General features: G+C 70.0%; 75 protein-coding genes and 1 pseudogene. 42 read left to right on the top strand and 34 right to left on the bottom strand.

The window, feature by feature from the left end:
* From VFZ09_RS48880 to VFZ09_RS48865, 5 genes and pseudogenes are all read left to right on the top strand, one after another.
* Positions 1-373 (top strand): annotated as a pseudogene (locus VFZ09_RS48880) (hypothetical protein); the annotation flags it as partial.
* Complete coding sequence (locus VFZ09_RS51845; protein WP_414640815.1) at positions 270-695, top strand: DUF5372 family protein; 426 nt, start codon at positions 270-272, stop codon at positions 693-695. The pseudogene VFZ09_RS48880 and the gene VFZ09_RS51845, both read left to right, overlap by 104 nt.
* A complete protein-coding gene (locus VFZ09_RS48875; protein WP_329734739.1) occupies positions 692-3061 on the top strand; it encodes a recombinase family protein in 2370 nt (789 codons plus the stop codon). The genes VFZ09_RS51845 and VFZ09_RS48875 overlap by 4 nt, the downstream gene beginning before the upstream one ends.
* Positions 3062-3115: 54 nt before the next feature.
* Positions 3116-3487, top strand: coding sequence for a hypothetical protein (locus VFZ09_RS48870; RefSeq protein WP_329734738.1), 372 nt, complete (start codon positions 3116-3118; stop codon positions 3485-3487).
* On the top strand, positions 3484-4824 hold the full coding sequence (locus VFZ09_RS48865) for a hypothetical protein (RefSeq protein ID WP_329734737.1): 1341 nt from the start codon (positions 3484-3486) through the stop codon (positions 4822-4824). Before VFZ09_RS48870 ends, VFZ09_RS48865 begins: the two co-directional genes overlap by 4 nt.
* A gap of 20 nt (positions 4825-4844) precedes the next feature.
* On the opposite strand, the gene VFZ09_RS48860 is transcribed toward VFZ09_RS48865, so the two are convergent.
* Positions 4845-5291, bottom strand: a complete 447-nt coding sequence (locus tag VFZ09_RS48860) for a serine/threonine protein kinase (RefSeq protein ID WP_329734736.1) — start codon at positions 5289-5291, stop codon at positions 4845-4847.
* 53 nt (positions 5292-5344) lie between these two features.
* Complete coding sequence (locus VFZ09_RS48855) at positions 5345-6328, bottom strand: DUF2381 family protein (RefSeq protein ID WP_329734735.1); 984 nt, start codon at positions 6326-6328, stop codon at positions 5345-5347.
* Between the two features lie 99 nt (positions 6329-6427).
* Between VFZ09_RS48855 and VFZ09_RS48850 the strand changes: the two genes are divergently transcribed.
* Complete coding sequence (locus tag VFZ09_RS48850; protein ID WP_329734734.1) at positions 6428-7219, top strand: DUSAM domain-containing protein; 792 nt, start codon at positions 6428-6430, stop codon at positions 7217-7219.
* 93 nt (positions 7220-7312) lie between these two features.
* On the opposite strand, the gene VFZ09_RS48845 is transcribed toward VFZ09_RS48850, so the two are convergent.
* Both VFZ09_RS48845 and VFZ09_RS48840 read right to left on the bottom strand, forming a co-directional pair.
* Positions 7313-8095: a hypothetical protein gene (locus tag VFZ09_RS48845; protein WP_329734733.1), complete on the bottom strand. Its 783-nt coding sequence runs from the start codon at positions 8093-8095 to the stop codon at positions 7313-7315.
* Positions 8092-9378 (bottom strand): AAA family ATPase, encoded by a 1287-nt coding sequence (locus tag VFZ09_RS48840; RefSeq protein ID WP_329734732.1) that lies wholly within the window; start codon positions 9376-9378, stop codon positions 8092-8094. Before VFZ09_RS48840 ends, VFZ09_RS48845 begins: the two co-directional genes overlap by 4 nt.
* 234 nt (positions 9379-9612) lie before the next feature.
* Here VFZ09_RS48840 and VFZ09_RS48835 point away from each other — a divergent pair, with 234 nt between their 5' ends.
* Positions 9613-10167: a GrpB family protein gene (locus VFZ09_RS48835; RefSeq protein WP_329734731.1), complete on the top strand. Its 555-nt coding sequence runs from the start codon at positions 9613-9615 to the stop codon at positions 10165-10167.
* A gap of 22 nt (positions 10168-10189) precedes the next feature.
* Entirely contained in the window at positions 10190-10579 is a 390-nt protein-coding gene (locus VFZ09_RS48830; RefSeq protein ID WP_329734730.1) for a VOC family protein, read from the top strand.
* A gap of 17 nt (positions 10580-10596) precedes the next feature.
* Here the strand turns inward: VFZ09_RS48830 and VFZ09_RS48825 are convergent, their stop codons facing one another.
* The gene (locus VFZ09_RS48825) at positions 10597-10920 is read right to left on the bottom strand and encodes a UBP-type zinc finger domain-containing protein (protein WP_329734729.1); all 324 of its coding nucleotides are present in this window, start codon (positions 10918-10920) and stop codon (positions 10597-10599) included.
* A 250-nt stretch (positions 10921-11170) separates the two neighbouring features.
* On the opposite strand from VFZ09_RS48825, the gene VFZ09_RS48820 reads away from it, so the two are divergent.
* From VFZ09_RS48820 to VFZ09_RS48790, 7 genes are all read left to right on the top strand, one after another.
* Positions 11171-11788, top strand: coding sequence for a DUF2378 family protein (locus VFZ09_RS48820; protein WP_329734728.1), 618 nt, complete (start codon positions 11171-11173; stop codon positions 11786-11788).
* Positions 11789-11921: 133 nt separating this feature from the next.
* Positions 11922-13832, top strand: a complete 1911-nt coding sequence (locus VFZ09_RS48815; protein ID WP_329734727.1) for an ATP-binding protein — start codon at positions 11922-11924, stop codon at positions 13830-13832.
* Positions 13829-15175: a hybrid sensor histidine kinase/response regulator gene (locus VFZ09_RS48810; RefSeq protein WP_329734726.1), complete on the top strand. Its 1347-nt coding sequence runs from the start codon at positions 13829-13831 to the stop codon at positions 15173-15175. The genes VFZ09_RS48815 and VFZ09_RS48810 overlap by 4 nt, the downstream gene beginning before the upstream one ends.
* 16 nt (positions 15176-15191) lie before the next feature.
* Positions 15192-15686: a GNAT family N-acetyltransferase gene (locus VFZ09_RS48805; RefSeq protein WP_329734725.1), complete on the top strand. Its 495-nt coding sequence runs from the start codon at positions 15192-15194 to the stop codon at positions 15684-15686.
* Between the two features lie 265 nt (positions 15687-15951).
* On the top strand, positions 15952-16473 hold the full coding sequence (locus tag VFZ09_RS48800) for a hypothetical protein (RefSeq protein WP_329734724.1): 522 nt from the start codon (positions 15952-15954) through the stop codon (positions 16471-16473).
* Between the two features lie 28 nt (positions 16474-16501).
* Entirely contained in the window at positions 16502-19360 is a 2859-nt protein-coding gene (locus VFZ09_RS48795) for a vanadium-dependent haloperoxidase (RefSeq protein WP_329734723.1), read from the top strand.
* 357 nt (positions 19361-19717) lie between these two features.
* Complete coding sequence (locus VFZ09_RS48790; protein ID WP_329734722.1) at positions 19718-21838, top strand: alkaline phosphatase D family protein; 2121 nt, start codon at positions 19718-19720, stop codon at positions 21836-21838.
* A gap of 15 nt (positions 21839-21853) precedes the next feature.
* Here the strand turns inward: VFZ09_RS48790 and VFZ09_RS48785 are convergent, their stop codons facing one another.
* Positions 21854-25951: an AAA family ATPase gene (locus VFZ09_RS48785; protein ID WP_329734721.1), complete on the bottom strand. Its 4098-nt coding sequence runs from the start codon at positions 25949-25951 to the stop codon at positions 21854-21856.
* A gap of 183 nt (positions 25952-26134) precedes the next feature.
* Between VFZ09_RS48785 and VFZ09_RS48780 the strand changes: the two genes are divergently transcribed.
* Positions 26135-26791, top strand: coding sequence for a cyclase family protein (locus tag VFZ09_RS48780; protein ID WP_329734720.1), 657 nt, complete (start codon positions 26135-26137; stop codon positions 26789-26791).
* A 3-nt stretch (positions 26792-26794) separates the two neighbouring features.
* On the opposite strand, the gene VFZ09_RS48775 is transcribed toward VFZ09_RS48780, so the two are convergent.
* Complete coding sequence (locus tag VFZ09_RS48775; protein ID WP_329734719.1) at positions 26795-28219, bottom strand: reverse transcriptase family protein; 1425 nt, start codon at positions 28217-28219, stop codon at positions 26795-26797.
* A gap of 440 nt (positions 28220-28659) precedes the next feature.
* A complete protein-coding gene (locus tag VFZ09_RS48770) occupies positions 28660-29391 on the bottom strand; it encodes an immunity 52 family protein (protein WP_329734718.1) in 732 nt (243 codons plus the stop codon).
* Between the two features lie 449 nt (positions 29392-29840).
* Between VFZ09_RS48770 and VFZ09_RS48765 the strand changes: the two genes are divergently transcribed.
* From VFZ09_RS48765 to VFZ09_RS48745, 5 genes are read left to right on the top strand one after another with little or no spacing between them, the layout of a single operon-like run.
* Positions 29841-30236 (top strand): hypothetical protein, encoded by a 396-nt coding sequence (locus tag VFZ09_RS48765; RefSeq protein ID WP_329734717.1) that lies wholly within the window; start codon positions 29841-29843, stop codon positions 30234-30236.
* Between the two features lie 12 nt (positions 30237-30248).
* Positions 30249-31856 (top strand): hypothetical protein, encoded by a 1608-nt coding sequence (locus VFZ09_RS48760; RefSeq protein WP_329734716.1) that lies wholly within the window; start codon positions 30249-30251, stop codon positions 31854-31856.
* A gap of 10 nt (positions 31857-31866) precedes the next feature.
* On the top strand, positions 31867-33033 hold the full coding sequence (locus VFZ09_RS48755; RefSeq protein WP_329734715.1) for an AAA family ATPase: 1167 nt from the start codon (positions 31867-31869) through the stop codon (positions 33031-33033).
* Positions 33034-33036: 3 nt separating this feature from the next.
* Positions 33037-35523 carry a DUF5682 family protein gene (locus VFZ09_RS48750; protein ID WP_329734714.1) on the top strand — a complete coding sequence of 829 codons (2487 nt, stop codon included), beginning with the start codon at positions 33037-33039 and terminating at the stop codon, positions 35521-35523.
* Positions 35520-36671, top strand: a complete 1152-nt coding sequence (locus VFZ09_RS48745; protein ID WP_329734713.1) for a VWA domain-containing protein — start codon at positions 35520-35522, stop codon at positions 36669-36671. Before VFZ09_RS48750 ends, VFZ09_RS48745 begins: the two co-directional genes overlap by 4 nt.
* A gap of 37 nt (positions 36672-36708) precedes the next feature.
* Here the strand turns inward: VFZ09_RS48745 and VFZ09_RS48740 are convergent, their stop codons facing one another.
* Positions 36709-38550, bottom strand: a complete 1842-nt coding sequence (locus tag VFZ09_RS48740; protein ID WP_329734712.1) for an SWIM zinc finger family protein — start codon at positions 38548-38550, stop codon at positions 36709-36711.
* Positions 38547-45023, bottom strand: coding sequence for a HEAT repeat domain-containing protein (locus VFZ09_RS48735; RefSeq protein WP_329734711.1), 6477 nt, complete (start codon positions 45021-45023; stop codon positions 38547-38549). Before VFZ09_RS48735 ends, VFZ09_RS48740 begins: the two co-directional genes overlap by 4 nt.
* A gap of 603 nt (positions 45024-45626) precedes the next feature.
* Between VFZ09_RS48735 and VFZ09_RS48730 the strand changes: the two genes are divergently transcribed.
* Positions 45627-46049, top strand: coding sequence for a hypothetical protein (locus tag VFZ09_RS48730; RefSeq protein WP_329734710.1), 423 nt, complete (start codon positions 45627-45629; stop codon positions 46047-46049).
* Positions 46050-46070: 21 nt separating this feature from the next.
* On the opposite strand, the gene VFZ09_RS48725 is transcribed toward VFZ09_RS48730, so the two are convergent.
* Positions 46071-48794: a hypothetical protein gene (locus VFZ09_RS48725; RefSeq protein WP_329734709.1), complete on the bottom strand. Its 2724-nt coding sequence runs from the start codon at positions 48792-48794 to the stop codon at positions 46071-46073.
* 261 nt (positions 48795-49055) lie between these two features.
* Between VFZ09_RS48725 and VFZ09_RS48720 the strand changes: the two genes are divergently transcribed.
* The 4 genes from VFZ09_RS48720 (at position 49056) to VFZ09_RS48705 (ending at position 53836) form a co-directional block, all read left to right on the top strand.
* Positions 49056-50930, top strand: a complete 1875-nt coding sequence (locus tag VFZ09_RS48720) for a Fic family protein (protein WP_329734708.1) — start codon at positions 49056-49058, stop codon at positions 50928-50930.
* A gap of 55 nt (positions 50931-50985) precedes the next feature.
* The gene (locus VFZ09_RS48715; RefSeq protein WP_329734707.1) at positions 50986-51447 is read left to right on the top strand and encodes an SRPBCC domain-containing protein; all 462 of its coding nucleotides are present in this window, start codon (positions 50986-50988) and stop codon (positions 51445-51447) included.
* Between the two features lie 148 nt (positions 51448-51595).
* Positions 51596-52405 carry a hypothetical protein gene (locus tag VFZ09_RS48710; RefSeq protein WP_329734706.1) on the top strand — a complete coding sequence of 270 codons (810 nt, stop codon included), beginning with the start codon at positions 51596-51598 and terminating at the stop codon, positions 52403-52405.
* Positions 52406-52630: 225 nt separating this feature from the next.
* Positions 52631-53836 carry a glycosyltransferase family 4 protein gene (locus VFZ09_RS48705; RefSeq protein WP_329734705.1) on the top strand — a complete coding sequence of 402 codons (1206 nt, stop codon included), beginning with the start codon at positions 52631-52633 and terminating at the stop codon, positions 53834-53836.
* An 18-nt stretch (positions 53837-53854) separates the two neighbouring features.
* Here VFZ09_RS48705 and VFZ09_RS48700 read toward each other — a convergent pair whose 3' ends face one another.
* The 3 genes from VFZ09_RS48700 to VFZ09_RS48690 form a co-directional block, all read right to left on the bottom strand.
* The gene (locus VFZ09_RS48700) at positions 53855-54412 is read right to left on the bottom strand and encodes a Uma2 family endonuclease (protein WP_329734704.1); all 558 of its coding nucleotides are present in this window, start codon (positions 54410-54412) and stop codon (positions 53855-53857) included.
* A 192-nt stretch (positions 54413-54604) separates the two neighbouring features.
* Positions 54605-55357, bottom strand: a complete 753-nt coding sequence (locus VFZ09_RS48695; protein WP_329734703.1) for a hypothetical protein — start codon at positions 55355-55357, stop codon at positions 54605-54607.
* Positions 55358-55482: 125 nt separating this feature from the next.
* Positions 55483-56631 carry a Gfo/Idh/MocA family oxidoreductase gene (locus VFZ09_RS48690; protein WP_329734702.1) on the bottom strand — a complete coding sequence of 383 codons (1149 nt, stop codon included), beginning with the start codon at positions 56629-56631 and terminating at the stop codon, positions 55483-55485.
* A 158-nt stretch (positions 56632-56789) separates the two neighbouring features.
* On the opposite strand from VFZ09_RS48690, the gene VFZ09_RS48685 reads away from it, so the two are divergent.
* Positions 56790-58169: a sensor histidine kinase gene (locus tag VFZ09_RS48685; RefSeq protein ID WP_329734701.1), complete on the top strand. Its 1380-nt coding sequence runs from the start codon at positions 56790-56792 to the stop codon at positions 58167-58169.
* Here VFZ09_RS48685 and VFZ09_RS48680 read toward each other — a convergent pair.
* The 7 genes from VFZ09_RS48680 to VFZ09_RS48650 all read right to left on the bottom strand — a co-directional run bounded on the left by VFZ09_RS48680 (position 58166) and on the right by VFZ09_RS48650 (position 63186).
* Complete coding sequence (locus VFZ09_RS48680) at positions 58166-58627, bottom strand: hypothetical protein (RefSeq protein WP_329734700.1); 462 nt, start codon at positions 58625-58627, stop codon at positions 58166-58168. The two genes, VFZ09_RS48685 and VFZ09_RS48680, sit on opposite strands and share 4 nt — an antisense overlap.
* Before the next feature lie 149 nt (positions 58628-58776).
* Positions 58777-59499: a hypothetical protein gene (locus tag VFZ09_RS48675; RefSeq protein WP_329734699.1), complete on the bottom strand. Its 723-nt coding sequence runs from the start codon at positions 59497-59499 to the stop codon at positions 58777-58779.
* A complete protein-coding gene (locus VFZ09_RS48670) occupies positions 59496-60848 on the bottom strand; it encodes a HAMP domain-containing sensor histidine kinase (protein WP_329734698.1) in 1353 nt (450 codons plus the stop codon). Before VFZ09_RS48670 ends, VFZ09_RS48675 begins: the two co-directional genes overlap by 4 nt.
* Positions 60845-61159 (bottom strand): hypothetical protein, encoded by a 315-nt coding sequence (locus VFZ09_RS48665; RefSeq protein ID WP_329734697.1) that lies wholly within the window; start codon positions 61157-61159, stop codon positions 60845-60847. The genes VFZ09_RS48670 and VFZ09_RS48665 overlap by 4 nt, the downstream gene beginning before the upstream one ends.
* A gap of 77 nt (positions 61160-61236) precedes the next feature.
* Entirely contained in the window at positions 61237-61599 is a 363-nt protein-coding gene (locus VFZ09_RS48660; RefSeq protein ID WP_329734696.1) for a hypothetical protein, read from the bottom strand.
* Positions 61596-62477 carry a hypothetical protein gene (locus VFZ09_RS48655; RefSeq protein ID WP_329734695.1) on the bottom strand — a complete coding sequence of 294 codons (882 nt, stop codon included), beginning with the start codon at positions 62475-62477 and terminating at the stop codon, positions 61596-61598. Before VFZ09_RS48655 ends, VFZ09_RS48660 begins: the two co-directional genes overlap by 4 nt.
* 148 nt (positions 62478-62625) lie before the next feature.
* Complete coding sequence (locus tag VFZ09_RS48650) at positions 62626-63186, bottom strand: Uma2 family endonuclease (protein WP_329734694.1); 561 nt, start codon at positions 63184-63186, stop codon at positions 62626-62628.
* 180 nt (positions 63187-63366) lie between these two features.
* Between VFZ09_RS48650 and VFZ09_RS48645 the strand changes: the two genes are divergently transcribed.
* A complete protein-coding gene (locus VFZ09_RS48645) occupies positions 63367-64269 on the top strand; it encodes a halocarboxylic acid dehydrogenase DehI family protein (RefSeq protein WP_329734693.1) in 903 nt (300 codons plus the stop codon).
* Complete coding sequence (locus VFZ09_RS48640) at positions 64266-65138, top strand: alpha/beta hydrolase (protein WP_329734692.1); 873 nt, start codon at positions 64266-64268, stop codon at positions 65136-65138. The genes VFZ09_RS48645 and VFZ09_RS48640 overlap by 4 nt, the downstream gene beginning before the upstream one ends.
* A 244-nt stretch (positions 65139-65382) precedes the next feature.
* On the opposite strand, the gene VFZ09_RS48635 is transcribed toward VFZ09_RS48640, so the two are convergent.
* From VFZ09_RS48635 to VFZ09_RS48620, 4 genes are all read right to left on the bottom strand, one after another.
* On the bottom strand, positions 65383-66096 hold the full coding sequence (locus tag VFZ09_RS48635; RefSeq protein WP_329734691.1) for an SAM-dependent methyltransferase: 714 nt from the start codon (positions 66094-66096) through the stop codon (positions 65383-65385).
* A gap of 17 nt (positions 66097-66113) precedes the next feature.
* The gene (locus tag VFZ09_RS48630; RefSeq protein WP_329734690.1) at positions 66114-66875 is read right to left on the bottom strand and encodes an SDR family oxidoreductase; all 762 of its coding nucleotides are present in this window, start codon (positions 66873-66875) and stop codon (positions 66114-66116) included.
* 79 nt (positions 66876-66954) lie between these two features.
* The gene (locus VFZ09_RS48625; protein WP_329734689.1) at positions 66955-67812 is read right to left on the bottom strand and encodes a nucleotidyl transferase AbiEii/AbiGii toxin family protein; all 858 of its coding nucleotides are present in this window, start codon (positions 67810-67812) and stop codon (positions 66955-66957) included.
* A complete protein-coding gene (locus VFZ09_RS48620) occupies positions 67802-68827 on the bottom strand; it encodes a helix-turn-helix domain-containing protein (RefSeq protein ID WP_329734740.1) in 1026 nt (341 codons plus the stop codon). The genes VFZ09_RS48625 and VFZ09_RS48620 overlap by 11 nt, the downstream gene beginning before the upstream one ends.
* A 255-nt stretch (positions 68828-69082) precedes the next feature.
* On the opposite strand from VFZ09_RS48620, the gene VFZ09_RS48615 reads away from it, so the two are divergent.
* Positions 69083-70408, top strand: coding sequence for a DUF4032 domain-containing protein (locus tag VFZ09_RS48615; RefSeq protein WP_329734688.1), 1326 nt, complete (start codon positions 69083-69085; stop codon positions 70406-70408).
* Between the two features lie 130 nt (positions 70409-70538).
* Here the strand turns inward: VFZ09_RS48615 and VFZ09_RS48610 are convergent, their stop codons facing one another.
* Positions 70539-72923, bottom strand: coding sequence for an isoamylase (locus tag VFZ09_RS48610; RefSeq protein ID WP_329734687.1), 2385 nt, complete (start codon positions 72921-72923; stop codon positions 70539-70541).
* Between the two features lie 329 nt (positions 72924-73252).
* Here VFZ09_RS48610 and VFZ09_RS48605 point away from each other — a divergent pair, with 329 nt between their 5' ends.
* Positions 73253-74041, top strand: coding sequence for an alpha/beta hydrolase (locus VFZ09_RS48605; protein ID WP_329734686.1), 789 nt, complete (start codon positions 73253-73255; stop codon positions 74039-74041).
* Positions 74042-74053: 12 nt separating this feature from the next.
* The gene (locus VFZ09_RS48600) at positions 74054-74470 is read left to right on the top strand and encodes a hypothetical protein (RefSeq protein WP_329734685.1); all 417 of its coding nucleotides are present in this window, start codon (positions 74054-74056) and stop codon (positions 74468-74470) included.
* A gap of 16 nt (positions 74471-74486) precedes the next feature.
* On the opposite strand, the gene VFZ09_RS48595 is transcribed toward VFZ09_RS48600, so the two are convergent.
* Entirely contained in the window at positions 74487-75194 is a 708-nt protein-coding gene (locus VFZ09_RS48595) for a molybdopterin-dependent oxidoreductase (protein WP_329734684.1), read from the bottom strand.
* Complete coding sequence (locus VFZ09_RS48590; protein ID WP_329734683.1) at positions 75187-75837, bottom strand: cytochrome b/b6 domain-containing protein; 651 nt, start codon at positions 75835-75837, stop codon at positions 75187-75189. The genes VFZ09_RS48595 and VFZ09_RS48590 overlap by 8 nt, the downstream gene beginning before the upstream one ends.
* Between VFZ09_RS48590 and VFZ09_RS48585 the strand changes: the two genes are divergently transcribed.
* Together VFZ09_RS48585 and VFZ09_RS48580 are read left to right on the top strand one after the other, a co-directional pair.
* On the top strand, positions 75829-76464 hold the full coding sequence (locus VFZ09_RS48585) for a helix-turn-helix transcriptional regulator (RefSeq protein ID WP_329734682.1): 636 nt from the start codon (positions 75829-75831) through the stop codon (positions 76462-76464). The genes VFZ09_RS48590 and VFZ09_RS48585 overlap by 9 nt on opposite strands.
* Before the next feature lie 10 nt (positions 76465-76474).
* Entirely contained in the window at positions 76475-76882 is a 408-nt protein-coding gene (locus tag VFZ09_RS48580) for a hypothetical protein (RefSeq protein WP_329734681.1), read from the top strand.
* A 4-nt stretch (positions 76883-76886) separates the two neighbouring features.
* Here VFZ09_RS48580 and VFZ09_RS48575 read toward each other — a convergent pair whose 3' ends face one another.
* Genes VFZ09_RS48575 through VFZ09_RS48560 form a run of 4 tightly spaced genes read right to left on the bottom strand, consistent with a single transcriptional unit; the run spans position 76887 to position 80430 of the window.
* On the bottom strand, positions 76887-78656 hold the full coding sequence (locus VFZ09_RS48575) for a tetratricopeptide repeat protein (protein WP_329734680.1): 1770 nt from the start codon (positions 78654-78656) through the stop codon (positions 76887-76889).
* Between the two features lie 27 nt (positions 78657-78683).
* Positions 78684-79196: a hypothetical protein gene (locus VFZ09_RS48570; protein ID WP_329734679.1), complete on the bottom strand. Its 513-nt coding sequence runs from the start codon at positions 79194-79196 to the stop codon at positions 78684-78686.
* The gene (locus VFZ09_RS48565; protein ID WP_329734678.1) at positions 79193-79792 is read right to left on the bottom strand and encodes a hypothetical protein; all 600 of its coding nucleotides are present in this window, start codon (positions 79790-79792) and stop codon (positions 79193-79195) included. Before VFZ09_RS48565 ends, VFZ09_RS48570 begins: the two co-directional genes overlap by 4 nt.
* Positions 79789-80430, bottom strand: a complete 642-nt coding sequence (locus tag VFZ09_RS48560; protein WP_329734677.1) for a sigma-70 family RNA polymerase sigma factor — start codon at positions 80428-80430, stop codon at positions 79789-79791. Before VFZ09_RS48560 ends, VFZ09_RS48565 begins: the two co-directional genes overlap by 4 nt.
* Before the next feature lie 125 nt (positions 80431-80555).
* Here VFZ09_RS48560 and VFZ09_RS48555 point away from each other — a divergent pair, with 125 nt between their 5' ends.
* The gene (locus VFZ09_RS48555; RefSeq protein ID WP_329734676.1) at positions 80556-81593 is read left to right on the top strand and encodes a hypothetical protein; all 1038 of its coding nucleotides are present in this window, start codon (positions 80556-80558) and stop codon (positions 81591-81593) included.
* 48 nt (positions 81594-81641) lie between these two features.
* On the opposite strand, the gene VFZ09_RS48550 is transcribed toward VFZ09_RS48555, so the two are convergent.
* Positions 81642-82295, bottom strand: a complete 654-nt coding sequence (locus tag VFZ09_RS48550; protein ID WP_329734675.1) for a TetR/AcrR family transcriptional regulator — start codon at positions 82293-82295, stop codon at positions 81642-81644.
* A 103-nt stretch (positions 82296-82398) separates the two neighbouring features.
* Here VFZ09_RS48550 and VFZ09_RS48545 point away from each other — a divergent pair, with 103 nt between their 5' ends.
* From VFZ09_RS48545 to VFZ09_RS48520, 6 genes are all read left to right on the top strand, one after another.
* On the top strand, positions 82399-83775 hold the full coding sequence (locus VFZ09_RS48545) for a carotenoid oxygenase family protein (RefSeq protein ID WP_329734674.1): 1377 nt from the start codon (positions 82399-82401) through the stop codon (positions 83773-83775).
* A 139-nt stretch (positions 83776-83914) separates the two neighbouring features.
* On the top strand, positions 83915-88330 hold the full coding sequence (locus tag VFZ09_RS48540; RefSeq protein WP_329734673.1) for a trifunctional serine/threonine-protein kinase/ATP-binding protein/sensor histidine kinase: 4416 nt from the start codon (positions 83915-83917) through the stop codon (positions 88328-88330).
* 218 nt (positions 88331-88548) lie between these two features.
* Entirely contained in the window at positions 88549-88908 is a 360-nt protein-coding gene (locus VFZ09_RS48535; RefSeq protein WP_329734672.1) for a hypothetical protein, read from the top strand.
* 116 nt (positions 88909-89024) lie between these two features.
* Positions 89025-90056, top strand: coding sequence for an Rpn family recombination-promoting nuclease/putative transposase (locus tag VFZ09_RS48530; protein ID WP_329734671.1), 1032 nt, complete (start codon positions 89025-89027; stop codon positions 90054-90056).
* 469 nt (positions 90057-90525) lie between these two features.
* On the top strand, positions 90526-91998 hold the full coding sequence (locus VFZ09_RS48525) for a S8 family serine peptidase (RefSeq protein ID WP_329734670.1): 1473 nt from the start codon (positions 90526-90528) through the stop codon (positions 91996-91998).
* An 80-nt stretch (positions 91999-92078) separates the two neighbouring features.
* Entirely contained in the window at positions 92079-92579 is a 501-nt protein-coding gene (locus tag VFZ09_RS48520) for a hypothetical protein (protein WP_329734669.1), read from the top strand.
* Positions 92580-92672: 93 nt separating this feature from the next.
* On the opposite strand, the gene VFZ09_RS48515 is transcribed toward VFZ09_RS48520, so the two are convergent.
* The gene (locus tag VFZ09_RS48515) at positions 92673-92927 is read right to left on the bottom strand and encodes a hypothetical protein (protein ID WP_329734668.1); all 255 of its coding nucleotides are present in this window, start codon (positions 92925-92927) and stop codon (positions 92673-92675) included.
* Positions 92928-93046: 119 nt separating this feature from the next.
* On the opposite strand from VFZ09_RS48515, the gene VFZ09_RS48510 reads away from it, so the two are divergent.
* Complete coding sequence (locus tag VFZ09_RS48510) at positions 93047-93565, top strand: hypothetical protein (protein ID WP_329734667.1); 519 nt, start codon at positions 93047-93049, stop codon at positions 93563-93565.
* Positions 93566-93722: the final 157 nt, after the last annotated feature.

The following is a 93722-nucleotide window of genomic DNA, read 5'->3' as shown; positions in this document are numbered from 1 at the left end:
GGGCAGCCCGCGCTGGCGCGAGTACGTGGAGTACTACGACAAGCGCTTCAAGGAGGTGGAGCAGGGCACGGCCGCCGAGGGCCCCCTCAAGTGGAAAGGCTACGAGCAGTTGCGCGGATGGTTTGCCCGGGGGCTGGCCTTCGAGCGCGACATGGTGAGGCTTCTGCGAGACGACGCACAGAAGCCTCGGGCCGAGCGCCGCTTCCTGGGGGGCTTCGACAAGCCTCCATCGACGCACCCCCGCATTGTCGCAATGGTCGCGAGATTCGGTGGTCATCACCCACCCACTCCATCCGTTCGCAGGTCGCACGCTTCCTCTGCTACAGCACATCCGGCACCTCGGACGCCCTTGTGTCGTGCTGCTCTTTCCTGATGGCCGACCCGCCAAAATCCCCGAGGACTGGACGGACTTGAGGCCCTGGCCCACTCCGCTCGAGTTCCGAGGGAAATGTCCGAAGCTCCACCCTGAATCGCTCCGCAAGCTCAGTGCCCTTCTTGACGACTTGAGGCATAGGTTGCAGCTTCATGACCAGGAAGGTGGTGCGTCGGACGAAAAGCACCCATGGCCGGCCACCGCCGGGCGCGCTCTACGCCGCACTACCCGCGGCGGCCCGGCACGAGTTGCTGGGCGTGCTGGCCGACGTGCTGCTCAAAGTCATCACCGAGTCTCCCTCAAGACGCGAGGCAAGCGATGAGCACCAAGATTCGGCCAGAGCACCTGGCCAGACCCGCTCTGGTGTACATCCGCCAGTCCACCTTGTTGCAGGTCCACGAACATCGCGAGTCGACCGAGCGCCAGTACGCCCTGGTGGAGCTGGCCAAGACGCTCGGCTGGGACGCCGCCCAGGTCGAGGTCATTGATGAGGACCTGGGGCAGAGCGGCGCCAGTGCCACTCAGCGCAAGGGCTTCCAGCGGCTGACGGCAGAGGTCAGCCTCGGCAAGGTGGGCGCCGTCTTGTCGCTGGAGGTGTCCCGACTGGCGCGCTCCTCGGCGGATTGGCATCGGCTGCTGGACCTGTGCGCGCTCGCCGACACGCTCATCATTGATGACGATGGTGTCTACGACGCCAACGACTTCAACGACAGGCTGGTGCTGGGCATGAAGGGCACCATGAGTGACGCCGAGCGCCACTCCATGCACCTACGCCTGCGAGGCGGCATCCTGCACAAGGCCAAAAAGGGAGAGCTCGTCTTCCCCCCTCCCACCGGCTATGTCTTCGAAAACGGCGCGCTCGTCTTCGATCCCGACGAGCAGGTGCAGAAGGCCATCCGCCTTCTCTTCGAGCGCTTCCGCCTGGAGGGCAGTGTCAGCGGCACCGTGCGTTACTTTGCCCGCAACAAGCTGCTCTTCCCCTCGCGGCATGCCCACCGGGGCGCTCCCGCCGAAATCCGCTGGCACGTGCTGGACGTCCCTCATGCCCTCTCCATCCTGCGCAATCCGGTGTACGCCGGTGCCTATGCTTGGGGACGAAACCGTGAGCGACGTGTCCTCGTCGGAGGCGTGGTGCGTCGCAAGCAGGAGAAGCTCGAGGCCCGTGAGCAATGGCACGCGTTCTTCCGCGATGCACACCCTGGGTACATTACCTGGGAAGAACATCTGGAGAACTTGAAACGGATAGAAGAAAACGCGGTCAGGAGCGGGTATGTCCATGGCCGAGGCGCTCCTCGCAACGGGCAGGCGCTCCTCCAGGGACTGGTGCTGTGTGGCAAGTGTGGCCGGCGGATGAGCCCGCTCTACCCCGTCGCCCACAGCCCCAGTTATCAGTGCAGCCGGCACAACTACGGTGAGGGAAACTGTTGGTCCACCGTCGCGCGCCGCATTGATGACAAGGTGGTGGAGACCCTGCTCGCGGCATTCGCGCCGCCCGAGTTGGACCTCTCGCTGGCGGTCCTCAAGGAAGTGGAACGGCAGGCCGCTGATGTGGACCGCCAGTGGAAGCTGCGCCTGGAGCGGGCACGTTACGAGGCTCAGCGCGCCGAGCGCCAGTACAACGCGGTGGAGCCGGAGAATCGCGTGGTGGCCCGCACGCTGGAGACACGCTGGAACCAGAAGCTCCAGGAACTCGCTCAGGTGGAGCACGAGTACGAGCAGGCCCGGAGCACGCACAAGCTGGAACTGTCGGACGAGGACAAGAAGAAGATACTGGCGCTCGCACGTGATCTGCCTGGCTTGTGGAACGCACCGACCACGACCAACTCGGACAAGAAACGGATACTGCGGCTGCTCATCCAGGAGGTAGTGCTCTCGCCGGTGGAAGTGCCCAAACGAGCCATCCGCATCCGAATCCTTTGGAAGACGGGGGCTATAACGGAGTTGCTGGTACCTCGGCCGACCATGCATGAGGCCAGAAGGACGCCGCCACAGGTCATCGCCGAAATCCGGCGCCTGGCTCGGCAGCACTACTCCGATACGCAGATAGCCGAGGACCTCAACCGGCGTGGCTTCAAGAGCGGCCTGCGCCAAGCCTTCAACACGCGGCTCGTGGCGGTCCTTCGCACGCGACGGGGCATTGCTGCTGGGCGACGCCCGGGAGGATGTAACACGCGAATGCCCGAGCGCGACGAGCAGGGGCTCTATTCCACCAGAGGACTGGTCGTTCATTTCGGGGTGACGGTCGCGATGGTCCACCACTGGGTCAGACGCGGCCTGGTCACCCCCGTGCACAGCCGCACGCCCATGCCCAAACGTGGGACGGAGCCCTTCTGGTTCGAGATGACGCCACAACTGGAGGCGCTGCTGGCCAAGGCGCGCGCCCAGGGCTACGAGCCGGGCAATCCACCGCCCGGCCTACACCCCAGTGGCCGCCCGCGCCCGCCGGCCCGTCTGCCTGATGGCCGCTACTCCACTCGCGGCCTCGTCGAGAAGTACGGAGTAACTTGGAACACCGTGCGGTACTGGATAAGGAGGGGCATCCTCACGCCTGAGCGTGCTCTGCCGGGGGGCAGTTTCTGCTTCCGGCTGACACCTGCGGTCGAGCGGCGCATCCAGGCAACCCTCGCTCGAGAAAGGCGGTCTCGCGGATCCAAGCAACACCACCGTCGTCACATCCATTCCCACTAACACAGGTGTTCTGATGCCAGTTTCGAAAAACCTCGCATCGAAATCCAGGTGGGCGTGAGGAAGCCGGACACTGGCCTGCGCTACGCGGACGTACTTGTCATCGAAGAGGGTGCGCTCGGCGGAGGGCCACGGCGCGTGGAGACGTTCAGCTTCAAGAGCCGCGACCTTTCGGGGCTGAAGTACGAAGCCCTGGAAGCGCAGATGATGGAGGACGCGAGGGAGGCTCTGCGGAAGTACGGCGAGAGGCTGGACATCCGCCGCGACTCCCTCCAACGTCTTTTCGGCGCGGTCGGCGAGGTGCCCGTCCAGCGGGTCCGCCTCGTCTACGAGGGAGGCGCACTCAGGCCCACGGATATTGACGATTTGAATAGAGCCGTGAACACGACCAAGAATGCGGTTCCCGGAGTGGTGGTGTCATTCCAATGAAGGTGCTGGAATTTCACGGCGTGAAGCCGGAGGACAGCCTCAAACTCATATTTGACGGTGCTTTCAACCCGCAAGCGGCACTGGAGCACGAGTTGGCGCCCCTTCTTCAGGCGCTCGAGGAGTACGCCGGCGAGTGGATGCCGGATGTCGTCAACGGTAAGCGGCAACGCAAGTACGCCCGTGCCGCCGTCTGGAAGGCGCTGGAAGAGCGGCGCGATGGGAACAGAACGGCCCTGGGGCTCTACCGGACGGATTGGCCCGTGCTGGACATGTCGCTCAGTCTCTGGCTCCCACCGCGAGCTCCCGGACTGGGCATCCTGCTCAAGGTGAAGCCGCTCTCTTTCTTCACGGAAGTGGAGCGTTGCCGCCATTTCGTGGAACTGGTGCGCGTCTGGGCCTCTCGGTACCCGGTTACCTATGCGATGGCCCACGGTACCGACGACAGAACATTGGCGGGAGCCCCCAATTTCGGCCGCGACGACGAGACGGAGTACCGGGACGGGTTCGACAAAATCTACGAGGTGTTCTGGCTCAACGTGTTTGGCCCCAAGCTGGTGGAAACCGTGGGCCGCGAGCGCATGCTGTCCACGCCGGCTCACCGTGTGGAGGAGTTGCCCAATGGCTCCATCCTCCTGGTGACGTGGCCCACGGTGGCGGACTTCGCCAGCAAGGAGGCACGGCTGGCGCAGGCCCGCGCCCACGCCCACCTGCGGCCGGACCTCGATTTCGACACGATTCTGTGCACCTTGCAGGAGCGCAGTGCCAGGCTCGCGCCCGTGGAGCCTCGCTTCCACCCGGACCTGGCCCCGCTCCTCTCGCGGGTGGTGGACCGCGCCGCCAGTCACGAGCGCCAGCGGAGGATTGCCGAGCTCAACGCGTGGCAGCCCCCCGAGCCCGAGGAGTGGCGCCCCGCCGGCTCCGCCCTGCCTGCGGACGTGGACGACCCGGAGCGCTCGCTCGAGGAGTACAGCGACCTGGCCGAGCACCTCGTAGCGCTGCTGCACTCGGAGGTGCCCTCCGTCTTCGAGGCCACGCCCGAGTCGCTCACGGATGCCGACTTCTACTTCTGGCGCGAGGAATTTCCGAAGAGCCGTCTGAGGGAAGCCATTGACGAGCACGCGGTGCCCGCCATTGGCGCGTACCTGGGAGAGGTGCTGGTGCGCAACCTGGGGGGCCGGTGGATTCCGCGGCAGAAGCGCGAGGAGGCCCAGGTGCTCGTGGGCGACCGCGTCTGGTTTCCATTCCTCCGGGCCCGCAACTACATGCGCTCGCGACAGGCGTTGCTGGACTGCTCCCTCACCTGGCTCTACCGGGTGGCGGAGCGACACCGGGGCTGAGCACCGGCGGGGAGTCGGGCTCAGCGGAACGCGTCCACCACGAAGACCGAGGCGTTGGAGAACTCGATGATGGCCGTTCCGGGCTTCGACTCCGGACGCTTCCTGAGCTGACCGTCTCCGAGCCGGGCCACCGCGCAGATGGGCACGGTATCTCCATCCGGGGGTTTCGCCTCGTAGTACCGGATGACCACCTGGGGCCCGGTGGTCCATACCCGTCCGTAAAGCCGTGTGATGGGCTCGAGCGTGCCAAGCGAACCATCCAGGACGCTCTCGACTGGACCCTCATAGAGCGTGATGGGCCTCGCGCCAATCTGGTTGGCGTCGAGCTCCACGTCTGCCGCATCACTGACGTGCATCCGGAGAATCCGCATCGTCTTCAGCGCTTCTTCCGAGCACTTCTCGGGTCCGGGGGTGCCATCCGCGCGCAGGGCCACGCCCGCGGCAGGGCAGCCCAGGGACGTGAGCATCAGGCCAATCGAAGGGAGGAGGAGGGTTCTATTCACTGACATGAGGGGCGCTCCTACTCGCGCGTGAGGCGTTCATCCAGAACAACGTAGGCCTGTCTCCAACCATCCTCGCGATAGATTTCCAGGAGCAATTCAGCGCTCCCGTTCTCGGCCGTGAAAGCGCTTCTGTCCACCACGACGGCCACGTTCCCGGACTCGCCAGGAGCGATCTCGTCGCGGTCCGCACGCAACGCGAACGGCTTCTTGTCCCCGAAGACATAGGGCTCCGGGTCCTGTCCCGGGCGAATCGTCACGAGGCGGGCCTCGAGCAGATTCCAAGGCTTCGAGGGGTCATTGTTCTTCACGGTGAAGAGGACCGCGGCCTTGGCCTTGCCCTTGTAGATCCGGACCGTCGTTTCCTCGCCTTCGCTCTTGATGATTCGCTTCTTGAAGAGCCTGAACGGGGTTTGTTGGATGGCCCCCGACGCGACGAGCTTCGCGAGCGCATGATCTGGCGTGTCCTCCCGGTAGAAGCGGCGCACATCATCCAGCAGACCCTCTTCTCGCGCTCGGGCGTTCTCGAGCTGCTCCTGGAGCGTCTCGCGGGTGTCTGGCTCGAGGAAGATGTTCACTTGCTGGTCCGGCGGCCTCGCATCCTCGCGGTTGGCACCCGACAAGGTGAAGGGCACTTGCGTCCCATCGGCAAGCCTCACCACCAGGAGGAATCGGTCCTCGGGTTCGAGACGCACGAGCGGCACGATGACGACCGATTTCCCGGTACATCCCACCGGCTCGAAGCGACCCTCCCACCCCAGCATCTTCGTTCCCGCCGAATCACAGGGTTGCTGAAACCGGAGGAGGGTTGCCGCGCCGGGAGCCACGTACAGTCGATCAACCCCCTCGCTCGAGCGGCCGGAGATGTAGGCGCTTCGTACGTTGACCTCGCGTCCATGGGCCATGACCGTGGACGCCAGGAGAGCCAGAAGCAGGGTAGACCGGGGAGGTAAGAAGTTCCGCATTTCACGAACCAACCTAACGGATATGGTCCGCTGCGGCAAGGCGCATGCCCCACGACCCGGTCTGCATTGCGAGAGCCAGCACGAATGGCCGGGTGACAGGTGCCCTGAACGCCGTACGAGTAGGAAGTAGGAGCGAAGATGTCCGGCTGGCGGATGGATTGGGACCCCATTGGGGCACTGGCAAGACGGGTCCTGGAGCAAGGCGAGCCCCTGGAACTCACGGATGAAACGTGCGCCCTTTTGCTGCGAAGTGCCCGCGAGGTGGCCATCAGCGACGAGGATGTGGAGAGCGCCCTCCTCAGCCTGTCTACCGCTACGACGCTGTTACAAGAAATCTGGCGCCGCATTTTTGAGGGTTCGTGGCGGCTGAGTCGTGCTCAAAACCGGGCCTACGACCTGCGGGATGCGGGCGACCTCGACGGTGCCCAGCAACTCATGCGTGACGTGCTCGCCGTGGAGGTCGTCCCCTTCTACCGGGAGCAGGCCGAGATTGCCCTGGAGAAGTTGGCCGGGCTGGCGGAGGTGCGCACAACCGGGCAGCTCAATCCGGACCTGCACGACCGGCAGCAACTCGCCGTTCTCCTGCAACGCACCCAGCAGGGGCACGCCTTGGCGCTCACCGATGACTTGCTCGCCCTCCTGCGCCGCACCGCCCCCACGGCGGCCATCGGTGAAGCCGAGGCAGAAGAGTTCCTCAAGAGTCCGGAAGGCGCCGAGGCCCTCATGGGAGTGATTGTCTCCCGCTTCCAGAAGGCGCAGCGCCGATTCCTGCGCGCGATGTACCGGATGACGAGCCTCCGGGACGCGGGAGAGCTCGAAGGGGCCCGCCAACAGATGCGTGACGTGCTCGCCGTGGAGAGTGTGCCGCAGTACCGGCGGATGGCCGAGGAAGTGCTCAACGGCCTCGACAGTCCGCCTCTGGAATCGTGAGGCTCACCCGCGGACCAGCTCCTCGAAGCGGCGCCAGGAGACATTGCGGCCGGTGAGCACGACCACCGTGGGCCCGAGCCGGGTCTCCGTGAATCAGGGCGACTGCGGCTCGGAGGGAGCGTAGGTCCGTTCCAGGGCGGTGGTCAGCGCGTCACAGTCGAGGAGTCCGTCGACCGCGCGAGCGAAGGAGGCTCCGGCGTCGTAGACCTGCCTGGCCGGGAAGCCCGAGGAGGCCAGGTGCGCGTTGTGCTTGTCCTGGAAGCAGAGCGCCTCCTTGGGGCGGATGACTTCGTCGAGGCTCGCGCGGTCCTTCTCCCAGTCCGCGAGCTTCACGGGGCACTGTTTGCAGCCCTCTTCCTCGCAGAGGCGCCGTGCTTCACGGGTGTTCTGATAGAGCCACGCCTCGATGCTGTAGAAGGGCACGAGGAGGCGGAGCCGCTTCATGCGCTCGCCGGGCGCCGCTGCGTCATGCGGCTGCCGTTGGAAGTAGGCGCGGATGCCGGCCTCGATGGGTGGAAGCATGCGCGATTTGAACTCGCGCTCGTTCTCGCTCGACTCCTGCTCGGACCAGGGCCGGTCGCCGTCGATGTGGTAGAGGACGAATCCGTGAGGCTTGAGCAGCTCGGTGATGATGCTGCGGATGAGCAGGCGGATGTTGGGCTGGTCGAGCGGGCGGGTGCTCTTCCAGAGGTTGGCATGCATGGCCCGGCGGGCATTCTCGTCCGCCAGGGGCGTGAAGTGGACGCGGTGGGTCTGCACGCCGGGGACGAGCTGCTTGAGCATCTCCTTCGAGAGGGCGCACACGGTGTCATAGGCGCCCGCGCCGGAGTCCTCGGTCAGCACCATGACCGAGGGATGCGGGGCCTGGCCGCTCACCAGAGCCCCTTCGATTGAAGCAGTTCACCGACCTGCTGGAATCCGACCTTGTAGGAGTCGAAGAAGTCCGCGGCGGCCTCCTGGGACATGTTCTCCCAGACCATCTGCTCGGGACCTTTCTCCCACCGGCACAGCACGAAGGCGGAGCGCACCTCTTCGGGAGACTTGAAGCTCAAGTAGTCGAGGAGGAGTGGATTCTGGCTGGTGAGGAAGACCTGACGTGGACCGAGTGCCTCGAAGCAGGCGCGAATCCATCGATGATGGAGGCCATTGACCAGCTCGTCGGCGATGACGGTCGATTTGGCCGTGGACAGATAGAACATGAAGGAGAGCACGCGCTTCTGGCCATAGCTGAGCATCTTCTCCGAGATCTTCCATCCTCCACGGTGGCTGAAATAGAACCGGAGGTTGCCGAGCCGCATCATGTCGATCTGTTGGCCTTTGAGCGAGTCCACCAGTTCGAGGATGGCTTCGGCGGATTCGAAGTCCAGGAGCTGGAGGGTCTGCTTCAACGGCTGCAGGTTGGCATCTGTCAGGAGGTACTCGGGTGCTCCCCATTTGCCGCGTGCCTGCGAACCAAGCGGCTCATTCATCACCCCGGTGGGATCAAGGGCTCCGCTGGAGGCGATGTGGCCGTCCGGGTATCGGAACAACTCGAGAGGGAGTTCTCCGAGTTTGTTGAAGTATTCGAGTGACTCGTCGAAGCGGCTGGTTGTCGATTCGAGGAAGAGTTCACGGAAGTCGGAGAGCAGCTCCCGCGGGGTGGAGGTCTTGTCTCCCCACTGCTCCAGCGCGGTGACGAGCAACACCCACGGTGGGAAGTTCTTCAGCAGGGACAGATCGAATTCGAGGGAGGGGCCCGGCACCGCTTCATCTGTACGTCGCGCCGAGCCCCGTTGGTTCTCGAGGTCGAGTTGGACGTGAAGGCCTGTTTTCTTGCTGGAAATGCTCGTACTGACGGACAGGGAGGGAGAGTGCATCACGCCCTCGGATACCCATGCGCCAGGCTGCGGATGCTCGAACGCAATATCCTTCAAGTTGAGGGATATCGGGAGAGCGCGGTTCTGGTTGCGCACCGAGAGGGTTGCCGTTGCCTTGTCGGATTCCAGCTCGTACGAGAGGTCGAATTCTTCGTCCTTGAAGTCGGCGAAGTTCGATTTGATGGCCGCGGCCACGAGGTTGAGCAGCGTGGTCTTCCCGGTGCCGTTCTGTCCGAGCAGCACGTTGTAGCCCGGGTTGAAGGCCAGCCGTGTCCCTGGCTTCACCGTGCGGAACTTGTTCACCTGGAGCCATCGGAGCTTGACCATCGGACACCTGGATGCGGCGCTGTGCGCCCACGGAGGAGGACGCGGAGGATACGTCCCGGCACCCGGGAGTCCAGGACCGTGCTCGGCCCTTGCTCCTCTCACTCCTCGCCACCGTGCCCAAGAACCCCTCGCCCTCCGGGAGAGGGACGGGGTGAGGGTATCGAGGTCCCCGGGTTCCCGCCGGCCGAGGATCCACCGCATGATGGGAGGATGTTCGAGACCGTGCTCCGCATCATCGGACCCTACGTGCGCGAACCCGTGGTCTGCCGTCCGCATGATCCACGTTCAGCGGACGTCGCGAGTCGCGTGAGCGAAGCGATACGCCACCACCTGCCCGGCATCACGGTGGAGCACATCGGCAGCACGTCGGTGCCGGGCTGTGAGGGCAAGGGCGTGGTGGACCTGATGATTCCCGTGACGCCCGAGCAACTGGAGCCTGTGAAGTCCCTCTTGGACGCACTCGGCTTCCAGAAGCAGGTGGCGCCCGCGGGCCACGAGCCGTGGCCCGAGTCCAGGCCGATGCGCCAGGGCAGCCTGGAGCACGAGGGCACGCGCTACAACCTGCACGTGCACGTGATTCCGGCGGACTCGCCGGAGGTGGAGACACAGCGCCGCTTCCGCGACCGGCTGCGGGAGAACCCCGCGCACCTGGAGGCCTACGTGGCGCGCAAGCGGGAGCTCCTCGCCCAGGGCATCACCCACAGCGGGGACTACTCGGAGGCGAAGGGCCCCGTCATCGAGGAAATCCTGAAGGGCTCCCGGTAGCCCGTCCCGGTAGACTGGCCCCATGCGCATCGAACACGTGGCCCTCTGGGCGAAGGACATCGAGCGGCTCCGCTCCTTCTACGAGACGTACTTCCAGGCGAGCGCGGGGCCGCGGTACGTCAACGAGCGCAAGCAATTCACCTCGTACTTCCTGAGCTTCGCCTCGGGGGCGCGGCTGGAGCTCATGACGGTGCCGCACCTGGTGGCGGCGAACGGGGACACCCGTGCACCGCCTACCGGCTACGCGCACCTGGCGCTCTCGGTGGGCTCGCAAGAGGCGGTGGATGCCCTGGCGGAGCGCTTCCGGCGCGACGGCCACCCCGTCATCGACGGCCCCCGGCGCACGGGCGACGGCTACTACGAATGCGTCGTGCTCGACCCCGAGGGCAACCGCCTCGAAATCACCGTCTGAGCCACTCCCCCCCGCGCTCAAATGGACGGAGCGGGAACGCCCTGGCCGGGCGGGGGGAGCGCAGGCAGCTCCTCCCCGTCGAGCATCACCTCGTCCTCGTAGCACCAGCCCCAGTCCTCGCCGGGCTCGAGGGAGCGCACCACGGGGTGCGAGGTGGCGTGGTAGTGCTTCGTGGCGTGGCGGTTGGGCGAGGAGTCGCAGCAGCCCACGTGGCCGCACTCCATGCACAGGCGCAGGTGCACCCAGCGGCCGCCGAAGCGCAGGCAGTCCTCGCACCCGTTCGGGGTGCTCGGGCGGACGTCGCGGAGGGAGTCGAGGTGCTGGCAGCCGGAGGTTTCCATGGCGGGGCTCCTTTCCCCACAGGGTAGGCACCCCCCGGGGGCCCCGAGGCGGAGCGCCTGGACAGGGCTCGGCCGGGCGGCTCGCACTTCCCGCCGGGAAGGCTGTCCTCCATTGAACACTCCCGGACGCACCGCGTGCCGCGCGGCGTTCACCATCCATCACTGCCTTGCCCCGCTGATCGCCGCCGGACTGGGGGAAGAGGGAGCGCGTTCCTAATTTTTCCGTGTGATTGTCACGGGAGCGTGGGGCATGCAGGGGCTCGAGGGGTCGCGGGAGCTGGGGGTGGGACGTCCGGCGGCGACGCAGCGGCGGTGGGTGTTCGAGCACACGGTGGAAGGGCTCTTCCGCTTCTCGCTGCGCTCGCGCCTGTCCTTGCAGGCGTGGAATGGCCTGAAGGCGGTGGGAATCGACTTGTCCAAGCCGCTGCGGCCCGCCTACTCGGACGAGACGTGGAAGCGGGCGCTGGAGCTCACCGTGGCGGACCTCTACCCGCGGCTGCCGCGCGAGGAGGGCTGGCGGCGGCTGGGGCAGGAGGTGGTCCACGGCCTGGTGCACACGGTGATGGGGCGCGCCATGGTGGGGGTGGCGCGGCTGTTGGGGCCGTTGCGCTCGCTGCGCCGGTTGAACAACACGCTGCGCAGCGCGGACAACTACGTGGAGTCGCGGCTGACGGAGCTGTCGCCCACGGCGTGCGAGGTGTGGATCAACGAGGTGATGGGCCAGCCCACCTACTACCAGGGGATTCTGGAGGCGTGCCTGGCGTTGGCGGGGGGCCAGCGGGCGCGGGTGCGGGTGGTGGCGCGCGAGGGGCTGGGCGCGCGGCTTCACGTGGAGTGGGAGGAGGAGACGGCCGGGCGTGTGAGGTGAAGTCTACCCACGTGGGTAGCAGGAGACTCGGCGAGCGGATACTTCCTGTCCGCCGGGACTTACCGCTCTCCTGCGGGGCTCGCCGGGTTTCAGGCATACTCCCGCCGCCGGGGCGAGGGAGAGCCGCCCGTTCATGTCGAGCATGTCCACCAGGGTCGCGCGAGCGCAGGGAGTCAGAGGGCTGGAGCCGGCGGGGCAGGGCCTCGCGCGTGCGGGAGCCACGGCCCGGCTGCTGGCGGCGCTGGACACCTTCCTCTCCGAGCGGCTGCGGCACGGCCCCGCCGAGGAGCTCGGCCGGGGCCGGGTGCTGGTGGGCGCCAACCTGGTGCTGCTGCTGTGCTGCCTGCTCTTCCTGCTGTTCGTGCCGAGGACGCCCTCGCCCCTGTTCCTGGGGGCGGTGGGGGGGGTGACGGGGACGGGCTTCGTGGCCTCGCTGGTGCTGCTGCGCCGGGGGCGCTCCTCGCGGCTTCCGGGGTGGCTGCTGTGCGGGATGTTGGCGGGAGGCTTCCTGGCCGCCGGGCTGCGCGGGCCGGATCCCCACGTGGGCACGCATGCCATCTGCATGCTCGTCCCCCTCCTCTCCGTCTATCTGCTGGGGCCGCGGCCGGGTTTCCTCTTCGCGGCGGCGGTCGCCGTGTGGGTGGGCGGGGTGCTGCCGCTCTGGTTCGGGGTGAACGCGGGCCTGTGGATGCGCTCCGTGTTCGCCGCGCTCTTCGTGCTGGGGGCCTGGGCGTTGAGCTGGCTGATTCTGGCCGCGAGGGACCAGGCCAACCTGGCGATGGTGCGGGCGCTGCGCTCGTTGCGCGAGAACGAGGGCAAGCTGACGAGCCTGCTGGAGAACACCGAGGACATCGTCTGCTCGGTGGACGCGGATGGGCGGCTCATCGCGGCCAACCCGGCGCTGGAGGAGATGTACCGGGAGCTCATCGGCGCGGAGCTGGGGCCGGGGGACTTCCTCTTCCCGGAGCGCGCGCCGGAGCGGCTGCGCCGCCGGTGGCAGGAGTGCGCCGCGCAGGTGCTGGCCGGCAAGCGGGTGCGCTTCGAGGCCTCGCCCTCCAGGCTCAAGCGGCCGCGGGTGCTGGACATCTCGCTCAACCCGGTGTTCGACGTGACGGGCTCGCGGGTGGTGGGGATGACGGTGTTCGGCCGGGACATCACGGACCGCAAGGAGGCCGAGGCCCGGCTGGGGGAGATGCACCGCAGCCTGCTGGACGTGTCGCGCCAGGCGGGCATGGCGGAGATGGCCACCGGCGTGTTGCACAACGTGGGCAACGCGCTCAACAGCGTCAACGTGTCCGTCAACCTGCTGGCCGAGCGGCTTCACCAGTCGCGGATGCCGGGCCTGAAGAAGGCCACGGACCTGATGGCCTCGCACGGGGCGGACCTGGCGGCCTTCCTCACGGCGGATGGCCGGGGGAGGCAGCTGCCCTCGTACCTGCAGGCGCTCGCGTCCCAGCTGATGGGCGAGCGCGAGGAGTTGCTGGAGGAGGTGCACACGTTGCAGAAGAGCGTGGAGCACATCAAGTCCGTGGTGAGCATGCAGCAGGAGCACGCGCGCTTCTCCGGGGTGGTGGAGCCGCTGGAGCTGACGGCGCTGCTGGACGATGCGCTGCGCCTGCAGTCCGTGTCCTTCGAGCGCCTGGGCATCCAGGTGAAGCGCGAGTACACGGGGGGGATGCTGGTGAAGGTGGACAGGCACAAGCTGTTGCAGATCCTGCTCAACCTGCTGAGCAACGCGCGGCACGCGTTGGTGGAGAGCGGGCGGGCGGACAAGCAGCTCATCATCCGCGTGGAGCGCATGGTGGCCGAGCGGCTGCGCATCGCGGTGCAGGACAATGGGGTGGGGATTTCACCGGAAGACGCCCCCCGCCTCTTCACCCAGGGTTTCACCACCAAGAAGGACGGACACGGGTTCGGCCTTCACATCAGCGCACTGGCGGCGGCGGAGATGGACGCGTTCCTCTCCTGTACGAGCGAAGGCCGCGGCCAGGGTGCTACGTTCACCATTGATCTGCCCATCTCGGGCGAGGAGAGCAGGGCATGAACGCCGCCACCGCACCCAACCGCCGCATCCTGGTGGTGGATGACAATCAGGCGATCCACCAGGACTTCCGCAAGATTCTCTGTGCCGCCCCGGCGAGCACCGCACTGGACGCGATGGAGGCCGCGCTGTTCGGCGGGCCGTCGGCGGCGCCGGTGGAGACGGGCTTCGAGGTGGACTCGGCCTACCAGGGCGAGGAGGGCCTGGCGAAGGTGAAGGCGGCGGTGGCCGAGGGGCGGCCGTACGCGCTGGCCTTCGTGGACATCCGCATGCCGCCGGGCATCGACGGCGTGGAGACGGTGCAGCGGCTGTGGAAGGAGGACGCGGACCTGCAGGTGGTGCTCTGCTCGGCGTACTCCGACTACTCGTGGGAGGAGATGACGCAGCGGCTGGGCATCAGCCAGCGGCTGCTGATCCTGCGCAAGCCCTTCGACAACATCGAGGTGCGGCAGCTGGCGCACGCGCTCACGGAGAAGTGGGAGCTGTTGCGGCAGAGCCACCGGCGGCTGGAGGACCTGACGCGCGAGGTGGAGGAGTGGACGCGCGAGCTGTCGATGGCCAACGAGCGGCTGCGCAAGGAGATGGAGGACCGGGCGCGGCTGGAGCTGCGGCTGGTGCAGGCCCAGCGGCTGGAGGCGCTCGGACGGCTGTCGGCGGGCCTGGCGCACGAAATCAACAACCCGCTGAGCGTCATCATGGCCAGCGTGGGCTTCATCCGCTCGGAGCTGGATGACCAGGCCAAGGGCGGCCACCAGGTGGACCCGGCGGAGCTGAGCGAGGTGTGCTCGGACGCGCTGATGGGGGCGGACCGGATTTTGCGCCTGGTGAATGACTTCCGGCTCTTCTCGAAGCTGGACGGGCAGCCGCAGGCGTGGGTGGACCTGCGCGAGGTGCTGGACCATGCGCTGTCGGGGGCCAGCTACAACCTGGGGCCCAAGACGCAGGTGGTGCGCGACTTCCAGGACGTGCCGCCGGTGTGGGGCAGCGAGCAGGGCCTGGAGCAGGTGTTCCTCGGGCTGCTGAACAACGCGGGGCACGCGCTGAAGAACACCGCGGAGCCGCGGGTGGCCATCATCGCGCGCCAGCGGGAGGACGGTGGGGTGGTGGTGGAGATCCGCGACAACGGCGTGGGCATCGCCAAGGAGCACCTGAGCCGCATCTTCGATCCGTTCTTCACCACGAAGCCGCCGGGAGAGGGGACGGGCCTGGGGCTCTCCATCTGCTACGGCGTGGTGTCGGGGCTGGGCGGGGCCATCGAGGTGGACAGCTCGCCAGGACAGGGCGCGACGTTCCGGGTGAAGCTGCCCAAGGCCCCGGAGAACGTGGCCTCGGCGAGCAGCCCGTAGCCCGCTTCCCTTCGCCATGTCCCTCACCCTCCGGCCCGCACGCGTCGAGGATGCCCCCGCGCTGGGTCGCATGGGCGGGGCGCTCGTCCGGCTGCATCACTCGTATGACGCCCAGCGCTTCATGCAACCCGCGGAGGACGTGGAGTCCGGCTACCAGTGGTGGCTGTCCCGGGAGCTGAAGCGGCAGGGGGCGGTGGTGCTGGTGGCCGAGCGGGACGGCGCGGTGGTGGGCTACGTCTACGCCACCGTGGAGGGCCGGGACTGGAACGCGCTGCTCGATGCGCACGGCGAGCTGCACGACGTCTGGGTGGACGAGGCGGCGCGGGGTGGTGGCGTGGCGGGACTGCTGCTGGAGGAGATGGTGCGGCAGCTGAAGGCGCGGGGCGTGAAGCGCATCATCTTGATGAGCGCCTCGAAGAACGAGGCGGCGCAGCGGCTCTTCGCGAAGCACGGCTGGCGCCCCACCATGGTGGAGATGACGCGCGAGGTGGAGGACTCCGAGGCGGAGTGAGCCCGCCGGGCGCGGTCTTCCACGACTTGTCCAACAGCTGGACAACTTCGTGAAGAGCGAGCCCGGGAGGCTCCCGGCCGGCGAGCGGGTCCACCCTCCGGGCGCGAGGTCGAGCAACTGGTCCGACAGTCGGACCAGTTGGTGAGCCGCGAGCCCGGGAGGTCCTCGGGGAGCAGGCAGGCCCACGCGCGTGGGGAGCAACTCTTGGCCAGCGCCTGATTCGCCTATGCTCCGCGCCGTACGCTTCTGCGGCCTGGGAGAGTTCTTGCGCGATACGTTCTGTCCCTTGCCCCCTCGCGTGGTGTCGGCTCTCTCCGTCCTGGGCCTGCTGCTGGCGGGATGTGGCGGGGACGGGTTGCCGCCGCGAGCGCCTGCGCGCCTGGAAGTCGGGACGGGACGTGCCTTCACGGCACTCGGAGACGGTGCCGTGCTCGAGCTGGCACGCGGCTGCCAGGGCAGCCAGCATGTCTTCGTGTCCATGCGGGCCTGGGAGCTCACGTCCCTGACCGCCCGGGTGACGCTGTCCCTGGAGCGCGTGGAGGATGGAAGCGTGGTGTCGTCTCCCTTCGTGCTCCGCCTGCCCTTCGAGGCGGGCACCACCCGGGATGCGCCGGCCACGCTGGAGGGCCTGCTGCTGGTGGTGCCCGACCCGGCCGCGTCCCTGGGCCGCGAGGTGCGCCTGACGGCCTCCCTCGAGACAGAGGCCTCCGAGCGCGCCACCGATACCCGTTCCGCTACGCTCCAGTGGGGCACCGAGACGTGCGCCCCCGGTGGCGCAGCCCCTTGAACCCCCGCCGTCCGCAGGAGCCTTCCCCATGGCGCAGCACCCCCTCTTCTCCGCACTCGAGCCGCGGGTCCGCATGCGCGGCGGCTGGCTGTTGACGTTGCTGCTGGGCGCACTGCTGAGCGGGTGCCCGGTGCCGCCAGACCCCAAGCCCGTTGCCTGGACCCGCGTGGCGGGGGCTCGGCCCGAGGCGCTGCTCGCGGTGTCGGGCCGCTCGAGCTCGGACGTGTGGGCCGTGGGCGCGGACCGGGGACGAGGGCCCTCGGTGCTGCACTACGACGGCACCGCGTGGACGGAGCTGTCCACCGGCCAGCGCGGGGACCTGTGGTGGGTGCATGCCTTCGAGAATGGTCCCGTCCTGCTGGCAGGCGGCAACGCCACCATCCTCCGCTACGAGGATGGCGCCTTCACCCGCATGCGCACGCCGGGCCTGGCGCGCCACACGGTGTACGGCGTGTGGGGCGCGAGCCCCGAGGACGTCTACGCCGTGGGCAGTGTGTCCGGCCAGAGTGGCTTCATCTGGCATTACGACGGCACGCAGTGGAGCGACGTGGCGCTGCCGTACGACGAGCTGCCGCGCACGGCCGATGGAGACATCCCCGGCTTCTTCAAGGTGTGGGGCACGGGCGGGGACGTGTACGTGGTGGGCGCGCGGGGCGTGGTGCTGCGCTCGCGTGCGGGGGGGGCCTTCACGCGGATTCCCACGGACACCACGAGCCGGCTCTTCACGGTGCACGGCGCCGGGGGCGTCGTGACGGTGGTGGGCGGCGAGAGCCAGGGCGAAATCCTCGAGCTGGATGAGGCGGCCGGCCGCTTCGTGAGCCGCTCGCCCGAGGGCTGTCCGCTGCTGCAGGGCGTGTCCCTCTCGGCGGACGGCACCGGCTGGGCCACGGGCTTCCGCGGCGAGGTGTTCCAGCGGCGCTCCGGTGGCTTGTGGCAGCGGGCGGCGGTCGGACTGCCGCTGGAACTGGAGTCGCTGCACGCGACGTGGGTGGACCCTCAGGGCGGGGTGTGGGCCGTGGGCGGCAACGTGCTGTCGGGCGGGCTGAACGCCGGCACGCTGTTGCACCGGGGGCCCACGGTGGCCGAGGTGCCCGCGCCCGTGGGCCCTGGTCCGACTCCCGTGGCCTCGTGTCCGGCGGCGTCGGTGGATCCGCGCCCCGAGGGCTCCATCGCGCGCCGGTGGAACGAGCAGATTCTCGGCGCCATCCGCCGCGACCTTCCCCGGCCCACGGTGCACGCGCGCAACCTGTACCACCTGTCCGCGGCCATGTGGGACGTGTGGACCGCCTATGACGCCACGGCCGATGGTGTCTTCTATCGCGAGAAGCACTCCGCTCCGGATGTGGCGGCGGCGCGCGCGGAGGCCATCAGCTACGCCGCCTACCGCGTGCTCACGCACCGCTATACGAAAGCCATTGGCGGTGCCACGTCCGCCGCGTGTTTCCGCGCCTTCATGGAGAAGCTCGGGCACTCGCCGGAGGCCACGGGCACGGAGGGGGACAGCCCGCGCGCACTGGGCAATCGCGTTGCTCAACTCATCATCGGCGCGGGCGCGGATGACGGCGCCAACGAGCAGCAGGACTACAAGGACACCACCGGCTTCCAGGCGGCCAACCTGCCCCTGAGCGTCGACGCGCCCGGGCTGACGGTGGCCCATCCCTCGCTCTGGCAGCCGCTCAACCTGGCGGTGGCCGTCACGCAGAACGGCATCATCACCGCCTCGGGGGTGCAGGGGTATATCGGCGCGCACTGGGGCCGGGTGACGCCGTTCGCCCTGACGCGCCCCGAGGGCGGTGGGTTGTACCTGGATGCAGGTGCGCCGCCGGTGTTCGGCCCGGAGCTGCGCGAGCACGTGGTGGAGGTGCTGCGCAAGACGAGCTGGACGGGCAGCGACGAGCGGGTGGACCTGTCGCCCGGAGCCTTCGGCAACAACAGCCTGGGCGCGAACGATGGCACCGGCCATCCCGTCAATCCCATCACCGGTCAGCCGTATGCGCCGAACCTCGTGAGACGGGGAGACTTCGCGCGCGTGCTGGCGGAGTTCTGGGCGGACGGCCCCAAGTCCGAGACGCCGCCGGGACACTGGAATGTCCTGGCCAACGGCGTGGCGGACTCGACCGGTTTCTCGCGGCGCCTGTTCGGCACGGGCGAGCCGTTGGACGCGCTGGAGTGGGACGTGAAGGTGTACCTGGCGCTCAACGGCGCCGTGCACGACGCGGCCATCGTCGCCTGGGAGGTGAAGCGCGCCCACGCCACCGCTCGCCCCATCACCCTGTTGCGGTACATGGGCGGGCTGGGCCAGTCGACGGACCCCTCGGGGCCGGCGTACCACCCGGACGGTCTGCCCCTGGTGCCGGGCCTCATCGAGGTCGTCACCGCGGAGAGCTCGGCGCCGGGACAGCGGCACGCGCACCTGGCCCGCTTCCGGGGACAGGTGGTGGTGAACACCTGGCGGGGCGAGCCGGGGGACCGGGTGCACGACGTGGGCGGCACCGGGTGGATGCGCGCCATCGAGTGGATGCCCTACCAGCTGCGCACCTTCGTGACGCCCGCCTTCCCGGGCTTCATCTCCGGACACAGCACCTTCAGCCGCGCCTCGGCCGAGGTGCTCACCGCGCTCACCGGCAGCGCGTACTTCCCCGGGGGCCTCGGCGAGTTCGTCGCGGGCCGCGATGCCTACCTGACGTTCGAGCGGGGCCCCTCCACGGAGGTGCGGCTGCAGTGGGCCACGTACTACGACGCGGCGGACCAGGCGGGACAGTCACGGCTGTGGGGCGGCATCCACGTGGCGCCGGATGACTTCATGGGCCGGCGGCTCGGCAACAAGGTGGGCCTGTCCGCGCTCGAGCGTGCGCAGCGCTTCTTCGACGGCACCGCCCTTCCCTGAGCAGGGCCATTTCACTGCGGTCATTTCACTGCGGTCATTTCACTGCGGTCATTTCCCCTCGCCCTTCGGGAGAGGGACGGGGTGAGGGTGCCACGCATCCCGGGTTCAACCCGCTGTCCACACCGTGAGCCACGGGTTGGAGAACGGGCCCGGATACCCTCACCCTGACCCTCTCCCGGGGGGAGAGGGAACATTGAGAGGGAACATTGAGAGGGAACATCGGACAGTGGACTCTCTCCGGCTCGCGTGTGGCGGACGGGAGACACGTTGCCCTGGAGTCGGAGCCGTGTGTCTTCGTGCACCGCGTACCCTCGCGCGCTCCGGGCCCCCCGCCCGGTCCGACGCGGAGGAGTCTCCTTGTCCCAGCCCCTGCACCGCCGCACCGTCCTGAAGTGCCTCGTCGTCGCCGCGGCGAGCACCGCCTTCGGCTGCCATGACGACGAGCTGCCCGTGGAGGACGGGCGGATGTATTTCCCCCAATCCGTGGCCTCGGGAGATCCCCACGCCCTGAGCGTGGTGCTGTGGACGCGCGGGGTGGACCCCGAGCGCCCCGATGCCGACATCGCGCTCACCCTGGTGGTCGCCCGGGACGCGGCGTTCAAACACCGCGTCCTGGAGGAGTCCGGCCTGCTCGCCCGGGCCGCGAATGATCACACCCTCCAGGTGAAGGTGACCCGTCTGGAGCCTGGGACGCGCTACTACTACCGCTTCATCGTCGAGAAGGAGGGACAGCGCCTGGGCTCGCCCGTGGGCCGCACCCGCACCGCTCCCGCCTACGGCGCCAACATGCCCGTCCGCTTCGCCGTGGCCAACTGCCAGGACTTCCGCGGCCGCTACTACAACTCCTGGCAGCGCCTGTTGCAGCTCGACGAGGACCTCGACTTCGTCCTCTTCATCGGCGATTACATCTACGAGTCCGACTCCTCGGACGTGCCCTCGCCGGACCCCGCGCGCGTCGTGCGCTTCTCCGACCCCGGCTCCGCCCTGCCGAGGGACCTCGGGGGAGGACGCGGCGAGCTCGTCGCCCAATCCCTGTCCAACTACCGCGACCTCTACCGCACCTACCGCTCGGACCCCTTCCTCCAGCAGGTGCACGAGCGCTACCCGTTCATCGTCACCTGGGATGACCATGAGTTCTCCAACGACTGCTGGGACGCGCACGCCACGTACACCGACGGGCGCACCGAGGAGTTCGAACCCGAGCGGCGCCGCAACGCGGAGCTCGCCTTCTTCGAGTACATGCCGCTCGACCCCGACGTGGGAGCGGGAGTCATCGATCCCGAGACGCTGCCCCGCTACCCGGACACGCGCCTCTGGCGGGACTTCATCTTTGGCAAGCACCTGCGGCTGCTCGTCACGGACTACCGCACCTACCGGCCGGACCACCTCATCCCCGAGGATGCGTACCCCGCCACGGTGGCCGTGAACGCGGAGGCGCTGGGCTCGCTGGGACTCACGGGCGCTTTCGCGGCCGATACCTTCGCCTATGTGAACATCGACGAGTTCCCCGCGCAGCAGGCCGTGCTCCGGGGCGCGTACGTGCAGCTCGCGGTGGCTGCGGGGCTGACGGCCGAGGCGGCCTCGGCGCGGGCTGCGGCGCTCGTGAAGGGCCCCCTCGCGCTGGCCTACGCCAACCCGGTGCTGGTGGCGGCGGCGCAGCCGGGGGCGGGTCCCATCGACCCGGCGGGCAAGCCCCGGGGAATCGCCTTCGTGCACATGGGCAAGCAGGAGCTGTTCTCCAGCATCGGCGCGCGCAACGTGGTCATCAAGGACACCTTCGACGTGTACGCGGCCTGGCGGAACATCGCCTCGAACGGCGAGGCCCAGGACGCGCTGGGGAAGGACCAGGAGGCGTGGCTGCTGGGGCTGCTACAGGAGGGGGCGAGCCCCCAGACGTGGAAGGTGATGGCGAGCTCGGTGTCCATGACGTCGATGATCTGGGACCTGAGGGCGAAGACGGACGTGGAGCCGCCCACGGTGCGCAACCGCTACTACTTCAGCGTGGACCAGTGGGACGGCTTCCCCGACAAGCGGCGCTCGCTGCTGTCGGCGCTGGGGGGGCGCACGGACGGCCACGCGCTCGTCGTCGCGGGGGACATCCACGCGGCCTTCGCATCGGTGGAGGAGGGGGTGCCGGTCCTCACCGCGCCCGCCATCTCCTCGTCCGCGGTGCAGGAGGAGGCGGGGGCGGCGGTGGAGGCAGCGGGCTTCCCTCCCGGCTCGGCCGTCTACCGCTACGTCGTCACCGAGCAGGCGGCCACCTTCCGCGAGGGCAATCCGGGCATCGCCTTCGTGGACCCCAACGCCCACGGCTTCACGGTGGTGGCGGTGGGTCCCGAGGAGGTACGGGCCGCGTACCATTACCTCCCCAGCAGCGAGGTGGGGGTGGACTACTCGGCGCGGCCCGAGGCGCTCGCGGCGCGCTTCTCCCGGAGGGATTTTCGCATCCGGCCCGGAGGCACCCTCGACGCGGCGTGACGGCCCCGGAGCGCCTCAGCCCGCCGAGGCCTTCGCGGGGGCGGGCAACAGGGGCTGCTCCAGGGCCTCGAGTGCCCGCAGCGGGCCCGGCGCGTCCAGGTGCTCGAAGATGTGGCGGGCCCGCGAGAGGTGGAGCGCGCGGGCGCCCCCGGGCTCGGAGGTGCGCGCCAGCTCGTAATGGGCGAGCCCCTCGTCGGTGGGCATGCGCCAGGTGCTCGCCAGCGCGATGGCGCGCGCCCAGAGGGCCCGGGCCCGGCCGGTGCGGCCCTCGAGCCAGGCGTGCGTGCCCTCGAGACGGGCGGTGCGGCTGAGGGCGGTGGGGTGGAAGCGGCTCGCCTTGCGCAGCATCCGGAGGGACGCGGTGGCCAGCGCCCGGGGCTCGCCGTCTCCGGTGCCGCGCGAGGCCTCCCAGAGCTCCAGACACGCCTGCACCAGCGAGGTGAGGGACGTGAGGTCGGACCACATCACCAGGGGCCGCTTGCGCAGCAGCCGCAGGGCCTCGCGCGCGTGGAGGAGCACCCGGCCGGGCTCTCCCTGGCGCCAGGCCACGAGCGCCGCGTTGCAGCGGAAGCGCAGGGCGTTGGTGGGGTCCGCGAGGCCCAGCAGCACCTCCGCCTCGCGCAGCCGCTCGGCCGCCTCGTCCTGCCGGGCGAGCAGCAGCAGCGTGGGCGTCATCTCCGTGAGGGCCCACAGCACGTTGATGACGTTGGAGACCTCCGTCGCCTCGCGCAGCATGGACTCGCGCACGTACTGGGCGGCGCCCGGCTCGCGCGCCAGCTCCAGCCCCATGCCCAGCACCTCCAGGCCGGTGCACAGGGTGAAGTGCGCGTGGAGGCGGCGGGCCTCGGAGACGCCCCGCTCGACCAGCCGCAGGCCCTCCTCCCAGCGGCCGAAGGTGAGGTGCCAGGCGCCCTCGACGATGTCCGTATGCGGGTGGCGCGAGGCTCCCGGCACGCTGGCGCGGTGGAAGTAGCGGCGCGCCAGCCCGCTCATCCGCCCCAGGCCCGCCATGTAGCCCAGCGAGTTGTAGGCCAGGGTGGAGGTGGAGAAGTCGCGCGCCGCCTCCGCGAAGTTCACGGCGGCGATGTTGGCGGTGAAGTGCTCCAACATCCGGTCCGTGTAGAAGCTCTGCTGGGCGAGCGTGCTGAAGATGCCCGCGGCCAGGGTGAGCCGCTCCCGCTCCGCGTCCGAGCGCGGCGCCGGCAGCCAGCGCCCCAGCAGCATGCGCCCCACGTGCCGCGTCACCTCCCACGCCAGCCGGCCGCCCCAGCCCGCGCCCGAGCCGGGCCGCGTCTGTCCCAGCATGCGCAGGGCGGCATCACAGTGGCGCAGGCTGTGCTCCGTCTCGCCCAGCGCGTGGTACGCGGCGCCGAGCCGCGCGCTCCAGCGGGCCTGGCGCAGCGCGTCCACCGGCTCGGTGCCGCTCGCGGCCAGTTCCAGGGCGCGTTTGAGCAGGGCCACCGTCTCCGCGTGCGCGCCCCGGGCCACGGCGGCCTCCGCGGCCCGCTCCAGGTGCTCCAGCGCGCGCTCGGGCTGCTCGGCCAGCCGCCAGTGGTGCGCCAGCAGGGGTTGGAGCTGCTCGCCCCGCTCCTCCTGCTCGCGCTCGTGCAGCAGCGCCACGGCCCGGTGCAGCTCCCGGCGCTGCGAGAAGGCCATCAGGTGGTAGGCGGCCTCCTGGATGAGCACGTGCTTGAAGGCATACACGGGGCCGGAGTCGGACTCCTCGCGCTGCACCAGGTCCAACCGCTCCAGCTCGGCGAGCTGTTGCGGCAGCGTGGGCCTGTCCGCCTCCACCGGGTGCACGGCGCGCAGCAGCTCGAAGGGGAAGGCGCGGCCGAGCACGCTGGCCACCTTGAGGGTGAGCTGTTGCTGCTGGGTGAGCCGGTCGATGCGGCTGGTGATGAGGCCCTGGATGGTGCCGGGCAGCTCCAGGGCCATCTTCTCCACGGAGCGGGCGCCCAGGCGGCACTCGCCGCGCTCGATGACGAGCCAGCCGGCGTCGCGCAGGGCGCAGGCGAGCTCCTCGCTGAAGAGGGGGTGGCCCTCGGCGCGGTCGCGGATGAAGGTGGCGGCCTGGGCGGGCAGGTGCCGCACGCCGAGCCGCTGGCGCACCAGGGCCAGCACGTCCTCGTAGGACATGCGCCCCAGGGGCAGGTGCACGGTGCCGGGCGAGTCGCGCAGCTGGCGGTACTCGGCGGGGGTGGACTCGTTGGGGGGGCGGGTGGAGAGCACCAGCAGCAGCCGCTTCACCCGGCGCTGCACGGCGAGCGCGAGCTCCCACGAGGCGGAGTCCATCCAGTGCGCGTCATCGAGCACCACCAGCCGGGGCCGCTCGCGGGCGCAGTCGTCGAGCAGCTGCACGAGCAGCTCACGGGTGGTGGCGGTGCGCAGGGGGGCCGGCATGGTGTGCACGGCGTCGTTCTCCGGCACCTCCACGGGCAGCACGTCGTTGAGCAGCGGGGCCCACGCCTCCTGCTCGGGCCAGGCGCTCAGCCGCTCCAGGAGACGGGCGGTGCGGGCGGCCTCGTCCGGCAGTCCCTCGAGGCCGAGCAGGCGCGAGAAGATGGAGCGCCAGGCGTGCCAGACGGGAGCGCCCTCCACGGCCGTGCCCAGGCCGAGCGCGGTGGACAGTCCCGCGACGCGGGCGCGCTCGAGCAGCTCGCCCACCAGCACGGACTTGCCGATGCCGGCCTCGCCCTCGAGGAGCACGGTGCCGCCCACGCCCCGCTCGGCGAGCGCGCGCACCGCCGAGGCGAGCCGGGTGCGCTCCTCCTGACGGCCCACCAGCCGCGCGCCCTGCGCGGGGGCGGTGGGGTTCTCGCCACCGGGCTCGGGGCGGTACACGGGCACCGGGTGCGTAATCCCCTTCATCTTCAGGGGCGCGAGCGTCTCGAAGCGCAGCCGCGAGGAGGCCAGCCGCAGCGTGGTGGCATCGCACAGCACGTCGTCCACGGCGGCCTGCATCAGCCGCGCGGCGAGGTTCACCGTGTGGCCCACCATCACGTACTCGCGCCGCGTGGCCCCGCCGGTGGTGCCGCAGAAGACGCGGCCGGTGGCGAGCCCCAGCCGGTACGGGAGATTCAGCACCTGGAGCGCGCCCCGCAGGTCCAGCGCCGTCTGCACCGCGCGCGCCGCGTCGTCCTCGTGCGACAGGGGGGGCAGTCCGAAGGCCGCCACCATGACGACACCCTTGTCGTCCACCACCACCTGGTTGGCGCTGCCGCCGTAGCGGAAGAGGACGGCCTGGAGGGTGCTCAGCGCGCGCTGCAGCTCCTCGGGCCGCTGGCCGGAGGCGAAGCCGGGCGCGGCGAGGTTGATGAACAGCACCGTGACGGTGCGGAACTCGGAGAGCCACTGGCCGTGGCCGGCCTCCAGGCGGTGCGTCACCACGCGCGGCAGGTAGGAGCACAGCGCGGGCTCGAGCTCCGGCGGCACCGGCTCCTGGGGTCGCACGTCCGGCAGGGGCCCGGGATCCATGGACAGCAGCTTCCAGCCCGCGGCGCCCTTGGGCTCGCCCTGGGCCCGCCGCAGCAGCGGCCAGGCGCGGGGGCCGAGGATGATTTCCCCCGGCAGCGCCGCGCCCTGGGCCTTGGCCATCTCCAGGAGGGGCTCGCCCGAGGCGAGGAAGTCCCAGCGGCCCTTCTCGCCGCCCACGTCGGACAGGCGCACGGTGCCGGCGCCGATGCCCACCTTGAGGCGCAGCCGCACGCCATCCACGGGCTGGCTGCCGTCGATGAGGCCCTGGGCGGCCTGGGCGCACTGGGCCGCGAGCCGCACGGCCTGGGCGAGGTCTCCGTCCGCGCCCACGGGCCAGAGGGCCACGAGGGCGTCTCCGGCGAAGCGCAGCACGTCGCCCCCGTGCGCGAGGAGGGTGTCGATGAGGCGGGAGAAGAAGGCGTCGAGGATGCCGCGGAGCCGCTCGGCGCCGGAGGGGCCGCTGTTCTCGAGGGCCTCGGCGACGGCGGTGAAGCCCGTGAGGTCGGCGAAGAGGACGGCGCCCTGCTGCTCGCTGAGGGCACCGGCGCGCGGGCGGGAGGTGTCCGCCTGGAGGGCGCGCACCAGGGAGCCGGGCAGGAATGCCGCCAGTGCGTGCAGCCGCGAAGGGAAATTCATGCCGGGCCACCACCCGCGGGCAGGGGGGAAGTCCCGGGGTGGAAGAGGCCCCCTTCGTAGCAGATGGTGGGCGCTCCAGCCACATTGGAGGCCAGTTCCCCGGGCGAGCAGGCAGGCGAGCACGGTGGGACGCCGGGCGTGGGTGGGTTTCGCGGCGGGTGAGGTGCTCCAGATTGTGAGGATATGGCACCGCCTCCTTCCACCCCGTGGCTGGATGTCTCCATCCCGTTGTCCTCCGCGATGCCCCATTATCCCGGAGACCCGGTCCCGGAGATCAAACGGGTGCAGTCGCTGGAGGAGGGGGCGGACGCGAATGTCACCCACCTGTCTTTGAGCGCGCACGCGGGGACGCACGTGGACGCGCCGGTGCACTTCTTCTCGGGGCGTGCGGGCATCGACGAGATTCCGCTGGAGGCCACGATGGGCCGGGCGCGCGTGGTGCACGTGCCGGGGGAGGGGCAGGTGCGCGCGGAGGCGCTGCGGGCGTATGAGCCGAAGCCTGGGGAGAAGTTGTTGCTGCGCACGCGCAACTCGGACCGGCGCTGGTGGGAGCTGCCGTTCCAGGAGTCCTTCATCGGGCTGACGAAGGAGGCGGCGGACTTCCTGGCGGAGCGCCGGGTGGGGTGCGTGGGGGTGGATTACCTGTCGGTGGCGGGCTTCCACGAGGACGGCCCGGGGGTGCACCGCACGCTGCTCGACGCGGGCATCTGGATCATCGAGGGGCTGTACCTGGGCGAGGCGGCGCCGGGAGACTACGAGCTGGTGTGTCTGCCCTTGCGCGTGGCGGGCTCGGACGGGGCCCCGGCGCGTGCGCTGCTGCGCCCGTGGGCGCGGGGGTGAGGCCTACGCCTCGCGCTTCTCCAGCGCGCTGAGCCGCTCCAGGAAGGCGCGGCCCTTGGCCGGGTCCGTCATGTGGATGAAGGCGGCCATGCCCTTGAGCTGCTCGAGCGTCTCGCCCTCCTTGCCCGGCTTGCCCTTCTCCCGGTTGTGCAGCGCCGCCCGCAGCTGGCGCACCACCTCGCGCGGCACCCGCGCCGCGGGCTGGCCCTTCGCGGCCTCGTTCACCACCAGCCCCGTCACCACCTGCCGGTTCCCCGGACGCATCACCCGCGTCTTGTCCGGGTGCACCCGGAAGCCCTCCGCCTCCAGCACCTTCTCCACCCGGGCGATCAGCACCGCCACCGGTGCCTCCGTCTTCCCCCGGCTCTTCTTCCAGGAGAACGTCATGTCGTCCGCGTAGCGCGTGTACGTGAAGCCCAGCCGCCTCGACAGCGCCGACAGCCGCTTGTCCAATCGCAGGCACAGCGCGTTCGTAATCCCCGGAGACGTCGGCGCTCCCTGCGGCAGCGCGCGCGGCCCCTTCGCCACGTACAGCGTCTTGCCGCGGAACTGCACCACCTCGCGCGGCGCCTCGGTGGCCATCAGCGCGAGCAGCGTCGCCGTGCCCTCCGCCAGCCCGCCCTTGCGCAACAGCCCCTTCACCCGCTGCCACGTCACCGAGGGGAAGAAGTCCTTGATGTCCATCTTCACCACCACGTCCGCGGCCTTGTGCGCCAGCGCGTTGGTGACGATGGAGCGCCCCGCCACGAAGCCGTGCGCCGCCCCGTGCACCGGCAGCCGCTCGACGACGTTGGCGAGCACCCAGCGCTGCGCCTCCTTCAGCTCCTTCTTCGGCGAGGTGATGGTCCGCTTCCCACCGTCCCGCTTGGGAATCTCCCAGCTGCGGTAGTGCGTCCCCGTGTCCACCTCGCGGTGGTAGGCGAACCAGCGCAGCCGCGACACGCTCAGCCCCAGCGCCTTCGCGAGCGTCTGCGCCGACTCCAGCTCCGGCAGCCCGTTGGACTTCGCCCGCTCCTCGCGGTCCTTCAGGTCGAACTTGTCCGGGCCCCCGGCCTCCTCCCAGTGCACCCCCGCGCCCAGGTGGTGGATGTGCGCGGTGCGCCACGCCTCCCACGCCAGACGCTTCAGCGCGCGGCGCTCGGCGGCCTCGGCCTTCTTCTTCTCCTTCCAGGCCGTCTTCTCTTTTTCAGAGAGTCCGCTCGGATCCTCGTGCTCGGGCGCGAGCCCCTTGGCCTTGAGCTCGGCCTCGACCCACGCTTCCTGGCCGCCGGCCTCCTCAATCGCCTTCCACCGGGCGAGCCGGGCCTGCTCCTCGCGCTGAGAGGCATCGCGCTGGGCCACGGCGTTGGCCGAGGGGGCGGCTGGAGCGGGAGAGGGCACGACCACGGGGGCCGCGGCGGGGACGAACGTCTCGAGCTTCGCGGTCATCACAGCACCTCGTTGATGCGAGGAGGCGTCAGGGGGGGACGGGGCGGCGCGAGCGGTCGAGAGAGGCCTGGAATCACCACATGCTCACCTGGGGCACGGTAGCCTCACCGGCTCTCCCCGGTAGAGGGGTCTAGGCCTCTTGGGGAAACGGCGGTTGCGTCGTTGGCTCAGCTCCCCGAGAGGCCTAGACCCCTCTACCGGGAGAGAGCCAAGAACAGGCTACCTTGCGGAGAGTGTCCTGCATTGCTTCCAGAGCGGCGCAGCGCCGCTCCCGCGCTCGAGGCGCGAAGGCTGATGCTTTCCGGACCTCTCTCGACCACTCGCGCTACCTGGCGCGTCTGCCGTGCGTCGTCGCGTCCACCCCTCCCGGCCGCGAGGGTCGCGGCCAGATGACGGTTGGGGTTTCTACACCATCCCGCAGGCCGAGTCGATGAACGGCGTCATTCATTCCACGGGCGCAGGGGGGTGAGGAGGCCGGCCCGGGCGAGGCGCTCGGAGACATCGCGGGCCAGGGCCACGTGGGCGGGGTTGGAGGCGGTGAGGCGCTCGGGGGTGAGGATGACGAGCGTGCCCTTGTCCTCCACGGGCTCGGTGTGGACGGGAGAGGGCAGGGGCGGCAGGGGGCCTCGGCGGTGGGAGAAGTACGTGAGCCAGCCGATGAAGGTGCCGCCCTCGGTGGATTCCGGTGCCACCCGTTCGTGAAGCTCATGGGAGGTGGCGATGCCCCACTCGGGCTCGAAGGCCACGGCCATGGCCCGGAGTATCCGCGCGAGGATGGGGGCTTGGAGCACGCGCTCCGCAGCGGGCCCTTCTGCGGGTGGGTTGAAGAGGCACAGGTTGGAGACCCAGACGGATGCGTCGCCACAGAGAAGCGACATGCTGCTGGCTGCTTCGTGGAGTTCCCCATTCCAGAGCCTCAGGGAGAAGCCTTCACCAGCGAATCGTCCTTCTTTCCATTCTTGTTGGCTGAACTCCGTTGCAATGCTCGCTGCATCGAGCTCGCAGCGATGCGCCAGCGCTTCCTCGAGGGTCCAACCCTTTTCGAACCACTGGGACAGGCTCGGGTCACATGGAGCCAGCAGCCGGAAAAAGGCCTCGGTACGCCGGGCACATGCCTCGGCGGTCTCTCGCCTCGCCAGCCAATACGTTCCCAAGTAGTACGATTCGTCCATTCCTACCTCAAGGGTGTGTGAGCGGAGTGTGAACGACCTTGATGGTGCCAAGCGCTTCTCTCTGGAAGATCTTTCGCAGGAGGTCGGCTACCTCGCGTTCGGCGATGTGCCACCGAATGGGAGTCCCTTTGGCGGCCCTGAATTGCCTCGGCTCCATCATCACCCTTCGTGACACCTCCCCGGACGCTCGAGCCGGCTCCGGGCTTCCGGCGGGTGCTGGACAGGAGGACCCCTGCCCTCGCTAGACTGCGCACCCGAGAGGTAAGGTCATGGCCACGCGAAAGATCATCCGACCCGCAGCGGCTGGTAACACCGGAACGTCGGCGGCGCCTGCCACGGCATCCGCCGCGGCACCCGCTCCAGTGCCAGCGCGTACCCCCCAGCTCCCGGATTTCGTCGAGCAGCTCAGGAAGCAGACCGACTCCGCCCGGGTCCAGAAAGCGACCTCGATGCTCCAGAGCGATCGCTTCCAGCTCTTCGACGAGGTGACCGAGGAGCACGTCACCGGCGTCGTCAAGAGCCAGACGGACTACTCGCTCTTCTACGCGTGCAAGATCGACAAGCATGGCAACTTCATGTGCTGCACGCAGAACCTCAACCGCTGCGGCGGCCTCAGCGGCAACAAGCCCTGCAAGCACATGCTCGTGTTGATGATCGGCTTGGTGCAGGGCGGGAAGATCGACGCCGCCCGGCTCTCCGCGTGGACGAACGCGGCCAAGGGCAAGAAGCCGGTGATCGACAAGGACGCGATGAGCGCCACCTTCGTCAAATACAAGGGCGCCGAGGCCGGTGAAATCGAGTGGCGCCCGACCGAGACCACTCCTGAAGACTACTATGCCTTGTAGCCGGCTCGCCCGATGAACAGCCTCGAGGAGGTCGGACAGGAGGCGGACACGCTCCGCACGGAGCTCGAGCAACTCTATGTGCGCGGCCTCGCGGCGTCGTCCGCCGCGGACTGGAAGAAGCTCGCATCGCTCGCCGAGCAGTGGGAGCGCATCGGCGCGGGGCACATCGCGTCGCGTCTGATGGCCGCGCTGCGGGCCGCCGAAACCGGCACGAAGGACGCGCCGCGTGCGCTCCTCTCCGCGCACACCAGCCTGCACGTGTTCGAGCGCGTGCTCAGCCTCGAGGCCGCCGCCGAGGCGTGGGCCGCGGCTGTCGCGGCACGGCGCGAGGAAGGTGAAGAAGGCGAAGCGGACGCGGCCCCGGCGGCCTCCTCCCCGCCCGCCGTGAAGCCGCCCGCCGCCGCGCCCCCCATCGAGGATCCCAAAGGCGCGCTCGCGCTCCTCGAGGAGCTGTCACGCGCGGTCGAGGACCTGGTGCGCACGGGCGTCCCCGTCGCCACCGAGGCCACGCGCGCCAAGATCGATGCGTCCTTCAAGGAGGCGTCGCGCCGCAAGTTCCTCCGGCTCGGTCCGTCGCTGCGCTACGTCAACGACGATGTCGGCCGCTACCTCTCCGGGGACCCGCAGTTTTCCATCCGGCGCTTCTCGTTCTTCCTCCACCGCTCGTGGCTCCTCGCCCGCGGGATGGTGAAGGCGATCCGCGACAAGAACGACGCGCTGTTCGCGGCACTGGCCGCGGCCCCGGTGGCCGCACCGCGACCGGTCAAGTCCCTCGAGGTCGTCACGCTCGGCGTGCTCAAGCGCACCGTCGCCAGTGCGTACACGTTCGAGTTCAAGCTGCGCATCGTGGGCGCCTCGGAGCCGGAGCTCGTGGGGCGCAGCCTCACCTACAGCCTCGTGTTCGCGCGCAAGACCGAGGGCAAGGCGAAGGATCTCCCGGCTGAAGCCTATCTGCACCTGAGTCAGCCGCAGAAGTTCATGCCCCGGGTCTTCCGCCAGGACAAGGTCGTGAAGATCACCGACGCGGCGGTGATGCTCGACGAGCGCGGTGGCGGCCGGCTCGCACTCGGGCCCAAGAGCACCGTGACCGAGGGCCCCGCCCATACGGACTGGCCCCCCCTCTTCCAGTTCGACCCCGCCGCGGCGCTCGATCGCGTGAAGCGTTACACGCCGGGCCCGTTGGATCTCGCGGTCGAGCTGCAGGAAGAGGTCGTCGTCACCGGGGCCACGATGAGCAAGCAGCCGCTCAAGACCGGTGACGGCCGGCGGCTCTTCGCGCTCCGCGGCGCGGACGGGCTCTCGTTCGATGCGGTGATCCCCGATGGCCCGGACGGAGAGGAGCTCCTGCCCCGCCTGCGCGCGGCGCTCGAGCAGGCGGACAAACCCCTCCTCTATGGCATCACCTATTATGAGTTCGGCCGCATGATGCTCCTGCCGCTGTCCTTGCTCCACACCGGCTCCGCGGCCCCCGAGCCCGAGTCCGCACCCAAGGCCCCGGCCGCGAAGAAGAAGGGCACCAAGGGCGAGGGCAAGGCGAAGGTGAAGAAGGACGGCCTGGAGCATCTCATGCTGAGTGACAAGACGTTCGATGTCTCCGCCCTCGTGGGCAATCTGTTCTGAGGACCGAAGCATGGCGAGACCCTCGAAGAAATCCGAAGAGACCGCGGCCCCTCCCGTATCCGAGCTCCTCAAGGAGCCGGCGGAGATCAAATACGCCCAGGAGCTGGAGGCCCTGCGCCAGAACGAGCAGGACGAGGTCCCCGCCGCCTGGAAGCTGTCTCCGCGCTCGGTGCTGGCCTACATCGTCGGGACGAAGAAGCCGCTCACCGCGACCCTCAACGGCGCCCAGGTCGAGGTGCCCATCACGCGCAAGTTCTTCGGTGACGACACCATCGTCGAGCGGTCCATCGTGACGCTCGCGAGCGAGCGCGCGCTGCTGCTCGTGGGAGATCCCGGCACGGGCAAGAGCTGGCTCTCCGAGCACCTCGCCGCGGCGATCAGCGGCTGCTCGACGCTGACGATTCAAGGCACGGCCGGCACCACCGAGGAGCAGATCAAATACTCGTGGAACATCGCGCGCATCATCGCCGAGGGCCCCAAGCCCGAGAACATGATCGCCTCGCCGTGCATGATCGCCATGCGCAAGGGCGCCATCTTCCGGTTCGAGGAGATCACCCGCTGCGTGGGTGACGTGCAGGACGCGCTCGTCTCCATCTGCTCGGACAAGGCCATCGCGGTGCCCGAGCTGCCGGGGGATGCCATGGTGTTCGCCCGGCCCGGGTTCAACATCATCGCCACCGCCAACGCGAGGGATCAGGGCGTCAACGAGCTGTCCGCCGCGCTCAAGCGCCGCTTCAACTACGTGCACATCCCGGTGGTCGCCGACCAGAAGACCGAGGTGGAGATCGTCCGCACCCGCTCCAAGGAGTTGCTCGAGCGCTACAAGATCGCCGCCCGCGTGGAGGAGCCCGTGCTCAAGCTGCTCGCCACGGTGTTCCGCGAGATGCGCAATGGCGTGACGGCCGAGGGCGTCAACATCCAGAAGCCCTCCACCACGCTGTCCACCGCCGAGGCCATCGGCGTGGCGCTCGATGCCGCCATCCACAGCCGCTATTTCGGCTCGGGCGTGGTGGGCGCCGACTCCATCGGCCGCAACCTCGTGGGCTCGATCGTCAAGGAGGACCTCGACGACGTGAAGGTGCTCAAGGAGTACCTGTCCCTGGTGGCCAAGAAGCGCGGGGAGGGCGACGCGCAGTGGAAGGCCTTCTACGAAGCGGCCATCTCCGCCATCAAATAGCCGATGACCCCCGCCTCCCCCATCGCTCAGCTCCTCGAGGAGCTCGACGCCGGGCGCATCGAAGCGCGCGCGAACGCCGTGCTGGCCGAGCCCCTCCACTGGTTCCCGGTGCGGCATCACTCGCCCACGGTCGCCCGCCACGTCGCCCGGAGCATCCAGGCGCGGCGGCCGTCGATCGTCTTCATCGAGGCGCCCTCGGACGCCTCGGAGCTGGTGCCGCACATCGTCGACAAGAAGACGAAGCCGCCGATCGCGCTGTTCTCCTCGTACCGCGACGACGACAACGTGCTCGGGCTCGCGGGCATCGAGAGCCCGGCGCCCGACGTGCCCTTCAAGGTGTCCGTCTATTATCCGCTGCTCTCGTACTCACCCGAGTACGTGGCCATGCGCGAGGCGGTGGCGCTCGGGGCGCGCGTGGTGTTCATCGATCTGCCCTTCCGTGCCCGGGTGAAGAGCGCGGCCGAGCGAGGCCTCCAGGGGCCGCCACGGGAGAGCGGCCCGCCGACCCGGGATGACGCGCCTCCCGTGGCCGAGCACCCCGAGAGCCAGCCCGGCTGGGAGCACCTCGCGGTGGAGAGCAGCTTCTACCAGAAGCTCGCGGACGCGGCGGGGTACCGCACCTTCGACGAGTGCTGGGACGCGCTCTTCGACGTGCCCTCGCGCCACGCGGACACGGAGAGCTTCCGGCGCGACCTGGCCTGTTTCTGCGCCGCGGTGCGCGCCACCACCCCCCGCGAGTGGATGGAGTCCGACGGCACGCTCCTGCGCGAAGCGCACATGTGGAGCACCATCACCCGCACCCTCGCCGAGACCCGGACGCCGCCCGAGAAGGCCATGGTGGTGTGCGGAGGCTTCCACATCTTCCTCGAGAAGAGCACGGAGCCTGGCCGGGCCCTTCCGCCGGGCACCGTGTACAACTCCCTGGCGCCGTATTCGTACCTGAGGACGAGCTCCGGCACCGGCTATGGGGCCGGCAACCGCGCTCCCCTCTACTACGAGCGCCTGTTCCAGCACTCCGAGTCCGACCCCGCGAACGCGCCCGTCGCCGCGATGGTGGATCACGTGGTCGGCGTGCTGGCGCGCGGCCGGCGTGACGGAGAGCTCCTGTCCCCGGCGGACGCCATCTCGGTGACGCAGCATGCGCGCATGCTCGCGAGCCTGCGCAACCGCTCCGCGCCCATCCTCGACGACGTGCGGGATGCGCTGATCTCCTGTTGTTGCAAGGGCTCGCCGCAGGAGGAGGGCAGGTACCTGCTGGGCGCGATGAAGGCGGTGGAGACCGGCACGGCCGTGGGCCGCGTCACCCCCGCGCTCGGCAAGCTCCCGCTCCTCTACGACTTCTACAAGGCGCTCGACGAGCTGGACCTGGGCGAGCACGTCACCCAGGACAGGAAGGCCAAGGTCGTTCTCAAGCTGCAACAGGCGGAGGACGAGCGGCGATCCATCTTCTTCCACCGGCTCGCGCAGATGGGCATCCCCTTCGCCCGGCAGCTGAACGTGGACAAGGCGGGCACCCTGTTCACCGAGGAGTGGGAGGTCGCGTGGACCCCCAAGGCCGAGGCCGCGCTCATCGAGGAGAGCGTCCACGGCGACAGCGTGGAGTCCGCGGCGCTCGCCAGGCTCGACGAGGAGCTGGCGCGGGAGGCGGGCTCGGCCGGCGCCGTCGCGGAGCGCCTGCTGCGCGCCGTGAACATGGATCTCCCCGGGATGGTGCTGCGCCTGCAGGCGTCGGTGGGCGGGGCCATCGACGCGGACACACGCCTGGCTTCGCTCGGAAAGGCGCTGACGCACCTGGTGGTGCTGGAGCGTCAGGCCGCCCGGCGCCGTCTGAACAAGGACCTGCTCGACGGCCTCATCCAGCGGTGCTTCGGCCGCGCGTGCTTCGCCATGCCGAACGCGGCCAATGTCCCGCCCGAGGAGTTCGACGAGGTGGTGGCCGGGGTGAAGAGCCTCGCGGAGGTGCTCATCGGCGAGAAGGGCGCGAGCCTGGATCGCGACCTGTTCATCGAGAACGCGCGCACCACGCTCGCCGATTCGAAGAGCCAGCGCCTGCGCGGCGCGCTCTCTGGCGTCCTGACGGAGATCCGCGCGCAATCGCCCGAGGACCTCGCCGCCGACGTGGCGCGCTTCGCCAGGGCCCTGCCCGAGGAGATGGTCCAGTGCGGGGACTACCTGAGCGGCGTCATGGAGACGAGCAGGACGGCGTTGATGCTCGGCGCCGATGGCATCGTCCATGCCATCGACGAGCTGCTACGCGTGGCCAGCTGGGACCAGTTCCTCATGCTGCTGCCGCGCACGCGCGGCGCCTTCGAGGCCGTGCACGAGCGCGCGCGCATCTCGCTCGGGGACCGGGTCGCCGTGATGTATGGCCTCCAGGATGACGACGCGGCGGCGGTGACGAAGCTGGAGACGAGTGTCGGCGCCGCGCTGAAGCTCTCCGAGCTGGACGCGCGGGTGGGGGAGATCATGAAGGAGTGGGACTTCGCATGAGCACGCCGCGAAAGCCCGGGGCGCGGTCGCTGAAGGACTTGAGCGACCAGGAGCGCGGGCTGCTCAATCGTTGGAGGCTCGTGCTCGGCAAGAGCGCCGAGCAGAGCGGCCTGCACCTCTCGCCCGGCGTGGGCGACGGGGACTGCGAGGGCGCGGAGGAAGCGCTCGACTTCCTCTTCAACGAGCGGGGCGGCGGCTCGAGCGGCTCGAACCTCACGGTCCCTCGGTGGATCGACTCGGTGAACGAGCTGTTTCCCCGGCAGGCCAGGGAGGTGCTGGAGCGCGAGCTCGTCCAGCGCAAGGGCATCCGCCAGCTGCTGGAGCAGCCCGACCTGCTGGAGCGGATAGAGCCCAACGTGGAGCTCGTGAAGACGCTCCTGACGCACAAGGATCTGCTGACGCCCAAGACCCGGGTGCTCGCGCGCAAGGTCATCGACAAGGTGGTCAACGAGCTCAAGAAGAAGCTCGAGGTGCGGGTGGAGCAGGCCATCACGGGAGCCATCCGCAAGGACAAGCACTCGCCGAGGCGGGTGTTCAAGAACCTGGACCTCCGGACGACGCTGCGGCGCAACCTCAAGAACTGGAACGGCGAGCGGCAGAAGCTGTTGATCGACCGGATCTGGTTCCACGCGGCCGAGAGGAACAAGCGGCCCTGGCACGTCATCGTGTGCGTGGACCAGTCCGGCTCGATGTTGGAGTCGGCGATCTTCTCGGCGGTGATGGCGTCGATCTTCGCGGAGCTGCCCGGGGTGAAGACGTCGCTGGTGCTCTTCGACACGCAGATCGTGGACCTGAGCGACAAGGTCGGAGAGCCGGTGGACGTCCTGCTGAGCGTGCAGCTGGGCGGTGGCACCGACATCACCCGGGCCCTCGAGTACTGCTCGGGGTTGGTGCGCGAGCCCGCGCGCACCATCGTCGTGCTCATCACCGACTTCTACGAAGGCCGCTCCGAGGAGGACCTCGTGCGAGTGGTGCGGCGGCTGGTGGACGCGAACGTGCGCATGGTGGGGCTGGGGGCGCTCGGCTATGACGCGCAGCCTCAATACAACCGGAGCACGGCGGGCCGGCTGCGCAAGGAAGGGATGGACATCCTGGTGTGCACGCCGGAGAAGCTCGCGGAGGCGATGGGGAAGATCATCACCGGGTGAGGCGTGTGAGCCTCCCGCGAGCCTCTCCTGGTGACGCCTACACCGCCCCGCCCACCGAGTCGATGAAGCCCTCGGCGGCCAGCGATTCCAGGCGCGCGAAGTAGGCCGTGCGGGCCTCGCCGTCCGTGTCGAACCACAGCCGCTGGTGGCGCTGCTCGCCCAGGCGCGGGCCCCACTCCACCGACACCAGCTTGCCGTCCAGCGACACCCGGTACACCTGCTCCTGGCCCGCCTCGTCGCGCCGCACGTACGAGCGTGTCTCCGCGCGGATTTGAGCCCGTCCCTTCGGCGTCTGCCGCAGCGCCTCCTCCTGCGCCCGCTGCCGTGCGTACGCCAGACGTAGGGCGATCATGTGCTCGCACGGGCCCTCGCGCATCCCCGAGCGCCGGTACGGCGGGCAGCCGCAGCTCGCCTCGCGCACCCGGCCCTCCAGGTCCAACATGAAGCCGGGGAAGAAGCTGCGCACCGCCTCGCGGTCCACCACCTCGCCGCTCAGCCGCGTGCCCACGCCCACCACCTCGTGCACCTTGGTGAGCTTCACCTCGCCCGCTCCCGGGCCTCCGTCTCCCAGCAGCCGGTGCGCCCGCTCCTCGCGCTCGTTGCCGTAGCGGATGACGGCCTCGTCCACCGGCGCCGAGAGCAGCTCGCGCGGCCGGTACGTCCCCTTGGCGATGTCATACAGCACGCGCCCGCGCAGGCACTCGAGCTGCAACGCCCCGCGCACCGCGTCCTTCGGCGAGTCCGTCCCCGAGGCCAGCGCCTCGAAGCTCAGCGGGCCCTCCTTGCGCAGCCGGTTGCGCAGCTTCTCCGCGAGCCCGTCCGGCACCTCGCGAGGCATGAGCGCATCGAAGGCCGCCGCGCTGGACCAGCCGCTCTCCGTCCACCCGGTGAGCGCCAGCGTCAGCGTCGCTGGGCCGAGCTCAATCACCCAGAACACCGGCAGGCCGGGCCCGAGCATCTGCACGCGCACGCCCTGTGCATGGGGCAACAGCCGCGCGAGCGCCGCGAGCCGCTGCCGTCCGAAGGTGCGCACCACCGCGGGCGCGCTGCCCTGGTACTTCGGCCCGTGGCACTCCAGCACCAGCTCCCACGGTTCAATCACGAGCCTCGGCTGCATGCCGGGGACGAGCTCGAAGCGCAGGGCGCGCGGGGCCTTCTTCGCCTTCCGGGTGCGCAGCGCGAAGAGCAGGTTGTACAAATCAATCGGCGCCAGCGTGCAGGTGCTCGCGGGCAGCGTGGCGGCGGACTGCACCTGGAGGAAGCCGCGCAACCACGCGTGCGGCACCTCCACGTTGCGCGGGGCGCGGGACCCGGCGCCGCCGGGCAGCGCCACGTGGGCCTCCAGGGACACCGGCACATAGGTGCGCAGCCGGTCCACCTTGGCCAGCAGATCCGCGGGCACGTCCAGGAAGGTGGAGCCGTGCGCGGCCTCGCGGCCCTCGAAGAGCGCGTTGTCGAAGGACAGGCGCGCATAGGCGCTCTCGTCGCGGGAGAACACCTCCAGCGACACCTGGTCCGGATCCACGGTGAGGACAGGGTCCAGCACCGCGTCCGCCTTCTGCTCGCCCTCGAGCGACTGCTCCAGGAAGGCCTTCTGCGCCTCCCAGATTTGAGCCGTGGCGCGCTTGCCCTGCTTCATCAGGTACGCGAGGTACGCGGTCCGGTCCTTGCCCCGGTAGCGCAAGTCGCTGGCGAGGATGCCGAGCGTGGCGGCGAGCGCATCGCGGAAGAGGGCGGGCTCGCGCACCCTGCCGCGCACGCCCACGGTGCCACGGGAGCCCTCCAGGGCCAGCTGGACGTGCGAGGCATTGGCGCCAGCGTCCACGTCACTCGTGGTGGCGTAACGCAGCTCGACGGCGTGGTGGGTGGCGGTGCTCACGACGGGCTCCCTTCCTTCTGGTCCTTCCGGGCGCGCTCGGCGGCGCGGAGTGCACGTTTGTGGGCGCGGTAGGCGGCCTTCCGCAGCTCCACGGATTGCGACTTGTCGAAGGCCTGGCCGCGCAGCACTTCCGCGGCCTCGGTGCCGCCCAGGCGGCCCAGCGCGGCCCACGCATCCTGCCGCACCTGCTCATCCTTGTTCGTGGCGAGCGGGCGCAGCGGCTCCAGCTCCTTGCCGGCCAGCACCGAGGGCAGGGCCATGCGGCGCGCCTCGGAGGTGGCGAGCTGCTTCGGGCTGCGCACCGTTCCTCCCGCGGGGCCCGTGGCCACCGGGTCGAACGGCTGCACCGCCAGGGCCCACTCGGCGGCGCGCTCGGGGGCGATGCGGGCCAGGGCGGAGGTGGAGGCCTCGCGCACCCCGGCGTCCGGGTCGGACAGGGCGGCACGCAGGGCCTCGGGGGCGGTGTTCAGCCGGCCCAGCGCGCGGGCCGCTTCCAGGCGCACCCCGGCCGGAGCCTTGGCCTCTCCACCCTGGAGGATGTCCTTGCCCGCCTTGGCCAGCTCGCTCACGCCCAGGCACGAGCCCGCCCACAGCAGCCGCTCCCAGGCGGTCTCCACGGGCTCGCGCTTCGGGGCGGGCGTGGAGGCCCACTCGGAGGCCGTGCGGCGCTCGGCGGTGGCGATGGCACGGCCCAGCACGGCGCGGTCGTCGGTGGACCAGGCGCGCGAGGCCTCCTGCTCACCGGTGCGCGCGCCCACCAGCCACGCGGCCTCCTCGCGCGCGGAGGGCTTCTCGTGGCCGAGCAGGTTCGCCAGGGCTCCGGCGGGCAGCGACGCGCGCCGCACGAGTCCCCTGCGCAACCGCTGGCGCAGCTCCTCCTTGTCCAGCGTGGCCAGACGCGGGAGCAGCTGCATGGGGTCCGCCTCGGTGGCGAGGTAGCTGGCGGCGGGCTCGGAGATGTCCTCCTGCTCGCTGGCCACGGCGAGCAGCTCCACCCGGATGCGCTCCTGGGGGAACAGGGCGTCGAGCGCCTTGCGAGCCGCGGCGCGCAGATCGTCATCCCAGTCATCCAGCGCCTTGGCCAGGGTGAGCTCGGCGGCGGGGTCCCCGAGCTTGCCCAGCTCCTCGGCCGCGGTGAGGCGCACCGTGTTGTTGACGTTGTCGTCGGCCAGCAGCGTCTCCAGCCGGGAGCGCGCCCGCTCGCCGCCGATGGCTCGCAGGCCCCGGACACCGGCCTGCTGTTGCTCGATGGAGCGGCCCTCCATGGCGGCGAGCTCCACCTTCTCCTCGACGCGGCGGCGATCCTCGCCCTCGGGCAGCTTCGGGGCGAGCCGGCCCAGGCCCTCGAGGGCCGCGGCCACCATGCTCTCCTCCACGGGCGCCTCGGGCGTGCCACCGGCGGCCACCTGCTCCAGCTCGGACAGGGCGCGCGCGTCTCCGAGCGTGCCCAGGGCCAGCAGGGCCCGCTCGCGCTCTCCCTCCTCGCCCGCGCGCACGTACAGCAGCAGCGGGCGCAGGGCACTCGTGCGGCCCCGGGAGGCCACGCCCTCGGCGGCGGGCAGCATCAGCTCGCGAGCACCGCCGCGCAGCACCTCCTCCAGCGGCTCCACCTTCGCGCCCTTGTGGATGACGCGCGAGGCGTAGCCGGCCACCGACTCCATGCGCACCGTCAGGTCCCGGTCCGCGAAGAGGCCGGCGAGCAGCTCGTCCTGGCCCACGTCGTCGCCCTGCACCAGCTCGAGGGCGGCGGCCTTGCGCACGTTCGGGTCCGCGCTGCGCACGGCCGCGCGGAGGAAGCGCATCGCCAGGGCCATGTCGCGCTTCGTCTCGCCCTTCTCGTCCTTCTGGGGCGGGGTGGCCACCTCCATGGCGGCGCCCACGCAGGCGTAGCGCACGGTGGCGGCCTCGTCGTCGAGCTGCCGCGCGAGCGCATCCACGGCCTCGGGCCGGCGGGTGTGGCCCAGGGCCTTCACGAGGGCGAAGCGCTCGTTCTGCTCCGAGGTGGCGCGCAGCCGGGCGGCCAGGGCCCCCACGGCGGCGGCCGAGCCGAGCCGGGCCAGGGCCTCCTGGGCGCGCTTCACCGCCGAGGCGTTCTCCGAGCGCAGGAAGGCGGCGAGCACCTCCACGGCGCGGTCATCCTGGCGCCAGGCGAGCAACTCCGCGGCGCGCAGGCGCAGGTCCTCGTGCTCGCTGCCCGCCGCGCGGCCGAGCGCCTCGGTGACGCGTGCGTCGTTGGCCCCGGCGAGCCGCTCGATGACACCCACGCGCAGGTCCGCGTGCTCGCTGCCGAGCGCGGCCAGCAGGGGCTCGAGGCTGCCCGGAGGGCTGAGGCGCTCCAGCAGCTCGAAGGCGTACTTGCGCACGTCGGACAGGGGCGAGTTGAGCGCGGCGGCGAGGCGGCCCTTGGCGGACGTGCCCCGGGCGGCGAGCTCGTCCAGCGCGGCGCGGGCCACGTCCGCGGAGAGCGACGCGAGGGCGAGCGCCAGTGGCTCATCGGAGCCCGCGGGGTACAGCTCCTTGAGGCCGGCGAGGGCCGCCTTGCGCACGAGCTGGTGCGGATCCTCGAGGGCGCGCAGCAGGGCGGCCACGGCGGCGGGCGTGCCGGCATGGCCCTCCTGGGTGAGCTTCACCACGCGGTCCACGGCATCGCGGCGCACGCGGTGGCCCTCGTCGTCACCGGAGGACACCTGGCGCAGCAGGCCCACGTAGGCGCCGAAGGCGAGCCGGCGCAGGTGCTGCTTCTCGGCGGAGACGAGCGCCTCGGGCGAGGGCTCGGCGGAGGCGGCCTTGCCGGAGGGGGTGGAGAAGAGGCGGCGCAGCCAGTTGCGCGCGGGCTTCTCCTCCACGGGCCGGGCCTGGGCCTGGGGCGACGTCTCGGGCTTCCACGGCGCTTCCAGCGAGCGCGGGCGGGCCACCTTCGCGGCCTCGCGGAAGTAGTCGAGCGGCTTGTGGCGCAGCTGGAGCACCTGGGCGGCGGCGTAGCGCTGCTCGGGCACGTCGCTGGCGAGCGCCTCGGCGAGTCCCACCATGGCGCGGGCGCGCTCGGCCTCGGCGGGCCAGTCCTTCATGTCGCCGGCCTTCTCGGGGCGGGGCGGCTGGAGCACCTCGACGAGGTGGGCGTGGGAGGCTTCCGTCTCCGTGCGCAGCTCCAGGGCGCGGGCGGCGGCGTAACGCACCTCGGGCCGGCCGCTGGAGAGGGCGCTGATGAGCAGGTCGGGCGGCTCGCCCCGGCGCGAGGCGCGCAGGTCGCGGGCGAGGACAATCGCGAAGACGGTCTCCTGCACCTCGCGGGAACGGTCCTCCAGGCCGTGGAGCAGGCCGCTGTCGCCGTCGGGCCCGAGCGCCGCGAAGGAGAGGATGGCTCCGATGCGGATGGGCTGGTGCTCGTGGCGCAGGTTGCCGGTGAGGACGGGCAGGGCGCGGATGTCACCGAGGCGGGACAGGCCATCCGCGGCCCACGAGCGCACGGCGACGTCCGCGTGCCCGAGCGCGTCGAGCAGATAGCCCTCGTCCCCCCGGCGGCTGGCGGTGGCGAGCCCGCGGGCGGCCTGCTCGCGCACCTCGCTGGCCTCGTCCTTGAGGAGCGTGGTGGCGAAGAAGGACAGCAGGCGGCGCGAGCCGAGGGTGGCCAGGGCGCTCGCGGCGCGGTGGCGCAGCGGGGCGAGGAAGGCCGGCGGGTGGATGCGCTGCAACTCCTTGTCGGTGAGGAGGTTGCGCATCGGCTCGATGATGTCCTCGGCGCCGCGGGCGGCGAGCAGCTCGGCCGCGCGGACCTTGAGGGGCAGCTCACCGGAGCCGAGGCCCGCGAGCAGGGGGCCGTTCTCGTTCTTGATGAGCTTGTCGAGCGCCTCGATGGCGGCGAGGTAGACCTGCGGCTCCTCGGCGAGCAGCAGCTTGAGGAGGGGCGAGCGCACGGCCTCGGCGGGAGCCTGGGCGGCGTTCTTCGCGGCGAGGGTGCGCAGCGAGGCGTGGGCGGTGTCGAAGGCGGCCAGGTGCGGCTCGGCCTGCTCCTTGCCCACGTGCTTCACCCAGGCCTCATAGGCGGCCTGGGCCACACCGGCGTCGCGGTCCCCCACGACCTTCTTCAGCCGCTCGAGGGCCGGGCCCTCCTTGATGCGGGCGGCGAGCTCGTCCACGGCGCGGCGGCGCAGGTCGGGGAAGCGGCCGGCGAGCGCGCGCTCCAGGGCCTCCTGGGGATTCTTCTCGTTCCAGGCCCAGAGGGTGCGGAAGGCCTCGTCGCGCACCTTGGCGGACTCGTCCTCGAGCGCATCGCCGAGCAGGTGCACGGCGGCCTCGGAGCGCTTGCCCGTGAGCTTCACGAGCCGGTCGAGGCCCCGGACGCGCACGTCCTCGAAGGAGGAGCGGAGGGCGGCCTCGGCGGTGGAGAGGGGCGCCTCGGTGTCGAGCGTCACCACCGCGTCGAGGGCGGTGGCGCGCACGTCGGCGTTCTCGTCATCCAGCATCCACACGAGGCGCTCGCGGCCGCGGGCGTCCTGGAGGGCGCGGAGGGCCTCGGCGGCCTGACGGCGGATGGCGGCATCGGGCTCGCGGGAGAGTTGCAGCAGCGCACCGAGCGCCCGGGCATCCCCGAGCTGCGCGAGGCCGCGGGCGCCACGGACGGCGGTGTCGGGAGTGCGGCAGGCCATGGCGGCGAGCAGCGGCTCCAGGCTGGCCTCGGCGAGGGGCTCGCCGGCCTTGCCGGTGCCGGGCAGGGCGGCGCGGGCGGCCCGGGCCTCGTCATCCGTGGGCCGGGGCTTGCGGGCGAGGCGGCGCGCGACGTCCAGGGCGGCGCGGGCGAAGTCCTCGTCCTTCTCCTCCAGCACGTGGGCGAGCGGGCGGCGCTCCAGCACGCGCACGGTGAAGGCCACGCGGCGCACGTCCGCGTCCGAGTCATCGAGGGCCCGGGCCACGAGGGGCTGCAACTGGGGCGAGCCCAGCCAACCGGCACCGGCGGCGCGGATGAGCACCTCGGCGCGCAGGTGGGAGGTGCCGCGCTCGAAAGCCGTCTTGAGGGGCTCGGTGCTGTCCTGGGGGAACACCTCCACCAGCGCGTCCAGCGCTGTTGTCGAGACGGTGGCATCCGAGTCCGTCAGCTTGCTGGAGATGAGGCCCGGCACGAGCGGCGAGGTGCCCCCGAGCGTGGCCAGGCGGCGCAGTCCGGCGATGCGCGTGTCCGGGTAGCGCGAGTCGAGCGCGGCGCGCGGGGCGGCGAGCGGGGACTCCTTCTCCAGCGTGGCGAGCGACTCCAGCGCGGCGGCGCGGACGGCCGGGTGCTCGTCGTCGAGGCGCTCGCGCAGCTTCACGCGGGCGCCGGTGCGGCCGAGCCGGCCCAGCTCCTCGGCGGCGAGCTTGCGCACCTCGTACTCGCGGTCCGAGGAGAGCATCGCGAGGACGAAGTCGAGCGCCTCGGGCTCCTCGAGGGCGGCGGCCTCGCGGACGGAGGCCTCGCGCTTGGGGCGGTTGCCCTTGCGAGACTCCTCGAGCAGGTCGAAGCCGTGGGAGAAGGAGACGGTGTCGTTGGTGGGCTTGCCCTCGGTGTCCAGCTCGAAGCGGCGCACCGTGCGGTCCTCGCCACCGGCGTAGACGAAGCCGAGCTGCACCTTGGCCTGCCGCGCGCTGACGGGCGGAGCGAAGGCGAGGGCGTACACGGGCTTGCTGCCGCAGTCGAGCGTGCGCGGCTTGCGGCGCTCGTCCAGGCGCCACGCCTTCACCTTGCCGTCGTCACCGGAGGAGAAGATGCGGTCGGAGGCCTCCTCGCCGCGCTCGGGAGGGGGCGTGGGTGGGAAGAGGAGGGCGGTCACGGCGCCGGTATGGCCGGAGTCCTTGTCGCCGCGGACCTCGTGCTCGACGGCGCCGACGAGGTACCAGATGCGCAGCTTGCCATCATCTCCGGCGGAGACGAGGCGCCCATCGCGCGGGGTGAAGGCGAGCGCGCGCACGGCGCCCTCGTGGCCGGGCATGTCGCGGCGGGCCCCGTTGGCGAGCGTGAAGGAGCGCACCACGGAGTCGTCACCGCCGCACGCGGCATAGGTGCCGGAGGGGTCCACGGCGACGGCGCGCAGGGGCTGGGACGAGGCCTGCCACTCGTGCACGCGCTTGCCCTTGGCGAGCTCCCAGGCGCGGAGGAAACCATCGAGGCCCACGGTGAAGGCGCGGGCGCCATCGGGGCTGAGGGCGACGGCGGTGCAGGGGCCGCGGTGGGCGTCCTTGAGCTCGCGCTGCACGGAGCCATCGCCGAGCGCGCCGATGCGCACGGAGCCATCGGCGCAGGCGGCGACCCAGCTTTCCCCGGCATGGGCGAGCCCGAGGACGGCGGCGGGCAGGTCCACGGTCCAGGCCACCTTGTTGGTGGAGGGCTCGTAGGCAGTGAGGCGGCTGTTGGAAGCGGCACGGGAGCCGCCGACGAGCAGCAGGCGCGGGGTGGCCGCGAGCGCGCGGACCTTCTCGTAGTGGCCGATGGAGAGTGAAGCCATACGTCGGAATCCTCCGGTCGGGGGGGTTTAGCACAGGAGCGGCCATCTACTTCCGCCGTCCTTCAGGTTTCCGCGCCTGTCCGGCAACGTGTCCCGGGTGCGACTCACGGCCGGGTGGTTTCATCGATTGAGCGGGCTGGCGCTCCTGCTGTGGCTCACGGGATGCGCTGTGCAGTCCCCGGCGAGGGCTCCTCGGTGGTATGGGCAGAGTGGTCCTGTCTCCGCTGGGGGCTTGCCGGGGACGGTGAGCGCCGGGGCTCGGACCATCGAGGTTGACTTCGAGGCCGCCACCAGCCGATGACCGACAACATGAAGGGCTTGCTCCTCGATAACCGATGGGCCCCCATCACTTCGGAGATGGGATTTCTGGAGACCGGTGCGGAGCATGCCGCCCGTGCCTTCGCGGCATGGCAGGCAGGGCTGATGGCGCCCCGTGGCATTGCCGTGGAAGTACGCCCGGTTCCGGGCTCCCTGGAGCATGCCCTCTCGTCCCTGCTGCCCCTGACCAGCCCGGAGGCACGGCGAGACCTCTTCATTCCGACACGAAGCCCCTGGACGGCGTACGTCGAGAACGGGTGGGGTGGGACCGATGCCGGGAGTGTCATGTCCTATATGGCTCGGACGCTGGGCTGCCGGGGCATGCGGGTGGTCGCGGTGCCCCACACCTTGCGTGGCGACAAGGGGCGCTATGGGGCCGTGATGTTCGAGCTGTACGGACCCCAGCAGACGCACTGGCTCAACTACTTGCGCACCCTCTATGTCTCCAACGATGGAGGCAAATGGGTGTTCGGCCAGTCCGGTGAGCCCCTGCCCTTCGAGAAGCTGGATCGCTACCAGGCGCGCAGGCTGCGAGACCGCTTCACCTTCGACATGCTCAAGGAGTACCTGCACCACCTGGGGCTGTCCCCCTTCGAGGAGGACTTCTACCTGCCCCAGGGTGCTCCCGCGTGGCTCGTGGAGAAGACGGGAACCTTCGTCCCCGCCCAGACGGAGTACACCCTCGCCCAGGCCCGGCAGGACTTCTGACTCCAGGCACGCGGCCTGCCGTCAGAGTCCCCCGAGCTCCACGCCGGGGTGCGCCGCGCGCAGCCTCACCAGCGAGGACAGGCAGCTCTGCCACTCGCCCTTGGCCAGCGAGCCGGTGAACTCACCGAGCACCGGCGTCACCACACGGGCGAAGCTCTCGTCTTCCAATCCCAAATCACGCACCAGCTCAATGACCCGGCGCTTGGCCTCGCTGGCGGACACCCGGCGGACCACGTTGCCCTCGCGGCCTTCCTTGGAGCGCCCCGGGGGCAGGCCGAAGAGCATGCGGCGCAGGAAGGTGCGCAGCGCCTCCACGTTGGCGAAGCGCTCGGTGGCGGCCACCGGAGACTCCGCGGCCCCCGACGGCTTCCACCCCTCGGGCAGGTGCAGCGGGCGGTGCTTCTCCCAGAGGAGGCGGATGGCGAAGAGGCCCACCTCGCGGTCGGCGCTCTCCATCAACCATGCGAGCCGCTCGGGCCCGCCCAGGCGCGCGTAGTGGCGGCGGATGAGCTCCACGGCCACCTCGCGCGTGGAGCGCTTGGTGCTCTCGGTGAGCGTGAAGACCTTCACGGGGTCCAACTCCTCGGGGGTGAGGGTGCGGCGCTTGTCGGCCCCCTCCTCGCCCGCCTCGAGCAGGGCGTCATAGGCGAGGTTGCGCACTTCCTTGGCGTTGGCCTCGGCCAGCTCGTACACGCGGGTGTGCCAGCCCCAGGCGCGCAGCTCCACGCGCGTCACGGCGAGCGCGAAGTGACGCACGTCATCACGGGCGTCGAACAGCGCGGGCCACAGCCGCTCGGGGGTGTACGCGTTGCGAGGCGCCTTGGGCTTGAGCTGGTAGGACTTGGACTCGGGCTGCTCGGGGCCGATGACGGGGTGGTGGCAGCGCAGGTACGTCTGGGCGAACGTCCGCACGGGCGCGGGCTGCTTCGCGCCGAGCGCCAGCTCGAAGAGGCGCTCCAGGCCCGCGGCGGCCTCGCCGGACTCGCTGAAGTCGGCGGGCGACACGTTCTCCAGCAGGTAGCGGTGGGCGAACTGGTGCAGCGTGGGGTCCGCGCGCCGGGCGAGCGCCAGCAACCACGCAATGCCCACGTCCCTCGGCGCGAAGAGCTTGCGGTTGCCGAGCAGCTTGAGCGCCACCTCGCGGTACTTCGCGTTGAAGACGAGCCCCTTCACGCGCTCCACGTCCAGGCCGGGCAGCGCCTCCGCCTCGCCGAGCCAGCCGGAGACGGTGTCGCCGAAGTTCGGGTGGATGGCGCGGTCCAGCAGCCAGTCGGCGCCGATGTCCGCCGGCTTGAAGGCCTTGAGGGACTCGAGGGCCAGCTCCTCCACGTCGCTGCCGTAGGACTCCAGGCGCGAGTCATCGAGCAGGGCCTTCCAGAAGGACGGGGGCAGCTCGCCCTTGCCGTACTTGGACTTGAGGTACTTCGTGGCCCACTCCATCTGCTCCTCGTCGCCGAAGAGCATGTCGAAGAGGAACTTCTGGGTGAGCTCGGCGCGATCGAAGCTCTGCTCGAGGGCCTTGGCGGCGAACTTCGCGGTCTGCTTGTGGACGAGCAGCCGGCCGAGGAAGTCCGGGCCGAGCTCGCGCGGGTTGCGCTTCTCCAGCACGGCGGCGGCGAAGGCCTTCACGTCGGTGTGCTCGCCCTCGAGCAGCCCGGCGAGGCGCTCGGGCGGGAGGTCCTGCGCATGGGCGCGGGCGTACTCGATGGCGTAGGTGCGCGCCTTGTTGCTCTCGGAGACGAGCAGGGCGAGCACGGCCTCGTGGAGCCCGAGTCCGCGCAGCTTGCCCTGGTGGAACTCGGGGGAGCCCTGGAGGGTCTCCACGAGGAAGTCATGGGCGCTGGCGAGCGGGCGGCGGGCGAGTCTGTCCAACCAGGCGGGGGTGATGTTGCTGCGCAGGGTATCGGGGAAGTCCTTGCGCAGACCCTGGATGGCGAAGCGGGCGGCGGGGTCCGACTGGCAGGTGTCGAGCAGCCGCATGAGCGCATCGGGCGAGCGCTTCCACGCGTCGGTGAAGGCGCGCTTCTTCACCATGTCGCTGGGGGGCTCGATGGAGAAGGAGTTGGCGGAGTAGTTGCCGTTCTCGTGCGCCCAGATGTGGTTGGAGAGCCAGCACGAGCGCCAGGAGGTATCGGGCTCGTAGTGGCGGAGCACCTCGATGGCGAACTGGGGGTAGAGCTCGGGGACGGCCATGCCGAGCTGGCGCAGGTAGCGCCAGGCGCGGCGCTGGAGGTAGGTGAGGGTGCCGCGGGAGACGTCGCGGGAGCGGTAGGACTCAGAGCGCTCGGTGTCGAAGCGCCAGGCGAGGACGCCGAACATCTCGGCGTCATGGCGGGCCTCGGCGAGCTTGTAGATGCGCTTGAGGCCGCCCCAGAGGCCGAAGCGGAGGTCTGCCTTGCGGGCGAGCGCGAAGAGGACGGCGCGGGAGGCGCTGGTGTTGCGCTCGTAGAGGGAGACGAGGAGGTCCGCGAGGGCGAAGCGCGCGGGGAGGGGGACGTCCTTCTGGGCGAGGTAGCGCTGCCAGGCCTCGCGGGCGCCGGTGTGGCGGGCCTCGGCGCTGTGGCGGGACTGGGACTGGCGCAGGAGGTTGAGGAGCCCGTCGAAGGCGAGGGCGCCCTGGGGGAGTTTCTCGGGGACCTTGTCGGGCTGCTCGAGGAAGGCCAGCACGGCCTCCGCGAGGTCGGGCGCCTCGGCCCGTGACAACCGCTCCAGATCTGCTGCCGTCAGCTCGTCGCTCGTGGCCATCGGGCGGACGGGTCTAGCACAGGTGAGCAGTCGACCAGCGCGGATGAGCCCACCTCGTCGGGATTCAAGCGCTCCGGCCTCGACGCTTCTCTCTGTCAAGGGCGAATGCACTGACCCGAGGGGCTCCTACATCTGCACACCTGGCGGAGGAGCACGAAGGGGGCGTCGAAAGGCGGCAGAGGCCGTAAGCCTAATTGATTTTCGGAGGGATGGGCATTTTATAAGCACTTTCACTCAAGTCTAACTTTTTTGGGGTCTCTCATGCCCGAACTCACCCAGCTCGATCGCCTCTTGGAGGAGGGCCGGAAGGTCGAGGGGTGGACGGCACTCATCGAGAGTTCGCCTGCTTGCCAGCTCTGCCAGAAGGAGGGCAGGTCCTCCCCTGCCGTCGTCGATGGACGGCTCCGGGACTCGGGCCAATGGGCCAACATGTGCCGGGCGCACCTGGCCGAGCGAGGCGAAGGCATTGGCCCGACAGCAGGTCGGGTCCTCATTCCGACGGGACCGGCGAACCACATCGAGCCGCCCCAGGGGACGGCGCCCATCGGTTATGCGTGGCTCATCTCCGAGTTCGCATTGGCGGTGCTTGCTCCGCACCGGCTCAGCTTTCTAGGGACGACGAACGTCCGCCGTGAAATCCACGATGAGTCCCAGACCCGCATCGTGTTCCCACCCGGGTACGCGCCTGGGCCACGCACCATGGACCAGCTGGAGTTTGCCCTGAAGCATGAGGGCCTCAACCTCGAGGTGCTGGCGACCTTCTTCCGGCGCGTGGATCGAGAAGCCTTCGAGGCAGAGCTGGTGGACGCGATTCGCTCACAACCCCTGGGACAGTACCGTCGGCGGATCTGGTTCCTGTACGAGTGGTTGACCGACCGTCGGCTGCCCGTCTCGGATCTCAGCAAGGGAAACTACATCTTCCTGCTCGATCCAGAGGCCTATTACACGGGAGTTCCGCAGCGTTTCCGGCGGCAGCGCATCGATGAGAACCTCCTGGGCGACCGGAACTTTTCTCCGATCGTCCGGCGGACGGAAAAACTGGCGGAATTCGAGCGCAAGGACATCCGAGCCAGGGTTGCCAGCATCGTCGAGCAATATGACCCTGACGCCCTGCACCGTGCGGCGGGTTATCTCTACACGAAGGAGACACGCTCCTCGTTCGCCATCGAGGGTGAACGCCCAAGCGCGAACAAGGAAGAACGGTTCGTCGCACTGCTCCAGGGTGTCCCGAAACTGAGCGCACTCTCCAAGGAGAAACTCGTCCAACTCCAGGGCGCGACAGTGGATCCCCGCTACGCGCGTGGGGATTACCGCGACGACCAGGTCTATGTGGCCATGCCCTTGGGGCTGACGCGCCAGCGAATCGAGTACATTGCTCCCAAGCCCGGTGACGTGCCTGGACTCATGTCTGGTCTGCTCCACTGCATGGAACGGATGGCCAGGTCCATGTGCGATCCGGTTGTCGATGCGGCCGTCGCGTCGTTCGGCTTCGTCTTCATTCATCCCTTCCCGGATGGGAATGGCCGACTGCACCGGTTGCTCATCCACTACATCCTTTCAAGGCGTGGGGTCACTCCTGGAGACTTCATCTTCCCGGTCTCAGCGGTCATGGAGTCGAGGCGAATGGAGTACGACAAGTGCCTGGAGAGCTTCTCCCGTCCGCTGATGAAGTTGCTCGACTACACCGAAGGTGAGGATGGAAAGGTCACGGTCCAGGGGGATAGTGCACCCTTGTATCGTTACTTCGATGCGACTCGGATGGCGGAGGATCTCTACCACTGGGTCTTCGAGACGGTGGATACCGAGCTTCAGCAGGAACTCGACTTCATCGCCCGCTTTCGCGAGGCGCGGAAGGCCATGGCGGAGGTGGTGGACCTGCGAGAGCAAGATGCCAACCTCTTCGTGTCGCTCTGCCGGCAGAATGGAGGGCGTCTCTCCAAGAGCAAGCGTGAGACCCGCTTCTCGATGTTGACCGATGGGGAGATCGCTGGGCTGGAGAAGGTTGTCCGTACGTATCTCATGCCCACCGGGAAGGTGTCTGGAGCGAAGCAGGCGTCAGCCTCAGAGGAGGTAGACCCGGAAGCCGGGCAGCCTCGCTCATCGAAGCACACCTTCGTTTCTCGTACCCGAGGGTAGTCTTTCCACCGCGCCGGAACCCCGCTGTGGCTCTTGCATTTGCTAGTGTTCGGGCATGAGTTCAACCCGCATCACCCGCCACGTGAATGCACCCCGCGCGAGCGTCTATCGCGCGCTTGTCGATGCGCGCGCGGTCTCGGCGTGGAGGGTGCCGCCCGGCATGACCAGCCACGTGCATGTGTTCGAGCCCCGCGAAGGTGGCTCGATCCGCATCTCTCTCACGTACGACGCACCGACCGGGACCGGCAAGACGACCGCGCACACCGACACGTATCACGGCCGCTTCGTGAAGCTCGTGCCGGACGAGCAGGTGGTCGAAGTGGTCGAGTTCGAGACGACGGATCCCGCGCTGCGCGGCGAGATGACGCTCACCCTCTCGCTTGCCGATGCAGAGGACGGTGGCACCGATGTCCTCGCCGTGCACGAGGGGGTACCGAGCGGCGTGTCGCCCGCGGACAACGAGCTCGGCTGGCGGTTGTCCCTCGAGAGACTCGCGGCGCTCGTCGAGGCGGGCTGATGCACTCGCGACTCGTCTCGTGAGCCGGGGCTCGCCCCGCGGAGCGATGCGGCGCATGTCAGGTTGACGTCGATGCGTAGAGTCCAGCGGCTGGACGGGCGACGGGCTGGGCCTGCAGGTGTAGAAGCGGGCGGGAGGAGACTCTCGCATGACGGACGCGGAGCGCGGCAAGGATGGGAGGCTGGGCCCTTATCGGCTCGGCAGGCGGCACGGGAGCAAGGGCTCGGAGGAGGACCTGGGCCGGCTCTACGAGGCGCACAACGTGCATACGGACAAGCCAGCGCTGGTGCTGGTGCCGGGCCCGGGCGAGTGTGGTGAGTCCGAGGAGGACTGGTCGGTGCGCGTCACGACCCGGGACCGGCCGCCCTACGTGGCACTGGAGGTGGAACAGGCGCCGGCCACGGGCGGGCTGGCGGGACTGGCGGGGCTCTTCGAGATGCTCACCCGCCTGATGGAGCGGGTGGAGTGGAGCGACGAAGCTCGCAGACACCTGACGCATCCGCCAGAGGGGCGGCTGAAGCGGTGGACCTCGGGTGCTCGCCGGGTGCTGGAGAAGGGGGCGGATTACAGCATCGAACTGCTCGTCGTGGCCCTGGTGCTGCTGATGATCGCGGTGCACGTGCAGGCCTACTTCGACAACCAGCGGAGCGAGCAGCACGAGGCCGGTGGGGTTGCCGTGCAGGTGGTGGAGGGGGGCCGCGCGCCCACGCTGGTGGACACGGGTGAGGATAGCCCGGCTGGCATCACCTATCCCCTCCCATCGAAGCCCTTCAGCGATCAGGCGAAGGCGCCGTGCCTGCCGAAAAAGGGGGAGGTGGAGATCAACGGCGGCTGTTGGAAGACCCTTGAGAAACGCCCGCCCTGTTATGAGGATGATGCCGAATACCAAGGCAAGTGCTACGCGCCGGTCTCGGCGCGCTCGCGGAAACCGCGTGAGCCGCAATCCATCCAACCGTGAGTTACAGCCCGCTCGAGCCGCATGAGAGACGCCTCCGTGTGCTCTCACGCGGTGGGAAACGCTTTCTCATGCATGCAATAGCAGACGTCCGTGGAGTCCATGCGCGACACTGCTGTCTGCCTGGAAACCTTCACGCTCACTCCGTCCTGGCGGGCAGGAGGCAGTAGGAACAGGGAGCACTACATCCCTCCTCGTCGCGCTCCGCGATCCTCAGAGGAGGCCGATGTGGATGCTCCTGGCCAGTCCGAATGCGTCTCCCGGTTGCGATTGCTCGTCGGGGTGCATGAAGGCGGGTTCAACGGCATCGACACGTACTCGGAGCAGGTCGCGGCCAGCGCCGTGGCGGCCGGGCACGAGGTGACACTGGCGGCCACGACGTCCGCAGCCTCCCGTCTCCGCTCGTGCCTCGGACTGGCCGGGGTTCGCATCCTGGAGCTCGACATCGCTCCTCCCGGCCGGGTGGCCCGTCTGGCGGCGCGCTTCTGGCCCCGCCTCGAGCGGCGCCGGCTGGAGCGCGGGTTGGCCTCGGCACTCGCATGCACCGGGCAGCGCTTCGACGTGGTCCACCTCAACCGCCCGGGTCTGGCTCCGGCCATCCGCCCTTTCGCGCGCCGACTTGTCTCGGCCGCGTGGTTCTACCCCCACGAGCCCGTGCTTCGCGCCGTGGAGACCTGGCGGCATACGCGGGGCGGCAACCTGCTGCGGCGGATGGTGATGACCCTCAAGTCGTTCTCCCACTACCTCGGCGATGTGGAGGGGTACCGCGCCTCGGACTGCGTCGTGGCTCCGACGCCTTCGCTCTCCGCCCAGCTCCGCTCCCAGGGCATCCAGGCCATGCTCTGCCCTCCGCCCGTCCAGGTGGAGCGCCCGAACCTGTCCCCGGCACACGAGGGGCGCGCGGAGGACCTCAAGAGGCTGCTCATCTGCAGTGGAGACCTCTCCCACCCGAGGAAGAACCTCCTCCTCGCCCTGGAGTCCCTGCGCTACCTCGTGCCGCGCGGCTGGCGGCTCCAGTTGGAGGTGATTGGGAAGAACCCGGAGCGGCTCCAGGCGCTGGCGCGCACCCTGCCGGAGGGCATCGACGTGCGCTTCACCGGGCCGCTCCCGGCGGCGCAGGTCCAGGCCCATATGCGCTCGGCGGATGTCTTCCTCTTCCCCAGCCTCTACGAGGAGTGGGGCTACGCCGCCGTGGAGGCGCTCCTGTGCGGCACGCCCGTGGTCACCTTCCCCGTCTATCCCTTCCCCTTCATGCTCGAGGGCGGGCTGGGGGAGATCGCCGGAGACCTGTCCGCGCGAAGCCTCGCCGAGGCCGTGGAGCGGGCCTTCCACCTGAATGACAGGTCCCTGCTCGCCAGGGCCGCCGCGGAGCGATTCGGTGGTTCCGTGGTGGCCCGGAAGCTGACGGAGATCTGGACCGCGCCACAGGCGTGAGGGGCGCACGCCCCCGGGTCATCGCTCCCAGAGCGTGGCGAGCTTCAACGGCAGCACCGCGAAGGGCTCGGCGTGCACGGTGGCCTCGCCGCTCCAGTGGCCCTGCCGGCTCCAGCGCCGCCGCTCCAGCCGGTAGACTTCCAGCGCCTGTTGGAGTGGATCTACCAACCACAGGTGGCTCACGCTTTCGCGGGCATAGGCCTTCATCTTCTTCTCCCGGTCCAGCACCGCCGTGGAGGGCGAGAGCACCTCGCACACCCAGTCGGGGGCCAGGGTGATGGCCGCGGTGTGCGGCATCTGGGGCATTCGTTCCCGGCGCCAGCCCGCCAGGTCTGGGACCAGGGCGTCCTCGCCCAGGTGCAGCTCGGGCTCGTACGCGATGAGCCAGCCTCCAGGTCCTCTCTCTCCGAGGTCGAAGGGTCCTCCCAGAAGCATTCCGAGCCGAGAGGCGGCCCGGAAATGAGGCGAAGCCGGGCGAGGGCTCACGTACAACTCGCCATCGACGATCTCCCCCACGCGGTGGGGGGGAACGCTCTCCAGGTCTTCGTAGGTGGCCTTGCGTCTCGACCCGCTCATGCCCGGAGCATGGGGAGTCGCGGGTGCTTCTTCAAGCTGCGTCCAGGGACTGTCGAGCGAGCCATGACTCATGGACACAGTCTACCCGTGACCTGTGAAGTCAGCAAGCCCAACCCGATGTCAAAGGTCATGTGGACCTGGCTCGTGAGTACGGCGAGCGAGCCGGGAGGCCATCGCCTTCCAGCCTCGGGGCTAGCGGGAGGCCTGGGCCTTGGCGAGCACGAGGTTGGAGTAGCGCGCGGTGATGCGCAGGTGCTTCTTGTAGAAGAGGAAGCCGCCCTCGGCGTCCACGTGGAGGGTGTCGAGCACCTGGCCCACGCCGGGCTGGGCGCGGAAGTCCATGCGCACGTCCACCCGGTCCGCCATGTCCGGCAGCTCCGTGGGACTGTAGACGAGCCGCAGGAGCTGGCCCGAGCTGGGGTCCACCACCGCCTCGCCCTTGTGGACGGAGGGGGCCCGGGTGTCATCGGCGCGGGGCTCGAAGCGCAGCCGCAGCGTGTGGGGCTCGCGGGGGTCCGGGCCCGCCAGCGAGAAGCGGTGCTGCGCCAGGTACGAGGCGGCGAAGGGCAGGTTCACCGAGTTGAACGCCGTGCGCACCTCGCCCTTGCGCTGGCGCTCCTCCAGGTCCTTGCGCAGGGCCTCGGTGGCGTCCTCGCCGTCCTTGCGCGCCTGGAGGACTTCCCGGTGGTGCTGGCCGTCCTTCACCGTGACGCGATCCACCCGCTCCTGGGTGTGCTTCACGTTGCCGTCCCCGTCCAGCTCCTCCACCCGCAGGGTGATGGTCACCTGCTCCACCTTGCCGGCGAGCAGCTCCTCCATGCCCCACGTCGTCTCACCCAGGCGCCGGGCGAGCACCTCGGCCTCCACGGTGGGCGTGGGGCCTCCCTGGGCCGCCACGGGGAGGGAAGAGAGCAGCAGACCCACCAGGGTGAGCGCGCGACACATGCAACAGGGCTCCTGGATGACCCCGCGTGGAAGCGGCGGGGGGCGGGGAAGATGCACCACGCCGCGCTCCAGCGGAAGTGCGGATTCCACGAAAGTTGTTCCGCTTCTCGCGGAACCAACTTCCCTCACCCGCCCATGGGCGGAGAGGCGTTGACGGGCTCGGGCGGATGGGTGGGCGGCTGACGCTGCTCCTGCTCCCCGGTGGGCCGCTGGCGCTTCTCGAAGGGCTCCAGCCGCACCGCGCGTCCCGTCTCCGCGGACTGGTAGAGCGCGCGGATGATGCGCACGTCGGCCAGTCCCTCCCAGCCGCTCGGCTCGACTTCGCGGCCGTTCAGGATGCAGTCGCTGAAGTAGGAGATTTCCGGGCCGATCTGATCGCGCACGGGCAGGGTGCGCTTCTTCTTGCCCTTCGTCTCCAGCTCCAGGGTCATCTTCCCCTGGTAGTCGTAGGCGTTCTCCAGGCGCAGGCTGCCCTTCGTGCCCACGAGCTGGTAGGTGCCCGTGGAGGCGGTGCCGAAGCTCACGTTGAAGGAGGCCAGCCGGTCGTCCGGGAAGCGCAGCACCGCGGACATGGCCTCCTCCGTCTCGGCGAAACGCTCGTCCCTGCCCCGGGCCCGGAAGGCGAACACCTCCTCGGGCTCGGCGCGGAAGAGGTAGCGCGCGGCGTTGACGCAGTAGACGCCGATGTCCCAGAGCACCCCGCCGCCCTTGTCCGCCTCCAGGCGGATGTTGGGCGCTTGAATCTGGAAGCTGAAGGACGAGCTGAAGAGGCGCGGCTCGCCAATCCTCCCCTTGCGCACCGCCTCCATGGCCGCGAGGTGGGTGGACTCGAAGTGCAGCCGGTAGGCCGTCATCAGCTTCACGTCGCTGTCCTCGGCGGCGCGAATCATGTCCAGGCACTGCCGCTCGTCGAGCGCCAGGGGCTTCTCGCACAGCACATGGGCTCCGGTCCGGGCCGCGCGCACCGCGTACTCGGCGTGAAGGGAGTTGGGCAGGGCGATGTAGACGGCATCCACCTCGGGCAGGGCGAGGCACTCCTCGAACTGCTCATAGCCGTAGACGGGGACGCCGTGGCGCTTGCCCAGCACGCGCTGCTTCCTGGGGTCGCCGGAGACGAGCGCCACCAGCCGCGAGTTCTTCTTCGCGTGTTGGAAGGCGGGGAGGATGGCGTCCTGGGCGAAGTGTCCGAGCCCCACCACCACGTAGCCCACCTTGCGCGCCTCCTGACGTTTTCGCCGTGTGTCCCGCGCTCCTGCCTGCTTCCCAGACGCCATGTGCGTGTCCTCCTGGAACCTGTCGGCGGGGCAAGCTCGGCATGGAGGGGGGAGGCGACAACCCACCCGGGGGCGAGTAGGGCTCCCGTGTCGGAGGGCGGACGGGGCGGCCGGGCTGGCATGTCTGCTACAGTGTGGGGGGACCGCTTGGAGGAGGTATGCGTTCACCCGAGAAGGGCCAGGAGCCCGGGACGGCGGCGGGCCGGATACGTGCGCGGTTGGACTGGTTCGTGCTCGGACTGGTGGTGGCCGCCCACGTGATGGCGGTGGTGTCCATCTGGGGCCAGTGGGAGCGCATCGGCATCATCACCGCCATGTTCCTGGGGGTGGCCTGCATCAACTTCGTCATCGCGCGGCGGTTTCCGCCCGAGCGGACGCGGACGGCCGAGGCCCTGCGGATGACGTTCAACCTGCTCGTCTCCATGCCCATCTACGGCCACTTCACCGGGTGGGTGCTTCCGGTGTGGATCCACCTGCCGCTCAACAGCCTGTGGGTGGGGGGGTTCATCGACACGCAGGCGCGGGTGCGGTTGCTGGTGTTGCTCTCGGCGGTGGTGGGCTTCGCGCTGTTCGAGGGGTGTCCGCCGGCCCTGCCGCTCACCTTCTTCGTGCTGTCGGTGGTGCTCGCGGGCATCTCGGAGGCGCGCATCCACCTCAACCAGCTCACCATGAAGGATTTGGAGCAGCGCAACCAGGAGCTGGCCCGGGCGCTGGCGGAGCTGGACCTGGTGCACCGGCGGGCCCGGGAGCAGGAGCGGCTGAGCAGCCTGGGCATGCTGGCGGCGGGCATCGCGCACGAAATCAACAACCCGATGAGTTACGTGAAGAGCAACATCCACACGCTCCATCAGGAGATGAAGGACCAGAAGGAGCTGCCCGGGCCGTTGCGCGAGTACGTGACGGAGGTGTTGCCGCAGACGTTGGATGGCATCAAGCGGGTGTGCTCCATCGTGGCGGACCTGAGGCGCTTCGCGCGGGGAGACCCCGAGGCGCTCGTCGAGTACGACCTGAACGAGGAGGTGCGGGCGGCGCTGCGCATCACCCGGAGCCGGGTGCTGCCGGAGTGCGACGTGGTGATTGAGTTGGGCGAGCTGCTGCCGATGCTGGGGCACCCGCGGCAGATTTCGCAGGTGGTGGTGAACCTGCTCATCAACGCGGCGCAGGCGATGAAGGGGCGGGGCACGGTGTTCGTGTCCACGAGGCCGGACGGCGAGGACGACGTGGTGTTGACGGTGAGGGACACCGGGGTGGGGATGGCGCCGGAGGTGGTGGCCAACCTCTTCCAGCCCTTCTTCACGACGAGGGCGGCGGGAGAGGGGACGGGGATGGGGCTGGCGGTGGTGCACGGCATCATCACGGCGCATGGGGGGCGCATCCGGGTGGAGAGCCAGCCGGGGGAGGGGAGCACCTTCACGGTGCGGTTGCCCCGGGTGCCGCCGATGAAGTTCATCGCCGCGCAGGAGGTGCCCGAGCCGCCGGGCGCCTCGACGATCCACGTGTTCCAGGGGCCGCTCGCGCGCGGGCAGCGCGAGGGCTAGGTGGGGAAGCCGGCCGCGTCCTCTGGAGAGGTGTACTGCTGGGGAGGGACGGGGAGGGGGCGGTGCTTCCAGAGGCGCGCGGCGGCCACGCCCCAGCCGGTGACGAGGAGGCCCTCGGCGACGGCGTCCAGCAGGTACACGGGCGAGATGCGCTGGGGCGAGTAGAGGAGGTCCACGGCCGCGAGCGAGGCGGCGCTGCCGGCGGCGAGGGACATGAGCTCGGGGTGGACGCGGCGGCGCAGGCCGGCGGCCAGCAGGGTGCCGCCGACGACGGCGATGAGCGCGCCCACGGTCTTCACCCACCAGCCCTCGAGCTTGGGGCCGGTGACGGCCTCGAAGCTGCGCAGGTGGACGATGGGCCACAGGCCGGTGGCGAGGTAGAAGACGCCCTGGGTGACGGCCAGTCCCGAGGCCATTGGCTCGGCGTGCTCGGACTCGAGTTGCTCGACTGCCTCCATGTGCTCCTCCGGTGCTCTGAAGGAGGAAGATGGGGATGGCGGGAGACAGACGCTCGCCCGTCCGCTGTGCATCCGAGACAGTGAGCCCTGGAGAGAATGAGCCCTACTCCGTCACTCCTCCCTCGCCCTCGGGGCGAGGGGAAATGGGCTCAAGACGGAAGAAGGCCCTCCACCGTGCGCAGGGCCGCGTCCAGGCTCGCGAGGCCCTCGCGGCGCACGGTGTCCATCGCTTGCCTGGCCCACGCCACCACCTCGTGCCGGTCCTCCTCGGGCATGCCGTGGAAGCGCCAGTCCCCCGAGCGGACGTCCTCGGCCACGTGCGCCGCCACGCCCAGGCTCCTCCCCACCTCCACCGCCCGCCCGGCCCGCGCCGTGCCCTCCCACAGCACCCGCAGGTAGAGCGCCCACTGTTGTCCGGAGATGCCCTCGGCCACCTGTTTGAAGCGCGACGCCGTCCACGCCGCCGTGCGCACCTCGAGCACCTGCAGGCCCGCGGCCGTCACCATGTCCCCGGCGGCCTCGGCCAGCACGGGCGCGGAGAGCTCCGCCCGGGCCAGCGTGGCGAAGCACAGCGACTGCAGGACGAACTGCGCTCCGGGCCCCACCCGCTGGGGCGCCTCCAGGTACGCGCACTCGCCATCCGCCAGGTCATCCGCGAGGTTCGCCGCGCAGGAGCAGAAGAAGAGCCCCGCCGCGCGCCGCAGCAGCACCTCGCGCCCGAGCCCCACCTCGGCCCCCGCCGCGTACAGCAGCGCCAGGGGCCCGGGCCGGCCCGCCTCCATCGCCGCCAGCACCTGCCGCTCGGCCTCTTCCGGGAGCCCGTGCCGGCGCAGCGCGCGCAGGGCCTCCTGGAAGATGGCGCCCGCGCTCATCCCAATTCCCGCGGGAGCAGGATGCGCAGCTGCGCTCCTCCGGTGGGCCGGTTGTGGCGCTCCAGGATGCCGCCACTCGCGCGGATGAGACACTCGGAGGTGTACAGGCCCAGCCCCGTGCCGTTCGGCTTGGTGGTGGACAGCCCCTCGATGGGCGCCTTCAGCCTCTCCGCGGGGAAGCCCGGCCCATCATCGGCGATGAGCAGCTCCAGCCGGCCGCTGTACGGCTCGGAGCGCGCGAGGATGTCCACCTTCGCGGCGCCCTGCTGGCCATTGCCCTCGCACGCGTTGAGCACCAGGTTCTCCACCACCCGGCGCAGCGTGGTGGCGCCCCCGCGCAGCAGCGCGTGCGTGGCCTGGTCCTCCACCTTCACGTGGATGTCCACGTCCGGGAAGCGCCAGCCGAGGCTCGAGCGCACCGACTCCAGCACCGGCACCAGGTGCACGTTCTCCGGCTCGTGGCTCACCGAGCGCCGCCCCTTCTGGCGGATCTCGATGACCATCTCCCGGATGCGCGCCAGGCCCTCGTTGACCTCGCGCACCAGCTCCTCGAACTCGGCGCGCGGCAGGGCGTTGCGCTGCACGCCCATGACCGAGAGCATGTCCGCCGCGGCGCTCACGCTCATCAACGTGTTGTTGATGTCGTGGTTGTACCCGAGAATCTGCACCAGGGCCTGGGACAGTCGGCCCACGTCGCGCTCCTGCTGCTCCAGCATCTGCGCCTGCACGGCGGCGCGCAGCTGCTCGGCCTCGGCGCGGGCCAGGTCGTGCTGCAGGGCGAAGGTGCCCGTGTACAGCTCGAGGAGCACGGCCAGCGGCCCCATGACGGCGAAGAGGGCCACGTGCTGCTCGGTGCGCGACAGCAGCGCCGCCAGCCCCAGCGCCACCGCCGAGCCCAGCGCGAGGAAGGGCTGCGAGGGCGCCACGCGGTGGAGCCGGCCGTGGTAGCCGGTGGTGAAGAGCAGCACCGCGCCGAACACCATGGCCCCCGGCATCTTCGCCAGGGCCATCAGCGCGGCCAGGTAGAACTGCAGGGCGCCCGTCCCCGCCACCAGGTACAGCCAGCCCCACCACTCCAGGCGCTGGCGGCCCCGGTGCAGCAGCGCGAAGACGATGCCCAGCACCAGACTCGGTGCCAGGCACGCCAGCGCCTTGGCGAAGGGCAGGTCGAAGAAGCTCTGGGCCCCGGGAGCCCACACCGCGAGCGCCAGCACCGCTGGGATGACCAGGGCGGAGCTCAACCACGCCTGCAGCGACGAGGCGGCCAGCACCTCCTGGGGGTCCTGCGAGCGCACCCAGCGCTTGAAGGAGTCGTGGACGAGTCGGCGCCAGCGGGGCAGAGGGCTCATAAGGTCGCGGTCAGATAGAAGCCCGCCGCCTTGTTGATGGCGTTGGCTTCCCGGCCCACCTGTTCCACGCGGCGCTTGAGCTCATGGAAGATGTCCGGGTTGCCCCGGTGCACCACCTTCACCTCCACCGTGCCGCCGGCCAGCACCTGGTGGATGGCCTCGAGGATGGGCATCACCTCGGGGCTGATCTCCAACGCGCCGTCGGGTCCTTCCACGGCGCCGAGCTCCTGGATGCGCATCAAGTACTCGCTGAGCGACGAAGCCACGTTCAATCCCACCACACGGGGCCCACGGATGTCGTTGTAGCTCATGACAGCATTGCCTCCGCCGGCCCAGGGAGCCGGACTGTTGTCTGTTTGATTCGGGGGGTCGTCGTCGGGGGGGAGGGTCATGAGCGTGTCGGTTGAGGGGTGGACAGCAGGGCCTCCAGCTCGCGGCGGCCGAAGGGCTTGGGCAGGAACCATTGGAGGCCGGGCTGCTCGATGAAGTCGGGAGGGCAGTGCGTGCCGGAGATGAGGACGCGGCGCGCCTGGGGGACCTGGGCCGCGGCCCAGCGCAGGAAGCCGGTGCCCGTCTCGCCCGCGTCCAGGTGCTGCGCGGCGAGGATGATGTCCACGGCCGGCTCCGCCTCGAGGGTGGCGCGGGCCTGGGCGGCGGAGGTGGGCCGGAGCACGTCATGGCCGAGCACCCGCAGGGTGCGCTCCAGTCCGCGGGACACCCGGTCATCCCCGTCCAGGACGAGCACCTTCATGGGGGCGTCTCCCGCTGGGAGGAGGAGGCGTCGAACCAGTTGGTGGGGGGCGCCAGGTAGAGGCCGCCGCTCACGGCCCGGGCGTAGCGGAGCAGGGCGTCCGGAGTCTGGCCGCCCACGCCGAGCAGCGCGTCCAGCGAGCGCTCGTAGTACTGCGGATCCGCCGAGGCGGAGACGAAGGCGAGGCCCTCCTCGCCCGTGTGGCGGAAGGGGAAGCCGCGGCGGATGAGGAGCTGATTCTCCCCGGCGCCGGAGGCGCGCGCGCGGTGGAGGTGGGCCTCGGCGGGAGCGTCCGGGACGAGCTCTCCGTCGGGGGTGCGGCCCACCACGCGCTCCCGGGCCTGGGGCTTGAGGCGGCCGAAGCGCTCCAGGTCCTGCAGGAAGCGCAGGTAGAGCAGCCAGGAAGCGCCGGCCAGGGGCCCCGAGGGCACGAGGGCAGCGCGGCGCACCTGCTCGCGGGTGGGGCGCAGCAGACCGTCGCGGAAACCGAAGGCGTCACGGCCCTCGCCGATGCGGCCGCCGAGCACCTCTTCTTCCAGGTACAGCACCGCCTGGGAGAGGGCGAGCACGCGGCGCAGGGCCCACAGCAGCAGCTCGCGGCCGTTGGCGCTCACCTGGACGAGCACGTGGGACTGGGTGGAGGGGAAGCGCGCGGTGGGGCCCTCGCGGGGCAGGAGCGCGGAGGCGGCGGGAGCGCCGGGGAGCAGCGAGGGTTGGAGGCCGAGCACCGTGTGCAGACCCCCGGCGGCGCTCAGCTCGGTGTAGAGCGCGCGGACCGTCTCCCGCAGCTGCGGGAGGGCCTCGTTGCGGCTGAGCCGGAGAACGGCAATGGCACTGAACGCGCCAGGCGCGTGAAAGAGCCCTTCTTGTGGCCGCATCTCTGTATCCCCCCACCCTCGCACCGATGCTCCGGCACGGAGGGTTGTGTGCGCGGAGGATTGGAGGCCGCCGCGCATGGACAAGGAGAACCCATGGGGTCGCGTGATGTCAAAGGGGGGGTGGAAGGAATGTCATCTCCGCGTCGTCTCACTTCCTCCAAAGGACGGATAGCTCCCATTCGAGTGCCTCGAAGGGCTCGGCGCGAACGCGGGCGGGGCCCGAGTGGGGCGTCATCGGGAGGTAGTGGGTTCCCGCTAGCCGGAACACCTCCAGCGTGCGTGTGTCCGGGTCCACCCACCACACATGCCGCACGCCCTCGCGCGCGTACACCGGCAGCTTCGCCTTGCGGTCCAGCACCCACGTGGAGGGAGAGAGCACCTCGCATACCCAATCTGGAGCGAGCGTGACGGCCGCCGTGTCTGGAATCTGGGGCATCCGTTCATGCCGCCAGCCCGCGATGTCTGGCACCAGAACGTCCTCTCCCAGGTGCAGCTCGGGCTCGAAGAACAGTCGCCAACCTCCAGGCCCGTTCCGCCCTCTATGGAAGGGTCCGAACAGCTCACCCACCAGCTCTGCTTTGGCCATTGCATACAGAGGCGCGGGCCGGGGACTGACATACAGTTCTCCATGAATGAGCTCTCCGACGACGTGCGCCGGGAGCGCCTCCAGGTCCGCGTAGCTCGCCTTGCGCTGTTGGCTTCCGCTCATGTCCGGAGTCTATGTCCTACTTTTGAAATAGGGTAGCCTTACCCCTCGGGACAGGTCATCCGGGTTTCCAGGAGCCGGGCCCCTACCCATCGTCCGCCCCTTCGTGGGGCAACCATGCGGACGTGCTCGGCTGCCGGCTCTGGAAGCACCGTCCATCTTCCGACCGGAGGAGGCGCGTCCATGGCGAGTCCCGGGCAGGTGAGCGAGCACGAGGCGCAAGGCGAGGTGGAGCGGGTCCTCCACGAGATGAGACAGACGCTGCGGGTGACGGGGCTGGATGTGACGGTGCGCACGTGGGCGGGCTTCGAGCGCTTCCTGGTGGCGATGTGGGAGGCGATGGGGCCGAACACGGAGACGCGGGCGTTCGAGTCGGCGGCGGACGAGGTGAGGGCGCGGGCGGTGGAGGCCGCCGAGCGTCTGGGCCGTCTGGGCGCGTGGGAGGCGGCGATGCTGGGCGAGAGCCAGCGCTACCACGTGCGAGGGGCGCTGGAGCTGTACCACTACCTCAACCCGAAGATGCTGGTGTTCACCTCGGCGGTGAAGCTGGCCCTGCAGGACGAGCGCGTGGGGACGCTCCAGCCGCTGGGGAGCGCGGAGCGGGTGGCGCGGGGGGCTCCGGCGCGGATGATGGCCATGGAGACGGTGGAGGAGCGGCCGGACGATGCGCGGCTGCGCGGACTCTTCGAGGACATCGAGGAGACGGTGGGGCCGCCCGCGTTGCCGGGAGAGTTCCGGGGCCTGGCGCTGTGGCCCGGATACCTGGAAGCGGCGTGGGAGCGGCTGAAGCCGCGGATGAGGACGGAGGAGTGGGCGCGAGCCTGTGACGCGCTGTTGGAGACGTCGCGGCGGCTGGCGAGGCAACTGCCCTACGAGGTGGCGCTGTCGAAGGAGCGGCTGGAGGTGCTGCGCGAGGACGCGGAGCTCATCCAGCGGGTGACGGTGCAGAGCGAGTGGCGGCTGCCGGTGCTGGTGCTCGGGATGGCGACGCTGGTGGGCGACGTGAGCGACCTCGAGCGGCGGTTGCCCTTCCCGGGGGAGGCGCGGCTGGTGCCGGACTTCGTGGTGGGGGAGGAGCTGCGATGAACTGGCGCGAGTACCAGGCGGAGCAGCGGGTGGTGGAGCTGGGCCACCGCTTCATCAGCTACGTGGACGCGGGGCGGGGCGAGCCGCTGGTGCTGCTGCATGGCATTCCCACGTGGGGCTTCCTGTGGAGCGGGCTGCTGCCGGCGCTGTCGCTGACGCACCGGGTGCTGATTCCGGACCTGCTGGGGTACGGGTACTCGGACCGGCGCGAGGGCTTCGACCGCTCCATCGCGCGGCAGGCCGAGGCGCTGGATGCGTGGATGGACCGGCTGGGCGTGCGGGACGCGGTGGTGGTGGGGCACGACATCGGCGGAGGCATCGCGCAACACCTGGCCATCCGCTTCCCGCGGCGCGTGTCCCGGCTGTGCCTGATGAACAGCATCTGCTTCGACTCGTGGCCCATCGAGATGATGGTGCAGCTGGGACACCCGGCGGTGGTGAAGCGGCTGTCGGCGCGGGCGCTGCAACGGATGTTGAGGCTGGCGCTGAAGCGGACGGGCTTCGCCACGGCTCCGCCGGACGGAGTGTTGGACGGGCTGCTGGCGCCGTACGCGACGGAGGTGGGAAAGACATCCCTGGTGCGCGACGCGGCGGCGCTGGACACCAACCAGACGCAGGAGCTGGTGCCGAGGCTGCCGCACATGGGCGTGCCCACGCGAATCATCTGGGGCGTGGAGGACACCTTCCAGCCGGTGAAGTGGGGCGAGCGGCTCGCGTGGGAGATTCCGGGCGCGAGGCTCGTGCGGGTGGAGCACGCGAGGCATTTCCTCATGTGGGATCAGCCGCACGCGGTGATGACGGCGCTCTACGGATTCCTGGGGGTGGAGGAGCGGCCCCGGCTGGAGGGCCTTCAGGGCTCGTCGAGCTGAGCGTAGGCGGCCGCGTCCAGCCAAGGGAGCTTGCAGCCCTGCTCCGAGAGTTCCAGGGGGAAAGAAAGAGAAGACCATCCTGGCGAAGGAGACGGAGGAACGGAGGCGTCAGTTCGCCGTCGATGTCGCCCACGTCAGCAGGCTCAAGATGTCGCATGGTGCGGCGAACAAGCAGGCTGCCATCCAGGATGAACAAGCTGCCGGGCCGAGGGCTCCCGACCTCCGCGCTGGGATGAGCCCCGGCTCATTCGTCCCCGTCACCACCCTCGGGCTCCGGACCTTCCGAGGGCTCCGAGTCTCCAATCGGCATCTGGAGCGCCCGTGCCTTCTTCGCGCGTTTGCGGCTGAGCTCGACGCCCACGGCATCGAGTCCCAGCCAGTTGGCCACCGCGAGCACGGAGCCATGGCCGCAGAAGGGGTCCACGATGGTGCGCGTGGGCGTGTTCTCCAGCACGTACCGGCAGGCCACGAGGCACGCCTGCACGCCCATGCCCCGGGTCCAGGTGACTTCGCCCGCCTGGGGGAGCACATCGGCGGTGGACTTCGAGAGGTCCGCGTGGAGTCCTCGCGAGAAGCACAGCATGTGCGAGTACGCGGGCCTCCCGAAGGTGGTGCTCCCGGGCGGAGTGCGGCAGACGACCTTGTGCCAGAGCAGCGAGTGCCCCAGCTGCTCGGCGGCCTTCTGCACGAGGTATCCCTTGTCGACCCAGGTCCCGTCCTTCTTGATGTCGGTCTGGTAGAAGATGGTGACGCCGTCGTCGGGGCAGCGCGAGAGCACGAGCGACGCGGTGCGGACGAACCACTCCTTCCACTCGGCGAGCGACAGGGAAGGGAACTCGGACACGTCGGGCATCGAGGTGATGAGCGAGCACCCGGCGAGCACGCCCTGGCCCTCCAGCCACGCCAGGGCATCCGCGCAGTGGACCGTCCTCTTTCCCTGTGAAGGTGCCTGCTCCACGCGATGGCTCCCGGAGCTCAGCGGCGCTTGATGTTGAAGGGGCCGAAGCCCTGGTCGGCGGGCATGACCTCGACGACGTTGATGTTCACGCGCGCGGGGCGGGTGACGGCCCAGAGCATGATGTCGGCGATGTCGCCCGCGGTGAGGGCCTCCATACCCTCGTAGGTCTTGCGGGCGCGCTGGGCATCGCCCTTGAAGCGCACGAGCGAGAAGTCGGTCTCGACCATGCCGGGCTGGATGTCGGTGACGCGCACGCGGGTGCCCACGAGGTCGGCCTTCAGGTTCTCGGAGAACTGGTGCACGAAGGCCTTGGTGGCGCCGTAGACGTTGCCACCGGGGTAGGGGTAGGTGGCGGCCACCGAGCCGAGGTTCACCACGTGCCCGCGGTTGCGCTTCACCATGCCGGGCAGCAGGGCGCGCGTCACGTAGACGACCCCCTTGCAGTTGGTGTCGATCATCGTCTCCCAGTCATCGAGCGACGCCTCGTGGGCGGGCTCGAGGCCGAGGCCGAGGCCGGCGTTGTTGACGAGGATGTCCACGTCGGAGAACCCGGCGGGGAGCGAGGAGAGCGAGGCCTCGACATCCTGGCGCGAGCGGACGTCGAGGACGAGGGGGTGGGCGGGGTTGGGGAGCTTCGCCGCGAGGGCCTCGAGCCGGTCACCGCGGCGGCCCGCGAGCACGAGCCTGGCGCCCGCCTGGGAGAGGGCGATCGCGCAGGCCTCGCCGATTCCCGCGCTGGCGCCGGTGACGAGAGCCGTCCATCCTTGAAGGGTTTGCATGGGGCGCGGATTCTAATGGGCCGCCGGAGGAGTGCACGCCACGTTCCATCATGTTTCATGATGGAGGGCAGCGCGTCCGCTACGGCCTGCTCAGTTGCTCGAGAAGGAGCTTGATGGCGCCGACGGCACGGCGAGCGAGTTGGTCGGGGTCTACTCCCCCTCCACCCATGAAACGTGCGTACTTCCTTGCCCCAGCGGAATCGAGGTTCTCGAACTCCCGCTTCAGGGTGACCAGGGCCGCCTGGAAGATGGGATCGTTGAAGACGACACTCGCGCGGATGTCGGGAGCCAACGCGGCCTGACCTCCCGGCCAGGACTCCACGAGCCAGATGATGTCGTAGGCGTCCTTGTTCTTGTTGCGCCGCTGGAGCGCATCGGCCTTCGTGGCCAGATAGGCTGCGGGTCCGGCCACATTCAGCGGCTGGTGTGTCTTTCCTCCTCCTCCCGGCAGGAGGACCTCGACCACCACTTCCCGGAAGTCCTTGTCGACCAGTCCTCCGGTCGCGAGGACCATCGCCGACAGTCTTCCACCCACGACCCCGCCGGGACGATGCAGCTGCCCAGGTTTGCGTTCCGGAACTGGGGGACAGAAGAACTCGACGGTCAGCGGCAGGGCGACGCCTCCTTGCCAGCGCCAGCTCTCACCGTTCAGCATCTTGAAGCTCGCGCCTTTGAGGCACGTCTCCAGGCGCTCGTAGTTGCCGACTTCGCCTTCGATGAGCGCCACGCGCAGGCAGAGGTCGAGGTCCTGGGTGCCGATATGCGGCTCGAAGCCGGGCTCGAGCGTTGGCACGAGCAGGGAGGGGGCGAGTCCTCCCACGATGACGACATGTGCTCCCGCGAAGCTGAACGCGCGCACGACGCGTGCGGCCTCTCCCAGCAGCTGCGATAGGACCGCCGGGTTGTATTCGTCGAGATGACCCCCCTCAATAGCCAAGCACCACCTCACGGAATTGCCGGGCGATGTCGTCGCCGCGGCGTTCGGAGCGCGCGTCCAGATAGATGCGAATCGCGGGCGCCACCTGGATGCCGTTCTTCGTTTCCGTACGCCAGCAACCCACCTTGCCGGTGTCATGCAGCAAGGCGAGGTTCGCGCCACGATCGGTGATTTCCGCTCCGAGCTCCTGGGCGGCCTGCTCCAGGCGGATCTCCGGGGAGATGCGGACGAGGGATATCGGAACGTGGGTCGGGCCCACCCCGTACAAGCTCGTCGCGGCGGCTCCCGTGAGCGCGTGCGGGATTCCCGCTTGTGTGAGCCTCGTGCTCATCCGCGACCAGAGTTCCTCGGGCCGGCGCGCGTAGAGTGCCACATCGAGTGAAGGCTCCCAGCGGGTGGCGCTGGGTTGTTGCTCGAGCCAGTCGAGGAGCTCCGTCCGCTCCCTCACGACACGCCGCTTGGCGGGCCCCTTGCCGAAGGCGCGCACCAATCCCAGCTGCTCGAGCTGCTCGAGCAACTTGTGCGCCTGCCCCAGGGAGACGGCTGACAGCTGCGCGAGTTGGGAGACGGAAATGGGCTCCTGCTGTTCCAGCAGCACCTGGAGGGCTCTGACCCCATGGACGCCCACTCCGCTCTTCCCGCGCTTCTTGACGAGCGGCGCCGGGGGTTCATCCAGGTGGACGAGCACTCCTGTTGCCACCAGATGGCAATGGCCCTTGGAGTCCAGGTAGCTGGCATTCCGCTCGGCGAGCGACCGCCGGATGGTTTGACTGAGCAACGGGCTCGCGATGACCGGGATGCCGTGCGTTGCCTCATCCGCTTCCCACGCGCGCACGCTGTGCAGCAGAAAGTCGATGTGCTCCACGCGGAATGACGCTGGAACGTCCACGAATCGAAGGCGGATGACGCGGCCACCCAGCTTCAACACCGCCTTGTCAGAGCTCCGGACATGAAGCCAGGGCTGGGGCTGTAGCCAGCGGGCAAGTCGGGTGGGAAGGTGGATCTCAGCGGTCATCTTCACTCAGGAGCCTCCTTCGGTGAGAAGTGAAAATCAAGCCCAGGTGAAAAAGGGGCCCCGTCGGATTCTCTACCTCATGTCCTGAGGAGGTCTCGTGAGTTCAATGGTTTGAGAGATCCATTTTCACCAGGGAGGTTTTTTCACTCGAAGAGGAAGATGCTCCCTGGGTGAAAGCCTGAAAAGCCCTCGTTGTCCTCCTCTGCATCCATGGTGTCCCCCTCCGGCTGGCGCGCTGGCGCTAGGATTGCCGGCATGACGCCACTTCGCGGGCTCAACGCGCTGCACCTGCACCAGGGCCACCCGGACTTCCTGGACCTGCCGTGGCACCTGCCCCTGGAGGAGTGGCGCCCGGAGGTGTGCTCCCGGCTCGTCGAGGTCCCCCGTGGCCTCTCCCGGCACACGGTCGTCTTCGTCAGCTACGGCGCTCACATCTACGCGCTCAAGGAGCTGCCCGTGTCCGTGGGACAGCGCGAGTACGACGTGCTGCGCGGACTCGAGGAGCGCCACCTGCCCGCGGTGATGGTGGTGGGACTCGCCCGGGTGCGCGCCCTGGGCGAGCCCGGTGACGAGGTGGCCGTCCTCCTCACGCAATACCTGCCCTCGTCGCTGCCCTACCGCGTGCTCTTCATGAACAAGGGCCTGGAGCGCTACCGCGAGCGCCTGCTGGACTCCATGGCCAGCCTGCTCGTGCGGCTGCACCTCGGTGGCTTCTTCTGGGGCGACTGCTCCCTGTCCAACGTCCTCTTCCGCCGCGACGCGGGCGAGCTCCAGGCCTACGCGGTGGACGCGGAGACCTCGGAGCTGCACCCCAAGCTCTCCGACGGCCAGCGCGAGTTGGACCTGCTCATCATGGAGGAGAACATCACCGGAGGGCTCGCGGACCTCGCGGCGATGGTGGAGCTGCCCGCGACGCTCGACGTCTACGAGACGGCCCCGAGCATCCGCCAGCGCTACGAGCGGTTGTGGGCGGAGATCAACAAGGAGCTCACCATCACCCCCGGCGAGAGCTACCGCATCCACGAGCGGATCCGCGCGCTCAACGAGCTGGGCTTCTCGGTGGGCGAGGTGGACCTGGTGGCCAGCGGCGACGGCAGCCAGCTGCGCATGCGGACCATCGTGACGGACCGCGAGTACCACCGGCACCAGCTCCACAATCTGACGGGGCTGGTGGCCGAGGAGCGGCAGGCGGCGTTGCTGCTCAACGAAATCCGCGAGCTGAAGGCCACGCTCACCCGCGAGGTGAACCGGAGCGTGCCCCTGAGCGTGGCGGCGTTCCGCTGGCTCGACGAGCGCTTCCGGCCGACGTTGGGCCAGCTGGAGCGGGAGCTCGGGCCGGCGGCGGACGAGGCCGAGCTCTACTGCCAGGTGCTGGAGCACAAGTGGTTCCTGTCCGAGCGGGCGAAGCGGGACGTGGGCCTGGAGGTGGCGGTGAAGGGGTACGTGGCGCTGCGCCGCGAGCAGCCCGCCCTCGCGCTCCTGCGCTCCGCGAGCGCCCCGTTGCCCGTCGTGGAGGCCAGCGCCGAGGCGTCCCCGTCCGCCGCGCCGGAGGCTCCCACGGCCCTGTCGGCACGGGACTGAGCCCTCGCGGAAAACCCAGACCTCCGCCGCTGGCCGCCATGCCGTTTCGCGGGGTCCTGGCTGGAAACACCACGGGGCGCGGCCCCGGAAGGCACCGCGCCCCGCGAATGAACGGCCCCGCGTCAGCGGACTACTTCGCGATCAGCAGCAGCATGCCGCGGCCGCACACGCCGTAGCTGTAGCCCTCGCCGCCGATGAGCGTCTCGGAGCCGGGGCTGTTCACCTGGTTGGCGCCCTCGGCCCAGGGGCAGGTGTCCGTCACCCGGTACCACTGCTTGCCCGTGCCCGGCCACGGCAGCGAGAAGTTCACCGTGCCGCTCCAGCCGTTGTAGGCCACGTAGATGGCGCTCGCCGAGTCACCCAGCTCGCTGCCGTCGATGCGGTAGGCCAGCGCGTGGTTGCCACCGTTGCCCATGTACGTCGAGTCGGCCACGGCGCCGTTCGGCTGGAACCAGCGCATCTGCTCCATCACGTTGCCGTTGTTGTCCACGCTGCTGAAGAAGTTGGCCGGACGCAGCGCCGGGTGCGCCTTGCGGAAGGCGATGAGGCGCTGGGCGAACGTCTTGAAGTTCGCCTGGTCCGTGTTCAGCGTGTAGTTGAGCCAGTTGGCGCTCGAGTCCAGGTTGTACACGTTGTTGTTGCAGTACTGCGTGCGCAGGAACTCGTCGCCGCCGTTGAACATGGGCGTGCCGGCGCTCAGCATCAGGAAGGCGAAGCCGTTGCGCGCCGCCTTGCGCTGGTCGGCGAGCACTCCGCCCTGATCCCAGCTGTGGTTGTTGTCCTCGCCACCGTCGGACGGGCCGTACGGCCACGGCTGCAGGTTGTTCTTGCTGTTGCAGGCATACAGGTCCTTCAACGTCATGCCGTCGTGGGCCACCATGAAGTTGATGGAGTTGTACGGCTTGCGGCCGTCATCCCCGTACAGGTCCGAGGAGCCCGCGAAGCGCGAGGCCAGCTGTCCCGGCGTCACCGTCTCCAGGCCCATCTGGTTCTGGTCCTTGCGCAGGGTGTCGCGGTAGATGCCGTTCCACTCGGACCAGCCGCTGGGGAAGTTGCCCACCTGGTAGCTGTTGCCGCCAATGGCCCACGGCTCGGCGATGAGGTCCGCCCCGGTGCCGCCCGCCGCCGGGCGCGGAGCCAGGTCCCGCCAGATGCGGTTGAGCGCCGTGCCGCTGTTCAGCTTGTCGTAGTTGAAGCACCCGTGCTGGCACGTGTTGCCCAGCACCGAGGCCAGGTCGAAGCGGAACCCGTCCACGCCCAGCTCGTCCTTCCAGTACTTGAGCGAGTGGACGATGAGGTCCTGCGCCACCGGGTTGAACGTATTGAAGTTGCCGCCCACGCCCGTGTTGTCCCAGCTGTTCTGGAAGTCGCTGGTGAGGCTGTAGTACGTGGGGTTGTCCAGGCCACGGAAGGTGAAGACGTTGTACGTCGTCTTGTCCGTGGAGCTCCACGCGCCGCCCTCGCCGGTGTGGTTGTAGACCACGTCGATGAAGACCTTGATGCCCTGGTCATGGAAGGCCTTCACCATGGCCTTGAACTCGCGCGTGGGGCCGCCCGCGCTCTTGTCGCAGGCGTAGCGGCGGTCCGGCGCGAAGTAGTTGAGGGTCATGTACCCCCAGTAGTTGTCGCCCGTGGTGGTGGTGGGATTGACGTCGTTGGCGTCGTTGTCCGTCTCCTGCAGCGGGAGGAACTCGACGGCGGTGACGCCGAGCGCCGCCAGGGACGCGGCCTTCTGCGCCGCGCCCGCGTAGGTGCCGCGGCACGAGGTGATGCTCAAGTCGCCCTGGGTGAGGCCGCGCACGTGCACCTCGTAGATGACGTCATCCTTCAGGGCGCGCGTGGGCTTGGTGCCGTAGCTGGTGGTGTCCGGTGCCAGCACCACGCCCTTGGGCGCCACGGCGCCGCTGTCCTTGAGCCGGTGCGTGGCTCCCGTGGCGTACAGGGTGCCGTCGGTGTTGTTGGGGTTGATGGGATCGTGGCTCATCTCCAGCGCGTAGGGATCCACCAGGAGCTTGTTGGGATTGAAGCGGTTGCCCTGTGCGTCCACGTCGGAGACGAAGCCCAGGCTGGAGCCCTTGGTCCAGCTGCTGTTGTACGTCCAGTTGGGGCCCCAGGCGCGGTAGCCGTAGTACACCGGGCCGGTGACGCCGTAGGTGTTCTGCAGCGTGGCCACGGAGACGGTGGTGGACCACACGTGGGTGGTCGTGTTCTTCGTCAGCACGTACTTCGCCACCTCCTGCGCGCCGTTGGGCGTCTTGTAGATGTAGACCTCGATGCGGGTGGCGCGCGACGAGTAGACGTTGAAGGTGATGTTGCTCTTCGTCGCGTCGTACTGGGCGCCCAGCGTCCAGGAGATGGCGGCCTGACGCGCATCACCCACTGCCTCCGGAGTGCCCTCGACGGAGACGACCTCGGCCTCGGTGGCCGGGCCGCAGGACAGCAGGGGTGTGGTGACGAGGCCCGCGGTGAGCAGGGCCGCCCTCCAGGGGCGGAACTTTCCGATGACAGACTTCATGGAGTGACTCCCAGCGCGGTTAGGGGGAACGGCCGAGGAGGCGGGCCCGCGCCTACCCGCCTATCCTACCTTCCAGCACCTTCCCCTCCTGGGAGTCAATCCGGGGTGCTCCCGACTCACCCTCCCTCCTACGTTCTGCCCGGTGATGAGCACGGGGGGCGGGTGGAAGCCGCGGGGTCATGCCGCGGCGTGTCAGGCGGGGAGGCGATTTCACGCCCGGGACAGGCTACAGTCGTGTCGGAGAGTTGGCGTAGCATCCGCGCCCTTTCGCTGTCCCTCACCGCGGCCCCCCCCACCGCGGGACACCCCCCTCTGACGGAGAGCCTTCCATGCCCACTGTTGCTTCCAGCGATCAGACGTCCATCCACTACCGCGTCATCGGAGACGGCCCGCGCAACGTGTTGCTCGTCCACGGGTGGATGATGTCGGGCGAGGTGTTCAACGAGCTGGTGGCGCTGATGGACACCCCGGGGCTGCGGCTGGTGATTCCGGACCTGCGGGGCTCGGGTGGCTCCGGGGCGCCCGCGAGCGGCTACACGCTCGAGCAGCACGCGCGCGACGTGCTGGCGGTGGCGGACCACGCGGGCCTGAAGCGCTTCACGGTGGTGGGCCACAGCATGGGCGGCCAGCTGGCCCAGTGGGTGGCGGCGCAGGAGCCCTCGCGCGTGGACGGCGTGGTGCTGCTCAACACGGTGCCCGCCTCGGGCATGCAGCTGCCGCCGGACGCCGCCGGGCTGTTCCGCACCTCGGCCAACGACAGGGAGAAGCAGAAGATCATCCTCGGCCTGGCGTGCAAGCAGCTGTCGCCCGAGGCGCTGGAGCGGCTGCTGAAGGTCGCGGGCGCGGTGGCCAAGGGCTCCATCGAGGGCAGCTTCGATGCATGGACGGGCGGTGGCTTCGTGGAGAAGCTGGCCTCCATCACCGCGCCCACGCTGGTGGTGGCCACGGATGACCCGTTCCTGCCGCCGGCCTTCCTGCGCGAGGCGGTGGTGCGCCCCATCCAGAACGCGCGCCTGGTGTACCTGCCCGGGCCGGGGCACTACCCGCAGGTGGAGCGCCCCGCCGAGACGGCCGCGCTGCTCACCTCCTTCCTCACCGGCCTGGGCCGCGCCGCCTAGGAGGCTCGTGCCATGGCCTGGAGAATGTCCTTCGACTACGACGAGGAGCACGACGTCGTGACGGCGACGTTCGAGGACTGCATCCTCAACAACTCGCTGGACGTGGCGCGCTGGCGCACCGAGGTGGAGGGCCACCTGTCGAAGTACCCCTCGAAGGTGGACCTGCTCATCAACCTGGATGGGCTGGTGGTGAAGTACACGGCGGGCCGCGTCTTCGGGCGCGAGCGCTCCGAGGTGCTGTCGCGCTACACCCAGCGCTCCTTCCGCTACGGCGGCGACGAGATGACGAAGATGTTCGTCAGCACCAGCGGCGTCATCAACGGCGCGGCGGTGAACGTCTACCGCTCGCGCGACGAGGCACTGCGGGCGCTGCTGGCGGACCGGGCCTCGGGTGGGCTTGCCCCGTTATCCGGCAAGAGGGCCATCTGAGCGGCTCGCCGGTGCGTCACACCCCGGCGAACCACTCGTAGCCGCGATCCTCCCAGTAGCCACCCGTGGGCTCTGGGAGGAAGTTCACCGCGGTGAGGTACTTCACCATCTTGTAGCCGAGCTTCACCCCCGAGTAGAGGCGCAGCGGTGCGCCGTGCTCGGGAGGCAGCGGCTCGCCGTTCATCCCGTAGGCCAGAATCGTCTGGGGGTGGAAGGCGCTCGGCCCGTCCCAGGAGGAGTAATAGCCCGCGTCGAAGGAGCGGAACTCCACGAAGCGGGCCCGCGGGTCCGCGCCCACCAGTTTCGCGAGCTCGCTCACCCGCACGCCGTGCCACGAGGCCACCGCGCTCCAGCCCTCCACGCAGTGGTGGCGGATGCGGTAGTCCGTGCGAGGCATCCTCCGCAGCTCCTCCAACGAGAGCACCCCCGGCCGCGCCACCCGTCCGCCCACCTGGAGCGCCCAGCCCGCCGGTGCCAGCGGCACCCGGTCCGAGATGAAGTACTGCGGGAAGGCCCCGGGCCGCGTGAGGGCCTCCGCGGGCTCCTCGGGCGCGAGCTGCTCCGGATCGAAGAGCGCCGACTGGAAGCGCTGGTTGAAGCGCTCCATGGCCCCGAGGAAGCCCTGACGGGGCCGGCTGCTGTCACAGGCGCCCAGGGTCACCGCCGCCGTGCCGAGCAGCCACGCGCGCCGGGTGAGGAGCCGTCTGTCTCGCGTGTCACTCATGGCGCCGGCCTCCCGTCACCATCTCCCCGAGCGTGCGCGGGTGGAGCGCCACCATCACCACGTGCCCCACGGTGAAGAGCGCCAGCAGCGCGAGTATCCCGAGGTGCACCAGCCGCGCCGGGTCGTAGCCTCCGAAGAGGGAGGTGAGCGCGTGCAGTTGCACGGGCTTGTAGAGCACGAGCCCGGAGAGCACCTCGAGGATGGCCAGCATCAGCACGCCCGTGTACGCGAAGCGCTGCAGGCCGTTGTAGGGCTCCTGCCGTGGGGCCTCCTTGCGCAGCCGGAGGTAGTACGCGGCCGTGTGCAGCGCGTCGCGAGCGTCGCGGCGGGGAAGGAAGAGGCGCCGCCGCCACTCGCCGCTGCCCACCAGCCAGGCCACGTAGAAGACGCCATTGAGGACGAAGAACCAGCCGAAGGCGAAGTGCCAGTGCCGCCCCCCCGCGAGCCACGCGCCCAGCCGGGCCCACTCGGGAGGCGGTGTGCCCTGGAAGGGGTACACGCCGTAGGGCGCTCCCTGCGGACCCATCATCGGGTAGGCGGTGAGAATCTGCAGGCCGCTCATCGCCAGGAGGGCGAGCAGCGGCACGTTGGCCCAGTGCGCGAGGCGGACGGGCCCGGGCTGCGGACGTCGGGCATGGGGCATGGTGCGGTTCCCCCCGGGGAGTGGCGGACCGTGAGCCGCCGTGCGCCCGGAGCGGAGCACGCGCGCCACTTCCACGCAGGTGCCCTCCGGGGCAGGCGCACGGTTCCGGACGCCAGGACCCCGGACTCCGTCTCGCAACCGACACCGCGCGAGACCCTACTTGGGGCGGCGGGAATGAAACAAGTGACCGCCAAAATAGGATATGGGGTTGACTTGACGTCGCTGGTAGATAGGGTTGTGGCCACCATGCCAGGTCATGTGCCTCCCGAGGTCCGCAAACGATTGGCCGAACCCCTTCGGAACACCCTCCGCACCGTGAGGCAGTTGGTGGAGCTCTCGCAGGCGGACATGGCCCAGCGCATCGGCATGCCCGAGCAGGCCTATGGCCGCTTCGAGCGCGACAGCTCGAGCCTCGTGCCGAGTGCCTCGACGCTGCGGCGCATGTACCGGGTGCTGGAGAGCTCCGTGGACGAGCTGCTCGGCCCCGAGTGTGGGGAGGACGCCTCGGAGCCGGCGGCGAAGCCTTCCGGTGCGAGCCGTTCCCGGCAGCCCGCGTCCCGGCGCTCGCGCTCCCACTCGCGCACGGGGCGGGCCCGGCGTCTGGCGCTCCGGGTGGACGTGGAGTGAGATGGGCCGCATGAGCCAGCCGCTCCCGGCACGGCGTTTCCTCTACTGTCTGCTCCAGGGAGATGCCTTCTCTCCATCGCTCGCCCAGGAGCGCACGGGGCTGCTGCTGGTGGATGCGAACGAGCCCGGCGAGGTGGCCCCCTCGGGCCGCTACGAGGGCAGGGCCCTGCCGTACGGGAGCGCCATGCTGGTGCTGTTCGACGAGGACCTGGAGCCCGGAGTCTCCGCCCTGGAGCCCCTGCGCGCGTTGAAGGCACGGCTGCCGGAGCTGCGGAGCCTGGGGGCCACCGAGGTCTCGCTCTACCTGGTCGTCGCCTACGAGCGGCAGTGCGACTTCGTGCTCGCCCCCGAGGAGCTGGCGGAGCTCGCCGCGCTCGGACTGCCGCTGGCGGTGTCCTGCCACCCCGCGGCGGGTTGAGCCCTCACCACGTGGCGCCCAGCTCCAGCATCACCAGGTGCTTCGTGTAGTTCCCGTTCGTGTAGTCGTAGCGGTGGCACACGTACTCGGGGGCCACGCACGCTCCCGCGGTGTCGGTCAGCCGCGTGTCCACGTTGGAGGCATTCACCAGCAGCTCGTACCGCGCTGAGAGCTGGAGGTGCTTCGACAACCGGGCGCTCACCGCGGGGCCGAGGACGAAGCGGAAGTCCTCTCGCCGGCGCCGGCCCCACTCCTCCACGGCTCCCTCCGCCGTCCGCACCCGCAGGTAGCTGTCGCTCAGGTAGTCACGCCACTCGGCCTCGGCGTTCAGGCTCGCGTCGAGCTGCTCGTTCAGCACCCACCGCGCGGCGGCACCCACCGCGTGCCCCGTCCACGCGAAGGGGATGACGTACGTCCGCGTCGTGTCTCCGGACACGGCCTGCTCCAGCGTTCCGATGCGGTCCTGCCGGTAGCGGTACCACGCGGTGAGCCCCAGGGTCTTCAGGCGGAGCTCCTGGGACAGCGTCGCGTCCAGGCGCTGTCCGGTGAGGAAGTCGAATTCGCTGACGAGCCCGGCCTTGTGCGCGAAGGCCACGTCGAGCCGGCTGCTCGTCCACTCGCTCTCGTCCAGCGCGAGCCACGCCGAGCCACTCACGGAGCCCTGCAGCCCACGGAAGGCCGACAGGCCGGTGAAGAACAGGTCCCCCCAGGACGAGGCGCCCAGGCGCACGCGGCGCGCCACGTCCCACTCCAACGCCACGGCCGCGCGGTGGAGCTGAAGCGAATAGTCCTGCGCGGAGGACAGCGCGTACGCCCGCTGCGTCCCGCCGTAGGAGAGCTCGGTGAACAGCGTGTCCGACAGCCGCCAGCGCGCCACGAGCCCGAGCCCGGCCTCCGCGAAAGCGCTCGCGGTGCCGGTGGAGACATCGCGCGCCGCCACGCCCACCTGCAGCACGTTGCTGTCGAAGCCCAGGCCCGCGCCCGCCGACGCCTGGAATCCCTTCCCCTGGGCGCGCAACCCGAAGGACAGCCGGTCGAGGTAGTCGCGCGCCGTCTGGCTGTCCCGGGGCTCCAGCGGCAGCGCGAGCGCCGAGGTGATGTCCTCGCGCGCCGTCTCGCGCTCCCCCAACCGCCAGGCCGAGGCCCCCGCCATGAGCCGTGCCCGTCCCGAAGCCGTGTCCCCCTTCGCGGCCTGGAGGAAGAAGGCGCGGGCCTCCTCGAAGCGCCCCGCGTCGAAGGACACGAGGCCCTGACGGTACGCCTCCGCCGCCGCGTCCTCGGCGAGCCCCCGCGTACGGGCGACGAGCGCGAGCAGCTCCTCCACCAGCACCGTCTCCCGCTCGGAGGCGCCGGGCCTGGCGCGCTTCGCCCACTGCTCGGCGCGCTCGGGCGAGCCTCCGTCCAACGCCGCGAAACCGGCGTTCACCCACGCGAGGCGTGCGAGCGATTCATCCGGCGTGGCCTCGAGGAAGGCCTGCTCGGCCTCGGCGAAGCGCTCCAGGGCGTAGAGACAGGCGCCCCGGTTGAAGCTCCACCCGGCACGCTCGGGGGCGTCCGGTGCCCGTCCCGCGGCGTCGAGGGCCTCCAGCGCCTCGGTGGGCCGCCCGTCACGAAAGCGCGCCAGCCCCACCAGGTAGAGCGCGGCTCCCTCCTGGGGCGGCTGTGCGGCCTGGAGCGCCAGCCGCTCCGCCTCCGGGTACTGGCCGTCGGCGAATGCCTGCCGTGCCTCGGAGAGCGGGTCCGCCGCGGTCAGCAGCGTCAGGAGGGTGAGCACCGGAAGGAGCATTCCGGCGCAGAGATATCACCGGGGCGGCGGCGGCGGCGGCTGCGATGAGGGGGGCGGCCGGGCGCCATCGGTTCTCGGCGAGGTATGCCGTCCGCGTCCGTCATCGCCCGGACGAGGCGGCCCCGAGCGGCCCGGACCCGCGGGCGGTCCGCGTGTCTCCTGGCCGCGAGGTCCACGGGGCTCCTGGCCGCGAGGCCCCCGGGGCTCCTGCCCGGGCGGTGGCCCGGCCGTGTCACCCCGGGGCGGTGGCGCGGTGCGTTCCACGCGCATCCGTCCGAGCACGGTGTCCACCTGCTCGCCCGGGGCGATGACGTCCACCGTGTGGGAGCTGCGCACGTGGGCGCGCGACTCCGGAGGCGGCGGGGCCGGGGGTGCCGGCCGCTCGGAGGGGGGAGGCACCTCGGGCGCACGGGCCGCTCCGGTGTCCACGGGAGGCGGTGCCGCCGGCGTCTGCGCGTGCGCGGTCCCGGCCACGCACAACGAGAGCGCCGCGAGCACCGCGGAGAGTTGGGCCCGGGTCGTGTTCATCCCTCTGTCACCTCGAGCACCACGTCGTGCTCGATTCGCTGGTCTCCGGTGCGCGCCTCGGCCGTCACGAGGTAGCGGCCCGGCTTCTGCCCGCGCACCGCGATGGGGATGACGTTGCTCCCCGCGTTCAATGCCTGCGTCCACCGGAAGGAGCGCAGCTCGAGCTCCTGCCCATCCGCCCAGAAGGACAGGCCCTCGGGCAGGCTCACCTGGAAGTCCGCCTGCTCCACGGCCACGTCCGCCGTGAAGTCCAGCTTGATGACCGCCACCTTGCTCACCGGCACCTGGGTGCCCGGCGTCTCGAGCGGGCGCGAGGCCTCGGCGAGCACGGCTGGAGGCACCGGCGGCGGCTGCACCGCGCTCATCACCAGGAAGGCCGCGACCCCCGCCGCCGCGCCCATCGCCGGCCAGAGCCAGGGCGCACGCCGCCGGAAGAGCCAACGCACACGGTCCCACCCCGGAGCGGGCTCGGGAGGACCGGCCGCCACCAACCGGCGGTGGAGCGAGGCCTGGAAGCCGCGCTCGGCGGGCTCTTCCCGCAGCCCGGCCAGCCGCTCCCGCAGCGCGCGATCTTCCATGTCTTCGGGCTCAGTCATTTCCCACTCCTACGTCCTTGGGACGAAACACCGCCGTCGGATGTTCCCGCCCCGCCTGTACTCTCCGAGGCCTCTGGCGCCTGCCCGCCCGCCAGCAGGGTGCGCAACAGGGCCCGGCCCCGGGAGAGGCGCGATTTGATCGTCCCGATGGGCACCGCCTCGATGGCGGCGACCTCCTCATAGGTGTGCCCTTCCACGTCGAAGAGTACCACCGCCGTGCGGAACTCCGGGGGAAGGGCGCGCAGGGCCCGCCACAAACGTTGACGTTCCTCCTCTCGGAGCAGGCGCTCGTCGGCCGTATCGGCGGTGGAGGGGGCCTGGGCGTGGTCCGCGGCGAGCGGCTCCTCCAGGGAGCGCTCCCGGCCCGCGCGGCCGCGCAGGGCGTCGAAGAAGGCGTTGCGCACCACGGAGTAGAGCCACGTCTTGAAGGCGGACTGGGAGCGGTACGAGCGCAGGCTCTTGTACACCTTCACCAGGGCCTCCTGCGCCAGGTCATCCACGTCCGCGTCCGAGGACGCGAAGGCCCGCGCGAAGCGGCGCACCTGGGGCAGGTGGGACGAGACGAGGAGCTCGAAGGCGCGGACGTTGCCGTCCTGGGCCTCGGCGATCAATGCGCGCAGCTCCTCGTTCTCACTCACGTTTCCCAGTGTAGCCGCCCGCGCGGGCCGTTCCGCAAGAAGCGGAGCGCGGGTTCCGGGAACACGAAAAATACCCTTTTCGTCCTACGGGTGCGGTTGCGGTGGTGAAACACAAGGGAGCACGAATGAATCACAAGATGAGGGGTGGTCTGTGGCTCGCGGGTGCACTCGTCGCGGGCGCGATGGCGAGTGGTTGCGGCGCGCCGGCGACGGCGGAGGACGCCACGACGATGGTGTCCCAGGCCGTGGAGGCGTCCTCCGACTCGACCGATGCGGTGGAGGTCTCGAGCCTGATGCGCGGGCTGCACGCGGTACGCTCGGACGCGGTGGAGGGCTTCCACTGTGACGCGAGCCCGGACATCACCCACGTGGACGTCTGTGGCAAGAGCCTGCCGGCCACGGTCCACCTCGAGTGGACGGAGTGCGCGGCGCCCATGCGGCCCGGTGGTGGCGGACACGGGGGTGGCGGGCGCGGTGACGGCCGTCGTCCTCCGCCCCCGGGGGAGGGCACGGGAAGCGGAGTGCTCTCGACGCTCTTCGGTGGCCGGCCCGCCCGGGGAGCTCCTCCCACCGATGGCCCCCGTCCCGAGGGCTTTGGCCGGCCGCACGGCGGTCCCTCCAGCGGCACGGTGGACATCACGTACACGTACTCGGCGCCGCCGAACTGCGATGGCGCCATCACGCAGAACCAGGCGGTGACGTTCAGCATCTCGCGCACGGACGACGAGGGCGCCGTCTCGAAGGTGGAGGGCACCAGCGCCTCGAGCGCGGAGCTCATCGGCGACGAGCCGCCGCGCAAGAAGAGCACGGAGTCGGACGTGACGCGCACGCTCACCGACGCGACGGGCGCGGTGGTGCGCTCGGTGCACCTCAAGGGCGCCACCCACGTCGAGTTCTCCAGCGACACGCCCCCGGTCCGCACGCTCAACGGCTTCTACACCGAGGAGTTCCTCGACGGGACGACGGGCGCGGTGACGCTCGAGAGCATCGTGCGGCCTCCGAGGAACGTGTGCCCGTGGCCGACCTCCGGCACCTTGTCGCGGACCAGCAGTGACGGGCAGACGCACGTGCTCGTCTTCGGGCCGGACTGCGGAACCGCGACGCTCGACGGCACCGCCGTGGAGATGCCCGCTCGCGGTGCGGGCGGGAAGGGGCGTCACTGAGACGCCCCCCCTCCAAGCCACCCCCGGGCCGCGCCCTCGTTTCACGACTCAGCGGGAGCGCGAGGGAGGGCTCCGGCGCGACGTGGCCGGGACGTCCTCTCCCGTCACCGCGCGCGCCATCCGCTCCGCGTCCGCGGTGGTGATGCCGAGCGAGGCGAAGATGCCGCTGACGAAGAGGCTGGCCATGCCCTGCGCCAGGGCGCGGCCGTGCAGTTGCTGTATCAGCGGATGAGAAGCGGGGAGGGCGGCGCCCGAGCGCACCAGGGCCGCCAGCTCCGGCCAGAACGTCTCCAGGGTGCCCCGGAGGGCCTCGGGCGCCTCGACGTCATGCTCCGTCGACGCGTAGTCGATGTGCGAGGGATCCGTGGCGATGCGGTAGAGGGCCGGGTTCTCCGCCGCCCAGCGGATGTAGGCCACGCCCGAGAGGCGGAAGGCCTCGAGCGGGTCGGTGCTCCCCCGCGTCGCCGCGACGATGGCCTCGCCGAGCTGGCGGTTGCCCTCGGTGGCGAGCGCGCGCAACAGCGCCGGGCGGTCCGCGAAGTGCTTGTAGGGCGCGGCGGAGGACACGCCGACGCGGCGGCCGACCTCGGCCACGGTGAGCGCGTCCACGCCTTCCTCGCGGATGAGCTCGAGGCTCGCCTCCAGCAGGGCGCGCTTGAGGTCCCCATGGTGGTAGGGGCGCGGGGCCGTCTTTCGGGTCATGTGTGGCTCCGGATTGGACCGGAAACGAAGTCCGTTGCAAAGTAAGTAAGACTCACTTACTTTCAATGCGGTCGCGGGTCCACCCTTCCGAGGAGCAGTGCCGATGAGCCGCCAGAACGCCGTGAGTCCCCTGTTGCGGTCCCTCGCGCGGCCCCACGGCTTCGAGCCGCTGCGGGTCGAGGGACGGCTTCCCGAGGCGCTCCGGGGCACGCTCTTCCGTGCGGGCCCGGGGCTCTTCGAGCGCTTCGGCGCGAGCCTCTCGCACGCGTTCGAGGCGGACGGCGCCATCACCGCGGTGCGCTTCGATGGCCGTGGCGCGCAGGGGGCCTGCCGCATCGTCGAGAGCGCCGGCTACCGTGAGGAGGAGAAGGCGGGGCGGTTCCTCTACAGCTCGGCGGCCTCGTGGCTGGATCGCATGCGCGCCGCGCGCAGCGGGACGGCGAAGACGACGGGGAACACCTCGACCTTCTGGTGGCAGGACCGGCTCTTCGCGCTGATGGAGGGCGGACTGTTGCAGGAGATGAACCCGGACACGCTGGACACGCTCGCGGCCACGGACCTGGGCGTGGTGTCAGGCGCCTTCTCCGCGCACCCGCACCGCGTGGCCTCGCTGCGGACGACCTTCAATTTCGGCGTGCGCTACGGCCCGAAGATGCTCATCGACCTCTACGCGCTGCCGGACGCGGGAGTCCCCTCGAAGCTCGGCACGGTGGAGGCGCCCTGGCTGGGCATGCTGCACGACTTCATCGCGACCGAGCGGCACCTCATCTTCTTCCTGGGGCCGGTGAAGCTCCATCTCCTGCGCGCGATGATGGGCCTCTCCGACTTCACGAAGCTCTTCCAGTGGAAGCCCGAGCTCGGCGCGCGGCTCATCGTCGTCCCGCTGGACGACATCCAGTCCCCTCGGACCTTCGAGCTCGATGCCTTCTGGACCTGGCACTTCGCCAATGCCTTCGAGGACGAGGGCGGTCCGTGTGTCGACCTGTGCCGCTACCCGGAGTTCCGGCTCGACGACATCGGCGAGCTCGAGGAGAAGGGACCGCCTCCGCTGCTGACGCGCCTGCACCTGGACCTGAAGACGGGCAAGGTGCGGGAGACGAGGCTCTTCGACGTCCCCTGCGAGTTCCCGCAGCTGCACCCGCGGGTGCACGGGGCGCGCTACGGCACCCTCTTCGCGCAGACCGAGCGCCGGGGGGCGGACCGGAAGTATTCGGGCGTGACGCGCATCGCGCTCGACGGCGGGAAGGGCGCGGAGTGGGCCGTGCCGGCCGGGCATGTGCCGAGCGAGCCGGTGCTCGTGCCGCGTGGCGAGGCAGAGGACGACGCCTTCGTGCTGGACCTCGTCTATGACGGGACGAGCGATCACTCCTACGTGGCCGTCCTGGATGGGAAGCACCTGGAGGACGGTCCCCTGGCGACCGTGCACTTCGACCACCCCATCCCCGTCACCTTCCACGGGGGCTTCGCCGCCGCGAGCTGAGGCTCCAGGTCGTTATCGCACCCAGAAACGCAGCGATTCCGCACGGGCGCAAGTGGGAGGCTCTAGCGGGTGTGGGACTTCGCGAGGTGCTGGAGCGCGAGAGGTGGCATGATTCCCTTGCCTCCTTCCGGCCCTTCCCATGCGACCCCCTCCCGGCGGTTCCCTCCCCAGTCCACCGCCAGACTCGTGGCCCTCCTCCCACCGCTTGTACGGGCGGGAGACGCACATCGCCCAACTGTTACGGGCTTTCGAGCGGGTGGCCCAGGAAGGCCGGTCGGAGCTCCTCCTGGTCTGTGGCTACTCCGGCATCGGCAAGTCCTCGGTGGTGCACGCGCTGCGCGAGCCCGTGGCCGGCAAGCAGGGATTCTTCCTGAGCGGGAAGGCGGATCAGTTCCAGCAGCACATCCCCTACGCCACCCTGGCGCAGGCCTTCCACGCACTGGCGCGGCAGCTCCTGGCGGGCCCGGATGAACAGCTCGCCCGGTGGCGCGAGCGGCTGCGCGACGCCCTCGGCGAACAGGGCCAGCTCCTCGTGGATGTGGTGCCCCTGCTCGAACAGGTGCTGGGCCGGCAGCCCGCCCTCCCCGAGCTCCCCCACGGTGAGGCCCAGCATCGCTTCCACCGGCTGGTCCAACGCTTCCTCGGCGTGTTCGCCGGGTCCTCCCGCCCGCTCGTCCTGTTCCTGGATGACCTGCAGTGGATCGACCTGGCCAGCCTCCAGCTCCTTCAATACCTGCTCACCCGCCCGGGGACGCCGCCGCTGCTGCTGGCCGGCGCCTACCGCGACAACGAGGTGAGTCCCTCCCATGCGCTGGCGCTGGCGCTGACGGAGCTGCGCGAGGCGGGGGTGCGCATGTCGGAGCTGCGGCTCGAGCCGCTGAGCCGCGAGCACGTCCAGCAGCTCGTCGCGGATTCGCTCCCGGGCGCGGCGGAGAGCACGGTCGGGCCCCTGTCCGCCCTCGTCCACGAGAAGACGGGCGGCAATCCGTTCTTCATCACCCGCTTCCTGCTGACGTTGCACCAGGACGGCCTGCTGACCCGGACGCCGGAAGGGGAGTGGCGGTGGGATGCCGCGGGCGTCCGGGCCCGGGGCTACTCCGGCAACGTCGCCGACTTCATGGTGAGCCGGCTGCGCCAGTTGCCCGTCCGGACGCAGCTCCTGCTGCAGCTCGCCGCGTGCGTGGGCAATGTCTTCCCGCGCCAGCTCCTGGTCATCGTCTCCGGCGCGGAGCCGGGCGAGGTGGAGGCGGGCCTGGAGGAGGTGTTGCGCGAGGGCATGTTGGTGGCCCAGGGTCCGGAGCAGTACCGGTTCGCCCATGACCGCATCCAGCAGGCGGCCCATGCGCTCATCCCCGAGCGGGAGCGCGAGGCCGTGCACCTGCGCATCGGCCGCCTGATGTTGGCGAGCCTGCCCCCGGAGCAGGTGCACGAGAAGATCTTCGACGTGGTGGGGCAGCTCAACGCGGGGGTGGCGCAGATCTCCGACGCGGGAGAGCGCCACCGCCTCGCCCGGCTGAACGCCGAGGCGGGCGGGAAGGCGCGGGCCTCCACCGCGTTCCGCTCGGCCGTGGACCACTTCACGTTGGCCTTCTCGCTCATCCCCGGAGAGCCCTGGGAGACGGACCCCGAGCTGGCGTTCAAGCTCCAGCTGGACCGGGCCCACGGTGAGTTCATGGGTGGCAACGCCGCCGAGGCCCGTCGCCTGGTGCTGGAGCTCCTGCCGCGGGTCCGCACCCGGGTGCAACTGGCGGCCGTCTACCGCCTGCGCAACGACATCCTGCTCGCCGCCAACGACATCCAGGGCGCCATCACCTGCCTCCTGGAGTGCCTGGCCCGGATGGGCATGCACATGTCGCCCCACCCCTCGCGCGAGGAGGTGGAGGCCGCCAACGCGGAGGTGTGGACCCTGATGGGGGAGCGCCCCATCGAGCGCCTCGTCGAGCTGCCCCTCATGACCGACCCGGACACCCGGGCGCTCATGGACGTGCTCGCCGCGCTGTTCACGCCGGCCATCTACAGCGACCCGAACCTGCTCGCGCTCCACCTGTGCCGGATGGTCTCCCTGAGCCTCCAGCACGGCAACACCGAGGCGTCCGTCCATGGGTACGGCTGGTACGGCCTGGTGCTGGGGTCGCTCTTCGCGCGCTACCCGGAAGGCCATGCCTTCGGGTTGCTCGCGTGCGCGCTGGCCGAGCGCCACGGCTTCTCCTCCGCGCGGGGACGGGCGCTCTACGCCCTGGAGATGACGAGCTGCTGGGTCCGGCCGCTCTCCCGCTCGCTGCAGTACGCGCGCGATGCCTTCCTCCACGCGCTGCACGGCGGGGACTTCCAGATCGCCTGCTATTGCAGCAACCACATCGTCACGGACCGCCTCACCCTGGGCCACCCCCTGGAGGAGGTCTACCAGGAGTCCGTCGCGCGCCTCCACTTCGCGCGCCGCGCCGGCTTCCCGGCCGTGGAGGACGTCATCCACCACGTGCAGTGCTACGTGCAGCAGATGCGCGGGCTGTCGCGCTCGTTCGAGACGCTGAGCAGCGACACCTTCGACGAGGCGTCCTTCGAGGCCGGCATGGCCTCCGAGCACATGGGCGCCTGCTGGTATTGGATCATCCAGCTGCAGTCGCGCTTCATGAGCGGGGATTTCGCGCGCGCGCTGGAGGCGGGGAACCGGGCCGCCGGGCTCACCTGGACCTCGCTCGGCCACATCCAGCTCCTGAGCTTCCACCTCTACCGGGCGCTGGCGCTGGCGGCGTGCCATCCGTCAGCACCGCCGGAGGAGCAGCGGCGGTACCTCGAGGAGATGCGGCGGCACCACCGGCAACTGGCGGAGTGGGCGGGCCATTGTCCCGACACCTTCCGTGCTCCCGAGCGGATGGTGTCCGCGGAGCTCGCCCGCCTCACCGGCCATCTGGAGGAGGCGCTCCAGGCCTACGAGGAGGCCATCCACTCCGCGCGCGCGCACGGCTTCCTCCAGAACGTGGCCCTGGCCAGCGAGCTCGCGGCGAGGTTCTGGCGCGAGCGGCGGGCCGCCACCGTCTCCGACACCTATGCCCGGCAGGCCCGCGAGGCCTATGTGAAATGGGGCGCCCTGGGGAAGGTCCGGCAACTGGAGGCGCTGTGGCCCCAGCTCGTCTCCTTCGTGGCGCCTTCCGCCTCCCCGCCCGAGCCGGGAATGAGGGCGCAGGAGGACGCGCTCTCCGCGGTGCGGGCCCTCGCCGGGGAGCTGGACCTCGGGCGGCTGACGGCGGCGCTGGTGCGTGTGGCCGTCGAGCACGCGGAGGCCCAGCGGGGGGTGGTGCTGCTCGCGCGGGAAGGCGTGCTCTCGATCGCGGCGCGCTCGGAGCCCGGGGAGGACGCGCTGCCCTGGAGCCTGCTCGCCTACGTGCAGCGCACCGGGGAGCACGTGCTCATCGCCGATGCCTCCCTGCCGCACCCGTTCTCGTCGGATGTCTACTTCGGGCGCGGCGGGCTCCGGTCGGTGCTCTGCCTGCCGCTGGGGAGTCCGGAGAATCTCCGGGGAGTGCTGTACCTGGAGAACCGCGTGTCTTCCCAGGCCTTCACCCCGGCGCGCCTGTCGCTGCTCGGACACCTGGCCGCCCAGGCCGCGCTCTTCCTCGAGAGCGCGCGGCGGTACGCCGAGCTCCAGCGCTCCGAGGCCTCGCTGCGGAGTGCCAATGACGCGCTCACGCAGCGCGTGGAGGAGCAGACGTGGCGGCTCGAGCAGGCCCAGGCGCGGCTGGCGGACGCCACGCGCGAGGCGGGGCTGGGCGAGATGATCGCCAGCGTGCTGCACAACGTGGGCAACGTCCTCACCAGCGCCCTGCTCAATGCCCAGATGCTCAACGAGAAGGTGAGCACCTCGCGCATGGTCCGGCTCAAGCAGCTCACGGACCTGCTCGAGACGCACCGGGAGCACCTGGGGGAGTTCCTGACACGGGAGCAGCAGGGCGCGCAGCTCCTGGAGTACCTCTTCAGCCTGTCGGATGAGCTGCTGCGCGAGCACGCGTCGATGAAGCAGAGCGCGGGGAAGTTGAACGAGCACCTCGAGCACCTGCGCGCCATCCTCCAGGTCCAGCAGTCCTATTCACGCGGCTCGCTCCTGCCCGAGGAGTTCCCGCTCTCGCAGTTGGTGGAGGATGCCTTGAGCATCCAACTGCCCGCGCTCCAGCGGCATGGCATCACCGTGACGCGGGAGTTCCGCGCGCAACCGAGGGCGCGGCTGGACAAGCACCGGGTGTTGCAGATCCTCATCAACCTGCTCACCAACGCGCGCAACGCGATGAGCGAGATGCCCGAGACGCGGCGTCGGCTGCTCGTGCGGTTGGACGCGGAGGGGAGCACGGCGCGCATCCAGGTGGTGGACAGCGGCAAGGGGATCGCGCCGGAGCACCGCGAGCGGTTGTTCTCACTGGGCTTCACCACGCGCGCGGACGGGCAGGGGCTGGGGCTGCACTCGAGCGCGCTGGCGGCGAAGTCACTGGGAGGGCGGCTCACGCTGGAGAGCGACGGGCCGGGCCAGGGCGCCACGGCCACGCTGGAGCTGCCGCTCGCGTGAGCGGGCCCCCGTGGCTACGAAGCCACTTCCTTGGGGTACTTTGGACTCCAATAAAGCGGCGACTTCTATTAATCCTTGGTATTCGCGAATAGCCAGTAGGGCGCAGAAGCCTGCCCTGCAGGTCGGCTGGTCGCTGTGAGGACCGAGCACGAGATTCCGCTACGAACTGGACGGCAACCACACCGACGGTTCACTTCCCTCGCCCAAAGGAAACACTCGTGAAGACCAGACTGAGCCGCGTGTGCCTGTTCGTCCTCGGAATCACTCTCGCTGTCGGGTGCGGCCCCGCCGACATGCAGGAGCAGGACACCTTCGAGAGCCCCACCACACCCATCGTCATCGATGAAGCGCCTACCGGAGACGGAGACCAGGTCTCCCAGGATGACGCGACGCAGGAAGAGGACAGGGCCGTCGGGGACCTTTCCGCATGCTGCTTCGTCAAGTGCAAGGGGGATACGGCTTACAGAGGCCCGTTCCCGAAGGTCAAATATGGGAACTGCACCGAATTCGGTGCCTACTATTGCGGCCAGCATCACAAGCGCGTCGAACACGTCAAGTGGGGCGACTGTAATTGCTAGGCATTGCCCGCGGAAGGTGTCCGCGGAAGGTGTCAGAGGATTTGTAATGCCTCTGGACGACACCCCGTTGAAGGTCGTGCGCCGCTGGCCCGCCGCATGCTTGAGCGCGGCTGGCCATGTCTGGACCGCATGACCTCTTCGCCCGCTACACCTTCGGTCATCCCGAGCGGGCCGCCGCTGAACTGCGCGCGGTGCTGCCCGCGCACATCGTCTCGGAAGTGGACTGGGCGTCCCTGAGGCGAGAGCCTGTCAGCGTGGTGGACCCGGAGCTGCGCGAGACCGAGAGCGATCTGCTCTTCACTGCGCGCCTGCGCACGGGCCAGCCGCTGCTGTTGTACGTGTTGCTGGAACACCAGTCATCGGTGGATTCGTGGATGGCGCTGCGGATGCTGCGCTACGTGGTGCGGCAGGTGGAGCGTTGGAGACAGGAACACCCGCGGAGTACGCGGCTGCCGGTCATCATCCCGCTCGTCATGTACCACGGGGCGGATGGCGTCTGGACGGCGCCGCGCCGGGTGGAGGACCTCTTCGAACTGCCGGATGGGGAAGAGGCACGGGCGCAATGGCGAGCGCTGGTGCCGCGATTCGAGTACCTGCTCGATGACCTGACGGCCGAGCGGGAGGTGGCGCTGCGAGCGCGTTCCGGTCCACCTCTGGCCCGGCTGGCGTGGCTGGTGCTGCGTTACGGACGTACCGGGGAACTGGCCCGGAAGCTGCCGGAGTGGGTGGCGCTCTTCGCCCAGGTGTACGCGGACACCGGGGGCGCCGAGCATCTGGTGGTGGTCATCCGTTACCTGCTGTGGGTGGGGAAGGATGCGGCCGTCCACGCAGCGGCGAAACGGGTGTTAAATTCGGTGCTGGATGAGCAGCGCGCGGAGGAGTTGATGGGCAGCTGGGCCGAGGAAATGATCGAGCGGGGCGTCCAGAAGGGTCTGGTCAGGGGCCGGCAGGAGGGCCGGGCGGAGGGGTTGCAGCAGGGGCTGAGCGAGGCCATCCTGCGGATCCTCACCGCGCGCGGCGTGTCCGTCGAGGAGGGGGCCCGACAGCGCATCCTCACCTGCACGGACATGGCCACCCTCGACCGCTGGTTCGACCGCGCCCTGAACGCCACGACTCTCTCCGACGTGCTGGACGAGCGCGCGCAGTAGACGCGCCCTTCCGACCCCTCCTGCTTCCACTTCCACTGGCCGTCACGCTTCACGAGCAGGGAGGTGTTGCGGCCGGTGATCTTCTGCTTGCCCTGGGTCATCGTGAAGTCGTCGATGACGCTCACCAGCGAGTCCGAGAGGACGGAGATCGTCGGCTGCCTCGCACCGCTCCTGCCTGGCACATGCCGGGAGTGACGGAGTAGCCCTTGGGAAGCTCGTCCTCGGTCGAGACCTGTCCTTTGTCCGTGGAGAGTGAATCGCGACGTCGATGTCACGGTGAACCGGGGCAATGCTGTCAGGGTGGACCCCGGCGCCCAGGTGGAGACCCCGGGCGCCGTACTTCCCAAGGCGGAGATGGTGAGCGGCCGCGAATCGAGCCAGCACATTCACGTTCCTCGCGATTGTCTTGTTGTGCAAGTAAAGCTCGTTTAGCTTGTTTCCTCCGAGACACAGTGAAGGAAACATGCACATGAAGACAACGAGCCGGGCATTGAGTTCGTGGGTGGTGGCCCTCGGGCTGGCGGGGAGCGGGGGCGCGCTGGCGGCGCCGGCCCTGGAGGCCGCGCGGGCGGCCGGTGAGGAGCAGGTCCGCGCGCTGGGCGGCGAGGCCTGGGTGGAGCGGAACCTGCTGGAGATCAAGTTCCACGAGAACCAGTACATCCGCCTGCGCAACGGCGCGCCGACGGACCTCGGGGGCCGGGGGTTGCGCCACGCGCAGGCGCACGAACTGCTGCGGCAGGTGGCGGGTGGGCAGTGGTCGCGCTCGCACCAGGTGGCCGAGGAGGCGCTGGAGGCGCTGCGCTCCGAGGGCGAGCTGCGCACCCGCGAGGCGCTGCCGGACCTGAACCTGTACTTCCAGCTGCGGCTGCCACCGGGACTGGACACGGAGCGCATCGCGGCGGCCTTCCGGCAGCTCCCGGAGGTGGAGGCCGTCTACCGCGTGCCCCTCCCGGCGCCGTCCCCCGTGGCGCCTGACTACTACACGGTGAGCTCCGGCTCCTACCAGAAGTACCAGGACGCGGCGCCCGCGGGCGTGGACGGGCGCTACGCCGGCACCCTGGTGGGCGCGCGCGGCACCGGGGTGAAGATCTGCGACGTCGAGTACAGCTACAACGCCTCGCACGTGGACCTGGGGACGGTGACGCTGGTGGGCAGCGCTCCGGTGGATCCCTACAACAACAACAACCACGGCACCGCGGTGCTCGGCGTCTACGGCGCGGTCGCCAACACCGAGGGCGTGACGGGCATCGCCTACGCCGCGCAGAAGCTGTTCGCGGCGGCCAACACCGCGTCCGGCTACAACGTGGGCGCGGCCGTCACCACCTGCGCGGCCAACATCTCCGCCGGTGACGTCATCGTCATCGAGCAGCAGATGAGCGGCCCCATCAGCGGCAAGTTCGTGCCGGTGGAGTGGTACAAGCCGTGGTACGACGCCATCCGCACGGCGGTGGCCGCCAACAAGATCGTCGTCGAGGCGGCGGGCAACGGCTCGCAGAACCTGGACGATCCCATGTACAGCACGGGCAACAACGGGCACTACCCCTTCCTGGCGCAGAACGACTCGGGCGCCATCATCGTCGGGGCTGGCAAGTCGCCCGCCTATGGCACCGCGGCGCGCTCCGCTCATGACTTCTCCACCTACGGCTCCACGGTGGACCTGCAGGGCTGGGGCGATGGCGTGGTGACGACCGGCTACGGCACCCTCTACAGCGCCGAGGGCGTCAACCGCTACTTCGCCAGCGGGTTCAACGGCACCTCGAGCGCCACGCCCGTCGTCGCCGGCTCGGTGGCCAGCCTCCAGGGCCGCTACAAGTCCCTGTACGGCACCACCCTGTCGCCGGCCTCGGTCAAGTCCCGCCTGCGCACCTACGGCACCGCGCAGACGGGCACCAAGAACATCGGCCCCCTGCCGGACCTCCGGCGGGCGCTCACCGGCCTGTAGGCTGGAGCAGGGCTATCGCGCCTGGGGGGCTGTCCGTGTGGGGCGGCCCCCCTTTGCATTTCCCTGGAGGAAAGACAGGCATGCACGAAGCAACGAGCCGGGTGTGGTACGGGTGGGGGGTGTGGCTGATGTTGGCCGCGGGGTGCACGGCGCCAGGCCGGGTACCGGCGGATGCGGGAGCCGAGCCCCGCCCGGCGCCAGGGGTGGAGGCGCCGCGCGCCGAGCCGGACACCCTGGAGATCAAATTCCGCGAGGGCCAGCACATCCGGCTGCGCGACGGCGTGCCCACGGACGTCGCGGGCCAGGGGCTTCTCACCCACGCACGGGCGCGGGAGCTGCTGCGGCAGGTGGCGGGAGGGCAGTGGACACGCTCGCAGGAGGTGTCCGAGGAGACGTTGGACGCGATGCGGGCCGAGGGCCAGCGCAACACCGGCCAGCCCCTGCCGGACCTGAACCTGTACTTCCGGCTGCGGCTGCCACCGGGACCGGACACGGAGCGCATCGCGGCGGCCTTCCGGCAACTCCCGGAGGTGGAGAGCGTCCAGACCGTCCCACGCCCCGCGCCCGCACCGGGAAGGTGAAGGGAGGCTCGGCTCCTCTGGGTTTCGGCCACAATGCGCGTGCGGGCTGTTCGGTCGAGCCTCCAGGAGCTTCCCGATGATGAAGACCCGAAGTCACCTCGCCGCCCTCTGGCTCACCTGTCTGTTGGGGCTCTCCAGCCTGGGCGCGGCCCCCGTGGAGCCAGCGCCTCCCGCCGCCGAGCCGGAGGAGGAGCGGTTGGTGCGATTGCTGCTCCAGTTGAGCAGGATGAACGCTCGAGAGCGGACGGCCGTCACCTTCGAGCTCCACTGCGAGGATGTCGTCGTGCGCTGGGAGCCGCTCCAACGCGTCGCGAAGAATCCTCGCGCGCTCGAGGCGGCGCGGCGCATCCTGAAGTTTCACCTTCGAAATGACCAGGGCCCTCAGTACGTCGCCGCGGCCCTCCTGGCCTCGTCCGGCGATCGCGGCCCGAAGACCCGCAAGTACCTGAAGGAGGGCCACTCCACCTGTGTCGAGCCCGCCGGAGCTGCGCGCCTCGCTGGAGCGCCTCACGGCGCGCTCGCCCGGGGCCGTGCTGAGCGCCGTGTCCTGGGCGCCCGACTCCAAGCCCACGTGCGAGCCGTTCAAGGCGTGGCGCGAGGTGCCGGACCCCAACTCCCGCCTCACCACGGTGTGCTCGGGGGCCGCGCCGGAGGGCAGGCGGCTCTGCTACGTCCAGCGCCGGCGCACCTTCACCTCCGGCGAGAAGGGCAGCGCCTCCGCGTGTACCCAGTGGTGCCGCTCGGAGGACTGGGTGGACATGAGCGGGGAGGCCCCCCGCATCTTCCAGTCCGTGCACTATTGCGAAGCGGGGGATTACCTCCCGGGCGGTACCTTCCCCCTTGCCTCCCTGGTGCTGGACGGACGCACGTACCTCCTCACGCCCAGCACCTGTTACGAAGGGTGCAACGGCTTCGGGATACTGGACGTGTCCAAGGACGACATGCGCATGGAGCTCCACCGCGACTCCACGGCGGTCTGCGATTGACGGGGGGGTGGGCGCCTGCTCCCCGGACGGCCGGGACGCGCGGACGGGCAAAACCCGCCCTGCCGGCTCCCGGGCTCCGGGCTACACTGGGCACCCCCCGCTCCCATGAACCGCAAGGCCCTCGCCTCCGTGCTCCTGCTGTGCATCGCGCTCGCCA

The organism is Archangium sp. (assembly GCF_036277355.1).
Taxonomy (GTDB): domain Bacteria; phylum Myxococcota; class Myxococcia; order Myxococcales; family Myxococcaceae; genus Archangium.
This window is presented reverse-complemented; position numbering and strand designations above follow the sequence as displayed.

Excerpts from the sequence above, each read along its gene's own strand:
- VFZ09_RS48875 (WP_329734739.1), top strand. The coding sequence starts at position 692 with ATGAGCACCAAGATTCGGCCAGAGCACCTGGCCAGACCCGCTCTGGTG.
- VFZ09_RS48865 (WP_329734737.1), top strand. The coding sequence starts at position 3,484 with ATGAAGGTGCTGGAATTTCACGGCGTGAAGCCGGAGGACAGCCTCAAA.
- VFZ09_RS48860 (WP_329734736.1), bottom strand. The coding sequence starts at position 5,291 with ATGCTCACGTCCCTGGGCTGCCCTGCCGCGGGCGTGGCCCTGCGCGCG.
- VFZ09_RS48850 (WP_329734734.1), top strand. The coding sequence starts at position 6,428 with ATGTCCGGCTGGCGGATGGATTGGGACCCCATTGGGGCACTGGCAAGA.
- VFZ09_RS48835 (WP_329734731.1), top strand. The coding sequence starts at position 9,613 with ATGTTCGAGACCGTGCTCCGCATCATCGGACCCTACGTGCGCGAACCC.
- VFZ09_RS48830 (WP_329734730.1), top strand. The coding sequence starts at position 10,190 with ATGCGCATCGAACACGTGGCCCTCTGGGCGAAGGACATCGAGCGGCTC.
- VFZ09_RS48825 (WP_329734729.1), bottom strand. The coding sequence starts at position 10,920 with ATGGAAACCTCCGGCTGCCAGCACCTCGACTCCCTCCGCGACGTCCGC.
- VFZ09_RS48820 (WP_329734728.1), top strand. The coding sequence starts at position 11,171 with ATGCAGGGGCTCGAGGGGTCGCGGGAGCTGGGGGTGGGACGTCCGGCG.
- VFZ09_RS48815 (WP_329734727.1), top strand. The coding sequence starts at position 11,922 with ATGTCGAGCATGTCCACCAGGGTCGCGCGAGCGCAGGGAGTCAGAGGG.
- VFZ09_RS48810 (WP_329734726.1), top strand. The coding sequence starts at position 13,829 with ATGAACGCCGCCACCGCACCCAACCGCCGCATCCTGGTGGTGGATGAC.
- VFZ09_RS48805 (WP_329734725.1), top strand. The coding sequence starts at position 15,192 with ATGTCCCTCACCCTCCGGCCCGCACGCGTCGAGGATGCCCCCGCGCTG.
- VFZ09_RS48795 (WP_329734723.1), top strand. The coding sequence starts at position 16,502 with ATGGCGCAGCACCCCCTCTTCTCCGCACTCGAGCCGCGGGTCCGCATG.
- VFZ09_RS48785 (WP_329734721.1), bottom strand. The coding sequence starts at position 25,951 with ATGAATTTCCCTTCGCGGCTGCACGCACTGGCGGCATTCCTGCCCGGC.
- VFZ09_RS48780 (WP_329734720.1), top strand. The coding sequence starts at position 26,135 with ATGGCACCGCCTCCTTCCACCCCGTGGCTGGATGTCTCCATCCCGTTG.
- VFZ09_RS48775 (WP_329734719.1), bottom strand. The coding sequence starts at position 28,219 with ATGACCGCGAAGCTCGAGACGTTCGTCCCCGCCGCGGCCCCCGTGGTC.
- VFZ09_RS48770 (WP_329734718.1), bottom strand. The coding sequence starts at position 29,391 with ATGGACGAATCGTACTACTTGGGAACGTATTGGCTGGCGAGGCGAGAG.
- VFZ09_RS48765 (WP_329734717.1), top strand. The coding sequence starts at position 29,841 with ATGCTCCAGAGCGATCGCTTCCAGCTCTTCGACGAGGTGACCGAGGAG.
- VFZ09_RS48760 (WP_329734716.1), top strand. The coding sequence starts at position 30,249 with ATGAACAGCCTCGAGGAGGTCGGACAGGAGGCGGACACGCTCCGCACG.
- VFZ09_RS48755 (WP_329734715.1), top strand. The coding sequence starts at position 31,867 with ATGGCGAGACCCTCGAAGAAATCCGAAGAGACCGCGGCCCCTCCCGTA.
- VFZ09_RS48750 (WP_329734714.1), top strand. The coding sequence starts at position 33,037 with ATGACCCCCGCCTCCCCCATCGCTCAGCTCCTCGAGGAGCTCGACGCC.
- VFZ09_RS48745 (WP_329734713.1), top strand. The coding sequence starts at position 35,520 with ATGAGCACGCCGCGAAAGCCCGGGGCGCGGTCGCTGAAGGACTTGAGC.
- VFZ09_RS48735 (WP_329734711.1), bottom strand. The coding sequence starts at position 45,023 with ATGGCTTCACTCTCCATCGGCCACTACGAGAAGGTCCGCGCGCTCGCG.
- VFZ09_RS48730 (WP_329734710.1), top strand. The coding sequence starts at position 45,627 with ATGTCCTATATGGCTCGGACGCTGGGCTGCCGGGGCATGCGGGTGGTC.
- VFZ09_RS48725 (WP_329734709.1), bottom strand. The coding sequence starts at position 48,794 with ATGGCCACGAGCGACGAGCTGACGGCAGCAGATCTGGAGCGGTTGTCA.
- VFZ09_RS48720 (WP_329734708.1), top strand. The coding sequence starts at position 49,056 with ATGCCCGAACTCACCCAGCTCGATCGCCTCTTGGAGGAGGGCCGGAAG.
- VFZ09_RS48715 (WP_329734707.1), top strand. The coding sequence starts at position 50,986 with ATGAGTTCAACCCGCATCACCCGCCACGTGAATGCACCCCGCGCGAGC.
- VFZ09_RS48710 (WP_329734706.1), top strand. The coding sequence starts at position 51,596 with ATGACGGACGCGGAGCGCGGCAAGGATGGGAGGCTGGGCCCTTATCGG.
- VFZ09_RS48700 (WP_329734704.1), bottom strand. The coding sequence starts at position 54,412 with ATGAGCGGGTCGAGACGCAAGGCCACCTACGAAGACCTGGAGAGCGTT.
- VFZ09_RS48695 (WP_329734703.1), bottom strand. The coding sequence starts at position 55,357 with ATGTGTCGCGCGCTCACCCTGGTGGGTCTGCTGCTCTCTTCCCTCCCC.
- VFZ09_RS48690 (WP_329734702.1), bottom strand. The coding sequence starts at position 56,631 with ATGGCGTCTGGGAAGCAGGCAGGAGCGCGGGACACACGGCGAAAACGT.
- VFZ09_RS48685 (WP_329734701.1), top strand. The coding sequence starts at position 56,790 with ATGCGTTCACCCGAGAAGGGCCAGGAGCCCGGGACGGCGGCGGGCCGG.
- VFZ09_RS48680 (WP_329734700.1), bottom strand. The coding sequence starts at position 58,627 with ATGGAGGCAGTCGAGCAACTCGAGTCCGAGCACGCCGAGCCAATGGCC.
- VFZ09_RS48675 (WP_329734699.1), bottom strand. The coding sequence starts at position 59,499 with ATGAGCGCGGGCGCCATCTTCCAGGAGGCCCTGCGCGCGCTGCGCCGG.
- VFZ09_RS48670 (WP_329734698.1), bottom strand. The coding sequence starts at position 60,848 with ATGAGCCCTCTGCCCCGCTGGCGCCGACTCGTCCACGACTCCTTCAAG.
- VFZ09_RS48665 (WP_329734697.1), bottom strand. The coding sequence starts at position 61,159 with ATGAGCTACAACGACATCCGTGGGCCCCGTGTGGTGGGATTGAACGTG.
- VFZ09_RS48660 (WP_329734696.1), bottom strand. The coding sequence starts at position 61,599 with ATGAAGGTGCTCGTCCTGGACGGGGATGACCGGGTGTCCCGCGGACTG.
- VFZ09_RS48655 (WP_329734695.1), bottom strand. The coding sequence starts at position 62,477 with ATGCGGCCACAAGAAGGGCTCTTTCACGCGCCTGGCGCGTTCAGTGCC.
- VFZ09_RS48650 (WP_329734694.1), bottom strand. The coding sequence starts at position 63,186 with ATGAGCGGAAGCCAACAGCGCAAGGCGAGCTACGCGGACCTGGAGGCG.
- VFZ09_RS48645 (WP_329734693.1), top strand. The coding sequence starts at position 63,367 with ATGGCGAGTCCCGGGCAGGTGAGCGAGCACGAGGCGCAAGGCGAGGTG.
- VFZ09_RS48640 (WP_329734692.1), top strand. The coding sequence starts at position 64,266 with ATGAACTGGCGCGAGTACCAGGCGGAGCAGCGGGTGGTGGAGCTGGGC.
- VFZ09_RS48630 (WP_329734690.1), bottom strand. The coding sequence starts at position 66,875 with ATGCAAACCCTTCAAGGATGGACGGCTCTCGTCACCGGCGCCAGCGCG.
- VFZ09_RS48620 (WP_329734740.1), bottom strand. The coding sequence starts at position 68,827 with ATGACCGCTGAGATCCACCTTCCCACCCGACTTGCCCGCTGGCTACAG.
- VFZ09_RS48615 (WP_329734688.1), top strand. The coding sequence starts at position 69,083 with ATGACGCCACTTCGCGGGCTCAACGCGCTGCACCTGCACCAGGGCCAC.
- VFZ09_RS48610 (WP_329734687.1), bottom strand. The coding sequence starts at position 72,923 with ATGAAGTCTGTCATCGGAAAGTTCCGCCCCTGGAGGGCGGCCCTGCTC.
- VFZ09_RS48605 (WP_329734686.1), top strand. The coding sequence starts at position 73,253 with ATGCCCACTGTTGCTTCCAGCGATCAGACGTCCATCCACTACCGCGTC.
- VFZ09_RS48600 (WP_329734685.1), top strand. The coding sequence starts at position 74,054 with ATGGCCTGGAGAATGTCCTTCGACTACGACGAGGAGCACGACGTCGTG.
- VFZ09_RS48595 (WP_329734684.1), bottom strand. The coding sequence starts at position 75,194 with ATGAGTGACACGCGAGACAGACGGCTCCTCACCCGGCGCGCGTGGCTG.
- VFZ09_RS48585 (WP_329734682.1), top strand. The coding sequence starts at position 75,829 with ATGGGGCATGGTGCGGTTCCCCCCGGGGAGTGGCGGACCGTGAGCCGC.
- VFZ09_RS48590 (WP_329734683.1), bottom strand. The coding sequence starts at position 75,837 with ATGCCCCATGCCCGACGTCCGCAGCCCGGGCCCGTCCGCCTCGCGCAC.
- VFZ09_RS48580 (WP_329734681.1), top strand. The coding sequence starts at position 76,475 with ATGAGCCAGCCGCTCCCGGCACGGCGTTTCCTCTACTGTCTGCTCCAG.
- VFZ09_RS48570 (WP_329734679.1), bottom strand. The coding sequence starts at position 79,196 with ATGAACACGACCCGGGCCCAACTCTCCGCGGTGCTCGCGGCGCTCTCG.
- VFZ09_RS48565 (WP_329734678.1), bottom strand. The coding sequence starts at position 79,792 with ATGACTGAGCCCGAAGACATGGAAGATCGCGCGCTGCGGGAGCGGCTG.
- VFZ09_RS48555 (WP_329734676.1), top strand. The coding sequence starts at position 80,556 with ATGAATCACAAGATGAGGGGTGGTCTGTGGCTCGCGGGTGCACTCGTC.
- VFZ09_RS48550 (WP_329734675.1), bottom strand. The coding sequence starts at position 82,295 with ATGACCCGAAAGACGGCCCCGCGCCCCTACCACCATGGGGACCTCAAG.
- VFZ09_RS48545 (WP_329734674.1), top strand. The coding sequence starts at position 82,399 with ATGAGCCGCCAGAACGCCGTGAGTCCCCTGTTGCGGTCCCTCGCGCGG.
- VFZ09_RS48540 (WP_329734673.1), top strand. The coding sequence starts at position 83,915 with ATGCGACCCCCTCCCGGCGGTTCCCTCCCCAGTCCACCGCCAGACTCG.
- VFZ09_RS48530 (WP_329734671.1), top strand. The coding sequence starts at position 89,025 with ATGTCTGGACCGCATGACCTCTTCGCCCGCTACACCTTCGGTCATCCC.
- VFZ09_RS48525 (WP_329734670.1), top strand. The coding sequence starts at position 90,526 with ATGAAGACAACGAGCCGGGCATTGAGTTCGTGGGTGGTGGCCCTCGGG.
- VFZ09_RS48520 (WP_329734669.1), top strand. The coding sequence starts at position 92,079 with ATGCACGAAGCAACGAGCCGGGTGTGGTACGGGTGGGGGGTGTGGCTG.
- VFZ09_RS48515 (WP_329734668.1), bottom strand. The coding sequence starts at position 92,927 with ATGCGCCGCGCCGCCTCGAGCGCGCGAGGATTCTTCGCGACGCGTTGG.